This window comes from Mesorhizobium sp. B2-4-6 (assembly GCF_006442775.1).
In the GTDB taxonomy this organism is placed as follows: Bacteria; Pseudomonadota; Alphaproteobacteria; order Rhizobiales; family Rhizobiaceae; genus Mesorhizobium.
On sequence record NZ_VFVI01000014.1, the window covers coordinates 1 to 109,957 of the forward strand.

115 protein-coding genes, 2 pseudogenes and 1 riboswitch (1 of these 118 cut by a window edge) are annotated in these 109,957 nt (G+C 63.9%); of the genes and pseudogenes, 48 read left to right on the forward strand and 69 right to left on the reverse strand.

The annotated features are described in order from the left end of the window. The 8 genes from FJ957_RS26530 to FJ957_RS26565 form a co-directional block, all read right to left on the reverse strand. The coding region (locus FJ957_RS26530) for a hypothetical protein (protein ID WP_140835775.1) at positions 1-1,429 on the reverse strand (1,429 nt) is incomplete at its 3' end. Between the two features lie 85 nt (positions 1,430-1,514). After that, positions 1,515-2,816, reverse strand: a complete 1,302-nt coding sequence (locus tag FJ957_RS26535) for an HlyD family type I secretion periplasmic adaptor subunit (RefSeq protein WP_140835777.1) — start codon at positions 2,814-2,816, stop codon at positions 1,515-1,517. Position 2,817: 1 nt separating this feature from the next. Then, complete coding sequence (locus FJ957_RS26540; protein WP_246685970.1) at positions 2,818-4,848, reverse strand: type I secretion system permease/ATPase; 2,031 nt, start codon at positions 4,846-4,848, stop codon at positions 2,818-2,820. A gap of 571 nt (positions 4,849-5,419) precedes the next feature. Next, positions 5,420-6,277 carry a patatin-like phospholipase family protein gene (locus FJ957_RS26545; RefSeq protein WP_140835778.1) on the reverse strand — a complete coding sequence of 286 codons (858 nt, stop codon included), beginning with the start codon at positions 6,275-6,277 and terminating at the stop codon, positions 5,420-5,422. Further along, complete coding sequence (locus FJ957_RS26550; RefSeq protein ID WP_246685971.1) at positions 6,274-7,668, reverse strand: pitrilysin family protein; 1,395 nt, start codon at positions 7,666-7,668, stop codon at positions 6,274-6,276. Before FJ957_RS26550 ends, FJ957_RS26545 begins: the two co-directional genes overlap by 4 nt. 2 nt (positions 7,669-7,670) lie before the next feature. Continuing rightward, positions 7,671-9,032: a pitrilysin family protein gene (locus tag FJ957_RS26555; RefSeq protein WP_140835780.1), complete on the reverse strand. Its 1,362-nt coding sequence runs from the start codon at positions 9,030-9,032 to the stop codon at positions 7,671-7,673. Positions 9,033-9,115: 83 nt separating this feature from the next. Further along, a complete protein-coding gene (gene rsmD / locus FJ957_RS26560) occupies positions 9,116-9,670 on the reverse strand; it encodes a 16S rRNA (guanine(966)-N(2))-methyltransferase RsmD (protein WP_140704269.1) in 555 nt (184 codons plus the stop codon). Further along, complete coding sequence (locus tag FJ957_RS26565) at positions 9,651-11,687, reverse strand: pseudouridine synthase (RefSeq protein ID WP_140835782.1); 2,037 nt, start codon at positions 11,685-11,687, stop codon at positions 9,651-9,653. Before FJ957_RS26565 ends, rsmD begins: the two co-directional genes overlap by 20 nt. 181 nt (positions 11,688-11,868) lie before the next feature. Between FJ957_RS26565 and FJ957_RS26570 the strand changes: the two genes are divergently transcribed. Next, the gene (locus FJ957_RS26570; protein ID WP_140835783.1) at positions 11,869-12,330 is read left to right on the forward strand and encodes a nucleoside deaminase; all 462 of its coding nucleotides are present in this window, start codon (positions 11,869-11,871) and stop codon (positions 12,328-12,330) included. A gap of 91 nt (positions 12,331-12,421) precedes the next feature. On the opposite strand, the gene FJ957_RS26575 is transcribed toward FJ957_RS26570, so the two are convergent. From FJ957_RS26575 to FJ957_RS26590, 4 genes are all read right to left on the reverse strand, one after another. Next, positions 12,422-13,096 carry a hypothetical protein gene (locus FJ957_RS26575; RefSeq protein WP_140835784.1) on the reverse strand — a complete coding sequence of 225 codons (675 nt, stop codon included), beginning with the start codon at positions 13,094-13,096 and terminating at the stop codon, positions 12,422-12,424. Positions 13,097-13,298: 202 nt separating this feature from the next. Continuing rightward, complete coding sequence (gene ileS, locus FJ957_RS26580) at positions 13,299-16,262, reverse strand: isoleucine--tRNA ligase (RefSeq protein ID WP_140835785.1); 2,964 nt, start codon at positions 16,260-16,262, stop codon at positions 13,299-13,301. 250 nt (positions 16,263-16,512) lie between these two features. Next, positions 16,513-17,310 carry a MipA/OmpV family protein gene (locus FJ957_RS26585; RefSeq protein WP_140835786.1) on the reverse strand — a complete coding sequence of 266 codons (798 nt, stop codon included), beginning with the start codon at positions 17,308-17,310 and terminating at the stop codon, positions 16,513-16,515. 164 nt (positions 17,311-17,474) lie between these two features. Then, positions 17,475-18,590 (reverse strand): glycosyltransferase family 4 protein, encoded by a 1,116-nt coding sequence (locus FJ957_RS26590; protein WP_140835788.1) that lies wholly within the window; start codon positions 18,588-18,590, stop codon positions 17,475-17,477. Positions 18,591-18,866: 276 nt separating this feature from the next. Between FJ957_RS26590 and FJ957_RS26595 the strand changes: the two genes are divergently transcribed. From FJ957_RS26595 to FJ957_RS26610, 4 genes are all read left to right on the forward strand, one after another. After that, positions 18,867-19,760: a hypothetical protein gene (locus FJ957_RS26595; protein WP_140835790.1), complete on the forward strand. Its 894-nt coding sequence runs from the start codon at positions 18,867-18,869 to the stop codon at positions 19,758-19,760. Positions 19,761-19,880: 120 nt separating this feature from the next. Further along, positions 19,881-20,837: a glycosyltransferase gene (locus FJ957_RS26600; RefSeq protein WP_246685979.1), complete on the forward strand. Its 957-nt coding sequence runs from the start codon at positions 19,881-19,883 to the stop codon at positions 20,835-20,837. A gap of 10 nt (positions 20,838-20,847) precedes the next feature. Next, positions 20,848-22,278 (forward strand): glycosyltransferase family 1 protein, encoded by a 1,431-nt coding sequence (locus FJ957_RS26605; RefSeq protein WP_140835794.1) that lies wholly within the window; start codon positions 20,848-20,850, stop codon positions 22,276-22,278. Between the two features lie 290 nt (positions 22,279-22,568). Beyond that, a complete protein-coding gene (locus FJ957_RS26610) occupies positions 22,569-23,123 on the forward strand; it encodes an HdeD family acid-resistance protein (RefSeq protein WP_140835796.1) in 555 nt (184 codons plus the stop codon). A gap of 12 nt (positions 23,124-23,135) precedes the next feature. Here the strand turns inward: FJ957_RS26610 and FJ957_RS26615 are convergent, their stop codons facing one another. Both FJ957_RS26615 and FJ957_RS26620 read right to left on the reverse strand, forming a co-directional pair. Next, positions 23,136-24,119 carry a bifunctional riboflavin kinase/FAD synthetase gene (locus FJ957_RS26615; RefSeq protein WP_140835798.1) on the reverse strand — a complete coding sequence of 328 codons (984 nt, stop codon included), beginning with the start codon at positions 24,117-24,119 and terminating at the stop codon, positions 23,136-23,138. A 32-nt stretch (positions 24,120-24,151) separates the two neighbouring features. Further along, positions 24,152-25,012, reverse strand: a complete 861-nt coding sequence (locus tag FJ957_RS26620) for a TIGR01459 family HAD-type hydrolase (RefSeq protein ID WP_140835800.1) — start codon at positions 25,010-25,012, stop codon at positions 24,152-24,154. A 303-nt stretch (positions 25,013-25,315) separates the two neighbouring features. On the opposite strand from FJ957_RS26620, the gene FJ957_RS26625 reads away from it, so the two are divergent. The 3 genes from FJ957_RS26625 to FJ957_RS26635 all read left to right on the forward strand — a co-directional run bounded on the left by FJ957_RS26625 (position 25,316) and on the right by FJ957_RS26635 (position 30,136). Then, positions 25,316-27,244 (forward strand): pilus assembly protein, encoded by a 1,929-nt coding sequence (locus tag FJ957_RS26625; protein WP_140835802.1) that lies wholly within the window; start codon positions 25,316-25,318, stop codon positions 27,242-27,244. 198 nt (positions 27,245-27,442) lie between these two features. Then, positions 27,443-29,416 (forward strand): pilus assembly protein, encoded by a 1,974-nt coding sequence (locus FJ957_RS26630; RefSeq protein WP_181180724.1) that lies wholly within the window; start codon positions 27,443-27,445, stop codon positions 29,414-29,416. A gap of 87 nt (positions 29,417-29,503) precedes the next feature. Beyond that, positions 29,504-30,136 (forward strand): LysE family translocator, encoded by a 633-nt coding sequence (locus FJ957_RS26635; protein ID WP_140835806.1) that lies wholly within the window; start codon positions 29,504-29,506, stop codon positions 30,134-30,136. 57 nt (positions 30,137-30,193) lie between these two features. Here the strand turns inward: FJ957_RS26635 and FJ957_RS26640 are convergent, their stop codons facing one another. After that, entirely contained in the window at positions 30,194-31,018 is an 825-nt protein-coding gene (locus FJ957_RS26640; RefSeq protein ID WP_140835808.1) for a DUF2189 domain-containing protein, read from the reverse strand. Between the two features lie 226 nt (positions 31,019-31,244). Between FJ957_RS26640 and FJ957_RS26645 the strand changes: the two genes are divergently transcribed. Beyond that, positions 31,245-31,751, forward strand: a complete 507-nt coding sequence (locus tag FJ957_RS26645) for a CAP domain-containing protein (protein WP_140835810.1) — start codon at positions 31,245-31,247, stop codon at positions 31,749-31,751. Positions 31,752-31,823: 72 nt separating this feature from the next. On the opposite strand, the gene FJ957_RS26650 is transcribed toward FJ957_RS26645, so the two are convergent. The 4 genes from FJ957_RS26650 to FJ957_RS26665 form a co-directional block, all read right to left on the reverse strand. Next, entirely contained in the window at positions 31,824-32,816 is a 993-nt protein-coding gene (locus tag FJ957_RS26650; RefSeq protein WP_246685973.1) for a 2OG-Fe(II) oxygenase family protein, read from the reverse strand. Positions 32,817-32,883: 67 nt separating this feature from the next. Next, entirely contained in the window at positions 32,884-34,416 is a 1,533-nt protein-coding gene (locus FJ957_RS26655; RefSeq protein ID WP_140835815.1) for a DHA2 family efflux MFS transporter permease subunit, read from the reverse strand. A gap of 411 nt (positions 34,417-34,827) precedes the next feature. Next, on the reverse strand, positions 34,828-36,030 hold the full coding sequence (locus FJ957_RS26660) for an HlyD family secretion protein (protein ID WP_140835821.1): 1,203 nt from the start codon (positions 36,028-36,030) through the stop codon (positions 34,828-34,830). Next, positions 36,027-36,506: a MarR family transcriptional regulator gene (locus tag FJ957_RS26665; RefSeq protein WP_140835826.1), complete on the reverse strand. Its 480-nt coding sequence runs from the start codon at positions 36,504-36,506 to the stop codon at positions 36,027-36,029. The genes FJ957_RS26660 and FJ957_RS26665 overlap by 4 nt, the downstream gene beginning before the upstream one ends. A 128-nt stretch (positions 36,507-36,634) precedes the next feature. Here FJ957_RS26665 and FJ957_RS26670 point away from each other — a divergent pair. Continuing rightward, positions 36,635-36,814, forward strand: a pseudogene (locus tag FJ957_RS26670) (phosphatidate cytidylyltransferase); the annotation flags it as partial. Between the two features lie 7 nt (positions 36,815-36,821). Here FJ957_RS26670 and FJ957_RS26675 read toward each other — a convergent pair. The 4 genes from FJ957_RS26675 to FJ957_RS26690 form a co-directional block, all read right to left on the reverse strand. Continuing rightward, the gene (locus FJ957_RS26675; RefSeq protein WP_140835828.1) at positions 36,822-37,808 is read right to left on the reverse strand and encodes an iron ABC transporter permease; all 987 of its coding nucleotides are present in this window, start codon (positions 37,806-37,808) and stop codon (positions 36,822-36,824) included. Between the two features lie 392 nt (positions 37,809-38,200). Next, positions 38,201-39,148: an ABC transporter substrate-binding protein gene (locus FJ957_RS26680; RefSeq protein WP_140835830.1), complete on the reverse strand. Its 948-nt coding sequence runs from the start codon at positions 39,146-39,148 to the stop codon at positions 38,201-38,203. A gap of 32 nt (positions 39,149-39,180) precedes the next feature. Next, the gene (locus tag FJ957_RS26685; RefSeq protein WP_140835832.1) at positions 39,181-39,969 is read right to left on the reverse strand and encodes an ABC transporter ATP-binding protein; all 789 of its coding nucleotides are present in this window, start codon (positions 39,967-39,969) and stop codon (positions 39,181-39,183) included. Then, positions 39,966-40,454: a DUF1636 family protein gene (locus FJ957_RS26690; protein ID WP_140835962.1), complete on the reverse strand. Its 489-nt coding sequence runs from the start codon at positions 40,452-40,454 to the stop codon at positions 39,966-39,968. Before FJ957_RS26690 ends, FJ957_RS26685 begins: the two co-directional genes overlap by 4 nt. A 90-nt stretch (positions 40,455-40,544) precedes the next feature. Then, positions 40,545-40,751, reverse strand: a riboswitch (cobalamin riboswitch). Positions 40,752-40,984: 233 nt separating this feature from the next. Here FJ957_RS26690 and FJ957_RS26695 point away from each other — a divergent pair. Continuing rightward, entirely contained in the window at positions 40,985-41,818 is an 834-nt protein-coding gene (locus FJ957_RS26695) for an AraC family transcriptional regulator (RefSeq protein WP_140835833.1), read from the forward strand. 36 nt (positions 41,819-41,854) lie between these two features. Here FJ957_RS26695 and FJ957_RS26700 read toward each other — a convergent pair whose 3' ends face one another. Next, complete coding sequence (locus FJ957_RS26700; RefSeq protein WP_140835835.1) at positions 41,855-42,790, reverse strand: bifunctional helix-turn-helix transcriptional regulator/GNAT family N-acetyltransferase; 936 nt, start codon at positions 42,788-42,790, stop codon at positions 41,855-41,857. 154 nt (positions 42,791-42,944) lie between these two features. Between FJ957_RS26700 and FJ957_RS26705 the strand changes: the two genes are divergently transcribed. Further along, positions 42,945-43,241 carry a type II toxin-antitoxin system HigB family toxin gene (locus FJ957_RS26705; RefSeq protein WP_140835963.1) on the forward strand — a complete coding sequence of 99 codons (297 nt, stop codon included), beginning with the start codon at positions 42,945-42,947 and terminating at the stop codon, positions 43,239-43,241. Then, positions 43,241-43,621 (forward strand): XRE family transcriptional regulator, encoded by a 381-nt coding sequence (locus FJ957_RS26710; protein ID WP_140835839.1) that lies wholly within the window; start codon positions 43,241-43,243, stop codon positions 43,619-43,621. Before FJ957_RS26705 ends, FJ957_RS26710 begins: the two co-directional genes overlap by 1 nt. Positions 43,622-43,676: 55 nt before the next feature. Here the strand turns inward: FJ957_RS26710 and FJ957_RS26715 are convergent, their stop codons facing one another. From FJ957_RS26715 to FJ957_RS26725, 3 genes are read right to left on the reverse strand one after another with little or no spacing between them, the layout of a single operon-like run. Continuing rightward, on the reverse strand, positions 43,677-44,813 hold the full coding sequence (locus FJ957_RS26715; RefSeq protein WP_140835840.1) for an alanine racemase: 1,137 nt from the start codon (positions 44,811-44,813) through the stop codon (positions 43,677-43,679). Further along, on the reverse strand, positions 44,810-46,111 hold the full coding sequence (locus FJ957_RS26720) for a D-arabinono-1,4-lactone oxidase (RefSeq protein WP_140835841.1): 1,302 nt from the start codon (positions 46,109-46,111) through the stop codon (positions 44,810-44,812). The genes FJ957_RS26715 and FJ957_RS26720 overlap by 4 nt, the downstream gene beginning before the upstream one ends. Before the next feature lie 14 nt (positions 46,112-46,125). Beyond that, positions 46,126-47,310 (reverse strand): MFS transporter, encoded by a 1,185-nt coding sequence (locus FJ957_RS26725; RefSeq protein ID WP_140835842.1) that lies wholly within the window; start codon positions 47,308-47,310, stop codon positions 46,126-46,128. Between the two features lie 118 nt (positions 47,311-47,428). Between FJ957_RS26725 and FJ957_RS26730 the strand changes: the two genes are divergently transcribed. Further along, positions 47,429-48,055: a TetR/AcrR family transcriptional regulator gene (locus tag FJ957_RS26730; protein WP_140835843.1), complete on the forward strand. Its 627-nt coding sequence runs from the start codon at positions 47,429-47,431 to the stop codon at positions 48,053-48,055. Between the two features lie 225 nt (positions 48,056-48,280). On the opposite strand, the gene FJ957_RS26740 is transcribed toward FJ957_RS26730, so the two are convergent. Beyond that, positions 48,281-49,180, reverse strand: a complete 900-nt coding sequence (locus FJ957_RS26740; protein ID WP_140835845.1) for a LysR family transcriptional regulator — start codon at positions 49,178-49,180, stop codon at positions 48,281-48,283. A gap of 106 nt (positions 49,181-49,286) precedes the next feature. On the opposite strand from FJ957_RS26740, the gene FJ957_RS26745 reads away from it, so the two are divergent. After that, positions 49,287-50,048 carry an SDR family oxidoreductase gene (locus FJ957_RS26745; RefSeq protein ID WP_140835846.1) on the forward strand — a complete coding sequence of 254 codons (762 nt, stop codon included), beginning with the start codon at positions 49,287-49,289 and terminating at the stop codon, positions 50,046-50,048. Here the strand turns inward: FJ957_RS26745 and FJ957_RS26750 are convergent. Next, a complete protein-coding gene (locus tag FJ957_RS26750; RefSeq protein WP_140835847.1) occupies positions 50,045-50,896 on the reverse strand; it encodes a hypothetical protein in 852 nt (283 codons plus the stop codon). The two genes, FJ957_RS26745 and FJ957_RS26750, sit on opposite strands and share 4 nt — an antisense overlap. Before the next feature lie 76 nt (positions 50,897-50,972). Between FJ957_RS26750 and FJ957_RS26755 the strand changes: the two genes are divergently transcribed. From FJ957_RS26755 to groL, 3 genes are all read left to right on the forward strand, one after another. Next, positions 50,973-51,773 (forward strand): class I SAM-dependent methyltransferase, encoded by an 801-nt coding sequence (locus FJ957_RS26755; RefSeq protein ID WP_140835848.1) that lies wholly within the window; start codon positions 50,973-50,975, stop codon positions 51,771-51,773. A gap of 226 nt (positions 51,774-51,999) precedes the next feature. After that, on the forward strand, positions 52,000-52,296 hold the full coding sequence (gene groES / locus FJ957_RS26760) for a co-chaperone GroES (RefSeq protein ID WP_006203049.1): 297 nt from the start codon (positions 52,000-52,002) through the stop codon (positions 52,294-52,296). Between the two features lie 63 nt (positions 52,297-52,359). Further along, entirely contained in the window at positions 52,360-54,012 is a 1,653-nt protein-coding gene (groL, locus tag FJ957_RS26765) for a chaperonin GroEL (protein ID WP_140835849.1), read from the forward strand. 912 nt (positions 54,013-54,924) lie between these two features. Here groL and FJ957_RS26775 read toward each other — a convergent pair. After that, a complete protein-coding gene (locus tag FJ957_RS26775; RefSeq protein ID WP_140835850.1) occupies positions 54,925-55,533 on the reverse strand; it encodes a TetR/AcrR family transcriptional regulator in 609 nt (202 codons plus the stop codon). Between the two features lie 112 nt (positions 55,534-55,645). Between FJ957_RS26775 and FJ957_RS26780 the strand changes: the two genes are divergently transcribed. The 3 genes from FJ957_RS26780 to FJ957_RS26790 are packed head-to-tail and all read left to right on the forward strand — an operon-like array spanning position 55,646 to position 57,535. Further along, the gene (locus FJ957_RS26780; RefSeq protein WP_140835851.1) at positions 55,646-56,656 is read left to right on the forward strand and encodes an NAD(P)-dependent alcohol dehydrogenase; all 1,011 of its coding nucleotides are present in this window, start codon (positions 55,646-55,648) and stop codon (positions 56,654-56,656) included. 37 nt (positions 56,657-56,693) lie between these two features. Continuing rightward, a complete protein-coding gene (locus tag FJ957_RS26785; protein ID WP_140835852.1) occupies positions 56,694-57,128 on the forward strand; it encodes an OsmC family protein in 435 nt (144 codons plus the stop codon). A gap of 20 nt (positions 57,129-57,148) precedes the next feature. Next, positions 57,149-57,535 (forward strand): nuclear transport factor 2 family protein, encoded by a 387-nt coding sequence (locus tag FJ957_RS26790; RefSeq protein ID WP_140835853.1) that lies wholly within the window; start codon positions 57,149-57,151, stop codon positions 57,533-57,535. Positions 57,536-57,615: 80 nt separating this feature from the next. Here FJ957_RS26790 and FJ957_RS26795 read toward each other — a convergent pair whose 3' ends face one another. Beyond that, complete coding sequence (locus FJ957_RS26795) at positions 57,616-58,131, reverse strand: OsmC family protein (protein ID WP_140835854.1); 516 nt, start codon at positions 58,129-58,131, stop codon at positions 57,616-57,618. A gap of 68 nt (positions 58,132-58,199) precedes the next feature. Next, positions 58,200-58,625: a GFA family protein gene (locus tag FJ957_RS26800; protein WP_140835855.1), complete on the reverse strand. Its 426-nt coding sequence runs from the start codon at positions 58,623-58,625 to the stop codon at positions 58,200-58,202. A 192-nt stretch (positions 58,626-58,817) separates the two neighbouring features. On the opposite strand from FJ957_RS26800, the gene FJ957_RS26805 reads away from it, so the two are divergent. Then, on the forward strand, positions 58,818-59,831 hold the full coding sequence (locus tag FJ957_RS26805) for an AraC family transcriptional regulator (protein WP_140835856.1): 1,014 nt from the start codon (positions 58,818-58,820) through the stop codon (positions 59,829-59,831). 7 nt (positions 59,832-59,838) lie between these two features. Here the strand turns inward: FJ957_RS26805 and FJ957_RS26810 are convergent, their stop codons facing one another. The 4 genes from FJ957_RS26810 to FJ957_RS26820 all read right to left on the reverse strand — a co-directional run bounded on the left by FJ957_RS26810 (position 59,839) and on the right by FJ957_RS26820 (position 61,698). Continuing rightward, positions 59,839-60,450 (reverse strand): LysE family translocator, encoded by a 612-nt coding sequence (locus FJ957_RS26810; RefSeq protein ID WP_140835857.1) that lies wholly within the window; start codon positions 60,448-60,450, stop codon positions 59,839-59,841. Positions 60,451-60,726: 276 nt separating this feature from the next. Continuing rightward, entirely contained in the window at positions 60,727-61,068 is a 342-nt protein-coding gene (locus FJ957_RS26815; protein ID WP_181180733.1) for a YkgJ family cysteine cluster protein, read from the reverse strand. Positions 61,069-61,130: 62 nt separating this feature from the next. After that, on the reverse strand, positions 61,131-61,289 hold the full coding sequence (locus FJ957_RS31960; RefSeq protein ID WP_181180725.1) for a hypothetical protein: 159 nt from the start codon (positions 61,287-61,289) through the stop codon (positions 61,131-61,133). Between the two features lies 1 nt (position 61,290). Further along, complete coding sequence (locus FJ957_RS26820; protein WP_140835965.1) at positions 61,291-61,698, reverse strand: hypothetical protein; 408 nt, start codon at positions 61,696-61,698, stop codon at positions 61,291-61,293. Between the two features lie 93 nt (positions 61,699-61,791). Between FJ957_RS26820 and FJ957_RS26825 the strand changes: the two genes are divergently transcribed. Further along, positions 61,792-61,980 (forward strand): hypothetical protein, encoded by a 189-nt coding sequence (locus FJ957_RS26825; RefSeq protein ID WP_140835858.1) that lies wholly within the window; start codon positions 61,792-61,794, stop codon positions 61,978-61,980. A gap of 87 nt (positions 61,981-62,067) precedes the next feature. Here the strand turns inward: FJ957_RS26825 and FJ957_RS26830 are convergent, their stop codons facing one another. Further along, positions 62,068-62,823 carry an SDR family NAD(P)-dependent oxidoreductase gene (locus FJ957_RS26830; protein ID WP_140835859.1) on the reverse strand — a complete coding sequence of 252 codons (756 nt, stop codon included), beginning with the start codon at positions 62,821-62,823 and terminating at the stop codon, positions 62,068-62,070. 105 nt (positions 62,824-62,928) lie between these two features. Beyond that, positions 62,929-63,588, reverse strand: coding sequence for a glutathione S-transferase family protein (locus tag FJ957_RS26835; RefSeq protein WP_181180726.1), 660 nt, complete (start codon positions 63,586-63,588; stop codon positions 62,929-62,931). A 167-nt stretch (positions 63,589-63,755) separates the two neighbouring features. Here FJ957_RS26835 and FJ957_RS26840 point away from each other — a divergent pair, with 167 nt between their 5' ends. Beyond that, positions 63,756-63,935 carry a CsbD family protein gene (locus FJ957_RS26840; protein WP_140835861.1) on the forward strand — a complete coding sequence of 60 codons (180 nt, stop codon included), beginning with the start codon at positions 63,756-63,758 and terminating at the stop codon, positions 63,933-63,935. Positions 63,936-63,992: 57 nt separating this feature from the next. Here the strand turns inward: FJ957_RS26840 and FJ957_RS26845 are convergent, their stop codons facing one another. Beyond that, entirely contained in the window at positions 63,993-65,123 is a 1,131-nt protein-coding gene (locus FJ957_RS26845) for a metallophosphoesterase (RefSeq protein ID WP_140835862.1), read from the reverse strand. 153 nt (positions 65,124-65,276) lie between these two features. On the opposite strand from FJ957_RS26845, the gene FJ957_RS26850 reads away from it, so the two are divergent. Continuing rightward, positions 65,277-65,864: a hypothetical protein gene (locus FJ957_RS26850; RefSeq protein ID WP_140835863.1), complete on the forward strand. Its 588-nt coding sequence runs from the start codon at positions 65,277-65,279 to the stop codon at positions 65,862-65,864. Positions 65,865-65,913: 49 nt separating this feature from the next. Here the strand turns inward: FJ957_RS26850 and FJ957_RS26855 are convergent, their stop codons facing one another. Then, positions 65,914-66,573 carry a TetR/AcrR family transcriptional regulator gene (locus tag FJ957_RS26855; protein WP_140835864.1) on the reverse strand — a complete coding sequence of 220 codons (660 nt, stop codon included), beginning with the start codon at positions 66,571-66,573 and terminating at the stop codon, positions 65,914-65,916. Between the two features lie 236 nt (positions 66,574-66,809). Here FJ957_RS26855 and FJ957_RS26860 point away from each other — a divergent pair, with 236 nt between their 5' ends. Next, complete coding sequence (locus FJ957_RS26860; protein WP_140835865.1) at positions 66,810-67,568, forward strand: NIPSNAP family protein; 759 nt, start codon at positions 66,810-66,812, stop codon at positions 67,566-67,568. Here FJ957_RS26860 and FJ957_RS26865 read toward each other — a convergent pair whose 3' ends face one another. Together FJ957_RS26865 and choX are read right to left on the reverse strand one after the other, a co-directional pair. After that, a complete protein-coding gene (locus FJ957_RS26865; RefSeq protein WP_140835866.1) occupies positions 67,569-68,405 on the reverse strand; it encodes an alpha/beta hydrolase in 837 nt (278 codons plus the stop codon). Next, positions 68,402-69,340, reverse strand: a complete 939-nt coding sequence (choX, locus tag FJ957_RS26870; protein ID WP_140835867.1) for a choline ABC transporter substrate-binding protein — start codon at positions 69,338-69,340, stop codon at positions 68,402-68,404. The genes FJ957_RS26865 and choX overlap by 4 nt, the downstream gene beginning before the upstream one ends. Positions 69,341-69,419: 79 nt before the next feature. Between choX and betI the strand changes: the two genes are divergently transcribed. Next, positions 69,420-70,070: a transcriptional regulator BetI gene (gene betI, locus FJ957_RS26875; protein ID WP_140835868.1), complete on the forward strand. Its 651-nt coding sequence runs from the start codon at positions 69,420-69,422 to the stop codon at positions 70,068-70,070. 73 nt (positions 70,071-70,143) lie between these two features. Here betI and FJ957_RS26880 read toward each other — a convergent pair whose 3' ends face one another. After that, positions 70,144-71,115 carry a LysR family transcriptional regulator gene (locus FJ957_RS26880; protein WP_140835869.1) on the reverse strand — a complete coding sequence of 324 codons (972 nt, stop codon included), beginning with the start codon at positions 71,113-71,115 and terminating at the stop codon, positions 70,144-70,146. Positions 71,116-71,220: 105 nt separating this feature from the next. Between FJ957_RS26880 and FJ957_RS26885 the strand changes: the two genes are divergently transcribed. The 4 genes from FJ957_RS26885 (at position 71,221) to FJ957_RS26900 (ending at position 74,618) form a co-directional block, all read left to right on the forward strand. Beyond that, complete coding sequence (locus tag FJ957_RS26885; RefSeq protein WP_140657019.1) at positions 71,221-71,703, forward strand: cupin domain-containing protein; 483 nt, start codon at positions 71,221-71,223, stop codon at positions 71,701-71,703. A 299-nt stretch (positions 71,704-72,002) separates the two neighbouring features. Continuing rightward, the gene (fumC, locus tag FJ957_RS26890) at positions 72,003-73,400 is read left to right on the forward strand and encodes a class II fumarate hydratase (RefSeq protein WP_140835870.1); all 1,398 of its coding nucleotides are present in this window, start codon (positions 72,003-72,005) and stop codon (positions 73,398-73,400) included. 176 nt (positions 73,401-73,576) lie between these two features. Then, entirely contained in the window at positions 73,577-73,999 is a 423-nt protein-coding gene (locus FJ957_RS26895) for a DoxX family protein (RefSeq protein ID WP_140835871.1), read from the forward strand. A gap of 196 nt (positions 74,000-74,195) precedes the next feature. Next, positions 74,196-74,618: a DoxX family protein gene (locus FJ957_RS26900; protein WP_140835872.1), complete on the forward strand. Its 423-nt coding sequence runs from the start codon at positions 74,196-74,198 to the stop codon at positions 74,616-74,618. A 4-nt stretch (positions 74,619-74,622) separates the two neighbouring features. Here FJ957_RS26900 and ppx read toward each other — a convergent pair whose 3' ends face one another. Further along, positions 74,623-76,158 carry an exopolyphosphatase gene (gene ppx, locus FJ957_RS26905; protein WP_140835873.1) on the reverse strand — a complete coding sequence of 512 codons (1,536 nt, stop codon included), beginning with the start codon at positions 76,156-76,158 and terminating at the stop codon, positions 74,623-74,625. After that, on the reverse strand, positions 76,155-78,350 hold the full coding sequence (locus FJ957_RS26910; RefSeq protein ID WP_140835874.1) for an RNA degradosome polyphosphate kinase: 2,196 nt from the start codon (positions 78,348-78,350) through the stop codon (positions 76,155-76,157). The genes ppx and FJ957_RS26910 overlap by 4 nt, the downstream gene beginning before the upstream one ends. 250 nt (positions 78,351-78,600) lie before the next feature. Between FJ957_RS26910 and FJ957_RS26915 the strand changes: the two genes are divergently transcribed. Continuing rightward, the gene (locus FJ957_RS26915) at positions 78,601-78,846 is read left to right on the forward strand and encodes a zinc-finger domain-containing protein (protein WP_140835875.1); all 246 of its coding nucleotides are present in this window, start codon (positions 78,601-78,603) and stop codon (positions 78,844-78,846) included. 29 nt (positions 78,847-78,875) lie between these two features. Further along, positions 78,876-80,108, forward strand: a complete 1,233-nt coding sequence (locus FJ957_RS26920; RefSeq protein WP_140835876.1) for an FAD-dependent monooxygenase — start codon at positions 78,876-78,878, stop codon at positions 80,106-80,108. A gap of 156 nt (positions 80,109-80,264) precedes the next feature. Here FJ957_RS26920 and FJ957_RS26930 read toward each other — a convergent pair whose 3' ends face one another. The 5 genes from FJ957_RS26930 to FJ957_RS26950 all read right to left on the reverse strand — a co-directional run bounded on the left by FJ957_RS26930 (position 80,265) and on the right by FJ957_RS26950 (position 85,462). After that, positions 80,265-80,930 carry a TIGR02117 family protein gene (locus FJ957_RS26930; protein ID WP_140835877.1) on the reverse strand — a complete coding sequence of 222 codons (666 nt, stop codon included), beginning with the start codon at positions 80,928-80,930 and terminating at the stop codon, positions 80,265-80,267. Positions 80,931-81,204: 274 nt separating this feature from the next. Next, positions 81,205-82,008, reverse strand: a complete 804-nt coding sequence (locus tag FJ957_RS26935; protein ID WP_095768430.1) for an amino acid ABC transporter ATP-binding protein — start codon at positions 82,006-82,008, stop codon at positions 81,205-81,207. Between the two features lie 13 nt (positions 82,009-82,021). Then, positions 82,022-83,179 carry an amino acid ABC transporter permease gene (locus FJ957_RS26940; RefSeq protein ID WP_140835878.1) on the reverse strand — a complete coding sequence of 386 codons (1,158 nt, stop codon included), beginning with the start codon at positions 83,177-83,179 and terminating at the stop codon, positions 82,022-82,024. 4 nt (positions 83,180-83,183) lie between these two features. Beyond that, the gene (locus FJ957_RS26945; protein ID WP_140835879.1) at positions 83,184-84,371 is read right to left on the reverse strand and encodes an amino acid ABC transporter permease; all 1,188 of its coding nucleotides are present in this window, start codon (positions 84,369-84,371) and stop codon (positions 83,184-83,186) included. Between the two features lie 62 nt (positions 84,372-84,433). Beyond that, positions 84,434-85,462, reverse strand: a complete 1,029-nt coding sequence (locus FJ957_RS26950; protein WP_140835880.1) for an amino acid ABC transporter substrate-binding protein — start codon at positions 85,460-85,462, stop codon at positions 84,434-84,436. Between the two features lie 466 nt (positions 85,463-85,928). On the opposite strand from FJ957_RS26950, the gene FJ957_RS26955 reads away from it, so the two are divergent. Next, positions 85,929-87,101, forward strand: a complete 1,173-nt coding sequence (locus tag FJ957_RS26955; protein ID WP_140835881.1) for a cystathionine beta-lyase — start codon at positions 85,929-85,931, stop codon at positions 87,099-87,101. Positions 87,102-87,402: 301 nt separating this feature from the next. Beyond that, on the forward strand, positions 87,403-88,479 hold the full coding sequence (locus FJ957_RS26960; protein WP_140835882.1) for an HPP family protein: 1,077 nt from the start codon (positions 87,403-87,405) through the stop codon (positions 88,477-88,479). Positions 88,480-88,526: 47 nt separating this feature from the next. On the opposite strand, the gene FJ957_RS26965 is transcribed toward FJ957_RS26960, so the two are convergent. Then, a complete protein-coding gene (locus FJ957_RS26965) occupies positions 88,527-89,363 on the reverse strand; it encodes a crotonase/enoyl-CoA hydratase family protein (RefSeq protein WP_140835883.1) in 837 nt (278 codons plus the stop codon). A gap of 82 nt (positions 89,364-89,445) precedes the next feature. On the opposite strand from FJ957_RS26965, the gene FJ957_RS26970 reads away from it, so the two are divergent. Then, complete coding sequence (locus tag FJ957_RS26970) at positions 89,446-90,030, forward strand: TetR/AcrR family transcriptional regulator (protein ID WP_140835884.1); 585 nt, start codon at positions 89,446-89,448, stop codon at positions 90,028-90,030. A 49-nt stretch (positions 90,031-90,079) separates the two neighbouring features. Here the strand turns inward: FJ957_RS26970 and FJ957_RS26975 are convergent, their stop codons facing one another. Beyond that, a complete protein-coding gene (locus tag FJ957_RS26975) occupies positions 90,080-91,303 on the reverse strand; it encodes an anion transporter (RefSeq protein ID WP_140835885.1) in 1,224 nt (407 codons plus the stop codon). 632 nt (positions 91,304-91,935) lie between these two features. Between FJ957_RS26975 and FJ957_RS26980 the strand changes: the two genes are divergently transcribed. Then, complete coding sequence (locus FJ957_RS26980) at positions 91,936-93,801, forward strand: CHASE3 domain-containing protein (RefSeq protein WP_246685974.1); 1,866 nt, start codon at positions 91,936-91,938, stop codon at positions 93,799-93,801. A 14-nt stretch (positions 93,802-93,815) separates the two neighbouring features. Here the strand turns inward: FJ957_RS26980 and FJ957_RS26985 are convergent, their stop codons facing one another. Beyond that, positions 93,816-93,980 (reverse strand): DUF3309 family protein, encoded by a 165-nt coding sequence (locus tag FJ957_RS26985; protein WP_082048942.1) that lies wholly within the window; start codon positions 93,978-93,980, stop codon positions 93,816-93,818. Between the two features lie 377 nt (positions 93,981-94,357). Here FJ957_RS26985 and FJ957_RS26990 point away from each other — a divergent pair, with 377 nt between their 5' ends. The 4 genes from FJ957_RS26990 to FJ957_RS27005 all read left to right on the forward strand — a co-directional run bounded on the left by FJ957_RS26990 (position 94,358) and on the right by FJ957_RS27005 (position 96,473). Beyond that, positions 94,358-94,525 (forward strand): Thivi_2564 family membrane protein, encoded by a 168-nt coding sequence (locus FJ957_RS26990; protein ID WP_140835886.1) that lies wholly within the window; start codon positions 94,358-94,360, stop codon positions 94,523-94,525. A 47-nt stretch (positions 94,526-94,572) separates the two neighbouring features. Next, positions 94,573-94,878 carry a hypothetical protein gene (locus tag FJ957_RS26995; protein ID WP_246685975.1) on the forward strand — a complete coding sequence of 102 codons (306 nt, stop codon included), beginning with the start codon at positions 94,573-94,575 and terminating at the stop codon, positions 94,876-94,878. Positions 94,879-94,954: 76 nt separating this feature from the next. Then, positions 94,955-95,413 carry a GFA family protein gene (locus FJ957_RS27000; RefSeq protein ID WP_140835887.1) on the forward strand — a complete coding sequence of 153 codons (459 nt, stop codon included), beginning with the start codon at positions 94,955-94,957 and terminating at the stop codon, positions 95,411-95,413. A 514-nt stretch (positions 95,414-95,927) separates the two neighbouring features. Next, positions 95,928-96,473 carry a hypothetical protein gene (locus FJ957_RS27005; RefSeq protein WP_140835888.1) on the forward strand — a complete coding sequence of 182 codons (546 nt, stop codon included), beginning with the start codon at positions 95,928-95,930 and terminating at the stop codon, positions 96,471-96,473. A 26-nt stretch (positions 96,474-96,499) separates the two neighbouring features. Here FJ957_RS27005 and FJ957_RS27010 read toward each other — a convergent pair whose 3' ends face one another. After that, complete coding sequence (locus tag FJ957_RS27010) at positions 96,500-96,766, reverse strand: hypothetical protein (RefSeq protein ID WP_140835889.1); 267 nt, start codon at positions 96,764-96,766, stop codon at positions 96,500-96,502. Between the two features lie 216 nt (positions 96,767-96,982). On the opposite strand from FJ957_RS27010, the gene FJ957_RS27015 reads away from it, so the two are divergent. Continuing rightward, a complete protein-coding gene (locus tag FJ957_RS27015) occupies positions 96,983-97,129 on the forward strand; it encodes a hypothetical protein (RefSeq protein ID WP_181180736.1) in 147 nt (48 codons plus the stop codon). Between the two features lie 109 nt (positions 97,130-97,238). Here the strand turns inward: FJ957_RS27015 and msrA are convergent, their stop codons facing one another. The 6 genes from msrA to FJ957_RS27045 all read right to left on the reverse strand — a co-directional run bounded on the left by msrA (position 97,239) and on the right by FJ957_RS27045 (position 99,727). Next, entirely contained in the window at positions 97,239-97,760 is a 522-nt protein-coding gene (gene msrA, locus FJ957_RS27020; RefSeq protein WP_140835890.1) for a peptide-methionine (S)-S-oxide reductase MsrA, read from the reverse strand. A 164-nt stretch (positions 97,761-97,924) separates the two neighbouring features. Beyond that, complete coding sequence (locus tag FJ957_RS27025; RefSeq protein WP_140835891.1) at positions 97,925-98,248, reverse strand: hypothetical protein; 324 nt, start codon at positions 98,246-98,248, stop codon at positions 97,925-97,927. Then, positions 98,248-98,442, reverse strand: coding sequence for a hypothetical protein (locus FJ957_RS27030; protein ID WP_140835892.1), 195 nt, complete (start codon positions 98,440-98,442; stop codon positions 98,248-98,250). The genes FJ957_RS27025 and FJ957_RS27030 overlap by 1 nt, the downstream gene beginning before the upstream one ends. Then, positions 98,427-98,666 (reverse strand): ABC transporter permease, encoded by a 240-nt coding sequence (locus tag FJ957_RS27035; RefSeq protein WP_140835893.1) that lies wholly within the window; start codon positions 98,664-98,666, stop codon positions 98,427-98,429. Before FJ957_RS27035 ends, FJ957_RS27030 begins: the two co-directional genes overlap by 16 nt. A gap of 108 nt (positions 98,667-98,774) precedes the next feature. Further along, positions 98,775-98,978, reverse strand: coding sequence for a hypothetical protein (locus FJ957_RS27040; protein WP_140545445.1), 204 nt, complete (start codon positions 98,976-98,978; stop codon positions 98,775-98,777). Next, positions 98,975-99,727: a glycoside hydrolase family 108 protein gene (locus FJ957_RS27045; RefSeq protein ID WP_181180727.1), complete on the reverse strand. Its 753-nt coding sequence runs from the start codon at positions 99,725-99,727 to the stop codon at positions 98,975-98,977. Before FJ957_RS27045 ends, FJ957_RS27040 begins: the two co-directional genes overlap by 4 nt. 97 nt (positions 99,728-99,824) lie before the next feature. On the opposite strand from FJ957_RS27045, the gene FJ957_RS27050 reads away from it, so the two are divergent. Beyond that, positions 99,825-100,028: a hypothetical protein gene (locus FJ957_RS27050; RefSeq protein ID WP_140835894.1), complete on the forward strand. Its 204-nt coding sequence runs from the start codon at positions 99,825-99,827 to the stop codon at positions 100,026-100,028. Positions 100,029-100,536: 508 nt separating this feature from the next. Here FJ957_RS27050 and FJ957_RS27055 read toward each other — a convergent pair. From FJ957_RS27055 to FJ957_RS27085, 7 genes and pseudogenes are all read right to left on the reverse strand, one after another. Further along, positions 100,537-100,875: a hypothetical protein gene (locus FJ957_RS27055; RefSeq protein ID WP_140835895.1), complete on the reverse strand. Its 339-nt coding sequence runs from the start codon at positions 100,873-100,875 to the stop codon at positions 100,537-100,539. 11 nt (positions 100,876-100,886) lie between these two features. Continuing rightward, positions 100,887-102,878, reverse strand: a complete 1,992-nt coding sequence (locus FJ957_RS27060; RefSeq protein WP_140835896.1) for a hypothetical protein — start codon at positions 102,876-102,878, stop codon at positions 100,887-100,889. 11 nt (positions 102,879-102,889) lie between these two features. Continuing rightward, a pseudogene (locus FJ957_RS27065) lies at positions 102,890-103,177 on the reverse strand (terminase family protein); the annotation flags it as partial. 186 nt (positions 103,178-103,363) lie between these two features. Continuing rightward, a complete protein-coding gene (locus FJ957_RS27070) occupies positions 103,364-104,365 on the reverse strand; it encodes a bestrophin family ion channel (RefSeq protein WP_140835897.1) in 1,002 nt (333 codons plus the stop codon). 195 nt (positions 104,366-104,560) lie between these two features. Then, a complete protein-coding gene (locus FJ957_RS27075) occupies positions 104,561-105,283 on the reverse strand; it encodes a terminase family protein (RefSeq protein ID WP_246685976.1) in 723 nt (240 codons plus the stop codon). Next, on the reverse strand, positions 105,249-105,668 hold the full coding sequence (locus FJ957_RS27080) for a hypothetical protein (RefSeq protein WP_140835899.1): 420 nt from the start codon (positions 105,666-105,668) through the stop codon (positions 105,249-105,251). Before FJ957_RS27080 ends, FJ957_RS27075 begins: the two co-directional genes overlap by 35 nt. Beyond that, entirely contained in the window at positions 105,661-106,029 is a 369-nt protein-coding gene (locus tag FJ957_RS27085) for a hypothetical protein (protein ID WP_140835900.1), read from the reverse strand. The genes FJ957_RS27080 and FJ957_RS27085 overlap by 8 nt, the downstream gene beginning before the upstream one ends. A gap of 346 nt (positions 106,030-106,375) precedes the next feature. Here FJ957_RS27085 and FJ957_RS27090 point away from each other — a divergent pair, with 346 nt between their 5' ends. The 4 genes from FJ957_RS27090 to FJ957_RS27105 all read left to right on the forward strand — a co-directional run bounded on the left by FJ957_RS27090 (position 106,376) and on the right by FJ957_RS27105 (position 108,167). Then, complete coding sequence (locus tag FJ957_RS27090; protein ID WP_140835901.1) at positions 106,376-106,696, forward strand: hypothetical protein; 321 nt, start codon at positions 106,376-106,378, stop codon at positions 106,694-106,696. A 126-nt stretch (positions 106,697-106,822) separates the two neighbouring features. Beyond that, positions 106,823-107,278, forward strand: a complete 456-nt coding sequence (locus FJ957_RS27095) for a hypothetical protein (RefSeq protein WP_246685977.1) — start codon at positions 106,823-106,825, stop codon at positions 107,276-107,278. Between the two features lie 237 nt (positions 107,279-107,515). Next, a complete protein-coding gene (locus FJ957_RS27100; protein ID WP_140640957.1) occupies positions 107,516-107,785 on the forward strand; it encodes a hypothetical protein in 270 nt (89 codons plus the stop codon). A gap of 76 nt (positions 107,786-107,861) precedes the next feature. Further along, positions 107,862-108,167, forward strand: a complete 306-nt coding sequence (locus FJ957_RS27105; protein WP_140651970.1) for a hypothetical protein — start codon at positions 107,862-107,864, stop codon at positions 108,165-108,167. Between the two features lie 93 nt (positions 108,168-108,260). On the opposite strand, the gene FJ957_RS27110 is transcribed toward FJ957_RS27105, so the two are convergent. Then, positions 108,261-108,683 (reverse strand): DoxX family protein, encoded by a 423-nt coding sequence (locus tag FJ957_RS27110; protein ID WP_140835902.1) that lies wholly within the window; start codon positions 108,681-108,683, stop codon positions 108,261-108,263. 132 nt (positions 108,684-108,815) lie between these two features. Further along, positions 108,816-109,556, reverse strand: a complete 741-nt coding sequence (locus FJ957_RS27115) for a tryptophan 2,3-dioxygenase family protein (protein WP_140835903.1) — start codon at positions 109,554-109,556, stop codon at positions 108,816-108,818. 141 nt (positions 109,557-109,697) lie between these two features. On the opposite strand from FJ957_RS27115, the gene FJ957_RS27120 reads away from it, so the two are divergent. After that, positions 109,698-109,957, forward strand: the 5' portion of a protein-coding gene (locus FJ957_RS27120; RefSeq protein WP_140678643.1) for an Lrp/AsnC family transcriptional regulator. Its footprint extends 208 nt past the window's final position; the window shows 260 of its 468 coding nt (coding positions 1-260); it begins with the start codon at positions 109,698-109,700; its stop codon lies off the right edge, out of view.

Sequence of the window (109,957 nt, forward strand, 5' to 3'; positions counted from 1 at the left end):
CGCCGCTGCCGGGGTTGCCGACCGTCTGCACCAGGGTCCCGGTCTGCTCGGAGCCGTCGGGCACCACTTCGTAGATGCTCTTGCCGACATCGGCCAGCGTCAGACCGCCGATCGACCAGGCGCCGCCGGCCCCCGTCGTCGTCGAAAGGTCGCCCGCGGTCAAGGTCCCGCTGTTGTCCTCGTCGATGAAGACCGTCACGGGATCGTGCGTCCAGGCAACGTCGTCGCCGGTCTTGCCGTCGCCGGTCAGGTCCTCGTACTTCGTGCCAGAGATCGAGAAGGTCGCCGGTTGGCTCAGCGCACTCCATTCCTCAAAGGTGCCGGAGCCAGACCAGTCACCACCCTGGAATCCCATGGCGGTATAGAAATACAGGAAGTTGCCGTTCGCAGGATTGAAATTGGCGGTCGGCACCAGAACAATCACGTCGCCGCCGCCGCCGCTGCCGCTGTCATACTCGGCGTCCATCAGGACCGAGTTGGCTCCCCCAGCATTCATATTGTAAGCTAAAGTGGTGTTGCCAGAAATGAAATGGAAGTTGGGGTCTGTCCCCGCGGTGTCAGGGCCGGCCGCGAAGCTGCCCGCACCAAGACTGCCATTGGCCGACTGGTAGATCTTCAGCTGATCAAGCGAGAGGAATGTAGTCGCCCCCGTCTGGTGCATATCAAGACGAAATGCGTAATACGCTCCGTTCGGGTCTACCGTGCCATCGGCGGTGACTTTGACCAGAGTGTTCAAAGCAATGACCATATTGTGCTGGCTAGACGTCTTTTCATCCAACACGCCATCGGCGCTGTTGAAGCCCTGCTCCGCGCCTTTATTCTGAATCTGGGCAAACACCGACCAATTGCCGGTGCCGGAAGAACCACTTACCAGATGGTTGAAAATCACCGTATCGCGGCTTGAAAAGCGAGCACCAGCCGCGTCGACAATCGTGTTGTCGGCGGTTATGTCGATGTGGGTGTCAGGATAGGCAAAGGTCGTCGGCGGCGCATCCGTGAACACTGTCGTGGCCGTGTTGCCTGAATCGTTAGTGGCCGTCAGCATGAATGCCTGGTTTGCCGCGTCGCCATTGACGTACCACGACGTCTGGATCGAGCCGTTGACAACGCCGTCCAGATCGCTGGCGCCGCCGTCAGTGACGGTCCAGGGCGTGCCGGTGCCGGTAAGATCGTAGGTGAGCACATCGTCCGCGGTGCCGAGGATGCCGTCGGCGCCGGCGCCGAGGTGGGCGACCTGGAAGGTGAGCGTGCCACCATCAGCGACTTCGGTCGCAGTAATCCCCACCGTCTCGCCGGGCGCGTAGTCCGCATCCGCCTGGTCGAGCGAGATTGCAAGCGGCGGAACAGGGTCGGTGCTTCCGGTTGTGGTGGTGTCCGTTGTCGCGAGTTGATCGGTCGTCAGATTGTCGGTGATATCGCTAGAGGTCATGACATTCCCCTTAACTTTGAATGCGGCACCGTCGGGTGCGGCTACTTATCGTCGTTTCTATTTTCATTTCCCGCAGGAGGCGGGCTCACTGTCTGAAGGCGCGTGTGATCTGGTCCTGCAACGGCTTCACCAGGTAGGACATCACCGAACGGTCTTCGGTCTTGATGAAGGATTCCACCGGCATGCCGGGCACCAGCTTGACCTCGCCGAGGCGTGCAACCTGGGCGGCGACCGCCTTGATGCGCACGGTATAGTAGCTGGCGCCGGTGCGCTGATCGGTGGTGATGTCGGGCGAGGTCCGCTCGACCACGCCGTCGATCTGCGGCGTGGTGCGCGTGTTGAATGCCGAAAAGCGCAGTGAGGCCGACTGGCCGACCCACAGCTTGTCGATGTCGCTGGGCGCGATCCTGGCTTCCACGGCAAGGCTGTCATTGTCCGGCACGACCTGCATGATCGTCTCGCCTGGTTTCACCACGCCGCCGATCGTATAGGCGATCGACTGCTGCAGGACGCCGTCCTGCGGCGCGCGGATGTCGACCCGCTTCAGTTGGTCCTCCGCGGCGACCTTGCGCTCCAGAAGCTCGCCCATCTGGCCGTCGACGTCGCGCAGGTCCTTGTTCACTTCGGTGCTCAGGTCGAGATCGATCTGGATGATCTGCAGCTTGATCTCGGCGATCTTCCCCTCGGCCTGCGCCCGGGCGGCAACGAGCTGGCCGCGTTCGCCGTCGAGTCGCGTGGCCTCGCGCTCGGTCTGGGTCAGCCGGTCGATGGAGATGAGCTTCTTGGCCCAAAGCGCGCGCACGGACGCGAGTTCCTTTTGCTCCAGTTCGATCTCTTTGCTGTTGGCCTCCGCCTGTGCGACGTCGCCGGCGATCTCGTTCTCGAGCTGGGCGATGCGTTCCCCGAGCTGGCTCTTCTGGCCGGCGCGGGAGATGCGCCGGGTCTCGAAATGCTGCTTCTCGCCAGCCACCGCCTCGGCGACGTCGGGGTCGGCGACGCGGCCCAGAAGTTCATTGGGGAAGATGATGGCGCCGCTGCCGCGGCGCTCCGAATCGAGACGGGCCTTGCGCGCCGTGAGTTGGTCGAGCGCCTTGCTCACCACCGCGAGATTGGCGGCCGGCACGGTGCGGTCGAGGCGCAGCAAAAGGTCGCCGGCCTTGACGCGGTCGCCGTCGCGGGCATCGATCTCGGCAACGATGCCGCCGGTCGCATGCTGCACATTCTTGACGTGGGAATCGACGACGAGCGTGCCGGGGGCGATGACCGCGCCGGCAATCTCGGTGACCGAAGCCCAGCCGCCGACGCCTCCGCCAAGCAGCAGCACGGCTCCGAGCCCAAGCCTTATGTAGAAGCGGATCGACGCATGCGAAGCGCCCGACGCAGCCATGTCAGTTCCCTCCCTCGGTTCCGTTGGCGAGAGCCGGGGCGCCGGATTCCGTGGTCACCCTCAGCGCTGGACCGGCTACCGGGACCGTCCGCAGCGTCGGGAACATCTTGGCGAAAACCTCGTCCTTCGGCCCGAAGTCATGGATGCGCCCCTGGTTCATCGCCAGGACGAAATCGACAGCGGTCAGCACGTTCGGACGATGGGCGACGATGACAACCACGCCGCCGCGCTCGCGAACGCCGAGCATCGCGCGGATCAATGCCTGCTCGCCGTCCATGTCGAGGTTGGAGTTCGGCTCGTCCAGCACCACGAGGAATGGATCGCGATAGAGCGCTCGGGCGAGCGCAATGCGCTGGCGCTGGCCGGCCGAAAGCGCTTCGCCATGTTCGCCGATCTCGGTCTCGTAGCCCTGGCGGAAACCCACGATCAGCTCGTGCGCGCCTGCGGCCTTGGCCGCGGCGATGATTGCGTCCGGGTCGGCTTCCGGCTCGAAGCGGGCGATGTTTTCGGCGACCGTGCCGGCAAACAGCTCCACATCCTGCGGCAGGTAGCCGATGTGGCGGCCACGCTCTTGTGACGACCATTGGTCGAGATCGGCGCCGTCAAGCTTGACGCGGCCGCTTACGGGCTGCCAAGCCCCGACGAGAGCCCGCACCAGGGTGGACTTTCCCGAGCCGCTCGGGCCGATGATTCCCAACCCGTGACCGGCTTCCATGGCGAAGCTGGCATCCTGGACCAGCAGCCGTTGCAACCCTGGAGCCGCGATGGCGGCATTCTGCATCACGACATTGGCGCTGGGCGCCGGCAACAGCATGGGTTCGGTCTCGGCAGGGATGGCCGCCAGCACCCTGGTCAACCGTTGCCAGCCCTGGCGCGCGCTCACGAAACCTTTCCAGTTGGCGATCGCGAGATCGACCGGCGCCAGCGCGCGGCCGCTGAGGATGGAAGCAGCGATGATGACGCCTGCCGTGGCCTCCTGCTCGATAACCAGCCAGGCGCCGATGCCGAGCATGGACGATTGCAGCAGCATGCGCAGCACTTTCGATACCGCGCCGAAGCTGCCGGCAACGTCGCTCACCTTGCGCTGGTCGGCAATGAATTCGAGGTTGGCACCTTCCCAGCGCGACGCCAGCCCGCCAGCCATGCCCATGGCGGCAACGACTTCCGCATTGCGAGTGCCGGCAGCGATAAGCCCGCCGCGCCGGTTCCCGCTCAAGGTGGCGGCTGATACCGGTTGTCGCGTCAACCGCTCGGCAAGCACGGTCAGCACGATCAGAACGACCGCCCCGAACAGCGCCGTCACGCCGAGCACCCAGTGAAACATGAAGATGATGATCAGATAGATCGGCATCCATGGCAGGTCGAACAGCGCCGTTGGACCCATGCCGGACAGGAAGCCGCGCACGCTGTCGAGATCGCGCATCGGCTGCAGGCTGTCGCCCTCGCGCTTGGCCTTCAGCGGCAATCTCAGCATCGATGTGTACACGCGGTGACCAAGAGCCTCGTCGAGGGCGCCGCCGATCCTGACCAGAACCCGCGCGCGCACGAAATCGAGAAAGCCCTGCCCGCAGTAAAGGATGATGAGCAGTATCGAAATGCCGACGAGCGTCGGCAGGCTGCGGCTCGGCAGCACGCGGTCATAGACCTCGAGCATGTAGAGCGAGCCTGCGAGCATCAGCAAATTGAGCATGCCGCTGAACAAGCCGACCGCAAGGAAGGCCGACCGGCAGTTGGCAAGCGCCGCGGAGAGCTCCGAGCGGACGGAGCCGGCCGGCCGCCGGCCGGCTGGTCTCACCGACGGCTTGCTGAGTGTCACAATGCGAGGCTGTGCGGCGTCGACGGCACTTTGCGCCACGTCGCCGCGGGCGCGGAACATGGCCAGGCAGCCGAAAGCGCCCATCGCCACGGCGATGAACATCGGGCCGATCGATGCATGGCGGCCGGAGAAGAGAAGAAATCCGGCGACACACGCAACGAGCGCCAGGCCGACAAGCCTCACCTTTGCCTGCGCCGAACCAAAGGTTTTGCCCATCAACCTGAGCGACGCGTTACTGAACCCCACAGCCACGGCACGCCTTTCAAATTCCCGAACGCATCAGCTGCTGCTGCGGCAGGCCTATCGGCCGCGCAAGGCGGCTGGCTACCCATGCCGAAAGCGTTCGCGCCCAATTTTGAGGGAGCAAGGTCACAATGCCACCCAACCAGGCACGCCCCGAACAAGCCGGCCCATGAACAGCCGGCCCAATGTCGGCTCACGGAAAGGCGGTGACGCAGTGGTGATGGCTAAGGCGACTGTAGAAGCCGCCCAACGTCCTCCCTACCCCAGTAGCGCTGTAACTCGTTGTTGCCGGTCGGGAGATTATTTACGCTACCTTATATTAGGAGATTATTAACTCTACCGGAGCGTGCGTCAACGGGAAATTCAATGAAGAGTTTGTGACAAGCCGCAAACTTATGCAGGACCGGGGCCGGTCAGCATAAAGAATACTTCGCGTTATTCTTAGGTCCATCTTAACCAAAGACCATTGCGCTGACCGATCGGACTTCAGTTGTCGGACCTCGGTCGCCACCGCATGCGCCTGAAGGGATGTGATCGGAAGGGCTCAGACCACCTTGTTCTTGCCCCGCCTGCCGCCATGCGCTTCCACGGCCCTCTCGACGGCGCGCTTCAATTCGTCCTTGATCTCGACCGTCTCGGCCATCAGCGTCTCGATCTTGAGGAATTCGAGGACGCGGTATTTCGAGACGTTCGGCCGGATCAGAATGTCCGGCCGGTGCTGCCTGAGCTTGTTGGCGGTGATCGACTGCATCATCAGCTGGGTGGCGCCATACATCAGGTCGACGGTGGTCGGGTGCCTGCGCTCGGCCTCGCTCGGCGCGCCGACGACATCGACGGCGATAATGATGTCGGCGTCCTTCTCGATGAGGTCGAAAGGCACGGGGTTGTAGATACCGCCATCGATCAGCACGCGGCCCTCGCGCGTCACCGGGCGGAAGACCGCCGGGATGGCCGCCGATGCGGCAAGCGCCGAATGCAGGTCGCCTTCGGCGAACACCGCAAGGCTGTGGCCGAAATAGTCGGTCGCGGTAACCTTGAGCGGCACCTTCAGCGCCTCGAACGTCTGCGGGATCGCCTCGGGCAGGAAAGCCTTCAGAATGCGCTCGATGTTGAATTGGCTGACGCGGATGCCGCCCTGCATGGCCTCAGCGATCGTGCCCGGCCGCGAGCGCCACATGCGCGCCGCCACTTCGGCCCGGCTGCCGAGGATCGATCGGGCATAATCGTGAATCTCGGCACCCTTCATCCCCGACGCCATGCCGGCGCCCATGATGGCGCCGATCGACGAGCCGGCAATCGCCACCGGCTTGATGCCAATCTCGTCGAGAGCCTCGATGATATGGATATGCGCGAGACCGCGCGCGCCGCCGCCGCCGAAGGCCACCCCGAAGGTCGGGCTCATCCCTTGCGGCCTCCCGCCACCTGAACCAGCGGCGGCCCGATGACCATCACCGCGGGGTCGGACGACAGGAGCTTCTTCGCCGCCGCCTTCGCGTCGGCCAGCGTCACCGCGTTGATGAGAGCCGCGCGCCGCTTGATATAATCGATGCCGAGATCATCGATCTGCAGTTCCACGAGCGTCGCGGCGATGGAGCTGGACGAATCCAGATTGCTGATGGCGTAGGCGCCGACCATGTATTTCTTGATCGCCGCGAGTTCCTCCTCGGTGGGGCCGTTCTCGGCCATGTCCTTCACCACCTGGCGCACGATCGAAAGCGTTTCGGCGGCGCGGTCGGAACGCGTCGCCGTCGTCACGAGCAGCGCGTTGGAGTGCTGGTGATCGACGAGATCGGAGCTGACGCTATAGGCAAGGCCGCGTTTCTCGCGCACCTGCTCATACAAGCGCGACGTGAAAGTCGAGCCGCCGAGAATCTCGTTCATCAGCACGGCGGCGTAGAAATCGGGATCGCTCCGCTTCACGCCCGGCCAGGCAAGCTGCAGGGAGGTCTGCGGCAGATCGTAATTCACTTCGAGCTGCTGGCCGAGTTTGGGCGTGACGTCGGCAACCGGCGCCAGCGCCTGCTTGTCCGGCAGGTCGCCGAACACCTCGTCAAGCCTGCCGCTCAACGTGGCGGCGTCGATATCGCCCACCACCGCCACATGCAGCCCGCCGCGGGCGAAATTCGCCTTGTGGAAGGCCTTGAGGTCGTCGGCAGTGATGGTGGCGAGACTGTCTTTGTTGCCCTCGTCCGGCCGCGCGTAGGGATGCTGGCCATAGATCGCGCGCAGCCAGCGCTGCTGGGCGATCGTATTGGGATCCCGCTCATTGGCGAGGATGCCGGAGAGTGTCTGGGCGCGGATGCGGTCGATCGGCGCCTGATCGAAGCGCGGGCTGTTCACCGCCAGCTTCAGCAGGCCAAAAGCCTCGTCCTTCTGGTCGGACAGCATGCGCATCGAGCCATAGGTGCCATCGCGCGCCGCCTGAAAACTCATCTCCGCGCCGGCATCGTCGAGCTTCGACTGGAAGGCCTCGCTGTCGAGGTCGCCGGCGCCCTCGTCGAACAGGCCGGTCATCAGGTTGACCAGGCCTTCCTTGCCGGCGGGGTCCTGCGCCGTGCCGCCGTCGAAGACGAAACGGATCGCAACCAGCGGGACCGAATGGTCTTCCACCAGCCAGGCGGTGACGCCCTTCTTCGACTTCACCTCCTGGATGTTCATTTCGGCGCGGGCGGCAAGCACCGGCAAAAGCAGGAAGAACAGGGCGAAGCAAAGGGTGGCGACGGCGCGATAGAGCTTGCCTTCCTCGCTCGCCGGAGAAGGAGAAGCGATCGTATGGCCAAGAACCATGCTCATCATCAATTCCCCGCCTGCTGCTGCGGCAAGAGATAGCCCGTGGTGGAGCGATCGAGCACCAGATAGCGGGTGGCGGCCGCCTTGACCTCATCGGCGGTGACCTTGCGGATGCGGTCCGGCCATTCCTGGACGTCCTTGACATTGCCGCCCGTGGCAAGCGTCGAGCCATACATGTTGGCCATGTCGTCCTGCTTGTCGCGCGCAAAGATCATGGAGCGCACATAGCGGGTCTTGGCCCGCTCCAGCTCATCGTTGCTCACGCCGTCCTTGACGATGCGGGCGATTTCGGCATCGACCGCCGCCTCGACATCGGCAAGCCTGGCGTCGCCGCGCGGGGCGCCATAGACGGTGAAGTTGGTGGCGTCGAGCATGGTGCCCTGGAAGTAGGCGCCGGTCTCGGAAGCGATACCCTGCTTGACGACGAGCTGCTGGTACAACCTGCTTCGGTTGTCGCCGCCGAGGATTTCGGCAAGCAGGTCGAGCGCCTCGGCTTCGCCAGGCTTGGCCGTGTGATAGGACGGCACGACCCATTGCGTCGAAAAGCTCGGCACCGAGACGCGCGCGTCGGTAAGCGTCACTGTGCGCTTCGTGTTCTGCTCCGGCTCCACGGGGCGGATGCGCGGCCGCAGGTCCGGGCCGCGGGCGACCTTGCCGTAGGTGCGCCCGGCCATCGCCTTCACCGCGTCGGGATCGACGTCGCCGGCCACCACCAGCACCGCGTTGTTCGGCCGGTAGTAGGCGTCGTAGAAGGCTTTCGCGTCCGGACGGTTCAACTGCTCCATCTCCTGCATCCAGCCGATCACCGGAATGCGGTAGGGCTGGTTCTGCCAGAGCGTCGCGTCGACCTCCTCGTCGAGCACCGCCTGCGGATTGCTGTCGATGCGCGAACGGCGCTCCTCCAGGATCACGTCGCGCTCGGTCTTGATGACATCGTCGGTCAGGATGAGGTTGCGCATGCGATCGGCCTCGAAGCCCATCATCTGTTCGAGGGCGGAAGGCGGCACCGTCTCGTGGAAGGCGGTGTAGTCGTAGGAGGTGAAGGCATTGTTGGAGCCGCCGATCTCGGACACGGCGCGGTCGAACTCGCCGGCGGCGTGGTTGGTCGTGGCCTTGAACATCAGGTGCTCGAAGAAATGCGCGATGCCGGATTTGCCGGGAGGCTCGTCGGCGCTGCCGATCTTGTACCAGACCATGTGGGTGACGATCGGGGCGCGGTGATCCGGGATGACGACCACTTCCATGCCGTTGTCGAGCAGGAAATCCTTGACCTCGCCGTCATCGGCCGCGCGGGCCGGAGCGGCCCCCGCAAGCGCCAGCGCGCCGGCCAGAAGCGCTGCGCGCAGCCCAATTCCTGTTCGTCTCATCAAGTTCTCCGGTCGCGGTTGCGCGACGATAGGCAAGGTTGTTGGCGAGGCAAAGTGAATTGTGAGTCATTTTCGAGGCGGCGCTAACCAACCTCGATGAAGCGAATGACCGTTTCGCCATAGCCCCGCTCGTCCACCACGGAAAAACCCGGGCCTGCCTCGAACGGCGCCGAGGCCGCCTCCTCGACCACGAACAACGCGCCGGGCAACAGCCAGCCGCCGGCCTTGGCCGAGCGCAGCGCGCGTTCGCCAAGCCCTTTGCCATAGGGCGGGTCGGCGAAGATCAGGCCGAAGGGCGAGAGCGTGCCGGCCTCACCCAAATGAGCGGCGTCGCGACGAAAAATCTTGGTGCGGCCGGTGAGACCATAGGCCTCGACGTTTTCGCGGATCAGACCTCGCCCCTCCGTCGATTCCTCGATGAAGACGCAGTAGGCGGCGCCGCGCGACAGGGCCTCAAGTCCGAGCGCGCCCGTGCCGGCGAAAAGATCGAGCACGCGGCCGCCCTCGAGCTTTTCGGCATAGCGATGCGCGAGCACATTGAACACCGCCTCGCGGGTGCGGTCGGTGGTTGGGCGGATGGCATTGCTTTTCGGCGTCGCCAGCGGTCGCCCGCGGAACTCACCGCCGACGATCCGCATTGCCGCCCCTCTTCGGACCGCGCGGCCTGTCGCCGCCATCGCCTTCGGGGCGCTCGCCGCGGGGCTTGCCGAACGGTTTCGCGCCCGGCTTGCCCTTGCCGCCCGGCTTGTAGGACGCCTTGCGCGCCTTCGCTTCGGCGGCCTTGGCAGCATCGGCTTCCGCCCTGCCCTTGCCGATCGGCCGAGCGCCCGGCGCCATCCAGACATTGGCCTTGCGCTGGCCCGGCGGTTCGATCGGCCGCTGCTCGCGCTCGGATTTCTTGCCGCCGAAACGGGGCTTGTCGCCGAACCCACCGCGCGGCTTTTCGCCGAAGACGCCACGGTCGGATTTAGGGCCGCGCTCGCCGAACGCCCTGTCAGGCCCAAATGCCCTGTCCGGCTTTGTCGAGAGCTTGCTCAGCGCCTCGTCGCGGCTGCCTTCGCGGCGCTTGCGCGCCTTGATCAGGCCGCCCTCGCCGATCGGCCGGTGGTCGCCGTCGCGCGTGAATTTCGGTCGGTCGGCCTCTTCGCGGCGAGGCCCGCCGCCGCGCACCGGCTTGTTGGAAAACGGCTTTTGGATCTCGGCATCGAAATTGGCGCCGGACTCCTCGATCAGCCGTTCGCCGAGCTGTTCGCGCAGCACGCGGCCCTTGATCTCCAGCACATGGCCCTCGGGGAGATCCTCGAGCTGGAACGGTCCGTAGGAGATGCGGATCAGCCGCGTCACGTCGAGGCCAAGCGCGCCGAGGATGTTCTTCACCTCGCGGTTCTTGCCTTCGCGCAGGCCCAGGGTCAGCCACGCATTGGTGCCCTGCTCGCGGTCGAGCGAGGCTTCGATCGAGCCGTAGAAGACGCCGTCGACGGCGATGCCTTCGCGCAGGCCGGCGAGCGCGCTCTCCTCGACCTTGCCGTGGACGCGCGCGCGATAGCGCCGCAGCCAGCCGGTGGCCGGCAATTCGAGCACGCGCGACAGCCCGCCGTCATTGGTCAAAAGCAGCAGGCCCTCGGTGTTGATGTCGAGCCGGCCGATCGTCATCAGCCGCGGCAGGTCGGACGGCAGCACGTCAAAGACGGTCTTGCGGCCTTCCGGATCGCGGTTGGTGGTGACGACGCCCGCCGGCTTGTGGAACAGGAAAAGGCGCGTGCGCTCGATCGGCGGGATCTCGGTGCCGTCGAGATGGATGATGTCGTTGGCGCCGACATTGAAGGCTGGCGAGTCCAGCACCTTGCCGTTGACCTTGACGCGGCCGGCCGCGATCAGTTCCTCGGCGTCGCGGCGCGAGGCGATGCCAGCGCGCGCCAGCCGCTTGGCGATGCGCTCGCCGCTTTCGGGCGCGGCTTCCGAGGGACGCGGCCGTGGCTTGAAGCCGCCTTCCGGTTTTCCGCCAGCTCCGCGTGGACGATCGCTGAAGTCTCGCTTCGGCCGGTCGGCGAAATCGCGTTTGGGACGGTCGTCGAATGCACGCTTGGGGCGGTCGAAACGTCGTTCGCCCCGATCGCCTTCGGCAGCCGCCGGTCGGTCGCCACGCGGTGCGTAAGGCCTGCGATCCTCACGCTTCTCGAAAGGCTTGCCATCGCGCGGCGGACCTTTGCGGAACGGCCTGTCGCCACGCTCCCCGCCTTCACCCATTTCACGCGGCCCCATCTCACGCGGCTTGTAGCTGCGCTTGAAATCGCGCGCAGGGCGCTCACCCGCCGCGGCCATCGGCCGGTCGCCGCGCGGCGTGTAAGGCTTGCGGCCCTCGCGCTTCTCGAAGGGCTTGCCTTCGGGGCGCGGACCTTTGCGGAACGGCTTTTCGGCGCGCCCAGCGCCCTCGCCCGTCTCGCGTGGCTTGTGACTGCGCTTGAAGTCGCGGCGTCCGCCGTTGACGTCGCGGCGTCCGCCATCGACATCGCGGCGCTCGCCTTCGGCAGCCATCGGTCGCTCGCGCTTGGCGAACGGCTTCTTGGCGCCGTGGGCCGGTTTTCCGTCACGCCCGCCCGTCGGTCTGGAGTAGCCCTTGCGCGGCCCGCGTGGAGATTTCTTGTCGTCGTCCATTACATTGCTCGTCTTCACCTGCTACAGCGCCGCGCGCCCTTGCGGACGCCCAACGCAGGCAGTGTCATCTTGATTTTGCGCATCCAGCGGCGCAGCAAAAAACCGATTCCGGTTTTCAGGGTCTCGCGCTAAATAACAGGATCACTCTCGGCTGGCGAGAAGTAATCGGAATGGAAACCGCTTGAAACGACCGGATTTCATGGCCCTGGCGCTTGAAGAGGCCGAGGCGGCCGCCAGCCGCGGCGAAGTGCCGGTCGGCGCTGTGATCGCCAATGGCGGCACGGTGGTCGCGAAAGCCGGCAACCGCACGCGCGAGCTCTCGGACCCGACCGCGCATGCCGAGATGCTGGCGATCCGCGAGGCCTGCCGGAAGCTGGCCAGCGAACGTCTCACCGGCCATGATCTCTATGTGACGCTGGAGCCCTGCGCGATGTGCGCCGGCGCGATCTCCTTCGCCCGGCTGCGGCGGCTCTATTTCGGCGCCGCCGACGAGAAAGGCGGCGCGGTGGTCAATGGCGTGCGCTTCTTCGCCTCACCCATCTGCCACCATACGCCGGATGTCTATCCGGGGATCGGCGAGAGCGACGCCGCCCTCATCCTCAGGGACTTCTTTCGCGAAAGACGGAATGGCGGTGAATGGTGAAGTGAGTAGTGGTTAGTGAGCAGTGAGCAGTGAGCAGTGAGCAGTGAGGCAGCATTTCACTATTCACTATTCACTATTCACTATTCACTATTCACAGGCCGAGCCAGTCGAACCAGCCGCCCTTCTTGCCTTCGGCCTGCGCCTTGAGGCGGCGCTCCTTCTTGTATTCGTCCTCGCCGAGCTCGTTCTGCGGCGCGGTGCCGGCAGCTTGGCGATAGGCAAGCGGCGGCTCGCTCAGATATTTGCGAACGGTCGGATCGCCCTGCTTCTGTTCGGCAAGGCTGCGCTGAATCTGCGCACGGCGGGCGGCTGAGTTGTCATCCGGCGACCAGGCCGGCGGGTGGCTGGAGCCCGATTCGGCCAATGCCTTCTTCACCGCCTCGGGATTGGTCTGGATATCCTCAACGGCTTCCGGCTGGTAATTCGGATCGTTCTGGTGCGCGGTGGCATCGGCGCGGATGCGGGCGCGGCGCGCCTCCGGCGATTCGGGCCAGTCGGCGCTCGCCGTCGCGATGCTCTGCTGCGGCGGCGGCAGGCTTTCCTTCTGCCCGGGAGCGGGCTTCACCAGATCAGGACGCGGCTTGTAATCGATCGGATCTTTGCGCTTCGGCGTGATCGAGGCAGCCGCGGAGACATCGTCGAAGAGCTGCGCGGCTGCCGTCTTATCGGTTCCGTAGGTCGGCGAACCCACGCAGCCTGACAGGGCGATGGCCGATACCACAAGCGGCGCCATCAGCGCGGCGCGCGCGAACGTTCTGTCGGTCATGCCAAAAAGTCCCACTCTAACAGCCTTTCAGTCGCCACCGGCCAAGGGCACGGTCCCCTTCTTCCCCGCATTTGCGATGGAAATCCGGCGACAATTTGTCTGCCGGAGTGTCGCGTGTTTACCTCAACCACTTGCTAAGGGCAACGCGCGGGCGGTTTCGGGCCGCCCGGCGTGGCATTTGTGCACCGGCTTATCGACAGGACTACAGCCGCCCAAGGGCCTTCAGCTCATGCAACACCGCGGCATCGCGGGCCGAGACATCCGGAAATTCCGGATCCTGCCCGACATCGGCGGTGTAGCGCCAGGAGCGCGCGCATTTGACCAGACCGCGATCCTCGGCTTTCTCCACCACCACCGCCACGCCCTTGACGTCGTCGAGCGTGAAGGCGCCTTCCGGGGCCTTGCCGTGCCTGACGACGAGATCGCTGGTGATCGCCATCTCGGCCATATCGACATCGGCGATCGCCGCCTCCAGCGCGGCATCGTCGATAGTGACCACCGGCACAGCCTCGAGCGACGAGCCGATCAGCTTCTCGGCGCGCGCGATCTCCAGCGCGCCGGTGACGACGCGGCGCACCTGCCTCACCTTGCGCCATTTCTCGGCCAGCGCCTCGTTGCGCCAGTCCTGCGGGATCGCGGGGAACTGGCCGAGATGCACCGACACGGCTTGCGGATGGCGGTCGAGCCAGGCTTCTTCCGTGGTGAAGGGCAGCATCGGCGCCAGCCACTTCACCAGGCATTCGAAGAGGTGGCGCACCACCTGCACGGCCGCCCTGCGGCGCAGGCTCGACGGCCCGTCGCAGTAAAGCGCGTCCTTGCGGATGTCGAAATAGAAGGCCGAAAGCTCCACCACCATGAAGTCGAGCAGCGTGCGGGTGATGCGCTTGAACTCGAAGGCGTCGTAGCCCTGGCGCACCATTTCGTCCAACTCGGACAACCGGTGCAGCATCAGCCGCTCCAGTTCCGGCATCGTCTCGACCGGTACGTCCCGGCCGTCGTCATGGGCGAGCGTGCCCAGCATCCAGCGGATGGTGTTCCTGAGCTTGCGGTAGGCGTCGATGTTGGTCTGCAGCACGTTCTTGCCAAGCCGCTGGTCTTCCCAATAATCGGTCGTGACCACCCAAAGCCGCAGGATGTCGGCGCCGGATTGCTTGATGACGTCCTGCGGCACGACGGTGTTGCCGAGCGACTTCGACATCTTGCGGCCTTCCTCGTCCATGGTGAAGCCATGGGTGACGACCGTGTCGTAAGGCGCCCTGCCCCTGGTGCCGCAACTTTCGAGCAGCGAGGAATGGAACCAGCCGCGATGCTGGTCCGAGCCTTCGAGATAGACGTCGGCCGGCCATTTGAGATCCGGACGGTCTTCCAGCGTGAAGACATGCGTCGAACCGGAATCAAACCAGACGTCGAGGATGTCCATCACCTGGTGCCATTTCGAGGCGTCGTGATTGCCGAGGAAGCGCGCCTTCGCGCCCTCGGCGAACCAGGCGTCGGCGCCTTCCTTCTCGAAAGCGTCCATGATGCGCTGGTTGACGGCCTCGTCCTTCAGCACATTGCCGTCCTCGTCGGCGAAGACCGCGATCGGCACGCCCCAGGCGCGCTGGCGCGACAGCACCCAGTCGGGGCGCTCCTCGATCATGGCGCGGATGCGGTTCTGGCCCGCCGCCGGAACGAAACGGGTGTCGTCGATCGCCTTCAGCGCGCGGCTGCGCAACGTCGTGCCGTCGCCGAGGTCCTTGTCCATATAGACGAACCATTGCGGCGTGTTGCGGAAGATGACCGGCTTCTTGGAGCGCCAGGAGTGCGGATAGCTGTGCTTCAGCCGGCCGCGCGCGAAGAGCGCGTTGCGCTTGATCAGTTCGTCGATGACGGCCTCATTGGCATTGCCGTTCTTGCCGTTGTCGTCGATGACGCGCGCCGCGCCGCCCTCGCGCCCCGGACCGAAGCCCGGCGCATCCTTGGTGAAGAAGCCGGCATCGTCGACCGTGAAGGGGATCGCGGTATCGACGCCGCGCGCCCGCAGCTCGCTCGCGGCCTCCATCCAGGCGTCGAAGTCCTCGCGGCCGTGGCCGGGCGCGGTGTGCACGAAGCCGGTGCCGGCATCGTCGGTGACATGCTCGCCCGCAACCATCGGCACAGGGAATTCGTAGCCGCCGCCGAGGCCCTTGAAAGGATGAGAAAGCGTAAGCTTCCCAAGCTGTTCGGCCGAGACGCTGTGAAGCCGGTTCAGTGCGACCTTGGCCTTGGCGGCGCACTCCTGCGCCAGCGCGTCAGCAAAGATCAGCTTCTCGCCGGGCTGCGGGCCGAAGGCGTTCTCGGCCGCCGTGACCTCATAGAGGCCATAGGCGATGCGCGGCGAATAGCTCACGGCGCGGTTGCCGGGGATGGTCCAGGGCGTGGTCGTCCAGATGACGACATGCGCCTCGACGAGGTCGAGCGCTGCCTCGTCCAGCGCCGGCGCGGCGCCGGCGACCGGCTGGGCGAGGCTCGCAACCGGGAACTTCACCCAGACCGTGTCGCTCTCGTAGTCCTGATACTCGACCTCGGCCTCGGCGAGCGCGGTCCGCTCGACCACGCTCCACATCACCGGCTTCGAGCCGCGGTAGAGCTGGCCGGACAAGGCGAATTTCAACAGTTCGCCGGCGATGCGCGACTCGGCATGATACGCCATGGTCGTATAGGGATTGTCGAAATCGCCGATGACGCCGAGACGCTGGAACTCCTCGCCCTGCACCTTGATCCAGTGCTGGGCGAAATCCCGGCATTCCCTGCGGAACTCGTTGACCGGCACCTCGTCCTTGTTCTTGCCCTTGGCGCGATACTGCTCCTCGATCTTCCATTCGATCGGCAGGCCGTGGCAGTCCCAACCCGGCACGTAATTGGCGTCATAGCCGCGCATCTGGAAGGAGCGGTTGATGACGTCCTTGAGGATCTTGTTCAGCGCATGGCCGATATGGATGTTGCCGTTGGCGTAGGGCGGCCCGTCATGCAGCACGAATTTCTCGCGGCCGGCGGCCTCCTCGCGCAGCTTCTTGTAAAGGTCCATGTCCTGCCAGCGCTTGACCAGGCCAGGCTCCTTCTCGGGCAGGCCGGCACGCATCGGGAAGTCCGTCTGCGGCAAATAGAGCGTTTTGGAATAGTCGATCGTTTCAACGGTGTCGGTCATTGATCTGCCATCTGCGTTGCCCGGCGGCGGAAAGCCCGGGCGTTGAACCAGCATTTTCTTGAAAAAGCGCGAGGGGCGCGCGCGAAAACTCCCGGCGGCTCCAGCGGCGCTCAGGCCGCCCGGAACACCGGGCCCGTAATTCGTATCGCGATCGCGAAAAGGCGCGAAAAGCTCGTCATGGCGTGGCTTTTAGCGGATGGCGCGGCAGGAATAAAGCGCGGATTTCAAGGCATGAAGCCGCTTTCACGGCCTACATGGTGAAATTGAAGCGGTAAGTGGTCGAGACACCGAAGGTCCACTGATTGCGGTCGCCGCGTTCCTTGACGAGGCTGGAATCGGCCGCCGGCCCCATCAGGCGCGAATATTCGGTAAAGACGCTCGCCGTCATCGGCTCGGTCACTTTCCAGGTGATCGCGCCACCCAGCCCCGTCGACTTCAGCCCGCCGCCCGGATGGTACTCGCTCAGGCCCGAAGCGACAGCTTCCTTGGCGTTGACGCCGTAATAGGCGTCGAAATAGTCGGACGACGCGAACGAAACGCGCGGACCGCCGGAAATGCGCACGGTCGGCGTGATGTCATAGAAGGCGTCCGCGGCGATGTCCGCGACGAAGCCGTTATGGGAGCGGATGCCGTGCCTGAGCTCGGCGCGCGCCCTTAGCCAATCCAGCGGATAGAATTCGAAGAAGCCGCCCGCCTCACCGCCCCAGCGCACGGGATCGAGGCCCTTGAGCTCGTCCTTGCTGTCGCGCGAGAATATGAACTTGCCGGTCAAGCCGGCGCGGACGGAACCGTCATCGATCAGCGCCAGCGAGATGTTGTCGTTGCGCGAGGTGAAGCGCGCCTCCGGACCGACCTTGCCGAGCGAGATGATCGGTTGGGCGCTGAGCATGTATTTCTTGCCGCCTTCGAAATTCGGCGCGACCAGCGCGGTGGCGCCGAGCGTCAGGTACCAGTCGCCGGATATCCAACTGCCCTCGCCCGCCTGGGCGACAGGTGCACCGAGCAAGGCCATGGCGACGGCCAGCGGAATCGTCCCGACAATACGCATCGTCACCCCTTACGCGAAACGCGCCGGCAGCACCACCTGCCGGCGCTCAAGCCATGCCGTGCGTTCGGTAAAATTTGACTTAAAATCGGTAACATCGGAACCGGCAGGCGAACTAAGTCGCGTCGATATTCAAGATGCCGGCCTGATCCGAATCTGGAAACGTCTCAGCCGACACGCCGGTTGCGGCGCAACGTCCCTATCAGATCGCAGGCTGCTTCCAGTCCGCCGGTAAGCGGGTTCGACGCGCCGTAGGCAAGAGCCGCCTCACGCCATTGGTTCCGGACCGCCGGGTTGCCGGCTTTCAGGATTGCCTGCCGCCAGATTTCGGGGTCGTCGCGATTGGCCACAACCAGTCCCGCCCCGCTGGCTCCGACATATTTTGCATATCCGCAGGCGTCCGATGCGATGACCGGCAGGCCGTTTGCGAGCGCCTCGAGAATAACCGTGCCCGTATTTTCCAAGCGAGCCGGGTGCAGCATGAAATCGCTCGCGACCACGATCGCCGGGATGTCCTCCTGGATGCCCAGCAGAGTGACCCTTTCCGATATGCCGGATCTGGCAATCAGGCCGAGAAGCCGCGTTTCCTCCTCGCTGTTTTTTCGAAGGCCGGCGACCAGCCAATGGATCTCCGGGAACGGCTGAAGCGCTTTTATCGCCCGGTCGAGACCCTTCACTTTCAACCTGTTGGCGATGGTCAGGGCGATGACCGTTCCGCGCGGAAGCCCAAAACGATCGCGGATTTCATTGCGGTCGACATTCAGCAGTTCCGGTCTGCGGCGCTTCGGATCGAGCGTCGGTCCGACGACATGAATGCGGGGTTCCTCCGTCCGCCAGAAGTCGCGGTAAAGCGTTGCCTGGTGTTCGCTGAGCGCAATGATCTGCACGGCGTTGCCAGGGGCAAAGATCATCGATTCGAGCTTCTGCTGGCGCATGAAGCGGGGCGAAAACGGCCGCCACCACCCGAGCTTCGACGCAAAATAGGGCGGGTCGCCGGCATAGTAGATATCCAGGCCCGCCATCTTGTTGAAACCGACCACGCAGTCGAAGTCCCGCCTGGCCGTCAGCACGGTCCTACCCAGCGCATATTCGGTGCCAGGATTCGAGAGAACCCGTGCCGGCTGGATTTTTATCGCAGCCGAGCTCTCGACATGACCGACCTGGCGGGTCGTCAGGATCGTCACGCTATGGCCGCGCCGGACCAGTCGGTCGCTGATGTTGAGACAATCCCTTTGCAGCCCTCCATTCATGAAGAGGGCAGAGATTGCGCAGCAGATTCTCATCGCATTTTCCGGAGCGCCGCCTTATCCCCCAAGTCGGATCGACGGAGAGAGACTCCGGGTGCGCCCCAGACTTCCCCAATCAAACAAACACGGCCGGGCGCCTAAATGTTAGCCGTGTTGAAAACACGAATATGCTGTATATAGACGGTTATCAAGAGACTTGGATGCTGTCGCGTTCTACCTCTCTCCCCCCAAAACCAACCGGAGCGCGCTCATGAAAATTCCGCGGGGCGATCGCGGCTGCGAAGCCGGGTTCGACTGAAAGCCGCCACAGCCGTGCCAAGGGCCCTGCGCGAATATGACTGGCGGCAATGGCTGAGGCTGCAGCCGCTGCTGCACGCCGTCAAAACTGCCCGCTACCGGAAAATCGACCGGAGGCTTCTGCGTCAGCCGGCCAAGGACGGCGACATCCAGGGCATTCGCGCGGCCGCCCGGGGTCGCCATGTCCTGCTGACCGTTGCCTTCGGCGACGCTCAATGCCTGGATCTGCAGTTGCGGCTGACGAGCGGACTTGTTCGCCACGATCTCCACATCGTGGCCGACAACAGCGTCGGCGAAGCTTGCGCGGGCAAGAACAGGCAGGTATGCGCGGCTCACGGCGCCGCCTATGTCAGGCTGCCGGCCAATCCATGGACCGTAAGGAGCCCGAGCCGGTCCCACGGCGCGGCGCTCAATTGGATGTGGCACAATATCCTGAAGCCTGGCGCACCGGCCGCGTTCGGATTCCTCGACCAGGACCTTTTCCCGACGCAGCCATGCGACCCCTTCGAACCTCTCGAAGACGCGGCGTTTTACGGCGATCTGCGCCGGGCAGGCGCGCGATGGTATTTGTGGGCCGGCTATTGTTTCTTTCGATTTGACGCCGTCGGCCGCGAGCCTCTCGACTTCGGACTCGACTGGTTCGCCGGGCTCGACACCGGCGGCGCCAATTGGGAGGTGCTCTATCGGGATGTGGACCCGAACACGGTGCCGCAACGGCCGATAACCGCATTCGCCGCCTTGCCGGGAATTGAGCTCAGACAGGCCTATTGCGAATGGCGGGGAAGCTGGCTTCATGAGGTCGGCCTCGACGGCGACCTTTCCTTGAAGGCGAGAAAGCGCGAGGCGGTCCTGCGACTGCTCGCCCCCGCGCTTGAGATCGCGCTTGGATCGGCCGGACAAAGAGATTGACAGTCGACAGACCGACGAAACTTTGGAATTGGAATTTTTGAAACCAGGCCGCCGACATTCGACAATTCAACGGCCATTCGGTCACGACCGATTATCGCAAGGAAAGTCCCATTGCCGACAGTGAGCGTGATTATTCCGGTGCGAGACGGCGCGCAATATGTCGGCGAGGCCCTGCAGAGCATCCTGGACCAGGATCTGGCGGATATCGAAGTCATCGTCGTCGACGATGGATCTCGCGACGACAGCGCCGCGATCGCGATGTCGATCAGCGACCGCGATAGCCGCGTCAGGCTTGTCGCCAACCACGGCAAGGGGATCGTCGATGCGCTGAACATGGGGCTTTCGCTCGCGCGGGCTCCTCTTGCGGCGCGCATGGATTGCGACGATGTCTCGCTGCCCGGCAGGTTGCGCCTGCAGGTGGCGTGTTTCGACGCTGATGCCGATCTGCAGCTGCTCGGTACGGCGGGGTTGCAGATCGACCGGGACGGAAATCCGTTGAGGCCGCTTGACGTCCCCGCCGGCGGCGACCCGTTGCGCGACGCGCTTGCCAGATACAATCCCATGCTTCATCCGACAGTGATGTTCCGGACCGAGGCCGTCCGGCGCGCGGGAGGCTACCGCCGCGCGTTCACCCATGCGGAAGACTACGATCTATGGCTGCGGCTTTCCGAAACGGGAAAACTGGCCAACATGGATGCGCGGCTCGTGAAGCTGAGATCGCATCCGGGGCAGGTATCGCGCATGAAGGAAGATCAGCAAAGGGCGGCCGCGGCCTTGGCCAGGCAGTCGGCGCTGCTGCGTCGCCATCGCGCCGAGCCGTTCGACGCGAACGGCCAAGCCGCGCAGGCCATCGCAAGCTTTCTGGCGTCGCGCGCCGCCACGGGGGTCGGCATCTCCAGCCGGGAAAGACGCGACATCGAGTTGCTGTTGCGGACCGCGGACATACCCCTGGCCCTCACTCTAAAGCTGCTGTTCCTCGCGGCTGTCGGGGCGCCCTCCTTCAGGACGCTCGCGCTGGGACCTCGACTGGCCTGGCGCAGGATGATCGCGCGTCCCGCAAGAACGCGGCTCAACTGATGCGGCCCGAATGATGCGTCTCGTCGTCGATCTCTCGAGCATGGTGCGTTGGCTCGGCCCTCCGGTCGGCCTGGTCCGCGTGCAACGCCACTACGCCGCGGCGGCGGCCGCATTCAAGGCTTCCGATGTGGCGTTCACCGTGTTCGACCCGATCGATCGAGCCCTTAGACAGGTTTCGCCTGGCATGGCTGCGGAAATCATCGCCGGCGACATTTCGTGCGACATGAGCTTTTACCCGGACCCGGCCCGCATCAAGATAAGGTTTTACGATCGCTGGCCGAGTTGGGCGCGGCGGTTGCTGATGGCGATCATAAGACCGCGCCGGATCCTGATAACGGAAATCGGCGCGTTCGGCCGGCGCCATCCCGGCAGCCCTTTTCTGCGTTTCCTCGAGCGGATCGAAAACCGGCTGATGAAGGAAAACGAGCGACGGCAGGTCGCTCGCGAGGACGGTTCACGCGCTCGTATCGTCCCGCTCAGGACCGTGGCCGGCGACAAATACGATCTTTCGCCCGGCGACCATCTGCTGTTGATGAACAACGACTGGGCGCATACCGATATCGAGGTCATTTCTCGCGAGGCGCGCTTGGCCGGCGCAAAGCTGATCGTGCTCTTGAACGACATCATTCCGATCCAGTTTCCCGAATGGTACAAGCCGCACGACGTCAAGAGATTCACCGATTACGTGAACCTGGCGGTCGGGCTGGCAGACCGCTTCATCCTGACGTCGAGGCGCGTCACCATCGATGTCGAGGACTATGCGGCCAAGCTCGGCGTTCATCTGCCGGAACTGAAGCAGGTCCCCCTCGGCTGCGACAGCGCCCGCGAATCGACGGCGGACGGCCGCCTGCCGGACGGGATCGAGACCGATCGCTATATCCTGTTCGTTTCCACCATCGAGCCACGCAAGAACCATTCGCTGCTCATGGATGTCTGGAGGCGCATCGTCCTGGATGGAACGGTCGCGCGCAACGGCATGAAGCTGGTTTTCGTCGGCCGCAGCGGCTGGATGGTCGATGCGGTCCTGGCGAAGCTTCACGGCCATCCCGACTACGGCAAGAGCCTTGTCCATCTCGACAACGTCGATGACGCAACGTTGTCCCGCCTTTACCGCAACAGTGCGTTCTGCGTTTATCCGTCGCTTTATGAAGGATATGGGCTGCCGCCCGTGGAGGCACTGGCCTATGGGAAGGCGCTGATCGCCTCCACGGGCGGAGCCATCGCCGAAGTGGTCGGCTCGTCGGGACTCTGCCTTGATCCGCGCGACGTCGAGGGATGGGAAAACGCCATGCGGGAGTGGATCACCTCGCCCGCGGCCCGCGCTCCATACGAAGTGAAGGCCGCAGAATTCGTGGCGCGAGGCTGGGAGCAGGCCGGCCGTGAGACACTGGAGGCGACGCTTGCACCGTTCCCGGACGAAGTCCGGCCGTCGCAACAATAGCCATCCTTATGGTTGCCGGGATACTCGGCTTGCCGCCCGGTATTCCGGAATCGGCTCAGGGTTTCGTCGACGATGCAGCGGGCGATCTCACCCCGGCGCTTGACGGAAAGCACATGCACTCGCGCCGCCCGCCCTGTGGCTATCAAATCGTCGCGATTCTCGAGCGCGGCGGAAAGTCATGCACAGCCGGCCGCCCGCGGGTTCGGCCCGTGTTGCTGGACGGACAATGCCATTGGGTTTAGCTTCCTTTCGCCGCACGACCGGTGGTGAATTTCGAGGGAGATGAGACCATGACTTTGCCAAGCGACGCCCTGAAGGACGCGATCGGCCAGACGCGGGACAAATGGGGATGGTTCGTGGCGCTCGGCGTGCTGCTGCTGATCTTCGGCGGCATCGCCTTCGGCAATCTGTTCATCGCCACCGTCGCCTCGGTCTACGTCGTCGGCTGGCTGATGCTGATGGCAGGCGTCATCGAGATCATCCACGCCTTCGGGGTCAGGACCTGGGGACGTTTCTTCTACTGGCTGCTGAGCGGCCTGCTCTACGCCGTCGCCGGCTTCTTCGCCTTCGACAACCCGCTGCTCGCCTCGGCGGTGCTGACGCTGCTGTTGGCCATCGCGCTGGTCGCTTCGGGGCTTCTGCGGTCCTGGGTGGCCTTCAATCACCGGCCGCAGCAAGGCTGGGGATGGCTGCTCGCGGCCGGCATCATCACCATTCTGCTCGGCCTGATGATCGCCATGGGCTGGCCGGTGAACAGCCTTTGGGTGCTTGGCATCTTCCTTGCGATCGACCTGGTCTTCCAGGGATGGAGCTTCATCGCCATCGGCCTGGCGCTGAAGCGGTAGCGGCGCCCTAGACTAGAACGCGATCTCGGCGTCCAGTTGCGAGAGCGGGCGCACGCCCGCCAGCAGCGCCCTCGCCTCGGCCTCGTCCTTTTTCATCTGCGCCACCAGCGCATCGAGGCCGTCGAATTTGAGCTCCGGCCGCAGGAAGCCGAAGAATGACACCTCGCAGGTCTCTCCGTAGAGATCGCCGGAAAAATCGAAGACGTAGGTTTCGAGCAGCGGCGCGCCATTGTCGTCGACGGTGGGACGCCGGCCGAAGCTGGCGACGCCATCATGGAGCGTGCCGTCGGCGCGACGGAAGCGGACGGCATAGATCCCTTCCTTCAAGGCCGCTTCCGGCGAAAGCCGCATATTGGCGGTCGGGAAGCCGAGGGTGCGACCAAGCTGCTGGCCGCCGATCACCTTTGCTTCGACGGTGAAACGGTAGCCGAGCAGGCCGGCGGCCTCCTCCACCTTACCCTCGGCGAGCAGTCCCCGGATGCGGCTCGACGAAACAACCTCAGCGCCTTCATCGCGGAAGGCGTCGACCAGCGTCACGCCGAAGCCATGCCGTTCTCCGGCAGCCATCAGAAAGGCCGGGCCACCCTGGCGGTCCTTGCCGAAATGAAAGTCGAAACCGGTGATGACGTGGCGGATGCCGAGGTTCTTCTCCAGCACGTCGGTCACGAAAGCCTCGGGCGACAGCGAAGCGAAATCGCGCGTGAACGGCTGCTCGACCAAAGCGGCAAAGCCAAGCCCGGCAAGCAGCCGTGCCTTCATCGGCGGCGGCGTCAGCACGAAGAGCGGCACCTGTGGCCGGAACACCTTGCGCGGATGCGGCTCGAAGGTGAGCACCAGAGCGGGCACGCCGTTGCGGCGGGCTTCGGTCAGCGCGCGCTCCAGGACGGACTGGTGGCCGCGGTGGACACCGTCGAAATTACCGATCGCCACGACGCCGCCGCGCAAATGCGCGGGCAGCGGCGCGACCGCAGAAAGACGTTCGAAAGCTTGCTTCATGTCGAGGCGTCCGCCATGGCCAGACCACCAACCTATTGCAGACGCGGAATGACGGCGACCGTCCGGTAGCCGTGCTTTTCAAGGAAGCCAGCCAGCCTTGCGGGGTCGGGGCGGAGCGGATCGCCATAGTCACGAGCGTGGATGCCGCCGGAGACATAGAGCACGTCGAAGCCGTTGTCTGCCGCGCCCTTGACATCGGTCATCATGCCGTCGCCGATGGCGAGAACCTCGCTGCGCTCGACGGCGTGGCCGAGAAGGCCGGCGACCTCCTTCATGGCGACATCGTAGATCGGCGCGAAGGGCTTGCCGGCAATCAGCGTGCGCCCGCCCAATTGCGCGTAATCCCGCGCGAGCGCGCCGGCGCACCAGATGGTTCGCTCGCCGCGCTCCACCAGGATATCCGGATTGGCGCAAATGAACGGCAGATTGCGGGCACGCAGCCGCCGCAGCAGTTCGGCATAGTCGGCGGGCTTCTCGACCTCGTCGTCATAGAGGCCCGTGCAGACAATGCCCGAGGCCTCGAATTCCTCGACCAGATCGACGTCGAGCCCGTCATAGAGCGTGAAATCGCGCTCGGGACCGATGTGAAAGATCTTCCTGGGTCCTTCGGCGATCAGGTCGCGGGTCACGTCGCCGGACGTGACGACCCGGTCGCAGGCATCGTCAGGGACGCCGATCACCTTCATCTGGGCGACGACGTCGGCGCTGCGACGCGGCGAATTGGTGATGAGCACGACTGGCACATCCGCCGCGCGCGCCCTTGCAAGCGCGGCGGCAGCAGCCGGAAAATGCCATTCGCCGTTGTGCACGACGCCCCATACGTCGCACAGTATGGCGGCGTAGCGCCCCGCCAGATCGTCGAGCGAAGCGATGATGTCAGGCGAATCCGCCATGCCGTGTCCCTGATTTCGATCATGAACCGCGTCGCGCTGAAGGCCGCCGCGGTCGGCCCCGCATAGCCGAAGCGCCTCATCCTGTCACCAGCTTTCCCGACCTGCCCTTCCGTCAAGCGCGGACGGGCACCGGATATCCGCCATGGGCGGACCGCCGGTTGCACAGGGTTAACGCGCAGTCAAAGAGGGCCGCGTTCTTGATAGTTTCGCGAAAGCTGAAATTTAACGATTTATGACCATAGTACCATACCAACTGCGACCATGGTCGTACTCCAACATGGATCCTTGGCGAGGGTAAGCACAATGATCCGCGATTTTTTTCACGACAGGCGAGGAAACTACGCCTTGATGACGGCCATCACGATGATACCGCTGATGGGCGGCGTCGCGGTTGCCATCGACTATGCCGAACTGGTGCGGGAACGGCAGGAGACGCTGAACGCGCTGGACGCCGCTGGTATCGCGACGGCACAGCAGATCGTCGGCGGCGCCAGCGATAGCGACGCCAAGGCCTATGCCAAGACCTTCTTCGAGGCCAATCTCAGGCACGTCCTTCCGGCGAACACGACACTGACGGTTACCCTGCCGAACAACAATGCGGGCGGCGGCACGCTGGTGCTCGAGGCCGCCCTGAAATACAAGCCTTATTTCCTGCCGGCCGCGGTCGCGTTGCTTGGTGGAACCCTGGGCCAAACGGACCTCAACTTCTCGGCCAGGTCCGAAATTCGCCTCAAGAACACGTTGGAAGTCTCGCTGGTGCTCGACAATTCGGGCTCGATGACCGAGCTCGGCCACGGCTCGAGCCAGGTGCGGTTCGACCTCCTGAAGAGTGCCGCCAAACAGCTGGTCGATCAGCTGGCCGGCCAGGCGCAGCTGATGAAGCAGGTTTCCAAGCCGGTTCAGTTCAGCCTGGTTCCGTTCGCTGCCTCGGTCAATATCGGCTCGGCGAACGCCGGTGCGACCTGGATGGACCAGGACGGCATCTCGCCCATCCAGCACGAAAATTTCGACTGGACGACAATGACCCAGGCAAATTCGCCCTGGCCACAGAGATATGTCGAGAAGGTCGGCAGCATCTGGTATGCGCGCGGCACCGATTGGGACGTCTCCCAGAAAGACAAGGCGCTGACGCGTTTCTCGCTTTACAAATGGATGCAGCGGATTTCGGCGTGCACCAAAGACTGGAACAACGTTTGCACGTCCAACATAACCTACGCCCCGATAGCGACTTGGGGCGGCTGCGTCGAGTCCCGTCCCTATCCTTATAACATCCAGGATACGGCCGCCTCGACCTCGACGCCGGCGACACTGTTCGTGCCGATGTTCGCGCCTGACGAAACCGACAATACCGACAGCAACTCCCGGCCGGCAAACAACAACTGGCACCTCGACGTCACGCCGAGCACCGACAACCCGACGCGCCAGAAATACATGCCGAAATATTTCAACTACGGCACCAAGGTCACCCCTGCCTATGGCATCAATGCCGGCCCCAACACCAGTTGCAGCACGACCGCGATCACGCCGCTGACCGATGTTTCGACCTCGACCGGCGCCACCACGGTCAAGAACGCGATCGACGCCATGGTCGATGTCGGTGCTACCAACGTCCCGGAAGGCATGGCCTGGGGCTGGCGCACGCTTTCCAGCACCCCGCCCTTCACCGAAGGCCGAGCGGAGACGGAAAAAGGCAACGACAAGGTGCTGATCGTGCTCACCGACGGCGCTAATACCTATTACACGCCGACATCGGTGATCGCGCAGAGCTATTCAGGCTCGAACTACAACAGCGGCGGCAACGACCTTGCCGGCAACAAGGCCATCTATTCCTCCCTGGGCTATCTTGCATATGGCAGCCAGACCAAGCCGTTCGGGAGCACCTACACCTATGGCCGACCATTCCTCGGCACCAGCACCAATGTCAGCAAGACCGATTATTCGAACGCCAACTACACCAAGGCGATGAGCGAGCATTTCGCCACGCTGTGCGACAACGCCAAGGCGGCCAATATCATCGTCATGACCATCGCGCTCGACCTCGATTCCAGCAACACGGCCGAGGCGGCACAGATGGCAGCCCTGAAGACCTGCTCGTCGGGCTCGCGTTTCAGGAAGGATCCGACCGACCCGACCAAGCCGGCGAAGCTGTTCTGGAACTCGACCGGCGCCACGCTGTCGGACGATTTCAAGGCCATCGGCAACGAGCTGTCGAACCTGCGTATCGTCAGCTAAACGGCACGGCAGACGATCGACGACGCCCGCCGCGAGGCGGGCGTTTTTCACCGTGGGGCCATACCATGGCAACCGGTTTGGTTAGCGGTAAGTGAAGTCGCCGTTAAGCAATCGAGTGGTTTACCAAACCGGTCCTTCAGCGTTTTGTGGAAGTGTGACCGACAGAAAATCCGTCGGCGCGGGGGCCGCTTACCTGAAATGCGTGAATTCTGGCGTCACTTCTGCCGCGACCGGCGCGGAAACTATGCGCTCATGACGGCAATCGCCATGGTGCCGCTGATGGGGGCGGTGGCGATGGCGGTCGACTTCAGCGAGCTCAACCGCCAGAAGCAGATGGTGTTGAACGCGCTCGACGCCGCCAATTTCGCTGCGGCGCGGCGGCTTGCCGAAGGCGCCACGGACGATCAGATCAGAGCCTACGCGGTCGACTTCTTCAACGCCAACCTGAACAACATCGATCCCGCCAACATCTCGCTCAATATCACGCTGCCCACCAGCCAGGCCGGCGGCGGCCTGCTCACCATGAGCGCGACGCTGAACTACCACCCTTATTTTTATCCGTCCTCCTCGCTGCTCGTCGGCGCATCCACGGTCGATGCGAACAAGTCGATCAACCTCGACATGGACTCCCAGGTGCGGTTGAAGAACACGCTGGAAGTGGCGATGGTGCTCGACAATTCGGGCTCCATGACAACGCCCGGCACAGGCACGGGACAGAAGCGCATCGACCTGCTCAAGCAGGCCGCCAAGCAGCTTGTCGACACGCTGGCGCAGCAGGCATCGCAGATCAAGCAGATCGACAAGCCGGTCCAGTTCAGTCTCGTGCCCTTCGCGGCGTCCGTCAATGTCGGGCCGAACAACGACAACGCCGCGTGGATGGACACCTACGGGCTGTCGCCGGTCGCCAATGAGAATTTCGACTGGTCGACGCTGAATGCGCCGGACAAGTACGCCCAGAAAACCAACGGGATGTGGTATAAAAAGGGTGCCGGCTGGGGCACGGAGGAAGGCCAGATATTGACCCGCTTCGAGCTCTATCGGGACATGAAGGTCGTCACCAGCCACGAACGTATCGCTGGCAGCAAGCGCGTCGTCTGCGACGAATATCGCGACAACCACACGTGCAAGCACAGCCACGACGAATATGACTATGTCGACACTTACGGGCCGTTCGCCAGTTGGCAGGGCTGCGTCGAGGTCCGGCCTTATCCTTACAATGCCGACGACACACCGGCATCCGGCGGCCCTAACAACACCGGTATTGGCGTCGGAGACCCCGCGACGATGTTCGTGCCGATGTTCGCTCCGGACGAACCCGGCAATCACTGGTACGTGACGCAGGACCCGGATGAGCCGAGGCCGGTAACCTATGGCGCGGCCAACAGCTGGTGGAACGACGACCCGTCGAGCACCACCGGCAAGGCCAGGCAGTCGAACATGGCCAAGTATTTCATGCCCCGGCCGATCAATGCGCCGGTGCTGTCGAAGGGCGCCGGCCCGAACTACAGCTGCACCACCACGCCGATCACGCCGCTCACCGACGTCACCAATGCGGACGGGCTTGCGGCCATCAAGGCGGCGATCGACCTGATGCAACCCAACGGCAACACCAATGTGCCCGAAGGCACGGCCTGGGGCTGGCGCACCGTATCGAGCGCCGAACCCTTTACCGAAGGCCGTCCGGAATCCGAGCGCGGCAACGACAAGGTCGTCATCGTTCTCACCGACGGCGAGAACACCTATTCGACGGTCAATTCCGACCCGGCCGGCAACAAGTCGACCTATGCCGCCTACGGCTATACCGGCGTCGGCTATAACGGCACCTCGGTCACCCGCCTGTTCGGCGGCACGTCGAGCGCCATCGGCCAGTTCAACTACTCGTCGAGCAACTACACCGCGGCGATGAACGAGCAGATGGCGAAGCTGTGCGACAACGCCAAGGCGGCCAAGATCATGGTGATGACGGTGGCGCTAGACATGTCGTCGACCAGTTCAACCGACCAGAAGGCGATGGCCGCACTGAAGGCCTGCTCTTCCGATTCCCGCTTCCGCAAGGATCCGGCCGACCCCAGCAAACCGGCCAAGCTGTTCTGGAACGCCACCGGCGCAACGCTCTCCGACAATTTCAAGGAAATCGCCAACGAATTGTCGAACCTGCGCGTGGTCGGATAAGGCGCGCTGGCGCAACGGTACCAACCGCCAACCCCTTGCGAGTTCCCGCGAAGCGGCGCACATCTCGGGCACTTTCCGGAGACTGCGATGCCCGACGCCGCCAATCACCTCACTTTCGCGCTGATCTGCCTCGGCATGGTGCTCACGCCGGGGCCGAACATGATCTACCTGATCTCGCGCTCGCTGTCGCAAGGGCCAAAAGCCGGGCTGATCTCGCTCGGCGGCGTGGCGCTGGGCTTCCTGTTCTACGTGGTGTCGGCGGCCTTCGGCATCACCGCGCTCATCTTCGCCGTGCCTTACGCTTACGACGCGCTTCGCTTCGCCGGCGCGCTCTATCTCTTATGGCTCGCCTGGCAGGCGCTGAAGCCCGGCGGGCGCTCGCCCTTCCAGGTCCGCGAGTTGCCGAGAGACAGGCCGCGTAAGCTTTTCGTCATGGGGCTGATGACCAACCTGCTCAATCCGAAAGTAGCCGTGCTCTATCTGTCGTTGCTGCCGCAGTTCATCAATCCGGCCAAGGGCCATGTCCTGTCGCAGCTTCTGGTGCTCGGCGTGACGCAGATTTCGATCAGCCTCACCGTCAACGCCATCATCGCCCTAACGGCCGGCTCAATCGCGACCTTCCTCGCCGGACGGCCGTTCTGGCTGGTCGTGCAGCGCTGGATGATGGGCACGGTGCTGACGGCGCTGGCCTTGAGGATGGCGACCGAAGCGCAAAGATAAGGTAGCATTGATATTCAGGTGAGGCCGGCCTGACCTGAATCTCAACACAACCTGAACTTACATCGGCCGCCGCACAGGCCGGATCTGCTCCGGCTCGACCACCTTGCGGTAGAGATGCCAGGTCGCGTGGCCGAGGATCGGCATGACAACGGCAAGCCCGGCAAACAGCGGGATCGAGCCGACCACCAGCAACACGGCGACCGTCAGGCCCCAGAGCGCCATCGTCAGCGGATTTGCCATCACCGCGCGGGCCGAGGTTTCGATCGCCGAGACGGCGCCGACGTCGCGGTCAAGCAGCAGCGGAAAGGCAATGACGGTGGTGGCCAAAACGACAACGGCGAAAACGAAACCGACGGCGTTGCCGACGAGGATCAGCGTCCAGCCCTTGCCGGTCGTCAGCACGTCGCGCACAAAGGCGCCGACCGAGGCGGGCGGCTCGGCGCCGAACAGGCTGGTGTAGAGCGACTGCGCGGTGAACAGCCACAAAAGGAACAGCGCGAAGAGCAGGATGCCGATGACCGCGATCGACGGCAGCGCCGGCGAATGGCGGACATCGAGCGCGTGCCGCCAATGGGTGTTCATGCCGAGCTCGCGCCGGCGGCTGATCTCATAAAGGCCGATGGCCGCGAACGGGCCGATCAGCGCGAAACCCGACATCAACGGATAGACGAGTTGGATGGCGTTCGAGCCCGAGGTCCATTGCGTCAGGATCAAGCCGACGATCGGATAGACCAGGCACAGGAACACATAATGCGAGGGCTTGGCCCAGAAATCCTCGGCGCCGAGCTTCAGCGCATCCCAGAGGTCCGAGGTGGAGATATGGCGCACCGTGGGCTGCGCATGCATCCCGTACGCGTCCGCCATGACATGAAAACCGGCCATAACCGTCCTCCGTTTGTCAGTGCACGAGCTCCCGAAAACCGGAAGGTTCTCGCCAAAGCAATCATGCGCCAGATCAACGCGGGTCGGTCACCGCCTGCGGTGGCCGCCCGTGGCTGCCACTTCAAGAACGACCGCATCATAATCGATCTTCCGGGAAAAGTCGCCGCTTCACGCGATTTTCATCGGCTGCCCGGCAAAAGCCACGATCGCCCTTATCAGAGGCCGGATGAACACCTCGATCACAGCCTTCCCCGATCTCAACCGCCGCACGTTGCTCGCAACCGCCGGCCTAGCGGCGCTTGCCGGCATCGCCGCCTGCAGCACCGTCACGGTGCCGACCGGCGAAGGCGCCGGCGTCTCTTCGTCCGCCACGGCGACACTGGCCGGTCTTCGCGCCTCGGCCGGGCTGCCGGCGCTGGCCCCTGACACGCAGCTCGAGCAGGCGGCGCTGCAGCAGGCCGGTTACATGGCCTCGCGCGAGCGCATGAGCCACACCACCGGCTGGGGCAAGGATTTCGCCTCGCGCATGAAGGACAATGGCGTGCGTGGTGCTGCGGCCGAAAACATCGCCGAAGGCCGCTTCGATCAGCAAAAATTGTTCGACATCTGGATGCACTCGACCGGCCACCGTCGCAACATGCTCGATCCGGACTTCAGCCGTTTCGGGCTGGCTTACGTGCGCGACGGCCGAGATCCGGCGCTGCGCTATTGGGCGTTGGTGCTGGGCCGCTAACCGCCGGCCTTCTTGTTTGGCGCATATCGTTATCCCAAAACCGCTACGCACTTTTGGGCGGCATGCATTACTTCACTTCGTCGTCGCCTTGAACTTGCCCATCAGGTAGGGACCGGAGCGCACCGGCCCGTATTTCGGCGCCTCGCCCTCGGCCAGGCATGCGCCCAGAACCGTGATCTCGGCGTTCCAGTTCGGCTGGTGGAAGAAGGCCATGGACTGCCGGCGATCCTTGCCGCCCTGCTGCGCCGGCGGGTTGACGACGCGATGCACGGTCGACACCCAGCGGTCGTTGGTCCAGCGCGCCATCAGGTCGCCGATGTTGATGACGAAGGCGCCGGGGATCGGTGGCACCTCCGCCCATTCGCCGTCCGGCGTGACGATCTGAAGTCCGCGCGACCCTGGCTGCGGCAGCAGGATGGTGAGGCTGCCATAGTCGGTATGGGCGCCGGCGCGGACCTGGCCGGGCTGCGGCGCGACATGCTGCTCGGGATAGTTCAGCGCCCTCAGCGCGCTGATCGGCGCATCGAGGAAGGGATCGAAATAGGTTTCCGGCAGGCCGAGCGCGGTGGCGAAGACCCGCATGATGCGCAGCGCCAGATCTTCCAGAGCCGCGTAATAGGCTTTCCAGGCTTCGACGAAGCCGGCGGGCTCGGCCGGCCAGATCGTCTCGGCATAGCAGAAGGCCAGCGCCTCCGGGTCCTCGATGCCCGGAGGGACGCTGAGAGGCCCGCCGTTGAAGCTCTCCTTCAAGTCTGGCGGTGTGTCGACGTTGCGGGATTTCGCCAATGCCTCGAGTTCGGGGCCGAGATATCCATACGGATAACCCTTATACGGCGCCTTCGAGCGTTGCTTTTCCTCAGGTGGCAGGTCGAAGAAGGCCTTCGCCTTCGACCATGCGGCGTCGATCACAGCCTGCGGAACGCCGTGGTTCGTGACCGCCAGGAAGCCGGTGCCGCGACAGATGCGATCGACCTCGCGGCCGAGCGCCTTTTTCTGCGTGGCGCTCGCGGCCTCGAATCGTCCGAGATCGAATACGGGAAATGACGGGTTTTGCATCGCGCTCATCCAACCGCTCAATGCCCGAATGGTGCAGTCTGCCGGCTGTGATCTAGGACCAGCCGGCGTGGCGGTCCTAGTCCATATGGGCTGCGGGCGTCCCACCCGCCGGCGCCGCTTTCGGCTTGCGCAGCAGGATAACGAATGGAATCGCGACCAGCGTCATCACCATCAGGATTTTGAAGTCGTTGATGTAGGAGATCATCATCGCCTGGACATTCACGGCACGGTCGACCTGCGAAAGCGCTGCGGGATCGCCGGCGGCCGCCGCCGGAGACGCGGCCCACAGGTTCGGGTTGTACGGGTTGATGAAGGCCGAAAGCTCGGTGTGGTTGATCTGGGTGTTGCGCACCATCAGCGCCGCGACCACCGATACGCCGATGGACGAGCCCAGATTGCGCACCAGGCTGAACAGCGAGGTGGCGTCGGTGCGGTAGCGCGCGTCGAGCGTGGCGAAGGCGACCGTCGACAGCGGCACGAACACCATGCCCATGCCGAGACCCTGGACGACACCCGAAGAGATGATCAGCCAATTGTCCATCTGCGGCGTGAAACTCGCCATCGTATAGAGCGACTGCGCGGTGAGCAGGAAGCCGATGGCGACGAGGATCCTGGCATCGATCCTGTGCATGATGCGGCCGACGACCAGCATCGAAATCATCGTGCCGATGCCGCGCGGACCCAGCACGACGCCGATGGTCACGGTCGGGTAGCCGAAGATATTGGCAAGCATCGGCGGCAACAGCGACATCGAAGCCAGGATCAGCACGCCCATGATGAAGATGAAGCCCAGCCCGGTCACGAAATTGCGGTCGAGGAAGATTTTTGGATCGATGAAGGGATGCTCTGACGTCACCGTGTGGATGATGAACACCCAGAAGCCGGTGAGCGACAGAGCGAGCTCGATCCAGATCTCGGCCGAGTTGAACCAGTCGACCTCGCCGCCGCGGTCGAGCAGAAGCTGCAGTGCGCCGACGCCGATCGACAGCATGGCGAAGCCGAAGAAGTCGAAGCCGCGCATGCGCTTGGCGACGACGGGCAGATAGGCGGCCATGCCGAGGAAGGCGAGGATGCCGACCGGCAGGTTGATGAAGAACACCCAGCGCCAGTTGAAGTTTTCCGTCAGCCAGCCGCCGAGCGTCGGCCCCAGGATCGGCCCAAGCATGATGCCGGCGCCCCAGATCGCCATCGCCTGGCCATGGCGCTCCTTCGGGTTGATGTCGAGCAGGAAGGTCTGCGACAGCGGCACGATGGCCGCGCCGAACACGCCCTGCAGCAGCCGGAAGAGCACCATCGTCTCGAGACTCCAGGCAAGGCCGCAGAGCATGGAGAAGATGGTGAAGCCGACAACGGAGGCGAGGAACAGCTCCTTGCGGCCAAGCCGGTCGGCAAGCCAGCCGGTAACCGGCGTCATGATCGCCGCGGCCACGATATAGGAGGTCAGCACCCAGTTGATGTTGTCGGGCGACGCGCCGAGGTCGCCTGTCATGGTCGGCAGCGCGACATTGGCGATCGTGGTGTCGAGCGCCTGCATGATCGTCGCCAGCATCAGCGCGACCGTGATCAGTCCGCGATGCGGCACTTCCTTGAAGGCTTCGGGCGTGCTCATGGTGCTGAACTTCCAGCAGGTAACAAAAACGTGTAGACTAGAGCATGATGCCGAAAAGTGTGAAGCGGTTTTCGGACGACATCATGCTCTATCTCTTTGATTTAGAGGCGGATTCAGATTTCAGGTCGAACAGACCTGAAATCATCCGGCTCTAGGTTTCCGGGCGGCAAAGCCTTCCGTTGAGAGACCTTCATCGCGGTGGGACGCGATTATCGATGTGGGGGTTACATCGACTGAAAGTCTCTGGCAGAGCGGATTGCTGCCGCCCGGAAACCTGAGGACCGACGGGTCCGCGACGAGGCCTCGGCTTTCGGACCAGCCGCGATGCGGCTTGCCTCGCTGATCCTTGTCACTCCTCCCATCAGACCAATCCCCTCAATGCCCGCCGCGTCGCGACGGGCCTCGCTGTCGTTACTGCGCGTGCTCCCCTGCCGCGGCGTGGCCGAAGATCGACGGTAGGCCGCGCGCCACGCCGGTGTCGACGGTGACGGTGGCGCTCATGCCGGTGCGCAGCGCCATTTTGGCATCGGGATCGGTCAGTTCCAGGCGCACGGGAATGCGCTGCGTGACCTTGACCCAGTTGCCGGTGGCATTTTGCGCGGGCAGCAGCGAAAACTCCGCGCCCGTGCCGGCGCCGATCGCCTTGACGATCGCCTCGAAGGTGCGGCCCGGATAGGTGTCGACGACGATCTCGGCCTTCTGGCCCGGCTTCATGTTGGTGAGCTGGGTTTCCTTGAAATTGGCGTCGATCCAGGTGTCGCCGGTCTCGACCAGCGCGAACAGCGGCGTGCCGACGGAGACATACTGGCCGACCTTGAAGGACGCGGCCTGGTAGATGACGCCGTCGGCCGGCGCCTTCACCGTCGTCTGCGCCAGATCGTAGGCGGCCTTGTCGCGCGTGGCCAAGGCCGCCATCACGGTCGGATGCTTGTCGGTCTCGATGTCCGGATTGCCGCCGAGCGCCGCCTTGGCGCTGACGATGCCCTGCTCCGCGACGGCCAGCTGCTGCTTGGCCTTGTCGAGGTCGTTGCGGGCCTGGTCGAGCGAGGACTTGGCGTTGATGCCCTTCTGCGCGAGATCGGCGGCGCGGCCATATTGCGACTGCGCATAGTCGACTTCGCTGGAGGCGGATTTTTCCTGCGCCGTCGCCTGGCTGTAGGCGGCGCGCAGCTGCTCGACGTTGAGGCGCGCGGCGGCGACCGCCGCATCGGCCTGGGCCAGCGCGATCCTGTAAGGCTCGGGATCGATGACGAAGAGAAGGTCGCCCTGCTTGACCATCTGGTTGTCGGCAATGCCGACCTGGACGATACGACCGGCCGTGTCGGAAGCGACCGAAATCCTGGCCTGCTGCAGGTTGGCGTTCTCGGTTTCCTGATAGCGCCCACCTGTCACCCAGACATACGCGCCGCCGACGAGCAGGGCCAGCGGCAGCGCGACCATCAACAGGAAGCGACCGGGGCGACGCTTCTTCTTCGGCGCGACCGGGGCCGGCTGAGGCGCAGGCGCCACCGCGACCGGAGTGGCCGCCGGCTGTGCGGGCGCCTCAGCGACCGGCTGCGCCGGCGCACCCAGCTTCGTGACGTTGTCGTCTTCCCGCTTGGCTACCGCGCTCATGCCGCTGCCCCTTCCCTGCTCTTTATCTTTTCGAGGGACGATGCCTCGCCGTCCGTCAGGTTCCGCACGATGGTGTCCAACACCCGGATCAGGATGCGCCGCTCTTCGGGCGAAACACCGGTCAACGACTCCTCATAGACCTCGCCGGCAAGGCTTTTGACATCGGCGTAAGCGGCGCTCGCCTTGTCGGTCGGGAAGATCATGCGCACGCGCCGGTCGGTGGCGTCCTGGCGGCGCTCGATCCAGCCGCCCTCCTCCATGCGGTCGACGAGGCGCGAGACACTGATCGGCTCGATTTCGAGCAGCTCGGCCAGCCGCGCCTGGGTGATGCCTTCTTCCTTGGCAACACGCACCATCAGCCGCCATTGCGCCGAGGAAAGGCCCAACCCACTGGCACGCACCTCGAAACGCTTGCGCATCAGGCGCTGCACGTCGTGGATCAAAAACCCCAATCTGTCGATACCATCTGAAACCATGAGCGATACATATAATAAGCGTGCTTACTATTCAAGTGGATGCTTTGTGCAAGAAGCCGGCAAATCGAGATATCAGGGTTCCGATGCGTCGATGGTTAGCGTCCGGTGAAGATAGCTCCGATGCCTTCGTCGCCTGCACGATGGGATTTCTCGGCAGACTCGTCGCCTCGGCGATCAAGCGCGACCAGGGCGTCAAGGATTGGGGCCACCTGATCGAAGGTCATGGCGGCATGCTCGACCGCACCGACAGCTTGGTCTTCGCTGCGCCGATCTTATTCCACATCGTGCACCATTTCTGGACGGTTTAATAACCGGTCAGAGCCGGTTACGCATCAGCAAGGTGACGACGAAGAACGCGCCGAGCGAGCTGGTGATGATGCCGATCGGCAGTTCCTGCGGTGGCAAAAGCGTGCGGGCCAGCAGATCGCTCGCCAACAGCAGGATGGCGCCGAACAGCGCGCAGGCGATGACCAGATTGCGATGCAAGGGGCCGGAGAGCGGCCGGCTGAGATGCGGGATCATCAAGCCGACGAAGCCGATGACGCCGGCCACGGCAACGAGAATGGCGGTCGCCAGGGCGGCGACGAGGAATGTCGCGCGGCGCATCCTCGCCACCGACACGCCAAGGCTCTCGGCGGCGCTTTCGCCGGCGAGGAAAGCATCGAAGCGGCGGTGGTTCCACAGGCCATAGGCGAGGATGATGCCAGCGCCAAGCGCCGCCAGGCCGATATTGTCCCAGCGGGCAAGACCGAGCCCGCCCATGGTCCAGAACAACACCGAATGGGCGGCGCGCTGGTCGCCGGCGAACACGAGATAGTTGGTCAAGGCAGTGAATAGAAATGAGACGGCGAGGCCGGCCAGGATCAGCCGCTCGGGCCCCTGCCCCTTCACCCGCGACACCAGCAGAAGCACAATCGTCGCCGCCAGCACGCCGCCGGTGAAGGCGGCAAGCGGCAGCGTCCAGACGCCGAACGTGTCGCCGAATACGGTGATGACGGAGACCGCGCCCGCCGCCGCGCCCGAGGAGAGGCCAAACAGGAACGGATCGGCGAGGTCGTTGCGAGTGACCGTCTGTAGCAGCGCGCCGACCACGCCAAGGCCGGCGCCGACGGCGATCGCCAGCAACGTGCGCGGCAGCCTCAGGTCGACGACGATGCTGCCGACCGGGCCGGATGGGCTCTGGCTGCCCAGTCCGGCCGCATGCGCCAGTGCGCCAACGACCTGGCGCAGAGGTATCAGCGTCGAGCCATAGGCGATCGAAAGCAGCCCGAGCGCGACCAGCAGCGCAGCGCCAAGCATCATGGCCAAAGCGAACGATCGGCGGCGCAGATTCACGGCGTGGGACCTGCCGCCGCGATCCCGGCGTTCGGGATTAGCCGAGGCATCCGCGACTTCGTCGATGCCGCAAGGGGCGGTCCACCCATCATTCCAGGGCGAAGCAGGCGCGAAGCACCGCGTAGACCCTGGAATCCATGCCGTGACCTGGCGCGAGAAGTGCCGCGGTGCGGAATTCTGAGCAGCGGCAACGCCTCGGCGTTACGGAATGGATCCTTGGGCCTGCGCCGCGTCGCTTCGCTCCTTGCTCCGCCCGTGGATGACGAAGTCGCGAGTGTTTTGGCCAATCTCCAAGGCGGTCGATTCACAGGCACGCGATCCGTCAATGAAGCCATTCCCACCCCATCAGAACTCCAGGCCTAAAACGCTTCCGGATGCATGGCCCTGGCGATCTTGCCGATCGCCTCGATATTGGCGGGTCCGGGCGTCAGCTCGGCGTAGCGCAGCGCGACGAAGCGCTCGTTCCTGACAGCGTCGGTCTGCTTCATGGCCGGATGGACTTTAAGGAAATCGAGCAGCTTCCTGTAGCCGCCGCCATCCTGGTAATCGAGCAGGATAAGGAACTGCGGATTGCGCGAGGCGACCGTCTCCCAGTCGGTGTTGCCCCAGCTCGTCTCCATGTCGGCCATGATGTTTTCGCCGCCGGCGGCTGCGATCATGGCGTTGGGAATGGCGAACTTGCCGGCGGTGAAGGGCTTGTCCTCGCCGGAATCGTAGAGGAACACGCGCGTGCCCTTGCGGTCGCCGACCTTGGCGGTGATATCGGCAAGCTCGGCCTTCCAGCGGGCGACCAGCTTTTCGGCCTCCGTCTCCTTGCCGAAGATCTTGCCGAGCTTTTCGACGTCGCCATAGAGCAAGTCCATCGAGGCGGCGGGCCGGTTCTTGTCGAGATGGACGCAGCTTTCGGTCAGCACCAGCGTCTTGATGCCGTGCGGGGCGAGCGTGTCGGGCGTGACCTCGCCGCCCGGTTTCATGCCGTAGTACCAGCCGGCGAAGAAGAAATCCGGCTGCACGGCGACGAGGTTCTCCAGCGTCGGATATTTTGGCGCCAGCTCCGGGATGGAGCCCTGCTCCGCCTTGAACTCGGGGCCGACCTTGTACCAGCCGGTGATGCCGGTAAGCCCGACGATCGACGGCTGCAGCTTCAGCGCGAAGGCCATCTCGGCCATGTTGAGGTCCTGGATGACGGCGCGTTTTGGCGGTGCATCGAAGGTGAGCGGCTTGCCGCAGCTGTCGACGGTGACCGGGAAGGCGAAGGCGGCCGAGGCGAGAAGCGAGAAGGCAAACGACAAAGCGAGGCGTTTCACGGGGTGGTGCTCCTTGTTTGGGTTGGGCAGGCTCAGGATGACGAGGAAGCGCGCGTGGGCAGTTCGAAGACGGTGAGCTCGCGGTCCTCGGTCGGGTGCCGCAGGCGCAGCACGTCGATGCCGAAAACCTCGCGGATATGCGGCTGCGCCAGCGCCTCGCGGGGCGGCGCCAGCGCGTGCAGCCGGGCGTTGCTCATCACCGCGACGTTGGTGGCGAAGGGCGCCACCAAGGCGAGATCGTGCAGCACGGCGACCACGGTCATGCTGAATTCGGCCACCAGTTCGAGCAGTTCTGCGCGGGCGCGCGGATCAAGGTGGTTGGTCGGCTCGTCGAGGAACAGGATCTTCGGCTCTTGCGCGATGGCACGGGCGAGCTGCGCGCGCTGGCGCTCGCCGCCGGAGAGCGAGCCGATGCTGCGCGCGAGCAGTGGCAAGAGCCCGGTCCGGCGCAGTGCTTCGACGACGATGTCGCGGTCGTCGTGCCGGCGCCTCAGGCCGGCATGCGGGACGCGGCCAAGCTCGACATAGTCGATGAGCGCCAGCCGTGGATCCGGCTGGTCCGTCTGGCCGACGACGGCGATGCGGAGCGCCCGCTCGGCGGCGGTGATCCTGTCCAGCCGGCGCCCGGCCAGGCGAACCTCGCCGTGGCTCGGCGACAACGCCCCGCACAACATGCGCAGCAGAGTCGTCTTGCCGGCGCCGTTCGGGCCGATGATGGCGAGGCGCTCACCCGCCGCCAGCGACAGGCTGACATCCTCGACCAGCGTCCGGCCGTTTGCCGTGGCGCCCAGATCGCGGGCTTCAAGCAGGGGCGCGCTCACCGGCCTTGCTCCCTGGCCTTACCCGCGGCGGGGATGCGCGCCAGTATCTTGCCGGCGAGCCTTGCCGGGCGCTGGCCGGAATTGCACCAGCCGTCGGGCAGCGAGGCATAGAGCCTGGCAAATTCCACCAGCGCGCCGGCGTCGGTGCCCCTGTCGATGGAACCGAAGAGATAGGTGGCTTTGCCTTGCGCCTTGAAGGCCACGGTGAGCGGCCGCGCGCAACCCGCCATGCAGTCGATGGTCTCGACGGCAAAGGAAGGCGCCGGCTGCAAGGAAAGCATGGAACGCAGGTCGGCGCACAAACCCTCGCCGGACCTCAACGCGGTCACGGTATCGCGACACAGAGAACAGACGATGATGCGATGGCTCGAGCGTTTCACCGTTTCACGGAAACGGCGAACCGCTCTATCTCTTTGTTTTGACGCAATTCCAGACGGAAAACCGCTACACACTTTTCCTGGAATTGTTCTCGAGGCGTCCAACATTTCCGTCACTTTCCAAAATGGCGACGGAAGGATGCTGGACGAGCCGGCCGACAAGACCGGCGCCCGCGTCTCCTCCCGGCACACCCCGTCCGGTCAACTCATGTCGATGGCAGGTCTCCTGGCTCGCGGGTCGTTGCGCCATCCGCCTTCCCAGCCTTGCCGGCCAGTGGCGTTTCGGATGGAACTCGCCGCTCACAGTTGCGGGGGCAGCCACGGGTTCAATCCAGACCGGATCTCACCGTGTTCCCTTTTCACCCCTCGCCTTGCGGCTCGAGGACCATGACGCAACCATCGTAGGTTGTCCGCGCGCGAGTCGCAACGGCTTCTGTCCGCCCATCGCGCGAAAGACATGGCGGGATCCTCGTGTCGGTGCCGCAAGTCGCCTGCTTCGTTTTGATATGTAATAACATTACCAGATAGAATACGCTGCCTTGGCTTGTCAACGTCATTCGACTTCGCTCGAAGCGCAATTTCGATCAAACTGGCCGCCGGTGCGGGGACTAGTGTCGCCCCGCCAGATGCGAGGAACCATGAACCCGACCGAGAAAGCGCTGTGGTTTGTCGAAAGCCATCTGCCGGACGCGATCAGCCTCGACGAAATAGCGGCAAGCAGCGGCGTGTCGCGCTTCCATGTGACGCGCGCCTTCGGCGCCGCCACGGGACGATCGGTCATGGGTTATATGCGAGCGCGCCGCTTGAGCGAAGCGGCGCGCAAGCTGGCCGGCGGCGCGCCCGATATTCTTTCGGTCGCGCTCGATGCCGGCTACGGCTCGCATGAGGCTTTCACGCGGGCCTTTCGCGAGGCGTTCGGCACCACGCCGGAATTGGTGCGCGCGCAAGGCTCGACCCAAAACCTCGACCTCGTGGAGCCCATTCTGATGGACAGTTCGCTTCTCACCACTCTCGAGCCGCCGCGCTTCGAGACCAGCCGCCCCTTCCTCATCGCCGGTCTCGGCGAGCGCTACAGCTGCGAGACCAGCGCCGGCATTCCAATGCAATGGCAGCGCTTCGCACCCTATATCGGCAACGTTCCAGGCGAAGTGCCTGGCGTCTTCTACGGCGTGTGCACGAATGGCGACGATGCCGGCAATTTCGACTATGTCGTCGGGGTCAAGGTGACGGATTTCTCCGATCTGCCGAAGGATTTCTATCGCGTGCGGGTGCCGGCGCGGAAATACGCGGTGTTCTCGCATCGCGAGCACATCTCGGCCATCCGCCGGACCATCAACACGATCTGGAACAGCTGGCTGCCGCCATCCGGCCACGAAATCGCCGACGCGCCGGAATTCGAGCGCTATGGACCCGAATTCGACGCGCGCACCGGCAATGGCGGGTTGGAGATCTGGTTGCCGGTGAAGGGGTGAGCGCCTTCCCTTCACCTTGTGGGAGAAGGCAAAGAGCTAAAGTTCCAGATCCCACGTCTGCCCGACAAGGTCCTTGCCGAACGAATGGTGGCGTTCCTCGTCGACCAGCTTGAAACCCACTGCTTGATAGATGCGGCGGGCCGCGCCCAGTATGTCATTGGTCCATAAGGTCAGCGTCTTGTAGCCCTTGGCGCGCGCGAAGGCGATGCTTTCGTCGACCAGGCGCGCACCGATGCCAAGGCCGCGCGCCGATGGCTCGACATAGAGCAGCCTGAGCTTCGCCACCTCCGGCGACTTGCGCACGACGAAGACGGAACCGACAACCTCGCCCGCGCGCTCGGCGATCCAGGCACGCTCCCACTTCGGATCGAACTTCTTGACGAATTCGCCAAGGATCTCGGCGACCAGCGCCTCGAAGGTCCCGTCCCAACCATACTCCTGCGTGTAGAGCATGCCCTGGCGGCGCGTGATCCAACCGATGTCGCCGACCTGGAGCGGCCGCAGGATGTAGGCTTCCGTCGGTTCGGGTTTGTCGCCGAGCAGCTCCTGTACGGTGCGCATGGCCTTGACCAGCCGCTCCTGGTCGACAGGCGCCAGGCGATCGAGCAGCGCCCGCACCTGGTCGTGCGAATCCTGGTCGAGCGGCGCGAAGGCCTGCCTGCCCGCGGGCGTCAGCGCGATCGAGGCGCGGCGCGCATCCGCCTCGGTGGCTTCGCGCTCGACCAGGCCGCGCTCCTCGAATTTCTTGAGAAGACGGCTGACATAGCCGGGGTCGAGGCCAAGCTCGCGGATCAGGTCGCTGGCGACGAGCCCGTCGCGATGCGCAAGCTCATAGAGCACCCGCGCCTCGGTCAGCGAGAACGGGCTCCTCAACAGGCCCTCGTCGAGCAGGCCGATCTGGCGGGTGTAGAATCGGTTGAAGGACCGGACCGTGTCGATGCGCTCCTTGCCGGGGCGGTCGTGGATCGTCATGGGGATTTCCTCCTGTCTTGGACAGGATCAATCATTTAGTTGACTGAGTCAACGAATAGGTCAGACCTTACGATGTCGCGAGGGGCGGCGCCGTAGATTTCCCATTTTGGTAAATAGCACTTGTTCCCGATATGGGAAAAGTCTATATGTGGTCATGCAAATCGTCAGCAAGAAAACGCTAGTGGCATTCTGGACGAAACACCCACAGGCCAAGGCGCCGCTTGCCGCTTGGTTCAACGCTTCGAGCAAGATCGAGTGGAAAACATCGGCTGACGTCAAGGCGCAGTTTGGCGCGAGTGTGGACTTCGTAGCCGACAACCGCGTCGTATTCGACATCGCCGGCAACAAATACCGGCTGGTTGTGCATGTCAGCTACACATTCAAAAGGCTGCTGATCAAATTCGTCGGGACCCATGCCGAGTACGACAAGATAGACGTGGAGAAGGTGTAATGGAAAACATTCGACCCATTAAGACCGAGGCCGATTACGATTGGGCGATTGCCGAGATCACTCACTATTTTGACAATGAGCCCGCCATTGGCAGCCCTGAGGCCGATCGGTTCGATGTCCTGGCCGCTCTTGTCGAGGCTTACGAAGCCAAGCACTACCCTATCGAGGAGCCCGACCCCGTGGACGCCATTGTCGCCCATATGGAAATGGCCAACCTCAATCGAGGGGCACTCGTGCAATTGCTGGGTTCAGCTTCGCGCGCCTCCGAAATCCTGAGCCGCAAGCGCCCGCTCACCCTGGAAATGGCATTCAAGCTCAATCGCGAATGGCATATTCCGGCGGAGATACTGATCCATCCGTACCATTTGGCCAAGGGATGACAGAGAGGCTGCAGTCGGATAGTGCCGCCTGCTTTCGAGGCATGGAGACGCGCCCTCACCCCATCGGCAGCACCGGCCAGAACTCCACGATGCGCGCGGCCGAAAACACCCCGATCGCCCCGAAATGCTGCAGGACCGCCTCGCTCTGTGTCGGCCTCAGCAAGGCGTAGTCGCCGGACTTCACGTCCGCGCCCGCGGGCAGCCCCATGAACTGCTGGTTGGAGGACAGACCGATCAAGCCGTTCGGCCTCATGCCTTCGGGAAACACCGGCTCGGCCATCCACTTGCCGCCATAGAGATAGCAGCCCTTGCGCGGGAAGAGGCCGAGCGCCCGCAACGTGCGCGACACCGCCGGTGGACCGGGCAGCATCGGATCGAGCGCCTTGAGGATCGGCGTCACGATAAATGCCGCCGGCTGGAAGCCTCCCAGGCCGGGCGTGTCGAAATCCTTGGGCAGCACGAAAGCCGAGCCGATCGACACTTCGTTAGCGGCGCCCGAGCCGTGCAGCAGCGCTGTCTTCGAGCCGCCGATGTTGAGGATGCGGCGCTGGTCCGGGTCGAGGGCGCCGGCGAACTCGGCGGCCTTGGCAGAGGCCCGCTTCAGCGCCTTGGCCGCACCGCCAAACAGGCCGGGTATCTCCGGCGCATGCGCCTCATAGGCCATGATGCCTTCGCAGCGCAGACCTTTTGGAATCGTGAGCGCGTTAATCTCGGCAGGACTGGAAAAACCGCCGCGATGCAGGCCGACGTCCACCTCGAAAGCGAAGCGCAATTCGGTGTCGAGCGCGGCAGCGAGCGCGCCATATTCCGCCAGCCGCTCCTGCGTATCGATCAGCCAGCAGACGCGCGACCACCAGCCGGCGCCGCCTCTCGTCAGCGCGGCCCGGGCGGCGCGCACCGGCATCGGCTTGCCATAGAGCAGGTCGCCCTCGGGAAAAGCGTCGAGCACGGCCTGCGTCACCGGCGGATGGAAGGTCATGAAGCGGTTGGTTTCGAGTGCTCGCGCGATGTGCGAGAGCAGCGGCATGCAAGGCAGCGACTTGTCGACCAGTCGCACCGCCAAGCCCGGCGCCAGCCTCTCCTTCACCAGCGCGATGTTGCCGTCCAGCCGGTCGCGGTCGAGCACCAGGCAGGGCCGGAAAATCTCGGCGGCCCGCAATGCGTCGGACAGGGCAGTGAAATAGGCGCTCATCGTCGGATGCCAAAAGGGCTGGGTTCGATGCCGAACAGGCCGGCCATGTAGGGCGACACGAAACGGTTTTTGGGGTCGATGTCGCGGCGCACCGCCATGGCGTCATCCCAGCGCGGATAGAGTTTTCTGAAGTCCGCCGCCTTCAGGCTGTGCATCTTTCCCCAATGCGGCCTGCCCCCATACTTGCGGAAGATCGGCTCGGCGGCGCGCATGAAGGGCAGCGGGTCGTTCGCCGCATCGTGGTGGATGGCGATCGAGCAGGTCAGCCGTTTGTAGAAAGGCGAAAGCCAGAATTCGTCGGGCGCCACCGAACGCACCTCCATCGGGAAATAGACTTCCGGGAAGTGCTTCTCCGTCAGCGCGATGATCTCGGCCAACGCCTTGGGACCTTCCTCGTAAGGCAGGTGGTACTCCATCTCGTTGAATTTGGTGCGACGGTCGCTGGCGTAGACGTTGAGCCAGTCCTGCACATAGTCCTCGGAGGGCATTTTCTTCACCGCGCCCCTGATCAGCGCGCGGCGCAGCAACGGCAGCCAGCGCAAAGTGGTGCGCAGCTTGCGCAGCGTCGCCAGCCCTTCCTCGTCGTCCTCGGTCGGCCGCGGCGTCGGCGGCGCGTCACTGAGATCGCTGGCAATGAACTGCACATAGTCGGCGAAGGGGATGTAATAGAACTCGGCCGAGCGATGCGCGGCCATCATCGTTTCGAAATCGCGCAGCATGTCGCCGACCGGCAGGACCCATTTGCGGCGGCGCAGCCGATAGGTAGCGATGTTGTTCATCGTCACTTCGGTCAGCACGCCGAAGCTGCCCAGCGCGACGCCGGTGGCGTGGATCATGTCGAGGTCGTCTGCCCGGCTGTATTCGCGCAGCTTGCCTTGCCCATCCACCAGCTGCAGCGCCTCGAGCTGCGTGTGATAGGCGCCGAGCGAGGAGCCCGAGCCGTGCGTTGCCGTGCCCAGCGCGCCGCCGATCGCCTGACGGTCGATGTCGCCCATGTTCGGCAGGCCCTGGCCGATGTCCTGCAGGATGTGCATCAGGGCGCCGAGCCGCGTGCCCGCCCTCACCCGCGCCCGGTTGGCCGCCGCCTCATGCGAGACCAGCCCTTCGATCTTCTCCAGCGAGACGATGGTGCCGTCCGACTGCACCAGCGGCGTGAAGGAATGGCCGGCGCCGGCCACGCGCAGCGGTCCGGGCGCCGAGCGCACCAGCTCGACCAGTTCCCCGGCATCGGCCGGGGTCGCGATCAATTGCGGGGAAGCCGTGACGAAGCCCGACCAGTTGCTCCAGGCGGCTGCCATCCTAATCCTCCCGCTCAGGCCCGGCCGCGCCGGCGCGCGACCAGCACAAAGACGCCGAGCAAAAGCACGCTCGCCAGAGCGGTGGCGGCCGCGAATTCGGGCACGGGCCGGAAATTCGCGCCGTCTATCAGCAGCGAGGCGGCGATCGGGCCGATGGCGAGGCCGAAGAGTTGCGCGGCCGGCACCAGGAGTGCCGCGGTGCGCGTCTCGTCGGCGGTGATGGCGAGGCGGATCTGGTAAGGCACGATGAAGAGCAGGATGAAGCCCATCACCAGCGCCACCGCCCAGAACATCGAAAGCCCCGGGCCGGAGGCAAGCAGCACCGAGCTGATCGCCGCGATGACCCCGATGGCGGTGATGGCAAAACGATAGTCGATGCGCGCCTCGAAGATTGTCGCGGTCATGGCGCCGATCACCTGCGCGGCAAGGCTCGCCGAAACCATCAAGCCGACGGTGCGGCCATCAATGCCGAACTGCGCGCCGATGGGCTCGAGGAAAGCCCAGACGGCGCCGAAGAACATGAAATAGCAGAAGATCGACAAGAGCGCGGTGATCGCCGGCACGGTCGCCACGTTGGCGAACTGCTCTTCCTTGGGCAGGTCGGCATAGTCGTCCGGCACGGTCCAGGCCACGACCAGCGACAGCAGGCAGACGATGCCGAGCACGATGAAGCCGCCGGCCGAGCCGGCTCGCGGCACGGCATAAAGCGCGAGGATCAGCGCCAGCGCGCATTGCGCCAAGGTCTGCAGCGTCACGAAATAGCCGCCGATGCGCTCGGCGCGACGCGAGCGGGCGATCAATTCGGTGGCGACCGCGACCAGCCCGCCCTCCGCCAAGCCGGCCAGCGTGCGCGCGCCGATCAGCGCATTGGGAGTACCGGCATAAGCGGTCCAGACATTGGCGAGCGCGAGCAGCACGAGCAGCAGGGCGCTCTTCCGGCGCATGTTCCTGGCAGGGAGCAGCATCGCCACTACGCCCGAGCCGATGGCGATCGCGATCATCTCGGCGGTGGCCATCAGCGCGAGTTCGTCGCCGGTGACATGCCCTTCGGTGTAGAGCGCGCCGAGCAGCACCGGCTGAAGGCCGAGGATGAGCAGGCCGACCGAGCCGATCCACAGCGCCGAGGCGAGCTGCAGTCCGGTCGGATTGCCGACAAGCCAGTCGTCATTTTCCGCCTGCGCGGCTTGCGATGCGGTCACGAGTGCGCCTCCCTTGCAGCTCGATCGAAAAACTGACAAGTTGTCAGTATTTCACGAAACTGATACTTGATCATGTTTCTTGTCAACCACGAATTCGCGGCTTTCACGAGATTGGTGCATGACGCAGACCAGGCGAAGGGCGACGGAACCGCGGCGCAGACCGAAGCAGGAGCGCAGCCGCGAGCGCATCGACGCGATCCTCGCCACCACCATGCGGCTGATCGGCGAAAAGGGCATCGACGCGGTGACGATGAAGGAAGTCGGCGCGCTGGCCGGCGGGCCGATCGCCACCGTCTATCACTATTTCCCGTCGAAGTCGGCGATCCTGGCGATGCTCTATGAGCGGTTTTCCGAGGAAAGTCGGGCGCGATTCGGTGCCATCATCGCCGAGATAGGCGGGCTGGGCGACGTGACCGCGGCGGCCGACCGCCTGCTCGACGACTATTATGCCCGCGTCGCTGCCGACCCGGCCATCCAGGACCTGCAGAACGCCATCCAGGCCGACAAGGCGCTGCAGCATCTCGACATCGCCGAGACGCGGCACCAGGCGAAGATGTTCTGCGACCATGTCGGTCCGATGATCGAGCCGGAGCGGCGCGAGGCGTTCGGGCGCGTCGTGTTCCTCATCTTCCAACTTGCCGGCGGCGTCGTGCGGCTGGCGCTGACGCAGGACAAGGAAGAAGGCCGGCGCACGATCGACGACTATCGGTCGATCATTCACACGCAGTTGCGGTTGTTTCTGTAGGTCTCGGCTTGCTGAAGAATGGAACCGTGGAGTTCCTTCGCGCCCCCCTCTGTCCTGCCGGACATCTCCCCCACAGGTGGGGAGATTGGCAGCTTCGCCGGCGGCGCCCTTTCTTCAACGTCGGAGAGTGGCGAAAGCCGGCGCGACAGCTGATCTCCCCCCTCGTGGGGGAGATGGCCGGCAGGCCAGAGCGGGGCGCTGTCCCGCCAGCATTGCGAAGATCTCCTAAGACGCATCCAGCTTCGGCCCCAGAATCTCCACCAGCCAGTCGACGAACACCCTTACCCTGGGCGACAATTGTCGGCTGCGCGGATAGAGCACCGAGATCGGCGTCGGCGTCGGCGGGTTGCCGGGCAGCACCTCGACCAGCCGGCCGGCCTCGATGTCTGCGGCGAAGCGGCGGCGCGGCGCCTGGTAGAGGCCAAAACCCTGGCGCACAAGCGTGGCGGCGGTGTCGGAATTGGAGACCGTGACGCGCGACGGCAGCACGATCTCGCGGATCTTGCCGTCGACGGTGAACTCCAGCGGCATCACCTGACCGGTGCGCGACGAGACGAAGCCGATCATCATATGCCCGGCGAGTTCGTCCAGGGTGCTCGGCAGGCCGAGACGCTCGATATAGGCGGCGCTGGCGAGTGTCGCTTCGCGCGCCATGCCGATGCGGCGCGCGATCATGTCGCTGTCGGGCAGTGTTCCGGCACGCACCACGCAGTCGACGCCCTCGCGCACCAGGTCGACGAAGCGATCGCCTTCGCCGATATGCACGCTGAGCCGGGGATGGCGCGCGAGCAGCGCCGGCAGTTCCGGGATGACCAGGGTGCGGGCCAAATGGCCGTTGACGTCGATGCTGAGCCGCCCGCGCACTTCATGCGCGCCAAAGGTGCCCTCGGCGTCCTCGATGTCGGCGAGGATGCCGAGGCAGCGCTGGTAATAGGCCTCGCCGTCGAGCGTCGTGGTGACGTGGCGCGTGGTGCGGCGGAGCAGTTGCACGCCGAGCCGCTCCTCGAGCTGCTTGATCGCGGCGGTGGCGCTGGAGCGCGGCAGTCCGAGATCGGCGGCAGCCGCGGTAAAGCTGTGGCGTTCCACGACGCGGGTGAAGAGCCGCATGCTGTCAAACCGATCCATCGCCGATTGTTCGCATAGACTGAATAGTGTTGGCAATCCGTGCCCGATTATATCGGACGATCAGGCGAGTATATGCATCTCCATCCCAGAAGAAGGAGATTTCGCCATGACCACTCGTCCCATCGCCCTCATCACCGGCGGCAGCCGCGGCCTCGGCCGCAATACCGCGCTCAACCTCGCCCACCGGGGTGTCGACGTCATCGTCACCTATCGCTCTCGCGCCGATGAAGCGAAGACGGCAATCGCCGAGATCGAGGACGCTGGGGGCCGGGCCGCCGCGCTTGGGCTCGATACCGGCGCCATCGCCAGCTTCCCGGCTTTCGTCGAGGCGTTGAAGAAGACGCTTCACGAAACCTGGCAGCGCGACCGCTTCGACTATCTCGTCAACAATGCCGGCACCGGCCTGCGCAAGATGATCGCCGAGACGACGGAAGAGGAATTCGACACGCTGATGAACACCCATCTCAAGGGCGTGTTCTTCCTCACCCAGGCGCTGCTGCCGCTGATCGGCGATGGCGGCCGCATCATCAACATCTCGAGCGGGCTGGCCCGTTTCGCCGCGCCCGGATCATCGGCCTACGCGATGATGAAGGGCGGCATCGAGGTGTTCACGCGCTACCTCGCCAAGGAGCTTGGCGCGCGCGGCATCACCGCCAACACCGTGGCGCCCGGCGCGATCGCGACCGACTTCAATGGCGGCCATGTACGCGACAACGCCGAGATCAACCGCATGGTGGCCGGCGTGACCGCGCTCGGCCGCGCCGGCGTTGCCGACGACATCGGCCCGATGATCGCCTCGCTGCTGTCGGACGACAATCGCTGGGTCAACGCCCAGCGGATCGAAGTGTCAGGCGGCATGAACATCTAGGTGACCTGGCGGATCAGTCCCTCGAAGCCGTCGGCAAGGTTGGCATTGCCGGCGGCGATGAAGCTCGACAGGTTGCGGGCGCGACCGGGTGTCTTGTTGGCATCGAGCAGCACCGCCTTGCCCTCGTGCATGACGAAGTCGAATTTTCCGTAATCGAAGCCGAGCTTGCGTCTTAGCGCGCGAAGCTCGTCCGGCACCGGAACCGACTCGCGGCGGATGGTGTCGTCGCCCTTGACGAGGCTCTGCGGCGAGACATGGCGCGTGCAGCGCTCGCGCTCGCCGCAGAATAGCCAGAAGCGTGCGCCAAAACCGTCCGGCTCCGGCTCGGGAATGAATTTCTCGACGACCAGATCCCGGTGTTCGAAGACTTCGGCCGGAACGTCGGCTAGCGAGGCATGGACCTCGTATTTGTCGAAAGGTTCGACGCCGGGAAACGGCTCCGGCCTGCCGGCGCGCCGCGCGCGCTGGTTCAGTTGCTGTTCCGGCGTTCCCCAATGGTTGAGGCTGCTCTTGACGATGACCTGTCCCTGCCAGTCGTCGCCTTGGCCAATCACCGCGCCGCTGATGCGGCGTTTCGAAATGTCGGCGGCCCCAAGGTTGAGGCAGAAGGGAAAGTGCCGCGCATAATCGACATAGTCGGGCGGCGTCACGGTCACGTCGAGATGCAACACCGCGATGTCGGCGGCCGGCTTCGCCGAGGTGCCTCTCAATATCTGGACCGAATGGCCGCGGCGCTTCAGCTCTTCCAGCAGGTCGAAGAGCATATATGGGCTATCGCGGCGCATCAGCAGCCCGCGCCGGCTCTGGAAGCGGTCGAACTCGTGCGTGATCACCACGATGCGCGCCATGCCCGCCCCTCACTTGGCTTATCAAGCGTCGTCGATTATTTGATCGAATACAACGCGCTGCTGGGCTGGGGTTTGCATGACAGAGCATTGGAATGCAATTCGTAAACATTGGCAGTTGCTCGGCTCACCTCTGCGGCCGCCGGCGGAGGTGGTCGAAACTTACGACCGCGAGCTCGACCTTGCCCGGTCGCATGTCGTCATGCTCGGCGTGACACCCGAGCTCGCCGGACTTGGCGCCACGATGACGTCGGTCGACGAATCCGCCGACATGATTGCCGGCATCTGGCCGGACGACACGGACATGCGCAAGGCGGTGCAAGGCGACTGGTTCGATCTGCCGTTTCCCGGCGCCAGCATCGAGGCGCTGATCGGCGATGGATGTCTCTCAGTCATCGGCGCCGCGGACCTCAGGCGCACACTGTTTGCGTCGATCGCGCGTGCGCTGAAGGCCGACGGCCGCGCCGGCATCAGGCTTTATGCTTCCCCCGGAACTCCAGACGACCCGAAGGATGTCCGCGCCCTGGCGCTGAGCGGCGGCGCCTCGACCTTCCACGACCTCAAATGGCGCGTGGCCATGACCGCTATCTGCGGCGCGCCTGACTACACGATACCGGTGAGGGACATCCTCGAACACTTCGACAGGATGTTTCCCGACCGCGAGGAGCTGTCGGCTCGAACCGGATGGGAACTGCCGGTCATCCGAACCATCGACGTCTACCGGAACTCGTCCGTCGTCTATAGTTTTGCGCCCGTGGCGGCTATCGTCGAAGAGGCCGAGGCGTATTTCGGCGATGTCGGCATTGCCTCGACCGGCACATACGGGCTCGCTGAACGCTGCCCGCTGCTGGTGCTGCGGTCGCCGAAGGGCCGGGACTAACGGACGAGATTGCTCGTCGGCGCCTCGCGACGCCCGGCGCTTTTCGGGCCGGCGTTCCGCATGAGAAAAATTTCGCGTCGCCTCCCCCTTGCGCGCGGCTTGACTCTCGCAAGGCGCCGGCCTATCTCAGCGCCACGTTAGCACTCGCCTTTGGTGAGTGCTAACCCATATCCGGCCTCGCCGGATGGAGGAACAGTTCTCACCGTTCTCATTCGAGGAAGAAAACATGGCAAAGTCCAAGTTCCGCCCGCTTCATGACCGCGTGGTCGTTCGCCGGGTCGAATCCGAATCCAAGACCGCCGGCGGGATCATCATCCCGGATACGGCGAAGGAGAAGCCGCAGGAAGGCGAGATCATCGCCGTCGGTTCCGGCGCCCGCGACGAAGCAGGCAAGCTCGTGCCGCTGGACGTCAAGGCCGGCGACCGCATCCTGTTCGGCAAGTGGTCGGGCACTGAAGTCAAGCTCAATGGCGAAGACCTTCTGATCATGAAGGAATCCGACATCATGGGTATCATCGGCTGATCATCGGCCTCACCTGAATCTTCATCTTCGGGCTCTTCCCGAGTCCCTGCCAGGAGCTAAAACATGGCTGCCAAAGACGTAAAATTCTCCCGTGACGCCCGCGAGCGCATGCTGCGCGGTGTCAACATCCTCGCCGACGCGGTGAAGGTCACCCTCGGCCCCAAGGGCCGCAACGTCGTCATCGACAAGTCGTTCGGCGCCCCGCGCATCACCAAGGACGGCGTCACCGTCGCCAAGGAAATCGAGCTTGAGGACAAGTTCGAGAACATGGGCGCGCAGATGGTCCGCGAAGTCGCTTCGAAGACCAACGACATCGCCGGCGACGGCACCACGACCGCGACCGTTCTGGCGCAGTCGATCGTCCAGGAAGGCCACAAGGCGGTTGCCGCCGGCATGAACCCGATGGACTTGAAGCGCGGCATCGACCTCGCCGTGTCCGATGTCGTCGGCACGCTGATCAAGAACGCCAAGAAGATCAAGACCTCGGAAGAAGTTGCCCAGGTCGGCACCATTGCCGGCAATGGCGATGCCTCGGTCGGCTCGATGATCGCCGAAGCGATGCAGAAGGTCGGCAATGAAGGCGTCATCACCGTCGAGGAGGCGAAGACCGCCGAGACCGAGCTCGAAGTCGTCGAAGGCATGCAGTTCGACCGCGGCTACCTCTCGCCCTACTTCGTCACCAACGCCGACAAGATGGTCGCCGATCTCGAGGACGCCTACATCCTTCTCCACGAGAAGAAGCTCTCCAACCTGCAGGCCATGCTGCCGATCCTCGAGGCTGTCGTGCAGACCTCGAAGCCGCTGGTCATCATCTCGGAAGACGTCGAAGGCGAGGCTCTGGCCACGCTGGTCGTCAACAAGCTGCGTGGCGGCCTGAAGATCGCCGCCGTCAAGGCGCCGGGCTTCGGTGACCGTCGTAAGGCCATGCTGGAAGACATCGCCATCCTCACCGGCGGCCAGGTCATTTCCGAAGACCTCGGCATCAAGCTCGAGAATGTCGGCCTCAACATGCTCGGCCGCGCCAAGAAGGTGTCGATCTCCAAGGAGAACACCACCATCGTCGACGGCGCCGGCAAGAAGGCCGAGATCCAGGGCCGCGTTGCCCAGATCAAGCAGCAGATCGAGGAGACCACCTCGGACTACGACAAGGAGAAGCTGCAGGAACGTCTCGCCAAGCTGGCCGGCGGCGTTGCCGTCATCCGCGTCGGCGGTGCGACCGAGATCGAAGTCAAGGAAAAGAAGGACCGCGTCGATGACGCCCTCAACGCGACCCGCGCGGCCGTCGAAGAAGGCATCGTTCCCGGCGGCGGCGTCGCGCTTCTGCGCGCTTCGCTGAGCATCAAGGCAACCGGCGCCAACTCCGACCAGACCGCTGGCATCAACATCGTTCGTCGCGCCCTGCAGGCTCCGGCCCGTCAGATCGCGTCCAACGCCGGTGCGGAAGCATCGATCGTTGCCGGCAAGATCCTTGAGAACAAGGGCGCGACCTTCGGCTACAACGCCCAGACCGGCGAATATGGCGACATGATCGCCATGGGCATCGTCGATCCGGTCAAGGTCGTGCGCACCGCTCTCCAGGACGCGGCCTCGGTCGCCGGCCTGCTGGTCACCACCGAAGCCATGATCGCCGAGGCTCCGAAGAAGGAGTCGGCTGGCGGCATGCCCGGCGGTATGCCTGGCGGCGGCATGGGCGGCATGGGCGGCATGGACTTCTAAGAAGTCCATAAAGCACGCCTATCAACTAACATTGCTCAAGCCCGCAAACGGGCTTGAGTGGCGGCATGGACTTCTAAGAAGTCCATAAAGCACGCCCATCAACTAACATTGCTCAAGCCCGCAAACGGGCTTGAGTGGCGGCATGGACTTCTAATCCAGGCTACCAAGCTGATATGGAAAGGGCGCCGAGAGGCGCCCTTTCTTGTTTGCGAGGATTATCGGGCGATCAACGTTTGATCGGCATTCCGAAACGAAATCGCTTCGCCGTGAAGATAAGTCGCCACAACGCCTTCAGGCCGGCCGCGAGCTTTCCCTCAGCCTTCATTGCCCGGTCCGTCCAGCATGGCCTTCACGCCTTCCAGATCGACACCAACGAAGGAAGCGACGGCCCATCCGTTAGAGACCGCGCAGCGACCAGCCTTTCCGCGAGGTCGACCGAAATACCTTGCTCGGCCAGCGCTTGCCCTGCCTGTCCCTCCGGCAGTGCGTTGAACCAGCGATAGCCCAGCGGCGCGACGCGCGGCGGGGTCGACCTTGCCCCACAGTCTCACCCGCGAGATGCCGCCATCGGGCGAGGCATCGAGCCTGACGCAGGAAACCGGCCCGCTCGTTTCTGCCACGCGAAAAACGTGGCGCGTGTCCGGTTGCAGCGGCCGGCGCGAAAGCAGCTGGGTCCAGTCAACGCCGCCGGCAGGCAGCTCCCCCGAGCCGGAAAGCGCCACCTCGGCGGAGGCGTTGTACTTGAAATGCGCGGTTCCAGTCGAGATTCCTGGCAAATAGCGTCCGCGAACCGCCTGATCCGACTTGTCTGCGTGCCAACGCCTGCGCCCGAACCGCTTCGCCGGCCACCCCGTTGCGGCAAGACCTGGGGAGTTAAGCCGATATTTCCGGAGCCGGCAACGCCCTTTACCCTCAGGCGGTAGCGTCCGCCTCCCGGGCTACCTTGCCGGCAAGCACCGCTTGCTCGACCAGCGCGGCCACTTCGTCGGCGACAGCCAAGACCGGCGTGCGGTCGCGGGTGGCGCGGGCGATCACCATAAGGCCTTCCAGCGAAGATTCGACCAGCAGGGCCAGCGCCTGCGCGCGCCGCTCCGGCACTCCTGCCCTGACGAAAGCCTGGCGCAGCAGTCCGATCCACTGCTCGAAGGCCGACCGGCAGATTTCAGCCAGGTCCGGCACATTGTTCGGAGCGTCGAGCACCAACGGCGCGACCGGGCAGCCGAGCGAGAATTCGTTCTCTTCCAGCATGCGGGCCACCGACTGGTAGATGTGGTGCACGGCAACGGCTGGGTCGCTTTCCTCCAACAGCGCGGCGCCAAGCCGCTCGGTCACATCGGCGACGCTGGCGCGCGTCACTTCGATGACCAGTTGGTCCTTGCCGCCCGGGAAATGGAAATAGAGCGACCCGCGGGGCGCGCCGCTGGCGCTCAAAATGTCGTTGAGCGACGTGCCGTGATAGCCGCGCTGCCGAATGAGCAGCCCGGTCGCCTCGATCATGCGGGTGCGTGTGTCCGTCGCCACGTCGACCTCTGAATGTCAACCTCTGTCAGGAGCCCGCATTATAGGGCTTGCCCATAATATGACAATCGGTCTACATAATATGTAAATCGGTCTACATATTTGAGAAACAACAATGCAAACCTATCGGCTCGAGGGGCAAGGCAGCATCGAGAAACTGGCGTTGCGCGAGGAGGCGATGCCGCACCCAGATCCGCGCCAGATCGTCGTGCGGGTGCGCGCCACCTCGCTCAATCGCCGCGACACGATGATCCTCAACGGCACCTATCCTCTGGCACCCCGCGCCGGCATCGTGCCGCTGAGCGACGGCGCCGGCGAAGTCGTCGCGGTCGGCGACGGTACGACCCGCTTTGCCATCGGCGACCGCGTCACCGGCAGCTATTTCGCGCGCTGGATCGACGGCCGCATGCATCCGGGCATCGTCGATCAGCTCGGCTGCACGCTGGACGGCATGCTCCGCGAATACGCGCTGCTCGACGAGCAATGGGCCGTGCGGCTGCCCGACCACCTCTCCTGGCAAGAGGCGGCGACCTTCACCTGCGCCGGGCTGACCGCCTGGAGCGCGCTGACGGGCGCCCAGATTCCGAAGCCCGGACAATGGGTTCTCACCATTGGCTCAGGTGGCGTCGCGCTGTTTGCGCTGCAGTTCGCCAAGCTCATGGGTTGCCGCGTGGCCGCCATCACCTCGCGCGCCGAGAAAGCCGAAAGGCTGCGGGCGCTCGGCGCCGACCTCGTCATCGCAGCAGCCGGAACGCCGGAATGGGGCGTGAAATTGCGCGAGGCGACCGGCGGGATCGATCTCGTCGTCGAGACCGGCGGCCCGGCGACTTTTACGCAATCGCTGATCGCCAGCGCGCTTTACGGACGCATCGTGCTGCTCACCGTGCAGGACCACAACGGCAAATCGGTCGAGATCCCGGGCGCCGTCTACCAGCGCAGCCTCGTCACCATCGGCCGGCTGTTCGTCGGCAGCCGCAACGGGCTGGAGGCGATGCTTGTTGCTGTCGCCACGCACCGGCTGAAACCCGTCCTCGACAAGGTCTTCCCCTTCGCCGAGGCGCACGAGGCCTACCGTCATTTCCAGCGGGGCGACGTCTTCGGCAAGGTCGTCATCGACGGCGCGTGACCACCACATTTTCCCACAAACAGAGAGGAGACCAGCCATGACAATCCGTGAAGCCTCGGCCCAGTGGCAGGGCACGCTCAAGGAAGGATCCGGCCGACTGCGGTTGGGCAGCGGCGTGTTCGAAGGCGCCTATTCCTTCCCGTCGCGCTTCGAGAACGGCCCGGGCACCAATCCGGAAGAGCTGATAGCGGCCGCGCATGCCGGCTGCTTCTCTATGGCGCTTGCCGCCATACTCGGCAGCGAAGGCCACACGGCCAAGAGCATCCACACCATTGCCAAGGTGCATCTCGGCGCGACCACGGCCGGGCCGACGATTACCCGCATCGAGCTCGAGACCGAGGCGAGCATCGCCGGCATCTCGGCCGAGGACTTCGAGCGGCTGGCGCAAAAGGCCAAGGCAGCCTGCCTCGTCTCGCGGGCACTGGCCGGCGTCGCCTCGATCGCGCTCAAGGCGAACCTTGCAGACCACTGAAACGGAACGAGGAAAATCCAATGACCCAGGAATTGATCATCGACATCGCCGCGGCCAAGCGCTCCGCCGAGACGGCGGAAATCATGCGGCGCTACAACGGCGTCTTCCAGCGTCACGATCCGTCGGCACTGGACGAACTGGTGGCGCAGGATTGCGTGATCGAGAACACCACGCCGGCGCCGGACGGCGCCCGCCGCATCGGCAAGGCCGCCTGCGTCGAATTGTGGTCGGCGATCGCCACCGGACCCGGCACTCGCTTCGATATCGAAGAGACGTTCGTCGCCGGCGACCGCGCCACGATCCGCTGGCGCTTCTGGATGGCCGATGGCAGGTCGCTGCGCGGCGTCAACCTGATGCGTGTCGCGGATGGGCAAATCGTCGAGGCGATGGGCTATGTGAAAGGATAGGGCCTGGCGCGGAAGAGCCGCGCTCAGGCCCAGTCCGGAATCCGTCCCCGCCAGGGCCTGGATCCCGGGCAAGCCGCGACCTACGAGACAACCCGGTTGAGTTTTACGAAGGTCTTCGGGCTGCGCTGGATGGTCTGGAAGATCACGCAGTAGCGATCGGTGAGTTCCATGAGCTGGGTCAGCCGGCCTTGCTCGACATCCGACTCGATGTCGAAGCGCAGGCGGATTTCCTTGAAGCCGACCGGCACACCTTCGGTGACGCCGAGCGTACCGCGAAGATCGACGTCGCCCTCGGCGGAAATCTCCGCCGACTTGATCGGAATCTCCAGCACGGCCGCGGCCGCCCGCATCGAGACGCCGGCGCAGGCGATCAGCGCCTCCAGCAGCATGTCGCCGGAGCAAAGCTCCCGCCCGCTGCCACCGGCCTTCGGATGGATGCCCGCCAAGGCAAGACCGCGTCCGGTCTCAACCTTGCAGGTCACCTTCGAGTCGTCGGCATTGCCCCTGGCCTTCAAGGTAAGAAGTGCCGCCCGCGCGTCCTTGCGATAAAGATCCTTGATCGGCTCCTGCGTGGCGCGAAACGTCGCGATATTCATTGCTGTTCTCCTGTCGCGAATTGTGCCGCGAATTGCGGTTGTCTGAAATCGTCGGCCATCGTCCGGGCCTATTCCGAGACAGCGATGCCGGAGCCGCCGAGCTCGGCGGGAAAATCCTTCAGCTTCGGCAGCCCGTCCTTCATCGGCAGGACCGTCTCGGCGTAGTTGACGTGGACTCCCGGCGTGAATTCCACCGTCGGTATGGTGGCGGCATAGACGTCGACCAGTCCGAGCGGCGGATGATCCGTCATCAGATGACCGCCGCATTTCGTGCAGAACTGGCGGTCGCTCATCTCGGACTTCTTGAAGCCGGATAGAAACTCCGCGCCCTTGGTGACCTTGACGTTCCCAGGCTTCCACAGCGTGAAGGCGTTCACGGGAGACGCCGACCACGATCGGCAGGAACTGCAATGGCAATAGCCCATTGCCTCGGCGGTTCCGTGGACTTCGATTTCCACGGCGCCGCAAAAACACCCGCCCTTATGTACCGTCATGACTTTCGATCCTTATCCAGGTTTGGTTCGACTCTGCTCAGCGCCGGTTGAGACGGCACCGCACAGCTCTGTCGGGTTTAATGCTTCCGGCATTGAACGGAATGACGGGGCGTCCGCCTTACTTGACAGCGCGTCCGGAACTGGAAAGGGATGTCGCGCCGGATTGCTGCGCGGCCTGCGGGACATGGTGGAATGGCCGGGGATGCCCTGTCTGACCTTTTGAAAACGGTGCGCCTCACCGGCGCGACGTTTTTCGACATCGAAGGCCACGACCCGTGGGCCGTCCATTCACCCGCGCCAGCCTCGATATTGCCCAAGGTACTTCCCGGCGCAGATCACCTGATTTCCTATCATGTGGTAACGGCCGGCCACTGCTTCGCGCGGATCATCGGCGACGAGCCGATCCCGATGGAAGCCGGCGAAGTCGTGGTCTTCACCAGAAGCGACCCGCACATCATGTCGAGTCATCCCGACTTGCGCGCCGACCCGCCGACGACCGACGTGCTCGACATAGCGACTGCTGGGCGAATGCCTTTCTACATCAACTGCGCCGGCGGCGGCTCGCGCTCGGTCAGGCTGGTCTGCGGCTATCTCGCCTGCGATGCCCTGCCCTTCAATCCGCTGCTCGAAGCGCTGCCCCCAGCCATCAAGGCCGGCAACGCCAGGAGCGATGGTGGCTGGCTCGGCCAGTTCATCAGGCTGGCGGTCTCGGAGGTGGCTGAGAAGCGGGCCGGCAGCGAAACAGTGCTCACCAAGCTCAGCGAGCTGATGTTCGTCGACGTGCTGCGCCGCTATGTGGAATCGCTGCCGCCGCAACAGACCGGCTGGCTGGCGGGCCTGCGCGATCCGCATCTGGGCAAGGCGCTGGCGCTGATCCACGACCGGCCGGCTCACAATTGGACGGTGGAGGCGCTGGCGAGTGAGTCCGCCCTGTCACGCACCGTGCTGGCGGAGCGCTTCACCAAAATCGTCGGAATGCCGCCGATGCACTATCTTGCCAAATGGCGCATGCAGATCGCTTCGCAACTGCTCAGCGCCGGCAACAGCAACGTCGCCAGCGTCGCTGCGGAGATAGGCTATGAATCCGAAGCCGCGTTCAGCCGTGCCTTCAAGAAGATGATCGGCGTTCCGCCTTCGGCCTGGCGCCTCGGCGTTCGGACCGGGGCCGGTTCCGGAAGCGACGAGGCTTCCGAAACCGAGGGCTGACCGTCCGTTAGCGATCGGCCAGCGCCAGCTTGGCGCCGAGCATGACGAAGGCGGCGGCAAAACTGCGGCGCATCCAGGTCAGCACTTTCGGCCGCGACACGATCTGGCTGCGCACCGATGCCGCGAACACGCCATAGATGGCGAAGACGACGAAGGTCATCAGCATGAAGACACCGGAGAGCTCCAGCATCTTGGGCAGCGCATGCGGCTCGGTGGTGCTGACGAATTGCGGCAGGAAGGCGAAGAAGAAGATCGACAGTTTCGGGTTGAGGATGTTGACCAGGATGCCGGAGGTGATGGTCCTGGCGGTCGAGCGCGGCGCGGCATCCTCGTCGATGCTGAGGCCGCCCTTTTCCTTCAACGTGTTCCAGGCCATGTAGAGCAGATAGGCGACGCCGAGATATTTCAGCGTCTCGAAGGCGACGGCACTTGTGTGCAGCACCGCTGCGAGCCCCGTGATGGCGGCCGCCATATGCGGGATGATGCCCAGCGTGCAGGCGAAGGCGGCGATAATTGAAGCGCGCGCGCCACGCGTGAGGCCGGCGCTCAGCGTGTAAAGGACGCCGGTGCCAGGCGAAGCCACGATGATCAGCGACGTCAACAAGAATTCGATGCTCATGCATTTCCTCCGCAGCCCTACCCGACGGGAAGGTACCGGGAGGAATGGGTGTCGGCAAGCGGCGGAGAGCTTGATCCCCCCGTGGGGAGATGGCCGGCAGGCCAGAGGGGCGCGCGAAGGACGCAGCCTCTCAGTCGCTTTTCTTTGAAATCTATTCGGATGTCCGATCGAAGCTCGGCTGAGACGCCGGCGGGACAGCGTCCCCTCTGCCCTGCCGGGCTTTCGTCCTTCGCAAAGCCAAGCAATTGGCTTCGCGTCCGCTACGCTGACCAGTCCTCAACCCCCCGCAAAGGGGGAGATAGGCAGTTCGAGCCCATGCGCCGCCCTCGCCATCAAGCAGTCGTCACCGCCCGGCATGCAGGCGCGGCAGACATCGGGGCGGAGATCATAGATGCCGCAGGCCGTGTGCTTGCCCACCTCGCCGGTGAGCGCCGAACATCGGCCGCCCTCGCAGCGCATGCCGGACTGGTCCGCGGCTACCAGCCCGGCCGGAATGCGGTCGAGCTGTTCGTCATCCTCGGTCGAAAAACGCGGCCAGTCGGCCGAATAGGAGCAGCAGGCGCCGCAGCTCTGGCAATCGAACACGGCGACCGCACCGGCATCCTCGTCGACAGACACAAAGGACCGACCGGACAGCCCGAGCGGCCTGGCTGTGCGACCGGTGTCCTGCGGCAAGGGCGCTACTTCTTCCTGGTCTTGCGCGCCGGCGCTTCGGCCGGCGACTTGAACAGATCGGTCGCAACCTCTGCGGGCGCATCCGGCTTCGCCGCCGGCTTGGCTGGCCTGGCAGAGGCGGGCGGAACTGCCGGCTGGTCCTTGGCGGAGAATTTTATGGCCATGTCAGTCCTCGTCAGAAAAGCGCGATGATGGCGCATTCGGGTTGCGCAAGCGGCCGATCAGCGCCGAGACCGCCGTGATGTTCATCTCCTCGGGCGACCAGTTCCTGGCGTCCTCGATATGATGCGGCGCCAGTTCACGATGCGTGCTGCCGCTGTAGGCGGCATCCTGATAGCTGGTGCGCTGACGGGTCTTGGCGTCTTCCCGCACATACTCGATCAGATAGTTCGGGGCCTCGGCGCGGCCGCGCACGCCAACGCGCACCTGGGCATCGCCATGCGCGCGCTTGCAGCGTTCGAGCCTTTCCAGCACTCGGCGAACATATTCGACCGGCTTGTCAAGGGTGCCGACCATGTCGGCGATGGTCGCATCGGCGGCGATCGGCGTTGATGGCACGCGTTTGGCGGCCATCAGCGTGTGCCTGCCGGTTTCGGCAAGGTCTGCCCACATGGTTCATTCGAGCTAGCGGTCAAAATCTTCTCCTGCCCGGAGGCTGATGCCGAAATGGCAGAGCGTCTTTCGGCCATGACCACGCATAAAGCAACATGGCGTCAGATTAAATTGCGGACGCCCGCATCCCTGGCCTTGCTGCATTCTTATCACATCGTGGCGGGCGTTTGGGGCTATCCGCAAAAAGGACAAAAAATTCGTCGGCTGCGGAACCAATGTCATGGCAAGCCGTTTCCACTCTAGTCGTCAGCAATTCAAGAGCAATCGAGAACGGTTGACGGCAAAAGCGCCTCCCGCGCCGTAACAAGCGCGAGAGGCGTTTTCTGTTGCTCAGCGTTCCTGGTCGGTCGGACGAATAAGTATCTCATTGACGTTGACCCTTGGCGGCTGGCTGACGGCATAGAAAATGGCGTTCGCAATATCCTCGGCGGTCAGCGCTTCCATCGTGGCGAGACGGTGTTCGAGGCCTGCCTTGGATTGCGCGTTGGTGATGTGATCGCCGAGTTCGGTACGCACCAGCCCCGGCTCGATGACGGTGACGCGCACCTTGTCGGCATAGACCTCCCGGCGCAGCGATTCCGAAAAAGCCACCACCCCGAACTTGGTCGCCGCGTAACCGGCCGCGCCCGGGTTGGCGACACGACCGGCCACCGAGGAGACATTGACGATATGGCCCTTCGAAGCCTTCAAATGCGGCAGCGCCGCCTTGGTGGTCGCCATCAGCCCGATCAGGTTGAGCTCGATCATTTGCCGCCAGTCATCGAGATCGGCTTCGGCCGCTGGGGCAAGCAGCATGACGCCGGCATTGTTGACGAGGATGTCGAGGCGTCCCCATTCGGATACGACCTTGTCGACCATCGCCGTGATGTCGCCGGCCTTGGCGATGTCGGCTTCGATGGCGAGTGCCTTGCCGCCCGCCTGTTCGATGCGCGCAACCAGTGCCTCGAGGCGGTCGGTACGACGGGCAGCGACCGCGACTTGCACGCCGGCCGCGGCAAGGGCCGCAGCGGTGGCCTCGCCGATGCCGGACGAAGCGCCGGTGACAAGCGCGATCTTGCCGGTGAGTATTGAATTTGCGGTGGTCATGAGAAATCTCCAGGAGTCCGGCCCGCCCCTTCACATAGGCCGCGCCGCCAAGGCTTGAAGTCCCCATCAGAGCAGTCGACGCAATTTGCGGACCCGGCCCGCGCTCTAATCCTGCTCGTGCGGTTCCGGCTCCGGCCAGGGCTCCCTGGCGGCTTCCGCATACCAGTGACGCATCGCGGGCGTCGCCAACACCGCATCGACATAGGCGCGGGTGACGGGCGCCAACTCACCGCCATAGGTATCGAAGCGCGTCACCACCGGCGCATACATCGCATCGGCCGCGCTGAAATGACCGAACAGGAAGGGGCCGCCGTCACCGTATTGCTCGCGACACCGACGCCAGATCGCTTCGATCCTCGCCCGCTGCGACTCGCCCTCGGCATCGAGCGGCTTGTGGGATTTCGGCCGGCGCAGATTCATCGGCCAGCCGTAGCGCACCTCGCGGAAGCCGGAATGCATCTCGGTCGCCACCGAGCGTGCCAGTTGACGCGCGCCGAGGTCTTCCGGCCAGAGCTTTTTCCCAGGATAGAGGTCAGCAAGATATTCAAGGATGGCAAGCGTTTCCCAGACGATCCTTCCCTTATGATTCAAGACCGGCACCAGGCCGGTCGGCGACACCTTGGCGAGGTTGGCTGCCGTCTGCGGCGTGCGCAGCCGCACGAAGCCCTCCTCGAAAGGTATCTCCAGCTGCTTCATCGCCACCCATGGCCTGAGCGACCAGGAGGAAAAGCACTTGTTGCCGATGTAAAGCGTGAATTCCGCCAAGATTGACCTCTCTTGATGCTGGTTGCGGCGCAAACCTAACCGCTTCACCTTCGAGCCGAAAGTCATTGTCGCGCCGCCGGTTTGCGGAACCAAAAAACTCCGCGTCCGTTTGGACGCGAGATGCGGTTCTCGCATCCAGGCTCCATCCAGACCCAGGAGATGCGCGCATGGTGAACAGGGATCAGGTCGCCGGTCTTGCCAAGCAAATGAAGGGTTCGGTCAAACAGGCGGCCGGCAAGGCCACCGGCAACCGGCGGACCCAGGTCGAAGGCGCTGCGGACAAGCTCGCCGGCAAGGTGCAGAAGGCCTATGGCGACGTGAAAGACAAGGTCAAAAAGGCATTCTGACCTCTCAGCCGTTTGCCTTGACGACAGGGCTATGGAGATCGCCGCGAGGCGGCCTTTTCATGTCTGGAATTGCCTGGCCAAGGCGTTGGTGAAGACGATCTCGCCGTGGTCGCCGGCCGCTTCGCCCAGCACCACGTCCAGGTTGTCGGCCGTCACGCGCGCCAGCGCGAAGCCGCCCATATAGGCCGCCTTCGGCTTGACGATATCGAGCCCGTCGCGCTGGTAGATCATCGGCACTTCGTGCTGGTGGCCGTGGAAGACGGCAATCACATTGTAGCCCTTGATCGCGGCCAGCAGCGCATGGCGGTCGGCCTCGCTCCACCAGTGCGGACGGCCGGAGCCGTCGTCATCATAGGTGCGTTTCACCGGATCCCAGCGCTCGGTCGAGAAACTGTCCCAGCCATAGTGCTGGAACAGGACGACGGGACGGCCGTCGCCGGCATAGGTGGCCAAGTCCTGCTTCAGCCAAGGCAGGCTGCTCGGCGCGCCATGGCCGGTGTCGCCGGCGAAGCGGTGCGTCTGGATAAGATGCAGGCCGCCCCAGTCCCAGGAATAGCAGTCGGTGTCGACGTCATATTCGGTCGCCGGCACCGGCGGCTTGAAGAACACGCCGGAGCGATGGTTGACCTCGACATAGTCGCGTAGCTCGCGGCGATACCAGTCGACATGCGGCGGCGAACCGTTCTGGTCGAGATCGTGGTTGCCCAGCCCGACATAGACCGGAATGTGGACGCGGTCCGGCCCGACGCCTTCCTGATAGCGCTGGGAGAACTGCAAAAGCTGCGTGCCTTCGCTGGGCTCGGTGACCTGGCCTCCGCCATCGTCGGTAATGTCGCCGCCGGTGACGAGGCCGAGCGGCGTGCCGATGCGGGTCCCGGCCGAATGCAGGCCGGTGGAAACGCCGTCGATCTCGGCCGGCCACCTCTTGTCCGCAATCGCGTTCAGGGCCGCGACGCTGCGCAGAAGTGCTGCATCGGTCTTGCCTTCCTGCAGGCAGTTGGGACTGAGCCCGCTTGCCATGCGGCAGGCATGGATATCGGCGATGAAGAGGAAGGTGGCGTCGATCGGCTGGATTCGCCGGCCCGTCTGGCCGGACGCCACGCGCGGAAAGACGCCGGCTGCGGCGAGGCCGCCCAACCGAGCCATGAAGATGCGGCGCGAAACGGTTGTTTGCGAAGTGCGATTCATCGTCACCCGATTAAACACCCTCGAACCGCCTCGTCCAGCTCAATGCCGGCCAGCGCCCGGAGACTTTTCATGCCAAGGCATGAAAAGCGCTTGGGTCGACAGCGCGGCGGGGGTCTGTCATTGCTTTGGCACATGCATCCAGGGGAGGAAGGCATGAAAACCCTGACAACCGGCATGGCGTTCGCCATGCTCGCCGGGGCCGCGCAGGCCGCGGACTGCGTGGACGCCAAAACCGCCAAAGCCGGCTTCGTTCTGGAAAAGGCCGGCATCCGCAGCGAATTCCGGCCGGCGCCCGGCGGCATGGTCGCGGTCGCCAACAAGTATGAATCGGACTCGCCGCAGACGCAGTATCTCTATGCCGGGCTGATCGAAGTGTTCCGCGACAGCGACACCGGACGGCTGTCGATGATCCCGCTCGGCGACTTGAAGAAGCTGTTCCCGCTGAAAGCGGGCGCCAAGAGCAAGACCGATTTCGTGCGGCTGTCTTCGAAGAAAGCGCCGAAGGGCACCGAGACACTGGCTTTGGCCGTCAAGGGCAAGGACACCTACAAGCTGGGCGACTGCAAATACAACGTGCTCGTGGTCGGCGAAACGATCACCGGCGATAACGGCAATGTCATCGACACCTTCACCGCGCTCTATTCGCCGGAACTGCAGGCGGTACTGGCACGGCGGTATGATGAGGGGACGAGCGCGCAGAGCGAGGTGGGATTCGAGACGATCAAGCCGTTGAGGGAGTGAGGTGTAATTGTCGAACGACACGACCCTTCACGCCGGTGCCCCGACGGCATCAACCGATCATTCGCCGCGGCAACACGCGACGCCGCCGCTTTGCCATCAACCCGTTCTGCGATGGCTCGAAACCTTCCAATCCCCTCAAACACTCCCGCAGCACCCCTGCATCCTGTGACGTCTTGGCCATCGACATGGCGCCGGAATAAGCAGCCACCGCAAGCGCTGCGAAGTGGTCGGGATCGATCACGCCCTTTCCGCCGTCCAGTTGGTCGGCCCGGATCTTATCGGCGATCGCCTTTCGCCAGCCGGCGAAGATCCTGGCGAGCGCCATGCGGAATTCATCGTCGGCCAGCGACAGTTCGTGCGCGAGGTTGTTGAGCGGGCAGCCGCGCACATAGCCCTGTTGCTCAAGCTCCTCAGCCACCGCCTCGAACACGGCCCGCACGCCTTCGCGGGCCGAGGACGCAGCCAGCACCGGATCGATCCACGTCTCCTGGACCGCCGCCGCCACCCGTTCCTCGATCACCGCCAGCGCCAGCGCCTTCTTGGTCGGGAAATGGTGATGCAGCGCGCCGCCGGTGACGCCGGCCGCGGCCATCAGATCGCCGAGGCTCGAGGCGTGATAGCCGCGCGCCTGGAAGGAGTCCTCCGCCACGTCGAGGACGCGCCGGCGCATGCCTTCCGGGTCGTTGGTGCGCTTCTTGCGCGGGGCCATGGCGATCTCCCCATCTCCGCTTGTTGGAGACGGTACCTGAACGAAGTGAGGGCGGATAAGGGATGCTCCCGGGGAAAGCCAGCGTCTCACTCCGCTGGAACACCCCTCATCCGTCTCGGCGCTGCGCGCCGATCCACCTTCTCCCACAAGGGAAAAACCACGATACCAGATTGACAAAACAGGACAACCGATCTGTTTATAAAACAGGATGATCGCCCTGTTTTGAGATTCTGACCATGAACCGACCTTCCCGCCTCGCCTCACCCGTCGTCGAGCTCCGGCAATACACACTGAAGCCAAAGCAGCGCGAAACGCTGATCGCGCTGTTCGACAGGGAGTTCGTCGAAACGCAGGAAGCGACAGGCATGACCGTCATCGGCCAGTTCCGCGATCTCGACCGCCCCGACATGTTCGTCTGGCTGCGCGGTTTCGGGGATATGGACGCGAGAAAGGACGCGCTCAGCGCCTTCTATGGCGGGTCGGTGTGGGCAGTGCATCGCGATGCCGCCAATGCGACGATGATCGATTCCGACAACGTGTTGTTGCTCAAACCGGCATGGCGGGGTGCACAATTCGACCTCTCAGGCCTACAGCGGCCGACAGCCGCCGAAGTTGAAAGTATGAACGGCGGAAGGCGTTTGCCTGGTTTTGTTGAGATTTCGATTCATCATTTGCAGCGAGGCGCCGAGGCCGGTTTTGCCGGGCGTTTCGAGGCGGAGGCGGTTCCGCTGCTCGTGGAAAACGGCGCTCGGCTGCTCGGCGCCTTCGTCAGCGAGCATGCCGAAAACACCTTTCCGCGCTTGCCCGTGCGTGCTGCTGAAAACGTCTTCGTCATCGTCACAGGGTTCGACGATGGCGATTCCCGCGCCGGCCGTCGGGCCGCCCTCGCCGCTTCGCCGGCATGGCGAGCGATCCATGAAGCCTTGCAAGCCGCTTCCACAAAGCCGGCAGAGACGTTGCGTCTGACGCCGACGAGCCGATCGCTTTTGCGATAGTCACGCGGCCGGCAACATGCTCGCTATTGCCTCGGCGACAAAGGCCGGGTCTTCCCAATGCGGGTTGTGGCCGCAGTCCTGGGCCCATACCAGACGCGATCCGGCCAGGGCCCCGGTCAGTGTCTGCTGGTGCGCCGCTCCGAAGAGTGGATCGTGCCCGCCGGCGATGATCAGCGTTGGAACATGAACGGCCCGCGCCGCGGCGGTCAGATCGGTGCGGCGGACCTCTTCGAGAATGGCGCGCCAGCGCGCCGCGGGAATCGCGGACGCGTCCTGCGCGAGGCCGGCGAGAAAGGCCCGCGGCACACCCGGCCGGCAGGCATGCCACCAGTCATAGAAAGGATCGGACGGCGAGATCGGATCACGAAGCGCTGCCACGCCATCGATCAGTTGGTGATGCGATCCGAAATCGGGCCTCAGCGTGCTGGCCACGATCACCAGCCCACCGACCAGTTCCGGATGCCGTGCGGCCAGCGCGATCGACACCATGCCGCCCAGCGAATGCCCGACGATGACTGGCCGGTCGAGCCGCAGGCGCCGGATCAGTCCGGCCATGTCGTCGGCGAAACCGGCGATGCCAAAACCCTCAACCGCCTGCGAGCCACCGTGGCCACGCAAGTCCGGCATGATCAGCCGGCGGCCGCGAAGATGCGGCGCCAGCAGAGAGAAGCTGCGGCTGGTGTCGGTGAAGCCATGCACGAGGACAAGCGGCGGCTCCGAACCGGCGACCTCGACATAGGCAAGATCGAGACCGCCGACCTCGGCGATACGCTTGCGGTCGACCCAGGCGGCCTGCTCTACCTCCTGCTCCTCAGACTCCGATAGCGCCGGCCTCACAGTCCGAGCTTTTCCTTGACCGCGGCAAGGCCGGGCTTGCCATCGAAGGTGGTGACGCCGGCAAGCCACGCATCGAGACGATCCTTGTGCTGGTCGATCGACTTCAGAGCCCCGTCCTCCGGCTTCATGCCGTCATTGATGAGATAGCCCATGCCGACATTTTCCATGTCGATGTCGAAGGCAAGGTTCTTCAGAAACTGCGCGACGTTCGGGCATTCCTGCAGATAGCCCTTGCGCACCTGTGTCGTCACGGTGGCGGCGCCGAAATTCGGACCGAAGAACTTGTCGCCGCCGGTCAGATATTTAAAGTCGTACATCGTGTTCATCGGATGCGGCGCCCAGCCCTGGAAGACGATGAACTGCTTCTCCTTGATCTCATAGCCGACCTCCGAGAGCATGCCGGCCTCGCTCGATTCAACCACCTGCCAGCCGTCCAGGCCGTATTGCGGATCGGCAATGGCGTCCATCATGAGCTGATTGGATCCGGGCTCGATGCCATACATCTTCTTGCCGAACTTGTCGGCGAATTTGTGCAGGTCGGACAGGTCCTTGACGCCGGCGTCCCAGACATAGGTCGGCACGGCGAAGGTGTATTTGGCGCCGACCAGGTTGATGCGCACATTCTCGATCGAGCCGTCCTTCTTGTAGGGCTCGTAATAGGTGACCATCGCCGGATCCCAGTAGCCGAGGAACAGGTCGAGGTCCTTGTTCTTAATCCCCTCGTAGATGACGTTGATGCCGAGCACTTCGCTCTGCGGCTCGTAGCCGAGCGCCTGGAGCAGCACCTTGGCCACGCCTGTGGTGAAGGCGAGATCGTTCCAGCCGGGCTCGGCCATGCGGACCGTTTTGCAGCTCTCGGCCTCGGCGGCCCGGGCCGGCTGGGAGGCCAGCATCAGGGCCGCGAGACAAATGCCATTCGCAAGCATGCGCAACATTCCGGTGCTCCTCATCGCTTTTTGACCTCTTGGTCTATTTATTGTCCAACTGGTCAATTGTTGATCTGGACGGACGAAAATGTCAACATGGATTCGCCATGCATGGATCGGTCCCGTGAAACTCACGCGCCTCAGCGACATACGCCGCAAGGAGCTGCGGCAGGCGGCCTTCGCCGTTCTGGAGCGCGAAGGCATCGCCGGCGCGACGCTGGAAAAGGTCGCGGCCCAGGCCGGCGCGTCGAAGGGCATCGTGCTGCATTATTTCCGCAACAAGCAGGAGCTGTTCGAGCACGCCATGCGCGAGGCCAACGCCGTGCTCTGTCACGCGGTGGTCGCCAGGCTTCAGCGGGCTCAGACGCCAATGGAACGGCTGGATGCGGTGATCGAAGGCAATTTCGAGGAGCATTTGTTCCTGCCGCCGCTCTGCCATGCATGGCTGTCACTCTGCGCCGAGGTGCCGCGCGACGAGAAATTGGCACGCATCCAGAAGGTCATCCACGCGCGCATGCGCTCGAACCTTTTATCCGGCCTGCGCGGCCTCGCTTCGCCGGAAGTGGCCGACGAGATCGTGCTCGGCGTCACCGCGCTGATCGACGGGTTGTGGCTCAGGCTTGGCCTGCAGCCGGGCAGCGTCACGCGCGAGCAGGCCGTGCGCCAAGTCAAGGATTTCGTCGCGGGTCGGCTGAGCCTGCGCCAGCCCGCGCCGGTCGAGCTAGCCTCGGCCGGATAAGGTTCATACCGGCGATAGCTCCCGCGCTTGACCGCCCGCGTTGCTCAGCGCTGCATTCTCGCTCCAACGGCAGCTATACCCCCGGGAGAGCACTTGCGGTGCCGTCCCAGTCCTTGAAGCCGAGCGTTCCCACCTCATCGAGTATCTGCTCGCGGATCCAGCGATGCGGTGGCTCATCATCGCGGCGGGCGTGCCAGTACATTCTGACCGCCGGCGATGGTATCGGGATCGGCGCCCGATAGATGCCGATCGGCAGGGATTTTGCCGCCGCTACAGCGAACTGCGTTGGAACCGCAGCCAGATAAGGCCCGTTCGCCACGGCCAGCGCGACGGCCTGGAAGTGCGGCAAAGCAAGCATGACGCGACGCGCCCGGCCCATCCTGCCCAGCGCATCGTCGGTGAAGCCCGACATCGATCCATCGATGGAGCGCAGCGCATGCGGCAGCGCGCAGAACAGGTCGAGTGGCACCTCTTCGCCCTCGGCGATGCCGGCCTGGCCGAGCGCCGCATTGTCCTTCGCCGCGACAATGGCGAAGGGCGAGCCGAACAGCGTCACGCTTGAGACCCACTCCGCGACCTCCAGCGGGCGCTCCAGCGCAAGGTCGACCCGATCGTCCTGCAACAGCTTCGAGACGTCGCCGATGGCGCTGTCGAGGAAACGGAACGATACGCCGGGCGCCACCGCCGCAATGCGCGCGGCGAAGGGCGGCATAAGCAGCATTGAGAAGAAATCCGCGCCCATGAAGGTGAATGTCCGTTCCAGCCTTGCCGGATCGAAATCGGTCGCCGGCTGAAAGGCGCGCTCGATCTCGCGCAGCGCCGCGCGCACCGGCTCCGCCAGGCTTTCGGCGCGAGGCGTCGGCACCATGTCGTTGCCGCGGCGCACGAAGAGCTGGTCGTTGAGCGCATGGCGCAGGCGGTTGAGCGCGGCGCTCACAGCCGGCTGGCTGAGGCCGATCTGCTCGCCGGCGCGCGTCACGCTCTTCTCGCGCAGCAGCGCGTCGAGCACCCTCACCAGATTGAGGTCGAGCGCGTTCAAATTCATCGCATCAATCCGCCCCATACGATCATTCGATTTCCATCGCCGGCTCGTCCTTGCTTAGGTCGCCGTCGAAGCCGCTTTGTCGGCACTCAACAAGGGAGAGCAATGATGACAATGATCAACACGACGATCGCAGGCAAGGAACTCCTCTGGTTCAACAACACGCTCGTTGCCATCCAGGTTTCGTCGGCCGACGGCGAGGACGGCATCTGCATCATCGAGCACCGCCAGCCCTACGGCGATTCCGCGCCGCTGCACGTGCACCGCAATGAGGACGAGGTGTTTCATATCCTTGAAGGCCGGATACGTTTTGTCGTCGACGGCCGCGAGCGGCTTGCCGGCGCCGGCGAAACGGTGCTCGCTCCGAAAGGCCTGCCGCACACTTACAAGGTCGAGTCTCTCGAAGGCGCCCATACGCTCACCGTCACGCGCGGTTCGGATTTCGAGACGATGGTGCGCAAGGCTAGTCGCCCTGCGGAGCGAGCCGAACTGCCGCCGGCGGCAGCGCCGACGCCGGAGATGATTGAGGTGTTGACGAGCCTGTGCGCCGAGAACGGCATCGATATTGTCGGGCCGCCGCTGGGGTGCTGATCTCCCCCCTTGTGGGGGAGATGGCCGGCAGGCCAGAGAGGGCGCTGTCCCGCCAGCCTTTCGCTCCTGTTCGAAACAGTCCGAAGGATTTCCAAACGCCGTGATCCTTCGCGCCCCCCTCTGACCTGCCGGGCATCTCCCACGAGGGAGAGATTGGCCGTCACCGCCGTCTCGCCCAGAGCGAGAAGGAAGAGGCGCGCCCTTCAACCGATTTGCATCTTCCCCGCCCGCAATCTCCGCTTGATGCGGTTTGTGCAACGCGATACGCCCTTGCCCAAATCGACAGACGGAGACTTGCCGTGAGCGCTGAAAAGACCAGAACCGAAACCGATACGTTCGGCCCCATCGAGGTGGCGGCCGACCGCTATTGGGGCGCGCAGGCACAGCGTTCGCTGGGCAATTTCAAGATCGGCTGGGAGAAGCAGCCGGCCTCGATCGTGCGCGCGCTCGGCATCGTCAAGCGTGCCGCGGCGGAAGTGAACATGGAGATGAAGCGGCTCGATCCGGCCATCGGCAAGGCGATCGTCGACGCGGCGCAGGAAGTCATCGACGGCAAGCTCAACGATCATTTCCCGCTGGTTGTCTGGCAGACCGGCTCGGGCACGCAATCCAACATGAACGCCAATGAGGTGATCTCCAACCGGGCGATCGAGATGCTCGGCGGTGTCATGGGTTCGAAGAAGCCGGTGCACCCCAACGACCACGTCAACATGAGCCAGTCGTCCAACGACACCTATCCGACGGCCATGCACATCGCCTGCGCCGAGCGGGTCGCGCATCACCTGATCCCTGCGCTGCATCATCTGCACAAGGCGCTCGACGCCAAGGCCCGCGCCTTCAATCACATCATCAAGATCGGCCGCACGCACACGCAGGACGCGACGCCGCTGACCCTTGGCCAGGAATTTTCCGGCTATGCCGCGCAGGTCGCCTCCTCGATCAAGCGCATCGAGCAGACGCTGCCCGGGCTGCAGGAACTGGCGCAGGGCGGCACCGCCGTCGGCACCGGCCTCAACGCGCCGGTCGGCTTCGCGGAAAAGGTGGCGGACCGCATCGCTTCGATCACCGGCATCGCCTTCGTGACCGCGCCGAACAAGTTCGAGGCGCTCGCAGCACACGATTCCATGGTGTTCTCGCATGGCGCGATCAACGCGGCGGCGGCGGCGCTGTTCAAGATCGCCAACGACATCCGCCTGCTCGGCTCCGGCCCGCGCTCGGGCCTCGGCGAGCTGTCGCTACCGGAAAACGAGCCGGGTTCCTCGATCATGCCGGGCAAGGTCAACCCGACCCAGTGCGAGGCGCTGACGCAGGTCTGCGTACAGGTGTTCGGCAACAATGCAGCGCTCACCTTCGCCGGCAGCCAGGGCCATTTCGAGCTCAATGTCTACAACCCGCTGATGGCCTACAATTTCCTGCAGTCGGTGCAGCTGCTGGCCGACGCCTCCGTGTCCTTCACCGACAATTGCGTGGTGGGCATCGAGGCCCGCGAGGACAACATCAAGGCCGCGCTGGAGCGCTCGCTGATGCTCGTGACGGCGCTGGCGCCGACCATCGGCTACGACAACGCCGCCAAGATCGCCAAGACCGCGCACAAGAACGGCACCACGCTACGCGAAGAAGCCTTGGCCACCGGCTTGGTCAGCGAAGCCGATTACGATCGGCTGGTCCGGCCGGAGGACATGACGCACCCGGGCTGATATTTGGCGGCGGGACAAATTACTCTTGCCGCCAGATCTGACGACATCAATTTTGCGCTGCTTGCGCAATCGCAAAAATATAGGTTCTGTGAACAATGTGTCGCCACATAAGCGGCTTTGGTGAACAATATCCATCGTCTATCTGACTGGGCATTCAACCCATTCGGAGACTCGCCATGTCAATCAACACTTCCACCGCTAACGCCGGCACCGCGTCCAACAGCTCCACCACGATCCTGCTCGGCCGCATCCTGCTCGCGGTCATTTTCCTGCTTTCCGGCTTCGGCAAGTTGACCGCCATTTCAGGCACCGCTGGATACTTCGGCGCCCTCGGCTTGCCCGTGCCGACCGTGACGGCCGTTGTCGTCGGCCTGATCGAGCTGCTTGGCGGCCTTGCCATCCTCGTCGGCTTCCAGACCCGGATCGCCGCCTGGGTGCTCGCGATCTTCACGATTGCCACTGGGCTCGTCGCCCACACCGGCTGGGCCGACCAGATGCAGATGATCCAGTTCCTCAAGAACCTGGCCATCACCGGCGGCTTCATCCTGCTCGCCTCGTCCGGCGCCGGCGCTTATTCGATCGACGCAAAGCGCGCCTGAAGCACTGTTGTTTGACGCAATTCCAAACGGAAGGCGACGGCGAAGTCGCCGCGCCTGACCGCGTCACACTTTCCTGGAATTGCTCCCCTCCCAAGCCTTAAATTCAAGCGGCGCGGAATTTTCCGCGCCGCTTTTTCGTTGCAGGCGTAGACTGCAGCGGCAGCCGGCCTCATGCGCCGGCAAGGGAGGTTTGACCATGTTTCGCAACGCGTTGCTTCTGGTCTCACGGCTCCTGTTGGCCGCGCTCTTCGTGCCGTCGGGCTTCCAGGCGCTCACCAACATCGGCGGCACGATCAATTATTTCACCGGCCTCGGCCTGCCGCTGCCGACCTTGGCCGCCTGGGGCACAGGCCTGTTCGAGCTGATCGCCGGGCTTTTGATCCTCGTCGGCTTTCAGACGCGGATCGTGGCGCTTTTGCTTGCGGCCTTCTGTGTGGTCGCAGGTTTCATCGGCCACTACGGCCAAGGCGGAGAAGATGCGACCCTCGCCTTCCTGCACCAGCAGATGCTGATGAAGGACATCGCCATTGCCGGCGGCTTCCTGGCGCTCGCCATGGCCGGCGCCGGCGCATGGTCGGCTGACGGGCGTGGGTTCGGGATCGGCGCCGACGTCACCTGATCTGTTACTTCACCGAAACGCTCGGCCCGCCCTCGACCGCCAGCATGAGCCGGCGGTTGGTGATACGTGCCAGTTGCGCCAGCCGGCCGGCCGGGCGCTCGCCATAGAGATCGGAAAGCGAGGCCGGCAACACCAGCGCCAGCGCGCCGTTGCCGCGGCTTTCCCACTTCAGCCGCGGCATCACGCCGGGCATCGCCGCGGTGAGCAGATAGACCACGCGCATCATCGCCGCCAGCACTCGGGCGCGCTCGAGCAGCCTGGGCGGCGCCAGCGCTTTGATCTCTGGCGCGATGCCGTCGTTGAAGATGCCGTCATGGCGATAGGCGTTGGCCAGGGCCAGATAGGCGCGGCCGGGATGGTCGACGCCGATGAAGGAAGCGTGCGCGATAATGTTGAGCGACTGCCTGCCGCGATATTCAGGATGCGCCCGCCAGCCGATATCGGCTAGCAGGCAGGCAGCATGGCGGTAGCGCGCCTCGTCCTCCGTCTCGTCGATGCCGAAGGCCTTGAACGCCTTGCCGGTCCATTCGACCAGGTCATGCGCATGGTGCACCGAGCGCGAGCGTAAGAGCGCCAGTTCCTCCGCGGCCGAGATCAGCGGATCGGATTTCTGCTCCTCGGCGTCGAGCAGCGAATAGAGGAACCCCTCGCGCACGCCTTGCGCCGAGACGATGATCTTCGAGGGCTGCATCGCCGTCATGATCTCCTGCAGCACGACCGCGCCGTAGGGCAGCAGCGAGCGGCGGTTCTTGGAGACGCCCTCGATGCCCCTCACCTTCTCGACCTCGCCCTTGGCCACCTGCTTCAGGAAAGCCTGCGCGCTGTCGGCCGAAATCTCGTAGTGGTGCATGACGCCAAGCGGGTAGTTGGTCATCTCCATGTGCAGCCTGGCGAGGTTTCGCCAGGTGCCGCCGACGGCGTAGAAGACCCTACCCTGCCCGCCCTTGAGCAGCTTTGCCCGCGCCAGTTCCTGGCGCGCGATCTTCTGCGCCTGGACGAGCGAATTCCTGGCCATATCCTGCAGGCGCAGGCCGCCGAGCGGCAGCGTGATGCCCTCGCCGATCGTTTCGCGATTGATGTCGATCAGTTCGAGGCTGCCGCCGCCAAGGTCGCCGGCGATACCGTTGGCCGGATGGAAGCCGGAAATGACGCCGAGCGCCGAATAATAGGCTTCCTGACGACCGGTGAGCACGCGGATCTCGGTCTTCAGAACGTCCTCGGCGCGATGGATGAAATCGGGGCCGTTGCCTGCCTCGCGCGCCGCCGCGGTGGCCAGCACATACATATGCTCGGCGCCAGCTTGATCCGAAAGCGCGCGAAAACGGCGGAATTCCTCCATCGACCGCGTCACCGCCTCGGGGTCGAGCTTGCCCGTCGAAACGATGCCGCGGCCGAGGCCGGCCAGCATCTTTTCGTTGAACAGAAGCGTGGGCGAGCGTGCCAGCCCCTCATAGACGACGAGGCGGATCGAGTTCGATCCGATGTCGATGATCGACAGCGGTCGCCGGTCCTGAAGCCGGCCCTGGGAAACTGCAATCACGCGGCGCCGTTCTTCTTGCGGCGCTTGAACTGAGCGATGCGTTTGGGCGCATGCGATTTCAGCGCGTCGCCCCGTCCGGAGAGGCTCGGATTGGTCATGAAATATTCCTGCGCGTTGAACGGTTCTTCGCCTTCCTCCAGCACAACGCGCCGGGAGGTGCCGTCAGCCAATACGTCGAAACTTTGCTGGTTGTCCATGATGTTGCCCAGCATGATCTGACCAAGCACCTGTTCATGCACAGTTGGATTGGTGATCGGCACCAGGGTCTCGACGCGGCGGTCGAGATTACGCGGCATCATGTCGGCCGACGAGATGTAGACGACCGCCTCGTCCGACGGCAGACCGTGGCCGTTGCCGAAGCAGAAGATGCGGCTGTGCTCGAGGAAGCGGCCGACGATCGATTTCACCCTGATATTCTCGGAAAGACCGGGCACCTGCGGCCGCAGACAACAGATGCCGCGCACGACGAGGTCGACCTCGACGCCGGCGCGGCTGGCGTCGTAAAGCGCGTCGATGATGGTCGGATCGACCAGCGCGTTCATCTTCATCCAAATGCGCGCCGGCCGTCCTTCGCGGGCATGGACGATCTCGTCCGAGATGTGTTTCAGGATGCGGTTGCGCAGCGTGAAGGGCGATACGGCAAGGCGCATCTCCTCGGCGGGCTCGGCATAGCCGGTGATGAAGTTGAAGAGCTGCGCGACATCGCGCGCGATCGTCGGATCGGTCGTGAAGAAGGACAGGTCGGTGTAGATGCGGGCGGTAACCGGGTGGTAGTTGCCGGTGCCGAGATGCACATAGTTGCGCAGTTTGCCGTCCTCGCGGCGCACCACCAGCGACATCTTGGCGTGTGTCTTCAGCTCCAGGAAGCCGAACACGACCTGGACGCCGGCGCGCTCGAGGTCGCGCGCCCAGCGGATGTTGGCCTCTTCGTCGAAACGCGCCTTGAGCTCGACCAGTGCCGTGACCGACTTGCCGGCCTCGGCGGCATCGATCAGAGCGCGCACGATCGGGCTGTCGTTGGAGGTGCGGTAGAGCGTCTGCTTGATCGCCACCACTTCCGGGTCGGCGGCGGCCTGGCGCAGGAACTGCACCACCACGTCGAAGGACTCGTATGGGTGATGGACGACGATGTCCTTCTCGCGGATGGCGGCGAAGCAGTCGCCGCCATGCTCGCGGATGCGCTCGGGAAAGCGCGGATTGTAGGGCGTGAATTTGAGATCGTCGCGCGGAATGGCGACGATCTCGGAGATCTGGTTGAGCGCCAGCGGACCGGTGAGCACGCTGATGCGGCTCGACGAGACGCCGAGCTCGCCGGCGACGAAGTCCCGCAACGCGGCCGGCATCAGCGTGTCGAACTCGATGCGGATCACCGAGCCGCGGCGGCGCCGCTTCAGCGCCGTTTCGAACAGGCGCACCAGGTCTTCCGACTCTTCCTCGACCTCGATGTCGCTGTCGCGGATGATGCGGAACGTGCCGGAGCCCTTGACCTCGTAGCCGGGGAAAAGCTTGCCGATATAAATGCCGACCACTTCCTCCAGCGGAATGAAGCGGACATGGTTCTTGCGGTCGGGCAGGCGGATGAACCGCCTGAGCGCCACCGGCAGGCGAAGCAGCGCGCTCATCTCCTCGCCGTTCTTGCGATGGCGCAGTTGCAGCGCGATCGAGAAGCCCAGATTGGGAATGAACGGAAACGGATGCGCCGGGTCGATCGACAGCGGCGTCAGCACCGGGAAAACCTGCTCCTGGAAATGCTCTTCCAGCCAAGCCTTCTCGTCCTTGGTGAGCGCATCGCGGGTGATGCTTTCGATGCCTTCCTTGTTGAGCAGGACCATCAGCGCCGAGAGGCTCTTCTGCTGGTCCTCCTGCAGGCGCTCGACCTCGCGCAGCAATTGCTCGAGCTGCTGCTCGGGCGTGCGGCCGTCCGGGCTTTTCAAGGCGATGCCCTCGCGCACCTGGCCGGCAAGGCCGGCGACGCGGACCATGAAGAACTCGTCGAGATTGGCGGCCGAGATCGACAGGAAGCGGACGCGTTCGAGCAGCGGGTGGTGCTCGTTCAGCGATTCCTCCAGCACGCGGCGGTTGAATTGCAGCCAGGAGAACTCGCGGTTGACGAAACGGTCGGGATTGCCGCCGTCCGGGCTGGCCGCCTCGACGGTGATGAACTCGCTCTGCACAGGCTTCAATTCGTTCATGGTTTCCCGCTCTTGCCCGCAACCGTCCCAGGGAACGCCGCATATTGCCGTCAGGCGACGCTCTAACACGTCTTTGTGACGCATGATCGTCACGGAATCGATCCGTGCCAGTCCCATGCGCTTAACCGGCTCAACTTATCCTCTGCCAGCCTTTTGCGACAGTTTGATTTCATCGATCTTGCAAACGGACCTGTTATGCTCCAGATGCAGACGGGTCACACCCACTGGCCGAACCCAATTGGAGACGACGATGGCAGGCGGTAGCATTCCCCATTTCCAGAACGACGCGGGCCATCCGGTCATCGAGATCGGCGTCAGGGAATTCATGTGCACCGGCGCCAATCCGCCTTTCGACCATCCGCATGTGTTCCTCGACATGGGCGACGACAATGAAAAGGTCTGCCCCTACTGCTCGACGCTCTATCGCTATTCGCCGTCGCTGAAGGCGACGGAGACGCAGCCGGCCGGCTGCCTCTATATCGACCAGGCCGCCTGACCCTGCAGATCATGAATGACTGCTAGATCATGGCTGAAACACGGTCCCGGCAAATCGTCATCGCCGGGGCTGGCATTGCCGGACTGACGGCGGCGCTTGCCTTTGCCGAGCGCGGTTTCCCGGTAAAATTGTTCGAGCAGGCAAAGCAACTCGAAGCGGCCGGCGCCGGCCTCCAGCTTTCCCCCAACGCGACCCGCATCCTGCGCCGGCTTGGTGTGCTCGACCGCCTGCTGCCAAACGCGATCCGGCCGCAAGCGGTGGTGCTGAAGGACGCAAGAAGCTTGCGCGAGCTGGCGCGTGTGCCGCTTGGGGAAGCCGGAGAAAAACGCTGGGGCGCGCCCTATCTGGTGGCGCACCGCGCCGACCTGCAGGCAGCGCTGATGGCCACGGCGGCGGACCGGCCAGATATAGAGCTTGTCACCGGGGCGCGCGTGACCGGCATCGCCCTCGACCCGCAAAGCGTTGCCGCAGCGGTCGAGATCGACGGCAAAGCGACAAGTGTCACAGGCGGCCTGCTTATCGGAGCGGACGGTGTTTGGTCTTCGCTTCGCGCGGGGCTTGCCAGGACGGCCGGCTTTGTGGCGAGCCGCTTTTCGGGCGAGCTCGCCTGGCGCGCGACGGTTCCTGCGGAAAGCGCCGCCGGCAAGGCCTTCGCGCAAATCGGCGCTACTGACAGCGTCACCACCTTCCTGCATCCCGGCTTCCACATGGTCGCCTATCCGGTGAGCAAGGGCCGCGCCTTCAACCTTGCGGCCTTCACCAAGGGCGAGCGGATCGCCGAAGGCTGGTCCGGTCATGCAGACCCCGCCCTTCTTTCCGATGCCATGCGCGGCACGGCGGCAACGCTGTCGAACCTGGTGGCGCTCGCCGGCCCCTGGACGGCGTTCCCCATCCACACGGTCGAGCAGCGCCGCTGGACGACGCCGGACGGCGTCGCGCTTATCGGTGACGCCGCGCATGCCATGACGCCGTTCGCGGCCCAGGGCGCGGCGATGGGGATTGAGGACGCCTCGATGCTCGCCAATCTGGTCGCCGATTTTCCCGGCGATCCGAAGCAGGGCCTGACGGTTTGGGAGGATCTCAGACGGCCGCGCGTCGAAAAGGTGCTGAAACGCGGCGCGCTCAATCGCCTTGCCTGGCATGCCAGGGGACCGGTGGCGATCGCCCGCAACTTGGTGCTGGCGACGCGGACGGCTGAGAGGCTCGCCGCGGACTTGGACTGGCTCTATGGCTGGGAGGAGCGGAAGGTGGTCAGGCGGTAGGAGGCGGACGACCGGATAGGCTCGCGAAGGAACGAGGCGCTCGCCAATTGCTACTAAAGCGCGTCGCGCTGAAGCGGATTCAGGCGACGCGCTTTAGCCTTTGTTTCCATGCATGTCGTTATCGCAAAACCGCTGCACACTTTTGCGCGACATGCATTAATCATACAACCGCAACGACCACCACAGCGTCACCGGCAGCGGGTTCCACCATCCCGTGCGCAGGCCGGCGGCGCGCAGCGCAGCCGCCGTCCAGATATTGCAGCCGACCAGGGCGTTGAAATGGCCGTTGGCTTCGTAGAAGCGGTCGTAGGTTGAATACCCAGCATTCTCGATCGCCATCGGGCCACCCGGCCCCTGCCGAAAACTCACCGCGATATGGTCGAGCAGCGCCGCAAAATGCGCTTCGTCGATGTCGAAGCCGGCGACGGCGGGATGCGGCTCCTTGATCGCGCCGGCGACATCGACATGCATCACCGAAGCGTCGATGGTGAGCGCTTTCAACACCGGCGCGGCCTTCAGCTGCGACCATGTCGGGGTCTCCAGATAGAAGGCGCGGCCGCCCCAGCCGAAGACGATGTAGCGCGCCCCTGGCGCTTCGATCGGCAGGCCGGCATCGGCCAGGAAGGCGAAGCGCCGGCGTACGCCATCATCGAGGGGCACAGCGATGTCGGTGTGGATCGGGTTCCTCAGCACCAATATGTGCCGCGTCCCCTCGCCTCGGGCGGCGGCTGGCCAGAGCGGGCGCGGCACCAGCGTGCCGAGCGCGGCGGCAAGCACCACCGCTGCGACGAGCATTGCCAGATATCGCAGGAATTTTCGCATCAGGCGCGGTAAGCTGGCCCCATTTGTCGCAGCTCTCGAGATTGGCCGAACCCGTTCGTGACTTCGTCATCCTCGGGCTTAACCCGAGAGTCCATGCCGTGACCTCTGCCGTAGGGCGCGACGGTGCAGAATTCTGAACCGCAGCAACGCCTCGATGTCACGGCATGGATTCTAGGGTCTGCGCCGCGTCGCTTCGTTCCTTGCTTTGCCCTAGAATGACGAAGCCGAGGGGTGGTTCGAGCAACCTCCGAGCAACCTGTTACCGGGCTCCGCCTCAGTGCAGTATCTGCGACAGGAAGAGCTTCGTGCGCTCATGGCGCGGATGGTCGAAGAACTCGGCCGGCGTGTTCTGCTCGACGATCTGGCCCTGATCCATGAAGATCACGCGATTGGCGACCTTGCGGGCAAAGCCCATCTCGTGGGTGACGCAGAGCATGGTCATGCCCTCTTCCGCCAGCCCCACCATCGTCTCCAGCACTTCCTTGATCATCTCCGGATCGAGCGCCGAGGTCGGTTCGTCGAAGAGCATGATGCGCGGGTTCATGCACAGCGAGCGCGCGATCGCCACGCGCTGCTGCTGACCGCCCGAGAGCTGGCCTGGATATTTGTTGGCCTGCTCCGGGATCTTGACGCGCTTGAGGAAATGCATGGCAATCTCCTCGGCCTGCTTCTTCGGCATTTTGCGCACCCAGATCGGCGCCAGCGTGCAGTTCTCGAGGATGGTGAGATGCGGGAACAGATTGAAATGCTGGAACACCATGCCGACCTCGCGGCGCACCTCGTCGATCTTCTTCAGATCGTTGGTGAGTTCTTTGCCGTCGACGATGATCTTGCCCTTCTGGTGCTCCTCCAGCCGATTGATGCAGCGGATCATGGTCGACTTGCCGGAACCGGACGGACCGCAGATAACGATGCGCTCGCCGCGCATCACCTTGAGGTTGATGTCCTTCAGCACATGGAACTCGCCATACCATTTGTGCATCCCGACGATGTCGATGGCGACATCGGTGGTGGAGATGTGCATCTTGGCGGCGTTGACCTTGATTTCTTCCGCGCTGACGGCGTTTTCGGTGGCCATAACCTGTTCCCTTTTATCGTTTATAACCGGTATCGAGCCGGCGTTCGGTGTACATTGAATAGCGCGACATGCCGAAGCAGAACAGCCAGAAAACGAAGGCGGCAAAGATCAGGCCGGACTTCGCGGTCTGCGGGGTCGCCCAGTTGGCATCGGCGAAATTCTGCTTCACCACGCCGAGCAGGTCGAACATCGAGATGATCAGCACCAGGCTGGTGTCCTTGAACATGCCGATGAAGGTGTTGACGATGCCGGGGATGACCAGCTTCAGCGCCTGCGGCAGCACGATCAGGCCCATTTTCTGCCAGTAGCCGAGGCCGAGCGAATCGGCGCCCTCATATTGGCCCTTCGGGATCGCCTGCAGGCCGCCACGAATCACTTCGGCCATATAGGCGGCGGCAAACAGCGACACGCCGATCAACGCACGCAGATACTTGTCGAAGGTGACGCCCACGGGCAGGAACAGCGGCAGCATGACGCTGGCGAAGAACAGCACCACAATCAACGGGATGCCACGCACCGTCTCGATAAATATGACGCTAAGCACCTTGATGATCGGCATCTTCGAGCGCCGGCCTAGCGCCAGGATCACGCCGAGCGGCAACGACACCGCAATGCCGACAAAAGAAAGGCTGAGCGTGACCAGCAACCCACCCCAGCGCGCAGTCTCGACAGCCGGCAGGCCGAACACACCGCCGAGCAGCAGGAAGAAGGCGACGACCGGCAATCCCGCGAAAAGCAGGATCGCGTTCAGTCTTTTGCCCGGCACGCGCGGGATCAGCATCGGCACCAACAGCGCCACGAACAGGATGGCAACCAGGATCGGCCGCCAGCGCTCCTCGATCGGATAGGTGCCGAACATGAACTGGCCGAACTTGGCGTTGACGAAAGCCCAGCAGGCGCCGGTCCAACCATCGGGCTGGATGCCGCCTTGCGTGACGGTGGTGCAGACCGTGCGGTCGGGCCCGGTCCACTGGGCATTGAGGAAAGCCCAGTTGATGACCTGCGGCAGGACCCAGAGCACGATGGCGATACCGAGAATTGTGAGGACGGTGTCGCCGACCGAACCGACCAGGTTCTTGCGCACCCAGGCATAGGCGCCGCGTTCGGTAGGCGGGGCCGGCTGCGCAAGCGCCATCTCGGTGCGCACCCAGGACATGTCGTGTTCCTGCATGGCCCTACCTCTCCACCAGCGCCATTCTGGCGTTGACGATGTTCATGACAAAGGACGTCACCAGGCTCAGCACCAGATAGGCGATCATCATGATGAACACGCCCTCCACCGCCTGGCCGGTCTGGTTGAGGACCGTGCCGGCGGTCGCGGTAAGGTCCGGATAGCCGATGGCGATCGCCAGCGAGGAGTTCTTGGTCAGGTTGAGATACTGGCTGGTGAGCGGCGGGATGACTATGCGCATCGCCTGCGGGATGACCACAAGCCGCAGGATCGGACCGGAGCGGAGGCCGAGTGCCGCCGCTGCTTCGCTCTGGCCTTTGCTGACGCCCCTGATGCCGGCGCGCACGATCTCGGCGATGAAGGCCGCCGTGTAGAAGGAGAGCGCCAGCAAGAGCGACAGGAATTCCGGCTTGACCCAGAAGCCACCGGTCAGGTTGAAGGTCGACTGCTTCGGAAAATCGAAGGTGAGCGGCATGCCGCTAAGCAGGTAGGCCAGCACCGGCAGGCCGACGATAAGCGCGACCGATGTCCAGAAGACCGGAAATTGCTGACCGGTCGCCTTCTGCCGCTGTCGCGCCCTGTGGGCGACGAACCAGGCCATTGCAATGGCGAGCAGCAGTGCGACGCCGATCAGCCAGGAGCCATCCCCCCAAACGGCGCGCGGAAAATAGAAGCCGCGCTGGTTGAGGAAGGAGCCGAAAGGCAGATGGATGCTCTCGCGTGGCGGCGGCAGCACGGCCAGCACGCCGGAATACCAGAAGAAGATGACCAGCAGCGGCGGGATGTTGCGGAATATCTCGACATAGACGGTGCAGATCTTGCGGATCAGCCAGTTCTGCGACAGGCGGCCGATGCCGATGGCGAAGCCCACGATGGTCGCAAGCACGATACCGGCGACGGCAACGATGATCGTGTTGAGCAAACCGACGACCAGCGCGCGGAAATAGGTCGAGTCCGACGTATAGGCGATCGGCGTGTCGGAAATATCGAAGCCGGCCCTGCTTCTGAGGAATTGGAAGCCTGAAGCGATGTGGAGGCGCTGAAGGTTCTCGATGACGTTGTCGACGATCCACCAGATCGAGCCAAAGAGGAGGATCACGACCAGCGTCTGAAAGAACAGGCTGCGTATTCTCGGGTCATTGATGAAGGAGCCGCGACTCGGCTCCCCGCGAAGAATTTCCTGCGAAGCCATGGACCGTCCCCTGGAAAGAGAAACCGGGAGGCAGACAACCTGCCTCCCGGATCACGTTTCAATCAGCGGATCGGCGGACCGTATTGCAGGCCGCCCTTGGTCCATAGCGCGTTGATGCCGCGCGCGATCTTGAGCGGGCTGCCCGAGCCGACATTGCGCTCGAACATTTCACCGTAGTTGCCGACAGCCTTGACGATGTTGACAACGAAGTCGTTGGAGAGGCCGAGATCGGCGCCGTACTTGCCGTCGGGTTCAGTGCCGAGGAGGCGCTGGATGTTCGGGTCGGTCGACGTCTTCATCTCGTCGACATTGGCCTGCGTGATGCCGGCTTCCTCGGCATTGAGCAGCGCGAAATACGTCCAGCGCGCGATATGCGCCCACTGGTCGTCGCCCTGGCGCACGGCCGGGCCGAGCGGCTCCTTGGAGATGATCTCGGGCAGCACGACATGGTCGGCCGGCGAGGAGAGCGTCAGACGGATGCCATAGAGGCCCGACTGGTCGGTGGTGTAGGCGTCGCAGCGGCCTGCATCATAGGCGGCGTTGACCTCTTCCAGCTTCTCGAACACGACGGGGTTGTATTCCATCTTGTTCTTCTTGAAGTAGTCGGCGAGGTTGAGCTCGGTTGTGGTGCCGCTCTGCACGCAGACGGCGGCGCCCGAAAGCTGCAGCGCGGAGTTCACGCCGGGCAGCTTCTTGGCGTTGATCATGAAGCCCTGACCGTCATAGTAGGTGACGCCGACGAAATCGAGGCCGAGCGCGCTGTCGCGGTTGCTGGTCCAGGTGGTGTTGCGCGACAGGATGTCGATCTCGCCCGACTGCAGGGCGGTGAAACGCTCCTTGGCACTGAGCGGCGTGAACTTGACCTTGGAGCCGTCACCGAAGACGGCGGCCGCAACGGCGCGACAGAAGTCCGCGTCGATGCCCTTCCAGTCACCCTTGTCGTCCGGCGCCGAGAAGCCGGCGAGGCCGGTCGAGACGCCGCACTGGATAAAGCCCTTCTGCTTCACGGTATCGAGCGTGCCGGCCGAAGCGGCGGACGCCATGAACCCGAGCGCGGCGGCGCCAAGAATGCCGATTGCAATGTGTTTCATGACCCACAGACCCTTTTCTGTTACAGGCGCCCCTATCGCCAGGCGACGCTTGATCTTTTTTCGTTTGTGAATGCAGCTCCCACTTCAAGGCCCACTCCCGGACCCGCATCGGTTGCCGATGCGCTGCCTCCCATTCACGAAACGCATCGAAGGCGATTATTCCTGTGAGGTCAAGGGAAATGACCGATTCCAGAGAGGTTTGAAAAGCAATTGCCGCAAATGCCTGAATTGCGGACAAGAGCACATGAAACCGGCAGGCGATGCGAACAAATCAGCCAAGTTGCGCCGCCGCGAATCCGTGGTCCGGCGCCAGAATCCGCAGCGGCGATAGCGGTGCTTTACTGGGCTTGCGCGCCTTTGCATTGGCCCAGCGGAAGATCGGCTTTTGGTGGGCCCGGCGCGGTTGCGTCGGCATTGCCGCCGCTTTATGGCTGGTTCCCTGACATCCTTCGACGGGCGACCAACCATGGCTAGAGACGGCATCGAAATGGGCATCAACACGCTGCTTGCCCATTCCGGCAACAACCCGCGCGACTATTTCGGCTTCGTCAACCCGCCGGTCGTGCATGCCTCGACGGTGCTCTATCCGGACGCCGCTTCGATGGCAGGGCGCAGCCAGAAATACACTTACGGCACGCGCGGCACGCCGACGATGGACGCGCTGACGCTCGCCGTCGATGCGCTGGAAGGTTCGGCCGGCACCATCGCGGTGCCTTCCGGGCTGGCGGCGGTGACGGTGCCGCTGCTCACCTTCCTTGCCGCTGGCGACCACCTGTTGATCGTCGACAGCGTCTACCACCCGACGCGCCACTTCGCTGACACGATGCTGAAGCGGCTCGGCGTCGAGGTCGAATATTACGAGCCGCGCGTCGGCGCCGGCATCGCGTCGCTGATCAAACCAAACACAAAGGTAGTGTTCACCGAATCGCCGGGATCGAACACCTATGAGGTGCAGGACATCCCGGCGATCGCGAAGGCTGCACATGCGGCGAACGCCATCGTGATGATGGACAACACCTGGGCGACCCCGCTCTATTTCAAGCCGCTCGACCATGGCGTCGACATCTCGATCCACGCGGCGACGAAGTATCCGGCCGGCCACTCCGACGTGCTGCTCGGCCTGGTTTCGGCCAACGAGACCCATTGGAAACAGCTCTACGAGGGCTTCTGCACGCTGGGCTGCTGTTCGGGACCCGACGACATCTATCAGGTGCTGCGCGGCCTGCGCACCATGGGAGTGCGCCTTGAGCATCACCGCAAGAGCGCGCTCGATATCGCGCGGTGGCTTGAGGAGCAGCCGGGCGTCGCCCAGGTGCTGCACCCGGCTCTGGAAAGCCATCCCGACCACGCGCTTTGGAAGCGCGATTTCTGCGGCTCGACCGGCGTCTTCTCGATCGTGCTCAAGGGCGGTGGGCAGAAGGCGCAGCACGCCTTCCTCAATGCGCTCAAGACCTTCGGCCTCGGCTATTCCTGGGGCGGCTATGAGAGCCTCGCCGTTCCGGTCTTTCTCGGCGACCGCATGCTTGCCAAAGGTTCGTACGCCGGCTCGCTGATCCGCCTGCAGGTCGGGCTCGAGGATGTCGAAGACCTCAAGGCCGATATTCTGCGCGGGCTGGCCGCGGCGGCTGCAGCCGGATGACAGGCTGATCGGCGCAAGATTCCGAACGGCAGACAAGCCTCGCATCGCGCGCGGCGTCGTGCGCAACGACGCCGCGGCCGCCCTTTGCGTGGCCGGCGATTGCCGGGCCGATTCCGCAAACGGCCGTAACGCCTTGGCGCGATTGAGAAAGCCGAGGCCGCTGGCGACATGTCCTATGCAGTTGGCGGCGCAATAATATTCTCCCAGGCTGCGAATATACGGATTGGCTTGGCTTCCAAATCCGTGGTTTCAACGGCATTGCGAGCAACGCAATTCCACCCCAATCGATCCAGGACCTGCCATGGCGTTCCGCCTCTTTGTTCCGATCCTAGCTGGCGCCACGTTGCGCGAACGGTTGATCGCCTGCATCGGTGCCGTGATCGGCATCGCGCTGACCGGCGTGATCAGCGGGCTTGCGATGGGCAAGGGCGCGGATGTAGCAATGCTGGTGGCACCGATGGGTGCTTCGGCGGTGTTGCTCTTTGCCGTTCCGTCGAGCCCGCTGGCGCAGCCCTGGTCGATCATCGGCGGCAACACGATCTCGGCGCTGGTCGGCGTGACGGTGGCGCATTTTGTGCACGACACGGTGATCGCCTCTGGCCTTGCGGTGGCGCTGGCAATCGCCGCCATGTCATTCTCGCGCTCATTGCATCCGCCGGGCGGCGCGGCAGCGCTTACCGGTGTACTCGGGGGGCCGGCCGTTGCCGCCGCCGGCTTCCTGTTTCCTTTTGTGCCGGTGGCGCTGAACTCAATCATATTGGTGACGCTCGGTTTTCTGTTCCACAAGCTGTCACGACGCAGCTATCCGCACGTGCATCAACCCGCGGCCGGCCACGGCACCGCCGACCGGCCGCCGGCCGAGCGTGTCGGTTTCCGGCCCGAGGATGTCGATGCGGCGCTGTCCGCGCTGGACGAGACTTTCGACATCGACCGCGACGACCTGGAACGCTTGCTGCGCCAGGTCGAGTTGCAGGCGATGGTGCGCTCGCAGCGCACGCTGCTGTGCAAAGATATCATGTCCCGCGATGTGATCTCCGTGCCGGAAACCGCCTTGGCCGACGAAGCACGCAAACAGCTGATCGATCACAACATCCGCACTCTGCCGGTGGTCGACACGGACGGCAGGCTCACTGGCGCGGTAGGCCTGCGCGAGCTGACGAGAGCCACCGATACGGTGAAAGGGGTGATGTCGAAGGCCGGCACCGCCTCACCCGAGACGCCGGCGATGAGCTTGCTGCCCGTGCTGACCGACGGGCGCAGCCATGCCGTGGTGATCGTCGATAGCAGCCGCCATATACTAGGGCTGATCACCCAGACCGACCTCCTGGCTGCGGCAGCACGCGTACAGGCGCCGGCGCAGTTCAAAGCGGTGGCATAGCGCTGGACCAATCACCTGGCATGCCTCCCGCTCACCGTTCGATCGCGTTACCGCGCCGCTCGTCTTGCCCCGGCCGGCCGGGTGATATGCATCCATGTGCCGTCATAGATCGGCTTGCGTCGCTCCATCCAGGCACTCATGCCTTCGCGCAGATCGGCCGTGGGAGCCATGCGCGCGAACTGCTCGGCCTCGACGAGCAGGCCTTCGGCAATGCTGTGATCGATGCCGCGCGCGACAGCGGTGAGGATGCTCGCCACTGCCGCGCGCGAGTGGCTGACGATGCGCCGTGCGAGGTCGAACGCGGCCGGCATCAACTGACCGTGCGGCACAACCTGGTTGACGAGGCCGAGCTCTAGTGCCCGGGTGGGTGAGAAAGCATCACCGGTGAGCAGCAGCTCCAGCGCGCGCTTGCGGCCGGCCAGTCTCGGCAAGCGCTGCGTGCCGCCGAACGTCGGCGGCATGGCGAGTTTTATCTCGGGCTTTGCAAACAGGGCGCGATCACTGGCAATCGCCAGCGGCACCGCTTCGGTGATTTCGCAGCCGCCACCAAAGGCCAGACCGTTGACGGCGGCGATGACCGGCTTGCGAAATGCCTCCAGCCGCGCCGTCAGGCGCTGGCCGCGCGTCACGAAATCGCGCAGCGCGACATCGGTGCCTTCGGCCACGCTCAACGAGAATTCGTGGATATCGGCGCCGGCGGAGAAGGCGCGCTCCCCTGCCCCGGTAAGGATGACGGCGCGCACGCCATCGTCCGTCTCGATCAGATCGAGAAGCGAAAGCAGCCGGTCGATCAGCGCGTAATTCAGCGCGTTCAGCTTGTCGGGACGGTTGAGGGTGAGGATGGCGACACGGTCGCGCGTCTCGCTCAGCACAAGTTCGGTCATGGCTTTTCCTTTCCGGCGGTTCGGCGGGATAAGAAGCAGGCTTTCGATTGCTTGTATATTCACTAGTCGGTATACTTACGCGATGAGCGAAGAAGCTAACCCTACTCGAAAACGCCTTGTCGACGCGGCTACCAAGCTGTTCTATGCCGGAGGCATCGGCCGCGTAAGCGTCGACGCAGTGGCCGAAAAAGCGGGGCTTACCAAGCGCACGCTCTACTACCATTTCAAGAGCAAGGACGACCTGATCGCGGCCTATCTCGACGGCCGCGACCAGCCCAATCTCGAGCAGATGGCCGGCTGGTTCGAAGCGGCGGAGGGCGGCACGGATAAAAAGGTCGAGGCGATCTTCACCAACCTGGCGCGGGTGGCCCGCCATCCCAAATGGAAGGGCTGCGGCTTCCTGCGCACGGCCGCCGAGCTGGCGGCGACACCCGGACATCCGGCTGTGAAAGCTGGAGCACGCCACAAGACCAATTTCGAAAAGTGGCTGGCAAGCGCGCTTTCAGGCCACGATGTCGCCGAGGCGAAAATGCTGGCGCGCGAGATCGTGCTTTTGATAGACGGCGCCTTTTCCAGTATGCTGATCCATCACAATCCCGACTACATCGCTGCCGCCGGTCATGCCGCCGCGACGCTGATACGGGCAAGGATGACGGGCAAAGGCTAAGCCGGACTGTAGCGCTCCCTGCGGCCGGATAAGGCGCTCCGAAGGGACCTCAGGCCCAGGCCAGCCAGGCCGTGCCGACCAGGAGCGTCACCAGCGTCAGCGGCAGGCCGACCTTGAAGAAGGCAGAGAAGGAAAGCTCCTTGCCGGCCGCCTTTGCCTGCTCGGCGACAATCAGATTGGCGACCGAGCCGAGCAACGTGAAATTACCGGCAAGCGTCGAGCTCATCGCCACGACCAGCCAGGCTCGCTCCGGGTTTTCCAACCCGGGGATGAAGGGCCGGAGCGCCAGCACCGCCGGCACATTGCTCATGATGTTGGAAAGCACCGCGGTGAAGCCGGAGAGCCGCCAGACATCGTCGAGGCCGATGCTCTTCGCCCAAGCGATCATATCGGGCGTGAGCAACGTGCGCTCGGCTCCGGCCACCACCACGAACAGGCCGGCGAACATGAAGAGCAGCGGCCCGTCGATCTCGCGGTAGATGCGCCGCGGCTTGATTGCCCGGGTGACCAGCAGGAAGGCGCCGGCAATCAGTGCTGCCTTGGCGACGGGAACGCCGGCAAAGAAGGCGAGCGCCAGCAACACGCAGACGACGGTGGCCTTCAATACCTGCCCGGGCAGCATGCGGCCGCGATAGACTTCCGGGCTGAGTTCGGCGGGGCGGGAGAATTCGGTGCGGTAGACGATGCGTATGATGACGATGACGCAGAGCAGGCCGAACAGCGCCACCGGCGCGAGCACCAGCGTGAAAGCCGGATAGGAAATGCCGGACAGCGCGCCGATCACCATGTTCTGGGGATTGCCGGTGATGGTGCCGACGCTGCCGCAGTTCGAGGCCGTGCAGGTGGCGATGAGGTAAGGCACCGGGTTGCGGTTGATGACCCGTGTGACGTGGACGACGATCGGCGCCATCACCAGGCAGATCGCGTCGTTGACCAGGAAGGCCGAGAGCAAGCCGGTCAACAGCGTCACCATCACCAAAAGCATGAAGGGTGCATGGGCATGCTCGATGGCAAAGCCGCCGAGCGCCCGAAACGCGCCCGAGACCTTCAGATGCGCTACGACGATCATCATGCCGAGCAGCAATGTGATGGTGTCGAAATTGATGGCTTTGTAGGCATCCTCGATGCCGATCGCGCCGATGGCGATCATGGCGGCGCCGCCCAGCAGCGCAATGCCGGCGCGGTCGAGGCGCAGGCCCGGGACACGGCCGACAGCGACGCCGGCATAGGTGAGCACGAGGATGAAAAGCGCGCCGGCGCCAGTCCAAGTCATTGCAAGAAGGTTCCCGTTGCCTGCCCTGTCCCCGCCAGAATCCGTCGACGCATCGGGCGGCACCACATTTAACAAGGCCAGCGCAAAGGGAAAGCGCGCAAGCGCGTGAAAGCCTTAGGTCGCTTTCATGCCTTTCACATTCATAAACCCTAATGTAAAGAATAGTGAATTAACATATATGACCGATAATCCAGGCGGTGGGGACTAAACGGATGAACACGGTCGTTGAAGCGGAACATCGTGTCCCGTCAGGGGAGGAATTGATGCGTCCGCAGGAATGCTCCCGCTGTCACGGGGCCAAGAAGGTTTTCGTTTGCGCGCGCTGGCTGAGCTCGAACGGCCATTGCTGCCCAGGGGGCACGCACCGGCTGAACTGTCCGGGACACAGCATCGTCTGCCTCCAATGCAATGGGCGCGAGAGCTAGCGGGATTCAAGCATCTGCCGCCGGTCGACCGCAACGCCGCGGAATTCCATTTAATGGCATCGGCCGGGGCCGCTCTCATTAAAGTTTAACATAGCCAGGCCTGCCTGCCCGCTGCAATCATTGCCTTATGGACCTGGCTATTGCCTTGCGCTTTGCCGCCGCCTACGACTTGGCGAATTTCATGATTTCCTCAGGCCTGACAAAGCAATGATCGTCCGACTGCGACGCGCCCTGCGATGGCAAGCGCTTCCGCTCCTTGCCGGCTTTGCGGTCGTCGCGCTGATCATCGTCTTGCGCGCCATCCTCGCCGAGGCGCAGATTGCAGACCGCGACGCCAGCCGCGAAGCGATCGAAGCCCAGCAATTGCTCTCGAGCCTGCTATCGCTCGCCCAGGACACCGAGAGCGGCCAGCGCGGCTATCTGCTGACGGGCGAGAAGAGTTACCTACTGCCATATCAACATACGGTCGATGCGCTGCCGGCGTTGCTCAGGCGCGTCGACGAGATGTTTCCGGCCGGCAGCGACAGGGCGCAGCAGGTCGTCGGCATCAAGGATGCGATTACCCGCAAGCAGGCCGAACTCGCGGAGACGATCAGGCTCTACGACACGGGCAACACGGCCAAGGCCCTGGACATCGTGCGCGGCGGCCGGGGCAAGCTGGATATGGACCAGATCCGCGCCAATATCGACGCGATCCGCCGCATTGACGGCGCGAACCTCACTTCCCGCGCGGAGCGCATGGAGCAAATCGAAGGCTGGTTGCGCGCCGGCTCGTTCGCCGCGCTGCTGGGCATCTTCCTGCTCGGCATCTACACGATCCGCCAATCCAGCCGCCGCTTCCACGAGGTGGCTACGGCGCAAGACGCCTTGAGGGCGAAGAACGCTGCGCTGCTCAACGAGATCGAGACGCGTGAAAAGGCGGAGTCGCAACTTCGCCAAGTGCAGAAGATGGAAGCGGTTGGCCAGCTCACGGGCGGCATCGCGCATGATTTCAACAATATGCTGGCCGTCATTACCAGCGCCATGAACCTCGCGCAGCGCAAGCTCGCCCGCGGCGAGCATGACGTGCAGAGCTTCGTCGACGCGGCCGCCGACGCCGCGGCGCGCGCCGCCAATCTCACGGCCAGGCTGCTTGCCTTTTCCAGGCAGCAGCCACTGGCGCCACAGATCGTCGACGCCAATCGCCTCGTCGCCGGCATGTCGGACCTTTTGCGCCGCGCGCTCGGCCATGCGGTCGAGATCGAAACGGTGCTGGCGGGCGGACTCTGGAAAACGCATGCCGACCCGAGCCAGGTCGAGAACGCGATCATCAACCTGGCGGTCAACGCGCGCGACGCGATGGACGAAAAGGGCAAGCTTACCATCGAGACGGCCAATTGCTATCTCGATGAAGCCTATGCGGTGGCGCATCCGGAGGTGAAGGCTGGCCAGTATGTGATGATCGCGGTGACCGACACCGGCGCTGGCATGTCACCCGATATCATGACCAAGGCTTTCGAGCCGTTCTTCACCACCAAGCCCGCGGCCAAAGGCACAGGGCTGGGGCTCAGCCAGGTGTTCGGCTTCGTCAAGCAATCCGGCGGTCACGTCAAAATCTATTCGGAGCCCGGCGAAGGCACGACGGTCAAGATCTATCTTCCACGTTTCACCGGTTCAGAAGAAGCGACGATGCCGGCAAAGGTAGGCAGCCGGAGCGATACTCCGGCAACCGAAACCGTCCTGCTCGTCGAGGATGACGCTCGCGTGCGCTTTTCGACGGCCGCCGCGCTGCTGGAGCTCGGCTACACGGTCGTCGAGGCTGCCAGCGGTGAGGAGGCGCTGCGCAAGCTCGGCGAGAATGCGGCCATCGCACTGATGCTGACGGATATCGTTATGCCGGGCATGAACGGCCGCCAGTTGGCCGAACGGGCACGCAAGCATTCCCAATCGCTGAAAGTGGTGTTCATGACCGGCTTCACCCGCAACGCGGTCGTGCACAATGGCGTGCTCGACCACGACCACGATGTGCACTTCATCGCCAAGCCGTTCACGCTGGAACAACTGGCGGCGAAGCTGAAGGATGCGCTGGCTTGATTGCTGGGCGGCTATCAGATCCGTCCGAGCACAACCAGAATGATAACAATTACAAGAACCAGGCCCAGACCACCGCCGCCATAGTAGCCCGTGCCGTAGAACGGCCCGCCGCCCAAGCCGCTGAAGCCGCCAAGCAGGGCAAGGATAAGAATGATGATAAGAATTGTGCCGAGACCCATGGACTTTTCCTCTCTCTGAAGCTCGAACCCAGCGCCGTTATGACCAAGTCAACTCGCAAGCGGCACGCATGTTCCGCTCACCTCTGGGCCGATGCTATTCGGACCTGGCCGAGTGAGCCGACACCATAGGCTGCCCGGGGTTGGCCTCAAGTTTGATGGGAACCAAAAGCATAAGCGCGACGGCGATCGCGATCGAAGCGATAACGGTAGCGGTGCAGAATACGTCTTTCATGTTCTCATCCTTAATATTCAAAGTTGCTGAACAACGTCTCTGCCAAGTCTCCTGTTCCACTTGACCTTCGTGGAACCATTCTCCCGTCCGCAACGTTTGAGGCAGCCCGATCTGGGCGACCTTGGGATAAAACGGAGGCAGGCATATGGGCGCGTCGGTTCTTGTCGGCATATTGATCACCTTCCTGGTGGTGATCCTGGTGCTCTACCTGGTGCAACGGCTGCCGCTCGATGCCCGCGCGCGGCAAATCGCGCAGATCATCGTCATCATCATCGGCATCATCTCGCTGCTCAAATATCTTGCGGTGTTTTAGGCACGATCCATATTCGGCACCCGGAAACGTCAAAAACCTGGTGTCCCATGAGAACCCCGTCGATCGCACTTGCCGCAGGCAAGATATTGTTGGCCGGCACAATGTTGTGCGCCGCGAGCGTTGCCTATGCCCGGCCAGATACGCGCGCCATGACTTGCGCGCGGACGCAGGCGCTGATCAAAAGCGACCATGCCGTGGTCTTGACCACGGGCCCGGACACCTATGACCGGTTCGTTCGGCAATTCGGCAATGAGTGCGACTGGCCGGAAGTGCCTGTCTCGACGACGGTTCCGGCCAAAGATGGCGAGTGCCGCGTCTATCGGTGCGAGGAGCCGATCAACCTTCCCGACTGACCGATGCTTCTTGCGCGCCGGCGGAACCATTGCAACCTCCTGCGGGTTTTAGCAGCCAGCAGCGGGAGGAACGGCAATGGCTGAAATCGTGCGCAGCGGCAGTTGCCTGTGTGGCGGTGTGCAGTTCCGCGTCACTGGCGAGCCGCTTCGAGTCGGCCTCTGTCACTGCAAGGACTGCCGCAAGACAAGCGGATCGGCCTTCCATGCCTACGCCGTATGGCCGCTAAGAGCGTTCGAAACCACGGGCATCACCAGCAACTATGGCGCTCGGAGTTTTTGCCCCACCTGCGGAAGCCGCGTTCCGTTCATCGGCGATGACGAGGCCGAGGTCACGATCGGTAGCTTGGACGTTGCGCCAACCGAAGGGCTGGCGCCGAGCTACGAGCTGTGGATCGGACGCCGCGAGCCTTGGTTGCAGGCCCTCCCCGCGGCGCGCCAGTTCGAGCATGACCGGATCGCCGATGATCCAGCGGCAGGCGCTGAAGCCGGCCCGGAGCCACTGCAAAGGTCGGCCCAGGTTCTTGGAGGACTTTAGTCGGAACGACGATCTTCAGTCCAACGGTGCCTCCGGCACGTTCGGAAAACGCGCGGCCTTGGACTGATATGCGCGGCTTTTCTGGAAGTTTCGCATTTTCAACCACCGGTCGGTTTGCCGGCCAATCAGCGTCAGCATTCTGCTAGGCGGGCGAACATGAGGCCGTAAGCCGACCGGGCTCCAGCAGCACGCAAAGAGTTTTATCGTTTTACAAAATATAAGAATTTTCAGCCATGCTTCTTGCGGAAATACAACCTCCGGGATTGTTTTGCCCGCCTGTCCGCTGCGCTTACCACGTTAAATACCAAACTCCAGTTGCAATACCAAAGTGAAAATTCCTTCGGCTCATGAAATTTTCTTCGCACCCTCTTTCTGGTATATCAAATATGACATCCCGAAATGCCATTGATAACAGGCCTTATGACTTCCGGCCTTGTACAAAAGGCCATCTTTGTTTCTTTCGGTTTTTGCTACATAGTGCTGGCGAATCTTGAAACCGGACGGGGCGGTTTTCATGACGTCGGCGATTGAACACGGCCGCAACATGCATATGCGGTATCCACCGATTGACGGGTTCTGGACCTGGGACATCAAGCGCGACCGCGTCTATGGCGACGCCAATCTTTCAGATTATTTCGGCCTGACACTTGATGAGTTCTGCCACGGCGCCTCGCTTGAACGATGCATGCAAAGCGTCGATCAGGACGACCGCTCAAGGGTTCGGCTGGCTATCCGCAAGGCCGTGGAGCGCAGGGCCGGCTTCAGGGAGGTCTATAGGGTCCATTCCGAAAAGATGGGGTTGCGCAAGATCCTGGCCGTCGGCCAATGTCACGTCGACGGGGTCGGCGAGGCGGCGCTTTATCCTGGCTGGTTCGTCGACCTGACGAAGGATGCCGCATGCGAGGAGCAGGCGTTGCGCGATATCCAAAACCATGTTGGGCAAGCCAAGGACATAGCGCGATCGATCGGACACGATATGCTGTCCTATCTTCTGGACAACATCGAGGAAGAAGTGGAGCAGCGGCTCGGTGCAAGGCTGAGGAGGCGAAGATCATCCTGAAGAGGCTTTCGCCGATCGTTTCCGGGCTAGCTTCCAGGCCGCTTGCCGCGCCTGCCGACTTCAGCCGCGACCATACGCGCGAAATGCGACTGGGGCGATCGGCGCTCGATGAGCTTGGCCCGTTCCAGGGCCGCATCGCCGTAAAATTCGATCAGCACGCCGGCGGCCTTGGCGGCGTCCGCCCTCAACCGGCCGAAATCCGCCTGCCCGCTCTCGCTCGAGGGCTCGCTCCTGGCAATCACGTCAAGCATGGCTTGCAACTTGTCAGCAGTGCTGCCCTCGTCTTCGTGCATGGTCGCCATCCGATTGGGCGCGTAAAATATCGACATTTCCGCGCACTGTCCAACAGGTTCGTTGATCGGGCATCAGTGCAACCGAGTACAGCTTCGCCGCGAGCGTGGTGACAATGTTCGTACAAGCATAGTGAGCCAAACTTACCGCACAGACATTTGGGGGCATCCATGGACCAGCCTAGCAAAATGGAAAACCTGCAGTTTGCGCAGGGGATCTTGCGAGAACTTCGCCAGAAGGCGGAGGCCGATGGCGAGAAGCTTCTGACCTATCTGATCGACATGGCTTATCTCGAAGCCAGCGACCGCATCCGCGCCCACTGGATCGGCAGCCACGAACACGAAGGCCGCCGCGCCAAGGGCTGAGGTTGCCCGCCCGGGACGGCGGCCGGAACGCAAAAAAGCCCGCCATGCCTTCCGGCACGGCGGGCGGATCAAAGCGCGTAAAGGCTGTATGAAACAGCCTGGCCTCTGACTATGACGCGGCCGCCTGTTGGCGGGCCGGAAGCTTCCAGCCCGGCCGCACGAAATGGCAGGTGTAGCCGTTGGGATAGCGCTCGAGATAGTCCTGATGCTCGGGCTCTGCTTCCCAGAAAGGCCCGACCGGGGCGAGTTCGGTGACGACCTTGCCAGGCCACAGGCCGGACGCGTCGACGTCGGCTATCGTGTCCTCGGCGATCCGCTTCTGTTCATCGCTGGTGTAGAAAATCGCCGAGCGGTAGCTCATGCCGATATCGTTGCCCTGGCGGTTCCTTGTCGTCGGATCGTGGATCTGGAAGAAGAATTCGAGCAACGTGCGGAAGCTTGTCCTGGCCGGATCGAAGTTGATCTCGATCGCCTCGGCGTGGGTGCCGTGGTTGCGGTAGGTGGCGTTCGGTACATCGCCGCCGCTGTAGCCCACTCGCGTTGAGATCACACCGGGCAGGCGCCGGATCAGATCCTGCATGCCCCAGAAGCAGCCGCCCGCAAGGACCGCGCGTTCGGTGGAAGAAGCCATGTCACACCTCCTTTGGATTGCTCCATAGATAGGCGTTGCGGCCGGGTTCTTCCAGCGGTTCGAACGGCTAATCGCTGACACCGGCATCGAAGTATCCGGCGTGGACGGTCTGCCCCCTCTCTGTTTCGAAGATATATGCTTGCACGACTTCGACGCCGTCGCGATCACGAATCCGGCGTTTGCCTGAATCTCCGCACCACCACCTCGAAGACGATATCCGAAATCCACATCGCACAAACGCCGATGAGGAAAGCGGCGGCAAGCGTGGTGGTGTCATCGGCTGTATCGGGTATCGGCAGGCCGCTTGCCCGGACCCAGGCGACGACAGGCAATGTCAGATAGGCGGCGGCCAGGGCGCCACAGATCGGCGACGCAACCATTTCGCGCAGCTTATAGCGGTGCCGCGACAGCGCCCGCAGCACGCCGCCGGCGAGCCCGGCCGCCACGACCTGGCCCTTGATGCCCAGAAGATCGAAAATGTCATGCATCACGGCCTCCAGCCGCAGAGTTTCTCGCCCTTGCGGTTGTGGGCGAGCAGCGCCCTCGCCTCCTGGTCAGACAGGCTGTCGACCGCGCTCGCGGAGAGGCGCATCGGCGAGGCGACGGCGCAGAAGCCGCCCCTGGCCGTCGTGCAGCCGGCAAGCGCGGCCGCGATGGCGGCGACGATCAGTCCCTTGCCCATGACTTCAGCTCCTTTCTGACTGCCTCAGCCGGCAAAGCGCCAATGTCGTTGTCGACCTGGTCGGCGACATTGCGAGCCGCGGCCTCCGCTTCGGCCTGCTTGCCGCGCTCGGCCCGCGCGCCGGCGAGGCGCTGGTGGAAACCCCAGCCGAGCGCACCGACAAGGCCGGCGCCGATGGCAAGGATCGTCGGATTGGTGAAAAACCATGCCAGCAGCGCGCTCATAGCAGCGCTCCGATGAGAAGCCCCGCGATGAAGCAGGCAGCACCGACGACCACATACGGCTTGGTCAGGTCAATGAGCTCGGTGATCAGTTCCTTGAGGTTTTCCATGTCAGTGCTCCCAGCCGAACCGGCGCGCGAGCAGGTGCCACCATTCGGCCGCGGCGGCGATGGCAAGACCGAGACCGGTCTCCAGCGCCATCTGAATGTCGGGATCGGCGGAGAACGCCGAGGCGTCGTCGGCCCCCAGAAGGCCGCGGGCGACAAGCACGCCCGCGCCATAGCGCAGGGCGATGCGGATGATGACGGCAATCATTGGCAGAGCACTCCGAAGAGATTGCAGGGAAGATGCATGGCCCAGGCAGCCAGGGCGCCGAACGCCAGCGCGATCAGCGCAAGGATGCCGGTTGCTTTGGGAGGCGATGCGGATTTGGGTGGCGCGGCGGGCGCCTCACCGCCGGCATGCGACCCTGCGTCCGCGGGCGCCGCGGTTGGCCCCGCACTATCGGCGGATGCTGGCGCCGTCGGCGCTGATATCGTCGTCGTCAGCGGCGTGGCCGACATCAGCAGCGCCTGCCGGCGCACCGAGGCGACACGCGCGCTCCAGCCCCGGCCGAAGCTCGGCCACGTCGGCAGCCTTTCGAGGAAGGCAAGCCGCGCATCGCAGAGCGCGTCGATGACGACACCGGCGGGTTTTCCCCTTGCCGCGACGAGCGTGGCCGGGCCGATGCGGCCGTCCTGGGCAACGCCGATCACAGCTTGAAGATATTTCGCCGCCCTGCCCGGCCCGCTGTTCACGGCAAAGTCGAAGACGGCATAGTCGACGCCGGCAGGAAGGTCGGCGCCGACGATCGCATCCCAATAGAAACGACGGTAAACCGTGGCCACCTGATCATCACTGATCTTGCGAAGATCGGCCTTGGTGGCGTCGGCTTTGACGTAGCGGCGGAAATTGGCGAGCGTGACGCCCTTCATGGTCGCGCCGCCCGGGTCGGCGGGATTGTCCGACCAGCCGCCTTCGGACGAGAGGACGAGCGAAAGGGCACGCGCGAAGTTGCGGTCCATGGGTGTTCCTTCGGACATTGGAGAGCAGGCATCTATGTTTGATGCCTTTGGGAAAAAGGTGCTAAATTGGTGCAATGTCCGGAGCGGGGAAGCTTAGATGACGTGCGCCTTCATAGGATCGATTTGCGGCATCGTCTGCGGCGTGATCGCATTCTTCCTATGCGAGGCCTTCTTTGTCGAAGAAGATGATCGCCCGGCCGATCGACGGATGTTCAGTGACGAACCCGAGGACTTCGGTCCGCCTTTAAAGAGCGTCGAACGGGCACTGGAATTCAAAGACGGGGAAGCGGCCCCACATTGAACTTCATGATATACCATCCGGCCTGATTGTAGGTCTGCCGCCCCAGCCAAATTTTAATCCGACCTTCCTCGTAGCGCCGAGCAAATCGGCGCCTGCCGTCGCTCATGAGCATGACGATGCTGGCCTTACCCCATCCTCACCCTGCCACAAGATCTGGTACCGGGTTTCCACGCTTTTGACATCAGCGTCCGCGAAACCCAGAACGAAGGCTGCGTATCGTGACCAGGATTTCGGCATATCCACCACATCCCCCCGCTCGAGCGTGACCACCGGCTATCCGGTAGAGGGCACCCATTGGCCAGCAGATAGTCGGTGCCATAGATTGTGTCGTCATGGATATGCATACGGCACGGGCTCGGCAGCTTGTCGAGCTTGAAGGTTGTTGCGATGCCTGCCAAGAACCAGCAGGTGAGATAGCAGAACACATAGAAAGCGAGCGGAACGAGACCCTGCAGCAACCACCGAAGGTACATCATTAGGCCTGCACCTCAGGCTCGGATGTAGCCCTCTATACCTCCACCTTGGCAGCCGCCTCATCCGCCTCGCGCTGGATCCGCAACGCTTCGATGCGGGCCGCAATATCCGGGGTAGACCGATGGATGGTCGTAACGGTGCGGATCATCGAAAGGTCCGCCTCACTCAGAGGAGAATAGCCAAGCTGGTCAAGGTGGGTATTAACAAGCCCGAATTGCGCATCCACGTCACCCAGAGGGTCAACGGCTGTGCGGTGCCATTCGGACTTGAGAAGTTCCCCGTTAAGGACGGTCTGCTTCGCGATACGAACTTCAATTCTCCCGTCCGCACAGGGCTTGACGAGATCAATCACGGTCTTCTTGTGGAGTATCATTCGGTTCTCCTTTAGGTGAAATAGACGCCACCGACCCGGAAGCCCGCAGCGCTGTCCATAGCGATGTTGGCCTCTGAGGCGCCTGTGGCTGCCGTCACGACGCTGATTACGGACGAGTTGGTTGGGACGAAGGCTTGCGGCACACCCGTGAAGGTGAGATTGAAGCACTCAAAGTTGCAGGAGCAGCCCGTCACATTGTTAGTGAAAGGCAGACCCGTGATCTGCATGCCGCCAGTGCCGGAGTGAGCGGACCATATCAGGGTCACGGCGAACGTGACCACATTCCCAATCTTGGTGTAGACACCTGACTGGGTGGTGTAGGTTCCTGTGCCTGCCGTAGTCTGTCCGATGAGGACAGGCGTAAAGGTGCCCTTCTCGTAGTCGTCTTGCGTGTTGGAGTCCGCACTCGGGATCTGCGTGGCCGGAAACTTGATGCCGCCTCCCGAGAGTACAGGAATGCCGGCAAAGGTGGGTGTTCCGGTGAATGTTGGGGAGGCCACCGGGGCAAACGAGCCGTCCACATAGGCCGTAGTAGCTAACCGGGTGCTATTGTTCCCGGCTGTCTGCGTAGGGGCCGTGGGGTTTCCCGTGAGGGCCGGGCTGGCCTTCGGCGCAAAGGTCACATCAACATAGGCCGTCGTGGCGATCTGGCTTGAGTTGGTGCCAGCGGCCGCCGTCGGCGCTGTGGGCGTGCCTGTGAATGCAGGGCTGGCCTTCGGCGCCAAGCCAGCCACCGCCACACCGCTGTCCTTCACCACTTTCCCGGTCGTGCCGTTGAACGTGGCGATGTTGTCGGTCGCGGCCGAGGCCGGCCCGGCGACCAGGCTTCCCACCGCAACACCGCTATCCTTTCCGGCCTTGCCCGTGGTACCGGCGAAGGTCACGATATTGTCAGTCGCCGAGGAGGCCGGGCCGGTGAAGTCACCGCTGCCCAGGCCGTCCGCGCCCTTGTCGCCGGCGCGGGCGAAAATCAGCCAGATGCCGTCGGTGGTCGTCGGCAAGGTGCCGGCGCCGCTGACATAGGCCAGGGTCAGTTTTCGATAGCCCGTCCCATCCACCACCGAGCCGGTGACGTTGTAGACATAGGCGATGGCGGTTGACGCTTTTGAGCGCAGCGTCAGTTGGCCCTTGATGACGTTGGTGCTGTCGTCGAAGCCGTCGACCACGCCGCTCACCGTGGCGCCGCCGGAGTCCAGGTTGTCAATATAGGCCGCAGTGGCGGAGGCGGCGCTGGCGTTGTTCAGCCGCAGCGTGCCGTTGCCGGGATCAGCGTCGGCGGTGCTGGTGGAAAAGGTGTAGCCAAGAGCCGCCGCCGCATTGGCCGCCGCAACGGCGCTCGCCGCCGCGTTGGTGGCCGACGTCGCGGCGCTGGTGGCGGATCCGGAAGCGGCGGTGGCGGAGCTCGATGCGGCGGAAGCCGAGCCGGCAGCTGCTCTTGCCGATGTGCCGGCGCTGGTGGACGAACCTGAGGCCGCGGAAGCGGAGCCGGCCGCAGCCGTCGCCGAATTGCCGGCATTGGTGGCGCTGGTCGCGGCATTGGTGGCGGAAGTGGACGCGGCGGTGGCGGAGCCGGCCGCCCCGGTCGCCGAGCCTGCCGCATTGGTGGCGCTGGTGGCGGCGGCATTCTTGGAAGTCAGTGCTGCGGCCGCGCTCGCGGCGGCGGCATTGGCGGCATTCACGGCGTCGCCGAGCGTGTCCTGCGAGAGATAGAAGCTAAGCACGATCGGGTCGGCGCCAATCACCGGATCCAGCGTCTCGAAGGCATAAACACGGTCGGCCGAGACGGTGCCCTCCTGGACATGCACCGTCGTGCCTTTCTGCATCGTGCGCGCGGTGCGGGCGTCTGCGGCGCGGTACCACTGGCCCTCGCTGACGGTGTAGATACCGTTCTGGGTCTGGTCGGCCTGGTCCTTGACCAGCACGCGGACGCCGACTTCCGTCAGCACGCTGTCGATGGTCTGCAGGCCGTAAAGGCTGATGTTCGCGGTCGTCGCCAGGCGCACGGGTTCGCGTTCGTGACGTAGACGACATCGGCCTCGGTATCCCAGGCGAGCTCGACCGCCGCGGAAGGATGGTCCCAGCCGAAATCGAGCGCGCCGATCCGTGGCCACCAGCGCGGCAACTTGAACGGCTCGCAGGCGATCATCTCCTCCGGCACAGGAAAGATGCGACCGGAGCCCAGCACTGGAATGCCTTTGGCGCGTGCTTCGCGCTCGTGCTCGGGATAGGCCGCGACGATCTCGGCGCGCTGCCCGGGCGAATAATGTCCGGCATCGTCGATGGTCATGAAGGTAACGTGGCGGGACATGGCAACTCCACTTCCTCGCCCCGCGAGAGCGGGGAGAGGTGGCGCGGCGAAGCCGCGACGGAGAGGGGACGGCGCCGGCTTTCGACAGAAGAACGGGAGGCTAAACGCCCTACGAAGGCCCCTCTCCGGCCGCTGCGCGGCCACCTCTCCCCGCTCTCGCGGGGCGAGGAACTGGAGCCATCACGTCGCGATGTTGTTCACCGGCGCCAGCGGCGCTGGAAGCGCGGTCTCGCCAAGCCCCCGGCGCAGCTCGATCTCGATGTCGCGGCAGATTTGCGAGATCGGCCCGTCGTTGGCGTTGCCTTCGAACGGATTGGCGCTGCTTTCGCCGACCAGGTCGAGCGACATGTAGACCCAGCCCAGCAGCGCGCTGAAAGGGATGGTCAGCCAGATCGAGATCCAGCCGAGCACGCCGCCCAGCTTGGCCATATCGGCAAAGACCGGAACGACCCCGAAGGGCAGCAAGGTGCAGAAGATGATCATGAACATCGAGCTCACGATCGCGTACTGCCGGGGATAGGGATTGTTCTTGATGCGATCGCAACGGGCCTGCTGGTCTTGGAAGTCGCGTATCAGCTTAACCAGTTCGGAGTAGACCTGCGTCGGAACGGCTGAACTCTTCAGCAAGCCGTTGACCTCGGCCAATTGCCTGTCGAGAAGTTCTATCGCCGGCTGCGGCGATTTCAGCACGCTTTCGGCTTCCTCGCCCAGCAGCCTACGCAGTTCCTCGGCAAGCGACGTCTTATCCTCCTGGATGTGATAGCGGCGCCGCCGGAACTCGATGTTGGCTGCTTTCGCCAGCGATTCCCAAGGCATCGGCCGCCGCAGCGAAAAGCGCAGCGCCGTCAGCCAGGCAAGATGGCGATAGATCAGCTGCCGGGCGGCGGCAGCATCCATGAAATCGCGGCAGAAGCCGGACAGCATCCGGCTGCTGGCGGTGATCTGTGAAAAGGCTTGCAGGGCCTCGTTGGCGCGGGTGAAGACTTGCGAATTCTTGAACCCGGCGACCAACGACACCGTGGTGCCGAGCACCAGCACGACCGACCATGGCACCGAGAACCCAGCTGTCGCCGGAAGGCGGTAGGCGGCGATCGCCAGCCCGCTCACCACGACCATGTAGATGACGCTGCGCCGCGACCAGAGCGCGAAGTCCAGCAACTGGTAAGAACGGCCTACATACATTCCTGAAATCCCCTACGGCATGCAAATCCCGCGACCGCGCATTCGCGCACCATAAGCGGTGGAAATCGTTTTGAAAGCTCCAGTTCCTCGCCCCCCCACGCAGTGGGGGAGAGGTGGCGCGGCGAAGCTGTGACGGAGAGGGGGCAGCGCCGGCTTTGGTGAAAGAGCGGACAGCAACTCGCAAGGCTTGTCACCCTACGAAGTCCCCCTCTCCGGCCGCTGCGCGGCCACCTCTCCCCCGCCTTGCGGGGGCGAGGAACCCAAGCCTTGAACCGCCTCCGCGCTCAAAAACCTGAGCACCACGTCGCTCATCCCCAACAACGGCGTGAACGTCACGATCGTTATGCCGTCGGTCGCGTTGGTGCGGGTGAGGCCCTCCGAATAGATGTCCAGCGGCGGTTCCTCGTCGAACCACACGCCGTGCAGCGTCTCGCCCTGCCATTTCTCGCGACCTTTTTCGTAACTCTTGAACGAGAGCACGCTTTCGCCGGCCTGCACGTCGCCGCCACCGCCCCAGCGCACGACGACGCTGTCCAGCGCTCCCGGCGCGCCGCGCCCCATCACCGTGTCGGCGATGGCATCGGCCGGGATCATGCCGGTGCCCCATTCTGCCTGTTGCTGCGGCGGGCCGACCAGCACGCGTTGCGGATTGTCGCGCGTGCCTTCGCCGGTGACGCCGGCGGCCCAGAGCTTGACGGGCTGGTCAAACACCTTGCCCACCCACCAGCCCGGATAGCGACCGGTGAGATGCATGGCCCATTCCGCGCCCCCTGCCCTGGTCTTGCCGAGCTGGTTGCCGGCCATGAACAGGCGCTCGCGGTTCGTTGCCCCTGCCGCGTGAAAATCAGCCTGCCGCTCGTACGGCGCATAGGACGCAAGGCGATTACGACGACGCCTGCGGTCCAGTTCCTCCAGCAAGGCCAGATAGGTCAGTAACGCCTTCGAGGAGCGGGCGGATGTTCGCTTCGAGGCCGCGGATGCGCTTGCGGATCTCCTCATCGCTCAACTGCCCGAGACTGTTTTGATTGGCATCGACACCGTCCGAGAATTCCTTGGCCGAAAAATCCTTGGGCAGCATCGTCAGCACGACCTTCAGATACTGCTCGGGTTTTTCGGCCCGCACCGCGGCGATGACGCCGGCGCCATGTGCGCGGAAATCGGCGCGAAGCGCGGCGGCGAAATCATCGACGAGCGTTTTTCGCGGGCGCTTCGGGCGAGTGGACGGAGCGGCCCCGGCTTGGGGACCCTTCGGCTTTCGGCTTGCCCGCTTCGCGGCGGCGCGGCGCCTGCTTTCGTCAGCCATGGGTGGCCGCTTGCGATGGCGCGGCTTTCGCCGCCTTGACCTTGCGGACCTTGCGCGCCGGTTTCCTGCGTGGCTTGGCGCTGGCCTGCTTGGCGGTCCGGGCATCGGCGGCCGGCGCGGCCATTGCTTTCAGCTTCGCCGTCGCGGCGCGGACTGAGGACGGGCCGAGGCCGTGGCCCGGAAAGCCGAAACCGGCGATGGCGTCGATCGGCCCGCCACGCACCATCCCGATGCGCACGCCCGGCGCGACCTGCTCGACGCGGCCCGAGTTGCGCGGCAGGCTCGAGCCCTCGAATTCGCCGATCGCGCTGACGATCTCGGCGCCGTCATCGGCGGTGACGATGGTGGCATAGCGTGGCATCTGGGCCTCGAGCAGAATGTTGAAAGCGCCGCAGGAGAGAGGAGCGCCGCCCCGCTAGCGCTTCGAAAGAATGGACGGTGAGAAAAATAAAAACCCGCCGGGCGGCGGGTCGTTGGCGCAAATCAGCACCATGGACAAAATAGTAGCATAGCTGCCTTCACCGGGCAATAGTTTCTAGGTATATTTTCCTACATTCCTCAAAACCGCGGCGCCCGGCGCGCCACACCCATAAATTGAAACGCCGGGCCAGGGCATAGCAAATTTTTGCCGGAACCAACCTTGGTCCGATGGGTTCCACCCTTAGTCGCAACGCGACAGACGACCGTCTCTAAAAGAGGAGAAAATCATGCTTACGAGGATTCTTGCGGCTTCGGCCCTGACCATCGGCCTCGCCACGGCGGCGATGGCCCAGACCGCCGGCACCGCCGGAAATGAGGGTGGCGGCAGCGGTCAGACGATCACCGTCGACCCGAAGACGCCGGGCAGCCCGCCGCCCGACCAGGCCGCGCCCGATACCGGCACGACCGGCAGCGTTACCGGCGGCGACATGAATTCAAACGCCGACAAGAATTGCCCGAACAGTCCGCAAGGCGCGGTGGGCGATGCCAACAACAGCACCGCCGGCACGATGCAGCCGAACGTGAACGACAAGAACTGCGGCAAGTAAGGGCATCGGGCTTGCGGCACGGGGCCGTGGAGCACGCTCCGCGGCCCCGGTGTTTTGGCCGCGCGGCGCGCTCGCGGGAACAATGAGGCGTCATGGCCGTTCCAGGATGCAAAAAGGAGAGACCGAATGGCAGACAATGACACCAGCACCACCAATTCAGCCAACGGCAATGCGAAAGCCACCGCCGCGCGCAACCGTCCCGCGTCACGTAGCAGCGCGCGAGCCACGCGTGCATCGGACGACGCGATGAAGAAGCAGATCGCCGAGTTGAAGCGCGAGGTGAGCCGTCTGAACCGCGCGCTTTCCGAACAGGCCGAGGAGGCCTCCGAGACCGCGCATGGCTGGTACCGAGGCGCGGCCGACCGCGCTTCGAATCTCTACAGCGGCGCCTCCGACCGCGCGTCGCGCGCCGCAAGCCAGTTGCGCAGCCAGGCACATAGCGTTTCAGAAACGGTGCAGCAGAACCCCGGCACCTTCTCGACCGCGATGTTGATCGGCGGGCTGGTCGGCTTGCTGGCCGGCATGGCAATCAGCAGGAATTCCGACCCCGAGCCGGACTGGCTGCATCGCTGGCACAGGTAGACATTTCCGGTCTGGCTGCACCCAGCGCGACCGTCCAAAGTAGAGCCAGGCTGCTTGCGACGGCCGCGTAGAAAGGAAGGCCGGGCCACTGCGCCCGGCCTTTTCTTTCCAGCTCTTTTCGTTTCGAAATTGTGTCTTGCCGCTCTTGGTCGCTCTCTTGCTGTGGGCGGTTCTCCCCGGGCTGGTCATTAGCCGGAGCTTATGGGATCATTCCCTTGGGGAATCGCGGAGAGCGGCATGGACAGACCTGCCATGGCATCCGTCTTTCGGATGCGGCATGTACCTGCAAGCATTTCGGGCGTTCGCAGCCTGGGCCGAGGTCAGGCCGATCCGATCTTCCATTCGAGGCCGCTCGGCGAGGCGATCCGCTTCATCGCCCAGGCCGAGGGCCAATACGACCTCAGCGCCGTCGCCGTCTTCTATGGCGACCGCCAGACGCCGCCGCTCGGCAACCGCGAGATCAGGCAGCTCTGGAGCGAATATGGCGAGCGGTGGATGGAGGCCTGAACCGAGCCGGCTTTCCCCGTCCGGATCGGAAACGCCGCTCACGCGTTCTTGAGGCGAGGTCAATGGGAGGAACGCCATGAACGTCGCCAATCTTCAGCTCGAGGGCCTGCTGATGGCTGTCGCCGCAATCAACCATGTGCTCGTCAAGAAAGGTGTGCTCAGCGTCGAGGAGATCGACATCGCGCTGCGCAAGGCCGAAGCCGGCGAGACCGGCGAGGAGCGCTCGGAGGCGATCTCGGCGTCGAACCGCGACGCCATCAATTTCCCGATCCGCCTGCTCGAGCTTGCCAACCAGTGCCAGCCGGAAGCGGACATGCCGTCCTTCTCCAAGCTGGCCCGCATGGTCGGGCAGATGAAGGAGCCGTATAACGACCAGATGTGAGGCGGCGGGAGGGCGCCTTGCCTGGAGATACAGGCGCCGCCCCTCATTCGCCCTTCGGGCACCTTCTCCCCGTAGAACGGGGAAAAGGAAGGGTCATGCCCGGCCCGGCCAGCCCCGCTTGAGCGCGAGCACACTGCCGGGACCGTGGACCGCGGCGTAGAGCAGGCCGGCGGCGAATGGGAAATGCGACATGAAGGCGCCGAACTCGGCCTGGTCCGCCGTCCAGTGCGACGGGCCGTGAAAGGCAAAGCCAAGGAAGACGACATAAACCGCGCCGATCAGCGCCAGCGGCGTCATGAAGGCGCCGGTGAGGAAGGCGACGACCAGGAGCGTTTCGAGGATCGCCGCGCACCAGGCCAGAAACAACGGGAACGGGAAGCCGGCGGCGGCGATGTAGCCGGCGGTGGCGCCCATGTCCATCAGCTTGAAGGCGACGCCCATGGCGAACATGGCGGCGAAGATCAGGCGGGCGATGAGAATGGCGGCGGTCTGCCAGGCCGATTGAGTGTTTTCCACGAGTATCCCTCCGGTTTGTCTGTCGATGGCCCAAGGACGGGCGGAGTGAGCGGATTCCGACAGGGGTGGGGAAATTGTTTGGAGCGCCCTCTTCCTCGTCCCCCGCCGCAGGCGGGGGGCGAGCAAGAAGGCTCAGCCCGGATGGCTGATCGATTCCCGCACGGTGCCGTATTCGGCGCCCCAGCGGTCGGTCATGTCGCAGCGGATGTCCCAGAGTTCGGGGAAGAAGCGGTGGCGGGCGCCGCCTTCGAGGATTTCCACGGGCCTGCCCTTCAGCGACTTTGCGCCGAGCCCGATCGAGCGGTGGATCAGATAGAGGTGATTGGCGCGAAACTTCTGGAACAGCTCGTCGAATTCGATCAGCGCCTCGGCCACGACATAGGGATCGCCGTGGTCGTAGTGCTCGTCATAGATGTCCTGCACGGTCAGCCCGCGGCCGTCGAGATAGGCATGTTTGAAGGCCCGCCAAAGATCCGGCGGCAGGCGCAGCAAAAGCTTGAAGCCCGGCGATTCCTGGCCGCTGCCATTGCCGAGCTGCAGGCGGATCTGCTGGTACTCCTTGGGCGACATGGTCTCCAGGAGATCGAGCTGCGCCGTCATCATGCGCATTAGCCGGTGGACGCGGCCCATCAGCGTGACGATGCGGTGCGTGTCCTGTTTCTCCAGATGGTCGAGGACATCGACCAGCGTGTAGGCGATCAGCTTCATCCACAATTCCTCGACCTGGTGCACGATCTGGAACTGCAACTCGTCGGCGTTGACCATGTCGGAGAGCGGTTTCTGGCACGCGAGCAGCTTGTCGCATTGCAGATAGACACCGTAGTCGCGCATCTCCGGCGTCTCGATGCGGGCGTGATAGTCCGTCTTGTCCATGGCTCATCTCCTGGCGCGGGCATGGCTGGGCAGGCGCCGAGGATAGCGCGTTCGTGCTTGAACATTGTTCCTTTCTGTTATCCAATATGCCTAGATTGGAGGACGATACTTCGTCTTTTACCGGTATATGGAGAACGTTTGATGCTGGATATGCTCGACCGCAAGATCGTGGCGGCCCTGGAGCGCGACGCGCGCATCTCCTTCGGCGAGCTCGCCGAGGAAGTAGGCTTGAGCAAGACGCCGTGCTGGAAACGGGTGAAGGCGCTGGAAGAGGCCGGCGTCATCCGCGGCTATTCCACCCGTGTCGATCCCGCTTCGATCGGTTTCGGCATCGAGGCTTTCATCCAGGTGTCGATCGACTTCGAGGTGTCGGACGCCTTCGAGGCGGCGGTGAGGAAACA

Coding starts and splice junctions, on each gene's coding strand:
- FJ957_RS26535 (WP_140835777.1), bottom strand. CDS start 2,816: ATGGCTGCGTCGGGCGCTTCGCATGCGTCGATCCGCTTCTACATAAGG.
- FJ957_RS26540 (WP_246685970.1), bottom strand. CDS start 4,848: ATGGGCAAAACCTTTGGTTCGGCGCAGGCAAAGGTGAGGCTTGTCGGC.
- FJ957_RS26545 (WP_140835778.1), bottom strand. CDS start 6,277: ATGAGCCCGACCTTCGGGGTGGCCTTCGGCGGCGGCGGCGCGCGCGGT.
- FJ957_RS26550 (WP_246685971.1), bottom strand. CDS start 7,668: ATGAGCATGGTTCTTGGCCATACGATCGCTTCTCCTTCTCCGGCGAGC.
- FJ957_RS26555 (WP_140835780.1), bottom strand. CDS start 9,032: ATGAGACGAACAGGAATTGGGCTGCGCGCAGCGCTTCTGGCCGGCGCG.
- rsmD (WP_140704269.1), bottom strand. CDS start 9,670: ATGCGGATCGTCGGCGGTGAGTTCCGCGGGCGACCGCTGGCGACGCCG.
- FJ957_RS26565 (WP_140835782.1), bottom strand. CDS start 11,687: ATGGACGACGACAAGAAATCTCCACGCGGGCCGCGCAAGGGCTACTCC.
- FJ957_RS26575 (WP_140835784.1), bottom strand. CDS start 13,096: ATGACCGACAGAACGTTCGCGCGCGCCGCGCTGATGGCGCCGCTTGTG.
- ileS (WP_140835785.1), bottom strand. CDS start 16,262: ATGACCGACACCGTTGAAACGATCGACTATTCCAAAACGCTCTATTTG.
- FJ957_RS26585 (WP_140835786.1), bottom strand. CDS start 17,310: ATGCGTATTGTCGGGACGATTCCGCTGGCCGTCGCCATGGCCTTGCTC.
- FJ957_RS26590 (WP_140835788.1), bottom strand. CDS start 18,590: ATGAGAATCTGCTGCGCAATCTCTGCCCTCTTCATGAATGGAGGGCTG.
- FJ957_RS26605 (WP_140835794.1), top strand. CDS start 20,848: ATGATGCGTCTCGTCGTCGATCTCTCGAGCATGGTGCGTTGGCTCGGC.
- FJ957_RS26610 (WP_140835796.1), top strand. CDS start 22,569: ATGACTTTGCCAAGCGACGCCCTGAAGGACGCGATCGGCCAGACGCGG.
- FJ957_RS26615 (WP_140835798.1), bottom strand. CDS start 24,119: ATGAAGCAAGCTTTCGAACGTCTTTCTGCGGTCGCGCCGCTGCCCGCG.
- FJ957_RS26620 (WP_140835800.1), bottom strand. CDS start 25,012: ATGGCGGATTCGCCTGACATCATCGCTTCGCTCGACGATCTGGCGGGG.
- FJ957_RS26625 (WP_140835802.1), top strand. CDS start 25,316: ATGATCCGCGATTTTTTTCACGACAGGCGAGGAAACTACGCCTTGATG.
- FJ957_RS26630 (WP_181180724.1), top strand. CDS start 27,443: ATGCGTGAATTCTGGCGTCACTTCTGCCGCGACCGGCGCGGAAACTAT.
- FJ957_RS26635 (WP_140835806.1), top strand. CDS start 29,504: ATGCCCGACGCCGCCAATCACCTCACTTTCGCGCTGATCTGCCTCGGC.
- FJ957_RS26640 (WP_140835808.1), bottom strand. CDS start 31,018: ATGGCCGGTTTTCATGTCATGGCGGACGCGTACGGGATGCATGCGCAG.
- FJ957_RS26645 (WP_140835810.1), top strand. CDS start 31,245: ATGAACACCTCGATCACAGCCTTCCCCGATCTCAACCGCCGCACGTTG.
- FJ957_RS26650 (WP_246685973.1), bottom strand. CDS start 32,816: ATGAGCGCGATGCAAAACCCGTCATTTCCCGTATTCGATCTCGGACGA.
- FJ957_RS26655 (WP_140835815.1), bottom strand. CDS start 34,416: ATGAGCACGCCCGAAGCCTTCAAGGAAGTGCCGCATCGCGGACTGATC.
- FJ957_RS26660 (WP_140835821.1), bottom strand. CDS start 36,030: ATGAGCGCGGTAGCCAAGCGGGAAGACGACAACGTCACGAAGCTGGGT.
- FJ957_RS26665 (WP_140835826.1), bottom strand. CDS start 36,506: ATGGTTTCAGATGGTATCGACAGATTGGGGTTTTTGATCCACGACGTG.
- FJ957_RS26675 (WP_140835828.1), bottom strand. CDS start 37,808: ATGATGCTTGGCGCTGCGCTGCTGGTCGCGCTCGGGCTGCTTTCGATC.
- FJ957_RS26690 (WP_140835962.1), bottom strand. CDS start 40,454: ATGTTGGACGCCTCGAGAACAATTCCAGGAAAAGTGTGTAGCGGTTTT.
- FJ957_RS26695 (WP_140835833.1), top strand. CDS start 40,985: ATGAACCCGACCGAGAAAGCGCTGTGGTTTGTCGAAAGCCATCTGCCG.
- FJ957_RS26700 (WP_140835835.1), bottom strand. CDS start 42,790: ATGACGATCCACGACCGCCCCGGCAAGGAGCGCATCGACACGGTCCGG.
- FJ957_RS26705 (WP_140835963.1), top strand. CDS start 42,945: ATGCAAATCGTCAGCAAGAAAACGCTAGTGGCATTCTGGACGAAACAC.
- FJ957_RS26710 (WP_140835839.1), top strand. CDS start 43,241: ATGGAAAACATTCGACCCATTAAGACCGAGGCCGATTACGATTGGGCG.
- FJ957_RS26715 (WP_140835840.1), bottom strand. CDS start 44,813: ATGAGCGCCTATTTCACTGCCCTGTCCGACGCATTGCGGGCCGCCGAG.
- FJ957_RS26720 (WP_140835841.1), bottom strand. CDS start 46,111: ATGGCAGCCGCCTGGAGCAACTGGTCGGGCTTCGTCACGGCTTCCCCG.
- FJ957_RS26730 (WP_140835843.1), top strand. CDS start 47,429: ATGACGCAGACCAGGCGAAGGGCGACGGAACCGCGGCGCAGACCGAAG.
- FJ957_RS26740 (WP_140835845.1), bottom strand. CDS start 49,180: ATGGATCGGTTTGACAGCATGCGGCTCTTCACCCGCGTCGTGGAACGC.
- FJ957_RS26745 (WP_140835846.1), top strand. CDS start 49,287: ATGACCACTCGTCCCATCGCCCTCATCACCGGCGGCAGCCGCGGCCTC.
- FJ957_RS26750 (WP_140835847.1), bottom strand. CDS start 50,896: ATGGCGCGCATCGTGGTGATCACGCACGAGTTCGACCGCTTCCAGAGC.
- FJ957_RS26755 (WP_140835848.1), top strand. CDS start 50,973: ATGACAGAGCATTGGAATGCAATTCGTAAACATTGGCAGTTGCTCGGC.
- groES (WP_006203049.1), top strand. CDS start 52,000: ATGGCAAAGTCCAAGTTCCGCCCGCTTCATGACCGCGTGGTCGTTCGC.
- groL (WP_140835849.1), top strand. CDS start 52,360: ATGGCTGCCAAAGACGTAAAATTCTCCCGTGACGCCCGCGAGCGCATG.
- FJ957_RS26780 (WP_140835851.1), top strand. CDS start 55,646: ATGCAAACCTATCGGCTCGAGGGGCAAGGCAGCATCGAGAAACTGGCG.
- FJ957_RS26785 (WP_140835852.1), top strand. CDS start 56,694: ATGACAATCCGTGAAGCCTCGGCCCAGTGGCAGGGCACGCTCAAGGAA.
- FJ957_RS26790 (WP_140835853.1), top strand. CDS start 57,149: ATGACCCAGGAATTGATCATCGACATCGCCGCGGCCAAGCGCTCCGCC.
- FJ957_RS26795 (WP_140835854.1), bottom strand. CDS start 58,131: ATGAATATCGCGACGTTTCGCGCCACGCAGGAGCCGATCAAGGATCTT.
- FJ957_RS26800 (WP_140835855.1), bottom strand. CDS start 58,625: ATGACGGTACATAAGGGCGGGTGTTTTTGCGGCGCCGTGGAAATCGAA.
- FJ957_RS26805 (WP_140835856.1), top strand. CDS start 58,818: ATGGCCGGGGATGCCCTGTCTGACCTTTTGAAAACGGTGCGCCTCACC.
- FJ957_RS26810 (WP_140835857.1), bottom strand. CDS start 60,450: ATGAGCATCGAATTCTTGTTGACGTCGCTGATCATCGTGGCTTCGCCT.
- FJ957_RS31960 (WP_181180725.1), bottom strand. CDS start 61,289: ATGGCCATAAAATTCTCCGCCAAGGACCAGCCGGCAGTTCCGCCCGCC.
- FJ957_RS26820 (WP_140835965.1), bottom strand. CDS start 61,698: ATGGCCGCCAAACGCGTGCCATCAACGCCGATCGCCGCCGATGCGACC.
- FJ957_RS26825 (WP_140835858.1), top strand. CDS start 61,792: ATGGCAGAGCGTCTTTCGGCCATGACCACGCATAAAGCAACATGGCGT.
- FJ957_RS26830 (WP_140835859.1), bottom strand. CDS start 62,823: ATGACCACCGCAAATTCAATACTCACCGGCAAGATCGCGCTTGTCACC.
- FJ957_RS26840 (WP_140835861.1), top strand. CDS start 63,756: ATGGTGAACAGGGATCAGGTCGCCGGTCTTGCCAAGCAAATGAAGGGT.
- FJ957_RS26845 (WP_140835862.1), bottom strand. CDS start 65,123: ATGAATCGCACTTCGCAAACAACCGTTTCGCGCCGCATCTTCATGGCT.
- FJ957_RS26850 (WP_140835863.1), top strand. CDS start 65,277: ATGAAAACCCTGACAACCGGCATGGCGTTCGCCATGCTCGCCGGGGCC.
- FJ957_RS26855 (WP_140835864.1), bottom strand. CDS start 66,573: ATGGCCCCGCGCAAGAAGCGCACCAACGACCCGGAAGGCATGCGCCGG.
- FJ957_RS26860 (WP_140835865.1), top strand. CDS start 66,810: ATGAACCGACCTTCCCGCCTCGCCTCACCCGTCGTCGAGCTCCGGCAA.
- choX (WP_140835867.1), bottom strand. CDS start 69,340: ATGTTGCGCATGCTTGCGAATGGCATTTGTCTCGCGGCCCTGATGCTG.
- betI (WP_140835868.1), top strand. CDS start 69,420: ATGTCAACATGGATTCGCCATGCATGGATCGGTCCCGTGAAACTCACG.
- FJ957_RS26880 (WP_140835869.1), bottom strand. CDS start 71,115: ATGAATTTGAACGCGCTCGACCTCAATCTGGTGAGGGTGCTCGACGCG.
- FJ957_RS26885 (WP_140657019.1), top strand. CDS start 71,221: ATGACAATGATCAACACGACGATCGCAGGCAAGGAACTCCTCTGGTTC.
- FJ957_RS26895 (WP_140835871.1), top strand. CDS start 73,577: ATGTCAATCAACACTTCCACCGCTAACGCCGGCACCGCGTCCAACAGC.
- FJ957_RS26900 (WP_140835872.1), top strand. CDS start 74,196: ATGTTTCGCAACGCGTTGCTTCTGGTCTCACGGCTCCTGTTGGCCGCG.
- FJ957_RS26910 (WP_140835874.1), bottom strand. CDS start 78,350: ATGAACGAATTGAAGCCTGTGCAGAGCGAGTTCATCACCGTCGAGGCG.
- FJ957_RS26915 (WP_140835875.1), top strand. CDS start 78,601: ATGGCAGGCGGTAGCATTCCCCATTTCCAGAACGACGCGGGCCATCCG.
- FJ957_RS26920 (WP_140835876.1), top strand. CDS start 78,876: ATGGCTGAAACACGGTCCCGGCAAATCGTCATCGCCGGGGCTGGCATT.
- FJ957_RS26930 (WP_140835877.1), bottom strand. CDS start 80,930: ATGCGAAAATTCCTGCGATATCTGGCAATGCTCGTCGCAGCGGTGGTG.
- FJ957_RS26935 (WP_095768430.1), bottom strand. CDS start 82,008: ATGGCCACCGAAAACGCCGTCAGCGCGGAAGAAATCAAGGTCAACGCC.
- FJ957_RS26940 (WP_140835878.1), bottom strand. CDS start 83,179: ATGCAGGAACACGACATGTCCTGGGTGCGCACCGAGATGGCGCTTGCG.
- FJ957_RS26945 (WP_140835879.1), bottom strand. CDS start 84,371: ATGGCTTCGCAGGAAATTCTTCGCGGGGAGCCGAGTCGCGGCTCCTTC.
- FJ957_RS26950 (WP_140835880.1), bottom strand. CDS start 85,462: ATGAAACACATTGCAATCGGCATTCTTGGCGCCGCCGCGCTCGGGTTC.
- FJ957_RS26955 (WP_140835881.1), top strand. CDS start 85,929: ATGGCTAGAGACGGCATCGAAATGGGCATCAACACGCTGCTTGCCCAT.
- FJ957_RS26960 (WP_140835882.1), top strand. CDS start 87,403: ATGGCGTTCCGCCTCTTTGTTCCGATCCTAGCTGGCGCCACGTTGCGC.
- FJ957_RS26965 (WP_140835883.1), bottom strand. CDS start 89,363: ATGACCGAACTTGTGCTGAGCGAGACGCGCGACCGTGTCGCCATCCTC.
- FJ957_RS26970 (WP_140835884.1), top strand. CDS start 89,446: ATGAGCGAAGAAGCTAACCCTACTCGAAAACGCCTTGTCGACGCGGCT.
- FJ957_RS26975 (WP_140835885.1), bottom strand. CDS start 91,303: ATGACTTGGACTGGCGCCGGCGCGCTTTTCATCCTCGTGCTCACCTAT.
- FJ957_RS26980 (WP_246685974.1), top strand. CDS start 91,936: ATGATCGTCCGACTGCGACGCGCCCTGCGATGGCAAGCGCTTCCGCTC.
- FJ957_RS26985 (WP_082048942.1), bottom strand. CDS start 93,980: ATGGGTCTCGGCACAATTCTTATCATCATTCTTATCCTTGCCCTGCTT.
- FJ957_RS26990 (WP_140835886.1), top strand. CDS start 94,358: ATGGGCGCGTCGGTTCTTGTCGGCATATTGATCACCTTCCTGGTGGTG.
- FJ957_RS26995 (WP_246685975.1), top strand. CDS start 94,573: ATGAGAACCCCGTCGATCGCACTTGCCGCAGGCAAGATATTGTTGGCC.
- FJ957_RS27000 (WP_140835887.1), top strand. CDS start 94,955: ATGGCTGAAATCGTGCGCAGCGGCAGTTGCCTGTGTGGCGGTGTGCAG.
- FJ957_RS27005 (WP_140835888.1), top strand. CDS start 95,928: ATGACGTCGGCGATTGAACACGGCCGCAACATGCATATGCGGTATCCA.
- FJ957_RS27010 (WP_140835889.1), bottom strand. CDS start 96,766: ATGCACGAAGACGAGGGCAGCACTGCTGACAAGTTGCAAGCCATGCTT.
- msrA (WP_140835890.1), bottom strand. CDS start 97,760: ATGGCTTCTTCCACCGAACGCGCGGTCCTTGCGGGCGGCTGCTTCTGG.
- FJ957_RS27025 (WP_140835891.1), bottom strand. CDS start 98,248: ATGCATGACATTTTCGATCTTCTGGGCATCAAGGGCCAGGTCGTGGCG.
- FJ957_RS27030 (WP_140835892.1), bottom strand. CDS start 98,442: ATGGGCAAGGGACTGATCGTCGCCGCCATCGCGGCCGCGCTTGCCGGC.
- FJ957_RS27035 (WP_140835893.1), bottom strand. CDS start 98,666: ATGAGCGCGCTGCTGGCATGGTTTTTCACCAATCCGACGATCCTTGCC.
- FJ957_RS27040 (WP_140545445.1), bottom strand. CDS start 98,978: ATGATTGCCGTCATCATCCGCATCGCCCTGCGCTATGGCGCGGGCGTG.
- FJ957_RS27045 (WP_181180727.1), bottom strand. CDS start 99,727: ATGGACCGCAACTTCGCGCGTGCCCTTTCGCTCGTCCTCTCGTCCGAA.
- FJ957_RS27050 (WP_140835894.1), top strand. CDS start 99,825: ATGACGTGCGCCTTCATAGGATCGATTTGCGGCATCGTCTGCGGCGTG.
- FJ957_RS27055 (WP_140835895.1), bottom strand. CDS start 100,875: ATGATACTCCACAAGAAGACCGTGATTGATCTCGTCAAGCCCTGTGCG.
- FJ957_RS27070 (WP_140835897.1), bottom strand. CDS start 104,365: ATGTATGTAGGCCGTTCTTACCAGTTGCTGGACTTCGCGCTCTGGTCG.
- FJ957_RS27080 (WP_140835899.1), bottom strand. CDS start 105,668: ATGGCTGACGAAAGCAGGCGCCGCGCCGCCGCGAAGCGGGCAAGCCGA.
- FJ957_RS27085 (WP_140835900.1), bottom strand. CDS start 106,029: ATGCCACGCTATGCCACCATCGTCACCGCCGATGACGGCGCCGAGATC.
- FJ957_RS27090 (WP_140835901.1), top strand. CDS start 106,376: ATGCTTACGAGGATTCTTGCGGCTTCGGCCCTGACCATCGGCCTCGCC.
- FJ957_RS27095 (WP_246685977.1), top strand. CDS start 106,823: ATGGCAGACAATGACACCAGCACCACCAATTCAGCCAACGGCAATGCG.
- FJ957_RS27100 (WP_140640957.1), top strand. CDS start 107,516: ATGGACAGACCTGCCATGGCATCCGTCTTTCGGATGCGGCATGTACCT.
- FJ957_RS27105 (WP_140651970.1), top strand. CDS start 107,862: ATGAACGTCGCCAATCTTCAGCTCGAGGGCCTGCTGATGGCTGTCGCC.
- FJ957_RS27115 (WP_140835903.1), bottom strand. CDS start 109,556: ATGGACAAGACGGACTATCACGCCCGCATCGAGACGCCGGAGATGCGC.